General features: G+C 71.3%; 105 protein-coding genes, 2 pseudogenes and 1 riboswitch (2 of these 108 only partly in view). Of the genes and pseudogenes, 59 read left to right on the top strand and 48 right to left on the bottom strand.

Features of this window, described 5'->3' with window-relative positions; translation table 11 throughout:
• From IF78_RS0100770 to IF78_RS0100760, 3 genes are all read right to left on the bottom strand, one after another.
• On the bottom strand, positions 1–226 hold the 5' portion of the coding sequence (locus tag IF78_RS0100770; RefSeq protein WP_031475742.1) for a hypothetical protein. 314 nt of this gene lie to the left of the window's left edge; only the first 226 of its 540 coding nucleotides appear in the window; the start codon lies at positions 224–226; its stop codon lies off the left edge, out of view.
• A gap of 197 nt (positions 227–423) precedes the next feature.
• Positions 424–1,386 carry an HtaA domain-containing protein gene (locus IF78_RS0100765; RefSeq protein WP_031475744.1) on the bottom strand — a complete coding sequence of 321 codons (963 nt, stop codon included), beginning with the start codon at positions 1,384–1,386 and terminating at the stop codon, positions 424–426.
• A 38-nt stretch (positions 1,387–1,424) separates the two neighbouring features.
• Positions 1,425–2,219 (bottom strand): hypothetical protein, encoded by a 795-nt coding sequence (locus IF78_RS0100760; protein WP_031497941.1) that lies wholly within the window; start codon positions 2,217–2,219, stop codon positions 1,425–1,427.
• An 85-nt stretch (positions 2,220–2,304) separates the two neighbouring features.
• Between IF78_RS0100760 and IF78_RS43195 the strand changes: the two are divergent.
• Positions 2,305–3,329: pseudogene (locus IF78_RS43195) on the top strand (heme/hemin ABC transporter substrate-binding protein).
• A 153-nt stretch (positions 3,330–3,482) separates the two neighbouring features.
• Here the strand turns inward: IF78_RS43195 and IF78_RS0100745 are convergent.
• The 7 genes from IF78_RS0100745 to IF78_RS0100715 all read right to left on the bottom strand — a co-directional run bounded on the left by IF78_RS0100745 (position 3,483) and on the right by IF78_RS0100715 (position 9,808).
• Complete coding sequence (locus IF78_RS0100745) at positions 3,483–3,899, bottom strand: universal stress protein (RefSeq protein ID WP_031475748.1); 417 nt, start codon at positions 3,897–3,899, stop codon at positions 3,483–3,485.
• A gap of 2 nt (positions 3,900–3,901) precedes the next feature.
• A complete protein-coding gene (locus tag IF78_RS0100740; RefSeq protein ID WP_031475750.1) occupies positions 3,902–5,398 on the bottom strand; it encodes an APC family permease in 1,497 nt (498 codons plus the stop codon).
• A 134-nt stretch (positions 5,399–5,532) separates the two neighbouring features.
• The gene (gene rox / locus IF78_RS0100735) at positions 5,533–6,960 is read right to left on the bottom strand and encodes a rifampin monooxygenase (RefSeq protein WP_031475751.1); all 1,428 of its coding nucleotides are present in this window, start codon (positions 6,958–6,960) and stop codon (positions 5,533–5,535) included.
• A 162-nt stretch (positions 6,961–7,122) separates the two neighbouring features.
• Positions 7,123–7,989: an ATP-binding cassette domain-containing protein gene (locus IF78_RS0100730; RefSeq protein WP_031475753.1), complete on the bottom strand. Its 867-nt coding sequence runs from the start codon at positions 7,987–7,989 to the stop codon at positions 7,123–7,125.
• Positions 7,986–8,735: a cobalt ECF transporter T component CbiQ gene (cbiQ, locus tag IF78_RS0100725; RefSeq protein ID WP_031475755.1), complete on the bottom strand. Its 750-nt coding sequence runs from the start codon at positions 8,733–8,735 to the stop codon at positions 7,986–7,988. The genes IF78_RS0100730 and cbiQ overlap by 4 nt, the downstream gene beginning before the upstream one ends.
• Before the next feature lie 6 nt (positions 8,736–8,741).
• A complete protein-coding gene (locus tag IF78_RS0100720; protein ID WP_031475757.1) occupies positions 8,742–9,110 on the bottom strand; it encodes an energy-coupling factor ABC transporter substrate-binding protein in 369 nt (122 codons plus the stop codon).
• The gene (locus IF78_RS0100715) at positions 9,107–9,808 is read right to left on the bottom strand and encodes an energy-coupling factor ABC transporter permease (RefSeq protein WP_031475759.1); all 702 of its coding nucleotides are present in this window, start codon (positions 9,806–9,808) and stop codon (positions 9,107–9,109) included. Before IF78_RS0100715 ends, IF78_RS0100720 begins: the two co-directional genes overlap by 4 nt.
• A 30-nt stretch (positions 9,809–9,838) precedes the next feature.
• A riboswitch (cobalamin riboswitch) is annotated at positions 9,839–10,024 on the bottom strand.
• 195 nt (positions 10,025–10,219) lie between these two features.
• On the opposite strand from IF78_RS0100715, the gene IF78_RS0100710 reads away from it, so the two are divergent.
• The 9 genes from IF78_RS0100710 to IF78_RS0100670 all read left to right on the top strand — a co-directional run bounded on the left by IF78_RS0100710 (position 10,220) and on the right by IF78_RS0100670 (position 21,457).
• A complete protein-coding gene (locus IF78_RS0100710) occupies positions 10,220–11,743 on the top strand; it encodes an ABC transporter substrate-binding protein (RefSeq protein ID WP_031475761.1) in 1,524 nt (507 codons plus the stop codon).
• A 6-nt stretch (positions 11,744–11,749) separates the two neighbouring features.
• Positions 11,750–13,510, top strand: a complete 1,761-nt coding sequence (locus IF78_RS0100705; RefSeq protein WP_031475763.1) for an ABC transporter permease subunit — start codon at positions 11,750–11,752, stop codon at positions 13,508–13,510.
• Between the two features lie 113 nt (positions 13,511–13,623).
• On the top strand, positions 13,624–14,457 hold the full coding sequence (locus IF78_RS0100700) for a M55 family metallopeptidase (protein WP_031475765.1): 834 nt from the start codon (positions 13,624–13,626) through the stop codon (positions 14,455–14,457).
• The gene (locus IF78_RS0100695; protein WP_031475767.1) at positions 14,450–15,754 is read left to right on the top strand and encodes a M20/M25/M40 family metallo-hydrolase; all 1,305 of its coding nucleotides are present in this window, start codon (positions 14,450–14,452) and stop codon (positions 15,752–15,754) included. Before IF78_RS0100700 ends, IF78_RS0100695 begins: the two co-directional genes overlap by 8 nt.
• Before the next feature lie 5 nt (positions 15,755–15,759).
• Positions 15,760–17,724: a dipeptidyl-peptidase 5 gene (locus IF78_RS0100690; RefSeq protein WP_031475769.1), complete on the top strand. Its 1,965-nt coding sequence runs from the start codon at positions 15,760–15,762 to the stop codon at positions 17,722–17,724.
• On the top strand, positions 17,721–18,644 hold the full coding sequence (locus IF78_RS0100685) for a S66 peptidase family protein (RefSeq protein WP_031475771.1): 924 nt from the start codon (positions 17,721–17,723) through the stop codon (positions 18,642–18,644). Before IF78_RS0100690 ends, IF78_RS0100685 begins: the two co-directional genes overlap by 4 nt.
• A 143-nt stretch (positions 18,645–18,787) precedes the next feature.
• Positions 18,788–20,572, top strand: coding sequence for a CocE/NonD family hydrolase (locus IF78_RS0100680; RefSeq protein WP_425314586.1), 1,785 nt, complete (start codon positions 18,788–18,790; stop codon positions 20,570–20,572).
• Positions 20,573–20,628: 56 nt separating this feature from the next.
• Positions 20,629–20,883 carry a LapA family protein gene (locus IF78_RS0100675; protein WP_031475775.1) on the top strand — a complete coding sequence of 85 codons (255 nt, stop codon included), beginning with the start codon at positions 20,629–20,631 and terminating at the stop codon, positions 20,881–20,883.
• A gap of 19 nt (positions 20,884–20,902) precedes the next feature.
• Positions 20,903–21,457, top strand: a complete 555-nt coding sequence (locus tag IF78_RS0100670) for a GNAT family N-acetyltransferase (protein ID WP_031475777.1) — start codon at positions 20,903–20,905, stop codon at positions 21,455–21,457.
• Here the strand turns inward: IF78_RS0100670 and IF78_RS0100665 are convergent.
• Positions 21,429–21,776: a DUF6204 family protein gene (locus tag IF78_RS0100665; protein ID WP_031475779.1), complete on the bottom strand. Its 348-nt coding sequence runs from the start codon at positions 21,774–21,776 to the stop codon at positions 21,429–21,431. The two genes, IF78_RS0100670 and IF78_RS0100665, sit on opposite strands and share 29 nt — an antisense overlap.
• Before the next feature lie 59 nt (positions 21,777–21,835).
• Here IF78_RS0100665 and IF78_RS0100660 point away from each other — a divergent pair, with 59 nt between their 5' ends.
• A complete protein-coding gene (locus IF78_RS0100660) occupies positions 21,836–22,735 on the top strand; it encodes an arginase family protein (protein ID WP_031497939.1) in 900 nt (299 codons plus the stop codon).
• On the opposite strand, the gene IF78_RS0100655 is transcribed toward IF78_RS0100660, so the two are convergent.
• A complete protein-coding gene (locus IF78_RS0100655) occupies positions 22,726–23,073 on the bottom strand; it encodes a VOC family protein (protein ID WP_031475783.1) in 348 nt (115 codons plus the stop codon). The two genes, IF78_RS0100660 and IF78_RS0100655, sit on opposite strands and share 10 nt — an antisense overlap.
• 97 nt (positions 23,074–23,170) lie before the next feature.
• Here IF78_RS0100655 and IF78_RS0100650 point away from each other — a divergent pair, with 97 nt between their 5' ends.
• The gene (locus IF78_RS0100650; protein WP_031475785.1) at positions 23,171–23,692 is read left to right on the top strand and encodes a phage holin family protein; all 522 of its coding nucleotides are present in this window, start codon (positions 23,171–23,173) and stop codon (positions 23,690–23,692) included.
• Between the two features lie 98 nt (positions 23,693–23,790).
• Here IF78_RS0100650 and IF78_RS0100645 read toward each other — a convergent pair whose 3' ends face one another.
• Positions 23,791–24,882 carry an enolase C-terminal domain-like protein gene (locus IF78_RS0100645; RefSeq protein WP_031475787.1) on the bottom strand — a complete coding sequence of 364 codons (1,092 nt, stop codon included), beginning with the start codon at positions 24,880–24,882 and terminating at the stop codon, positions 23,791–23,793.
• Positions 24,883–25,196: 314 nt separating this feature from the next.
• Between IF78_RS0100645 and IF78_RS0100640 the strand changes: the two genes are divergently transcribed.
• Genes IF78_RS0100640 through IF78_RS0100580 form a run of 13 tightly spaced genes read left to right on the top strand, consistent with a single transcriptional unit; the run spans position 25,197 to position 35,217 of the window.
• Positions 25,197–27,125, top strand: a complete 1,929-nt coding sequence (locus tag IF78_RS0100640) for an FAD-dependent oxidoreductase (RefSeq protein ID WP_078662258.1) — start codon at positions 25,197–25,199, stop codon at positions 27,123–27,125.
• Complete coding sequence (locus IF78_RS0100635) at positions 27,122–28,969, top strand: transketolase (RefSeq protein WP_031475791.1); 1,848 nt, start codon at positions 27,122–27,124, stop codon at positions 28,967–28,969. The genes IF78_RS0100640 and IF78_RS0100635 overlap by 4 nt, the downstream gene beginning before the upstream one ends.
• Entirely contained in the window at positions 28,966–29,892 is a 927-nt protein-coding gene (gene ligD / locus IF78_RS0100630; protein ID WP_031475793.1) for a non-homologous end-joining DNA ligase, read from the top strand. The genes IF78_RS0100635 and ligD overlap by 4 nt, the downstream gene beginning before the upstream one ends.
• A gap of 59 nt (positions 29,893–29,951) precedes the next feature.
• The gene (locus IF78_RS0100625; protein ID WP_078662257.1) at positions 29,952–30,284 is read left to right on the top strand and encodes a gas vesicle protein GvpO; all 333 of its coding nucleotides are present in this window, start codon (positions 29,952–29,954) and stop codon (positions 30,282–30,284) included.
• A gap of 52 nt (positions 30,285–30,336) precedes the next feature.
• On the top strand, positions 30,337–30,765 hold the full coding sequence (locus IF78_RS0100620; RefSeq protein WP_031475797.1) for a gas vesicle structural protein GvpA: 429 nt from the start codon (positions 30,337–30,339) through the stop codon (positions 30,763–30,765).
• Positions 30,762–31,532 carry a GvpL/GvpF family gas vesicle protein gene (locus IF78_RS0100615; protein ID WP_031475799.1) on the top strand — a complete coding sequence of 257 codons (771 nt, stop codon included), beginning with the start codon at positions 30,762–30,764 and terminating at the stop codon, positions 31,530–31,532. The genes IF78_RS0100620 and IF78_RS0100615 overlap by 4 nt, the downstream gene beginning before the upstream one ends.
• A gap of 10 nt (positions 31,533–31,542) precedes the next feature.
• Positions 31,543–31,803, top strand: a complete 261-nt coding sequence (locus IF78_RS0100610; protein ID WP_031475801.1) for a gas vesicle protein GvpG — start codon at positions 31,543–31,545, stop codon at positions 31,801–31,803.
• A complete protein-coding gene (locus IF78_RS0100605; protein ID WP_031475803.1) occupies positions 31,803–32,519 on the top strand; it encodes a hypothetical protein in 717 nt (238 codons plus the stop codon). Before IF78_RS0100610 ends, IF78_RS0100605 begins: the two co-directional genes overlap by 1 nt.
• A complete protein-coding gene (locus IF78_RS0100600; protein WP_031475804.1) occupies positions 32,519–33,628 on the top strand; it encodes an SRPBCC family protein in 1,110 nt (369 codons plus the stop codon). Before IF78_RS0100605 ends, IF78_RS0100600 begins: the two co-directional genes overlap by 1 nt.
• Positions 33,625–33,951, top strand: a complete 327-nt coding sequence (locus IF78_RS0100595) for a gas vesicle protein (protein WP_031475806.1) — start codon at positions 33,625–33,627, stop codon at positions 33,949–33,951. Before IF78_RS0100600 ends, IF78_RS0100595 begins: the two co-directional genes overlap by 4 nt.
• Positions 33,948–34,751, top strand: a complete 804-nt coding sequence (locus IF78_RS0100590; protein ID WP_031475808.1) for a GvpL/GvpF family gas vesicle protein — start codon at positions 33,948–33,950, stop codon at positions 34,749–34,751. Before IF78_RS0100595 ends, IF78_RS0100590 begins: the two co-directional genes overlap by 4 nt.
• The gene (locus tag IF78_RS0100585; protein WP_031475810.1) at positions 34,748–34,936 is read left to right on the top strand and encodes a gas vesicle protein; all 189 of its coding nucleotides are present in this window, start codon (positions 34,748–34,750) and stop codon (positions 34,934–34,936) included. The genes IF78_RS0100590 and IF78_RS0100585 overlap by 4 nt, the downstream gene beginning before the upstream one ends.
• Positions 34,933–35,217 carry a gas vesicle protein K gene (locus IF78_RS0100580; protein ID WP_031475811.1) on the top strand — a complete coding sequence of 95 codons (285 nt, stop codon included), beginning with the start codon at positions 34,933–34,935 and terminating at the stop codon, positions 35,215–35,217. Before IF78_RS0100585 ends, IF78_RS0100580 begins: the two co-directional genes overlap by 4 nt.
• 22 nt (positions 35,218–35,239) lie before the next feature.
• Here IF78_RS0100580 and IF78_RS0100575 read toward each other — a convergent pair whose 3' ends face one another.
• The 3 genes from IF78_RS0100575 to IF78_RS0100565 form a co-directional block, all read right to left on the bottom strand.
• Positions 35,240–35,410, bottom strand: coding sequence for a hypothetical protein (locus IF78_RS0100575; RefSeq protein ID WP_031475813.1), 171 nt, complete (start codon positions 35,408–35,410; stop codon positions 35,240–35,242).
• Positions 35,411–35,451: 41 nt separating this feature from the next.
• Positions 35,452–36,273 (bottom strand): methyltransferase domain-containing protein, encoded by an 822-nt coding sequence (locus tag IF78_RS0100570; protein WP_031475815.1) that lies wholly within the window; start codon positions 36,271–36,273, stop codon positions 35,452–35,454.
• A 141-nt stretch (positions 36,274–36,414) separates the two neighbouring features.
• Positions 36,415–37,902: a bifunctional phosphatase PAP2/diacylglycerol kinase family protein gene (locus tag IF78_RS0100565; RefSeq protein ID WP_031475817.1), complete on the bottom strand. Its 1,488-nt coding sequence runs from the start codon at positions 37,900–37,902 to the stop codon at positions 36,415–36,417.
• Between the two features lie 72 nt (positions 37,903–37,974).
• Between IF78_RS0100565 and IF78_RS0100560 the strand changes: the two genes are divergently transcribed.
• Positions 37,975–38,628 carry a histidine phosphatase family protein gene (locus IF78_RS0100560; RefSeq protein ID WP_031475819.1) on the top strand — a complete coding sequence of 218 codons (654 nt, stop codon included), beginning with the start codon at positions 37,975–37,977 and terminating at the stop codon, positions 38,626–38,628.
• 42 nt (positions 38,629–38,670) lie between these two features.
• Positions 38,671–40,290 carry an ABC-F family ATP-binding cassette domain-containing protein gene (locus tag IF78_RS0100555; protein WP_031475821.1) on the top strand — a complete coding sequence of 540 codons (1,620 nt, stop codon included), beginning with the start codon at positions 38,671–38,673 and terminating at the stop codon, positions 40,288–40,290.
• Positions 40,291–40,300: 10 nt separating this feature from the next.
• Here IF78_RS0100555 and IF78_RS0100550 read toward each other — a convergent pair whose 3' ends face one another.
• Positions 40,301–41,416 (bottom strand): baeRF2 domain-containing protein, encoded by a 1,116-nt coding sequence (locus IF78_RS0100550; RefSeq protein ID WP_031475823.1) that lies wholly within the window; start codon positions 41,414–41,416, stop codon positions 40,301–40,303.
• A gap of 58 nt (positions 41,417–41,474) precedes the next feature.
• On the opposite strand from IF78_RS0100550, the gene IF78_RS0100545 reads away from it, so the two are divergent.
• A complete protein-coding gene (locus IF78_RS0100545; protein WP_031475825.1) occupies positions 41,475–41,759 on the top strand; it encodes a DUF6158 family protein in 285 nt (94 codons plus the stop codon).
• A gap of 204 nt (positions 41,760–41,963) precedes the next feature.
• On the opposite strand, the gene IF78_RS0100540 is transcribed toward IF78_RS0100545, so the two are convergent.
• The 5 genes from IF78_RS0100540 to IF78_RS0100520 all read right to left on the bottom strand — a co-directional run bounded on the left by IF78_RS0100540 (position 41,964) and on the right by IF78_RS0100520 (position 46,255).
• Positions 41,964–44,057: a catalase gene (locus IF78_RS0100540; RefSeq protein ID WP_031475827.1), complete on the bottom strand. Its 2,094-nt coding sequence runs from the start codon at positions 44,055–44,057 to the stop codon at positions 41,964–41,966.
• Positions 44,057–44,608 carry a type 1 glutamine amidotransferase domain-containing protein gene (locus tag IF78_RS0100535; RefSeq protein ID WP_031475829.1) on the bottom strand — a complete coding sequence of 184 codons (552 nt, stop codon included), beginning with the start codon at positions 44,606–44,608 and terminating at the stop codon, positions 44,057–44,059. Before IF78_RS0100535 ends, IF78_RS0100540 begins: the two co-directional genes overlap by 1 nt.
• Before the next feature lie 6 nt (positions 44,609–44,614).
• Positions 44,615–45,271 (bottom strand): hypothetical protein, encoded by a 657-nt coding sequence (locus IF78_RS0100530; protein WP_031475831.1) that lies wholly within the window; start codon positions 45,269–45,271, stop codon positions 44,615–44,617.
• A 72-nt stretch (positions 45,272–45,343) separates the two neighbouring features.
• A complete protein-coding gene (locus IF78_RS0100525) occupies positions 45,344–45,763 on the bottom strand; it encodes a CBS domain-containing protein (RefSeq protein ID WP_031475833.1) in 420 nt (139 codons plus the stop codon).
• Between the two features lie 87 nt (positions 45,764–45,850).
• Positions 45,851–46,255, bottom strand: a complete 405-nt coding sequence (locus tag IF78_RS0100520; RefSeq protein WP_031475835.1) for a DUF2795 domain-containing protein — start codon at positions 46,253–46,255, stop codon at positions 45,851–45,853.
• A 128-nt stretch (positions 46,256–46,383) separates the two neighbouring features.
• Between IF78_RS0100520 and IF78_RS50340 the strand changes: the two genes are divergently transcribed.
• Both IF78_RS50340 and IF78_RS0100510 read left to right on the top strand, forming a co-directional pair.
• Complete coding sequence (locus IF78_RS50340; protein ID WP_267882927.1) at positions 46,384–46,515, top strand: hypothetical protein; 132 nt, start codon at positions 46,384–46,386, stop codon at positions 46,513–46,515.
• Positions 46,516–46,721: 206 nt separating this feature from the next.
• Positions 46,722–47,513, top strand: coding sequence for an RNA polymerase sigma factor SigF (locus tag IF78_RS0100510; RefSeq protein ID WP_031475837.1), 792 nt, complete (start codon positions 46,722–46,724; stop codon positions 47,511–47,513).
• A gap of 6 nt (positions 47,514–47,519) precedes the next feature.
• Here the strand turns inward: IF78_RS0100510 and IF78_RS0100505 are convergent, their stop codons facing one another.
• Entirely contained in the window at positions 47,520–48,647 is a 1,128-nt protein-coding gene (locus IF78_RS0100505) for a GAF domain-containing protein (protein ID WP_031475839.1), read from the bottom strand.
• A gap of 123 nt (positions 48,648–48,770) precedes the next feature.
• On the opposite strand from IF78_RS0100505, the gene IF78_RS0100500 reads away from it, so the two are divergent.
• From IF78_RS0100500 to IF78_RS0100485, 4 genes are all read left to right on the top strand, one after another.
• Positions 48,771–49,487, top strand: a complete 717-nt coding sequence (locus IF78_RS0100500) for an ANTAR domain-containing response regulator (RefSeq protein WP_031475841.1) — start codon at positions 48,771–48,773, stop codon at positions 49,485–49,487.
• A gap of 314 nt (positions 49,488–49,801) precedes the next feature.
• Positions 49,802–50,695 (top strand): hypothetical protein, encoded by an 894-nt coding sequence (locus tag IF78_RS0100495; protein ID WP_031475843.1) that lies wholly within the window; start codon positions 49,802–49,804, stop codon positions 50,693–50,695.
• 250 nt (positions 50,696–50,945) lie between these two features.
• On the top strand, positions 50,946–52,193 hold the full coding sequence (locus IF78_RS0100490) for an aminotransferase class I/II-fold pyridoxal phosphate-dependent enzyme (protein WP_031475845.1): 1,248 nt from the start codon (positions 50,946–50,948) through the stop codon (positions 52,191–52,193).
• The gene (locus IF78_RS0100485) at positions 52,190–53,323 is read left to right on the top strand and encodes an MBL fold metallo-hydrolase (protein WP_031475847.1); all 1,134 of its coding nucleotides are present in this window, start codon (positions 52,190–52,192) and stop codon (positions 53,321–53,323) included. Before IF78_RS0100490 ends, IF78_RS0100485 begins: the two co-directional genes overlap by 4 nt.
• 38 nt (positions 53,324–53,361) lie before the next feature.
• Here IF78_RS0100485 and IF78_RS0100480 read toward each other — a convergent pair whose 3' ends face one another.
• Positions 53,362–53,991, bottom strand: coding sequence for a DedA family protein (locus IF78_RS0100480; RefSeq protein WP_031475848.1), 630 nt, complete (start codon positions 53,989–53,991; stop codon positions 53,362–53,364).
• Positions 53,988–54,761, bottom strand: coding sequence for an MBL fold metallo-hydrolase (locus tag IF78_RS0100475; protein WP_031475850.1), 774 nt, complete (start codon positions 54,759–54,761; stop codon positions 53,988–53,990). The genes IF78_RS0100480 and IF78_RS0100475 overlap by 4 nt, the downstream gene beginning before the upstream one ends.
• Positions 54,762–54,845: 84 nt before the next feature.
• On the opposite strand from IF78_RS0100475, the gene IF78_RS0100470 reads away from it, so the two are divergent.
• From IF78_RS0100470 to dnaK, 6 genes are all read left to right on the top strand, one after another.
• The gene (locus IF78_RS0100470; RefSeq protein WP_031475852.1) at positions 54,846–55,253 is read left to right on the top strand and encodes a hypothetical protein; all 408 of its coding nucleotides are present in this window, start codon (positions 54,846–54,848) and stop codon (positions 55,251–55,253) included.
• A gap of 158 nt (positions 55,254–55,411) precedes the next feature.
• Complete coding sequence (locus IF78_RS0100465) at positions 55,412–57,505, top strand: phage holin family protein (protein ID WP_031475854.1); 2,094 nt, start codon at positions 55,412–55,414, stop codon at positions 57,503–57,505.
• A 229-nt stretch (positions 57,506–57,734) separates the two neighbouring features.
• A complete protein-coding gene (locus tag IF78_RS0100460; protein ID WP_031475856.1) occupies positions 57,735–58,796 on the top strand; it encodes an ATP-binding protein in 1,062 nt (353 codons plus the stop codon).
• Positions 58,793–60,592, top strand: a complete 1,800-nt coding sequence (locus tag IF78_RS0100455; protein ID WP_031475858.1) for a vWA domain-containing protein — start codon at positions 58,793–58,795, stop codon at positions 60,590–60,592. Before IF78_RS0100460 ends, IF78_RS0100455 begins: the two co-directional genes overlap by 4 nt.
• A 64-nt stretch (positions 60,593–60,656) precedes the next feature.
• Positions 60,657–61,085 (top strand): OsmC family protein, encoded by a 429-nt coding sequence (locus IF78_RS0100450; protein WP_031475860.1) that lies wholly within the window; start codon positions 60,657–60,659, stop codon positions 61,083–61,085.
• A gap of 135 nt (positions 61,086–61,220) precedes the next feature.
• Complete coding sequence (dnaK, locus tag IF78_RS0100445) at positions 61,221–63,089, top strand: molecular chaperone DnaK (RefSeq protein WP_031475862.1); 1,869 nt, start codon at positions 61,221–61,223, stop codon at positions 63,087–63,089.
• On the opposite strand, the gene narI is transcribed toward dnaK, so the two are convergent.
• The 6 genes from narI to IF78_RS0100415 all read right to left on the bottom strand — a co-directional run bounded on the left by narI (position 63,086) and on the right by IF78_RS0100415 (position 71,530).
• The gene (gene narI / locus IF78_RS0100440; RefSeq protein ID WP_031475864.1) at positions 63,086–63,808 is read right to left on the bottom strand and encodes a respiratory nitrate reductase subunit gamma; all 723 of its coding nucleotides are present in this window, start codon (positions 63,806–63,808) and stop codon (positions 63,086–63,088) included. The genes dnaK and narI overlap by 4 nt on opposite strands.
• Entirely contained in the window at positions 63,805–64,299 is a 495-nt protein-coding gene (gene narJ / locus IF78_RS0100435) for a nitrate reductase molybdenum cofactor assembly chaperone (protein ID WP_031475866.1), read from the bottom strand. Before narJ ends, narI begins: the two co-directional genes overlap by 4 nt.
• Complete coding sequence (gene narH, locus IF78_RS0100430) at positions 64,299–65,930, bottom strand: nitrate reductase subunit beta (protein ID WP_031475868.1); 1,632 nt, start codon at positions 65,928–65,930, stop codon at positions 64,299–64,301. The genes narJ and narH overlap by 1 nt, the downstream gene beginning before the upstream one ends.
• Positions 65,930–69,622, bottom strand: coding sequence for a nitrate reductase subunit alpha (locus IF78_RS0100425; protein ID WP_031475870.1), 3,693 nt, complete (start codon positions 69,620–69,622; stop codon positions 65,930–65,932). The genes narH and IF78_RS0100425 overlap by 1 nt, the downstream gene beginning before the upstream one ends.
• A 110-nt stretch (positions 69,623–69,732) precedes the next feature.
• The gene (locus IF78_RS0100420; RefSeq protein WP_031475872.1) at positions 69,733–70,548 is read right to left on the bottom strand and encodes an SAM-dependent methyltransferase; all 816 of its coding nucleotides are present in this window, start codon (positions 70,546–70,548) and stop codon (positions 69,733–69,735) included.
• A gap of 118 nt (positions 70,549–70,666) precedes the next feature.
• The gene (locus IF78_RS0100415) at positions 70,667–71,530 is read right to left on the bottom strand and encodes a helix-turn-helix domain-containing protein (RefSeq protein ID WP_199921342.1); all 864 of its coding nucleotides are present in this window, start codon (positions 71,528–71,530) and stop codon (positions 70,667–70,669) included.
• 234 nt (positions 71,531–71,764) lie between these two features.
• Here IF78_RS0100415 and IF78_RS0100410 point away from each other — a divergent pair, with 234 nt between their 5' ends.
• Positions 71,765–72,190, top strand: coding sequence for a hypothetical protein (locus IF78_RS0100410; protein WP_031475876.1), 426 nt, complete (start codon positions 71,765–71,767; stop codon positions 72,188–72,190).
• Here the strand turns inward: IF78_RS0100410 and IF78_RS0100405 are convergent.
• A complete protein-coding gene (locus tag IF78_RS0100405; protein WP_031475878.1) occupies positions 72,172–73,011 on the bottom strand; it encodes a helix-turn-helix domain-containing protein in 840 nt (279 codons plus the stop codon). The genes IF78_RS0100410 and IF78_RS0100405 overlap by 19 nt on opposite strands.
• A 30-nt stretch (positions 73,012–73,041) precedes the next feature.
• On the opposite strand from IF78_RS0100405, the gene IF78_RS0100400 reads away from it, so the two are divergent.
• The 5 genes and pseudogenes from IF78_RS0100400 (at position 73,042) to IF78_RS0100380 (ending at position 76,441) form a co-directional block, all read left to right on the top strand.
• On the top strand, positions 73,042–74,130 hold the full coding sequence (locus IF78_RS0100400) for an ADP-ribosylglycohydrolase family protein (protein WP_031475880.1): 1,089 nt from the start codon (positions 73,042–73,044) through the stop codon (positions 74,128–74,130).
• A 97-nt stretch (positions 74,131–74,227) separates the two neighbouring features.
• A complete protein-coding gene (locus IF78_RS0100395) occupies positions 74,228–74,530 on the top strand; it encodes a 4a-hydroxytetrahydrobiopterin dehydratase (protein ID WP_031475882.1) in 303 nt (100 codons plus the stop codon).
• A gap of 5 nt (positions 74,531–74,535) precedes the next feature.
• The gene (locus IF78_RS0100390; protein ID WP_031475884.1) at positions 74,536–75,279 is read left to right on the top strand and encodes a class I SAM-dependent methyltransferase; all 744 of its coding nucleotides are present in this window, start codon (positions 74,536–74,538) and stop codon (positions 75,277–75,279) included.
• A 188-nt stretch (positions 75,280–75,467) separates the two neighbouring features.
• Positions 75,468–75,667: pseudogene (locus tag IF78_RS49350) on the top strand (rhamnogalacturonan lyase family protein); the annotation flags it as partial.
• Between the two features lie 171 nt (positions 75,668–75,838).
• Positions 75,839–76,441 (top strand): DUF4352 domain-containing protein, encoded by a 603-nt coding sequence (locus tag IF78_RS0100380; protein ID WP_031475888.1) that lies wholly within the window; start codon positions 75,839–75,841, stop codon positions 76,439–76,441.
• 56 nt (positions 76,442–76,497) lie between these two features.
• Here IF78_RS0100380 and IF78_RS0100375 read toward each other — a convergent pair whose 3' ends face one another.
• The gene (locus tag IF78_RS0100375; RefSeq protein WP_031475890.1) at positions 76,498–79,158 is read right to left on the bottom strand and encodes a cellulose binding domain-containing protein; all 2,661 of its coding nucleotides are present in this window, start codon (positions 79,156–79,158) and stop codon (positions 76,498–76,500) included.
• Between the two features lie 264 nt (positions 79,159–79,422).
• Complete coding sequence (locus IF78_RS0100370; RefSeq protein WP_031475892.1) at positions 79,423–82,338, bottom strand: glycoside hydrolase family 48 protein; 2,916 nt, start codon at positions 82,336–82,338, stop codon at positions 79,423–79,425.
• A 366-nt stretch (positions 82,339–82,704) separates the two neighbouring features.
• Between IF78_RS0100370 and IF78_RS0100365 the strand changes: the two genes are divergently transcribed.
• Entirely contained in the window at positions 82,705–84,426 is a 1,722-nt protein-coding gene (locus IF78_RS0100365) for a glycoside hydrolase family 6 protein (RefSeq protein WP_031475893.1), read from the top strand.
• A 110-nt stretch (positions 84,427–84,536) separates the two neighbouring features.
• On the opposite strand, the gene IF78_RS0100360 is transcribed toward IF78_RS0100365, so the two are convergent.
• A complete protein-coding gene (locus IF78_RS0100360) occupies positions 84,537–85,307 on the bottom strand; it encodes a phytanoyl-CoA dioxygenase family protein (protein WP_234439686.1) in 771 nt (256 codons plus the stop codon).
• 137 nt (positions 85,308–85,444) lie between these two features.
• Between IF78_RS0100360 and IF78_RS0100355 the strand changes: the two genes are divergently transcribed.
• Entirely contained in the window at positions 85,445–86,341 is an 897-nt protein-coding gene (locus IF78_RS0100355) for a class I SAM-dependent methyltransferase (RefSeq protein WP_031475895.1), read from the top strand.
• A gap of 121 nt (positions 86,342–86,462) precedes the next feature.
• Entirely contained in the window at positions 86,463–87,164 is a 702-nt protein-coding gene (locus IF78_RS0100350) for an SDR family oxidoreductase (RefSeq protein ID WP_031475897.1), read from the top strand.
• A 13-nt stretch (positions 87,165–87,177) separates the two neighbouring features.
• Here the strand turns inward: IF78_RS0100350 and IF78_RS0100345 are convergent, their stop codons facing one another.
• Positions 87,178–87,870, bottom strand: a complete 693-nt coding sequence (locus IF78_RS0100345) for a glycoside hydrolase family 75 protein (RefSeq protein ID WP_031475899.1) — start codon at positions 87,868–87,870, stop codon at positions 87,178–87,180.
• Positions 87,871–88,007: 137 nt separating this feature from the next.
• On the opposite strand from IF78_RS0100345, the gene IF78_RS0100340 reads away from it, so the two are divergent.
• Positions 88,008–88,619 carry a hypothetical protein gene (locus tag IF78_RS0100340; RefSeq protein ID WP_031475901.1) on the top strand — a complete coding sequence of 204 codons (612 nt, stop codon included), beginning with the start codon at positions 88,008–88,010 and terminating at the stop codon, positions 88,617–88,619.
• Positions 88,620–88,689: 70 nt separating this feature from the next.
• Here the strand turns inward: IF78_RS0100340 and IF78_RS0100335 are convergent, their stop codons facing one another.
• The 3 genes from IF78_RS0100335 to IF78_RS0100325 all read right to left on the bottom strand — a co-directional run bounded on the left by IF78_RS0100335 (position 88,690) and on the right by IF78_RS0100325 (position 92,646).
• Positions 88,690–89,526, bottom strand: coding sequence for an aldo/keto reductase (locus IF78_RS0100335; RefSeq protein WP_031475903.1), 837 nt, complete (start codon positions 89,524–89,526; stop codon positions 88,690–88,692).
• Between the two features lie 100 nt (positions 89,527–89,626).
• Positions 89,627–91,453, bottom strand: a complete 1,827-nt coding sequence (locus tag IF78_RS0100330; protein WP_031475904.1) for an AMP-dependent synthetase/ligase — start codon at positions 91,451–91,453, stop codon at positions 89,627–89,629.
• Positions 91,454–91,782: 329 nt separating this feature from the next.
• Positions 91,783–92,646 (bottom strand): LysR substrate-binding domain-containing protein, encoded by an 864-nt coding sequence (locus tag IF78_RS0100325; protein WP_031475905.1) that lies wholly within the window; start codon positions 92,644–92,646, stop codon positions 91,783–91,785.
• 179 nt (positions 92,647–92,825) lie between these two features.
• Here IF78_RS0100325 and IF78_RS0100320 point away from each other — a divergent pair, with 179 nt between their 5' ends.
• Positions 92,826–93,866 (top strand): bile acid:sodium symporter family protein, encoded by a 1,041-nt coding sequence (locus IF78_RS0100320; RefSeq protein ID WP_031475906.1) that lies wholly within the window; start codon positions 92,826–92,828, stop codon positions 93,864–93,866.
• Here the strand turns inward: IF78_RS0100320 and IF78_RS0100315 are convergent.
• From IF78_RS0100315 to IF78_RS45535, 3 genes are all read right to left on the bottom strand, one after another.
• The gene (locus tag IF78_RS0100315) at positions 93,802–95,037 is read right to left on the bottom strand and encodes a DUF4185 domain-containing protein (RefSeq protein WP_031475908.1); all 1,236 of its coding nucleotides are present in this window, start codon (positions 95,035–95,037) and stop codon (positions 93,802–93,804) included. The two genes, IF78_RS0100320 and IF78_RS0100315, sit on opposite strands and share 65 nt — an antisense overlap.
• Before the next feature lie 19 nt (positions 95,038–95,056).
• On the bottom strand, positions 95,057–96,937 hold the full coding sequence (locus IF78_RS0100310) for a sialidase family protein (RefSeq protein ID WP_031475910.1): 1,881 nt from the start codon (positions 96,935–96,937) through the stop codon (positions 95,057–95,059).
• A gap of 132 nt (positions 96,938–97,069) precedes the next feature.
• Positions 97,070–97,237: a zinc-binding dehydrogenase gene (locus IF78_RS45535; protein ID WP_078662256.1), complete on the bottom strand. Its 168-nt coding sequence runs from the start codon at positions 97,235–97,237 to the stop codon at positions 97,070–97,072.
• A 68-nt stretch (positions 97,238–97,305) separates the two neighbouring features.
• Between IF78_RS45535 and IF78_RS43190 the strand changes: the two genes are divergently transcribed.
• On the top strand, positions 97,306–97,671 hold the full coding sequence (locus tag IF78_RS43190) for a cysteine hydrolase family protein (RefSeq protein WP_425314585.1): 366 nt from the start codon (positions 97,306–97,308) through the stop codon (positions 97,669–97,671).
• 176 nt (positions 97,672–97,847) lie between these two features.
• On the opposite strand, the gene fdhD is transcribed toward IF78_RS43190, so the two are convergent.
• From fdhD to IF78_RS0100275, 5 genes are read right to left on the bottom strand one after another with little or no spacing between them, the layout of a single operon-like run.
• The gene (gene fdhD / locus IF78_RS0100295; protein ID WP_031475912.1) at positions 97,848–98,702 is read right to left on the bottom strand and encodes a formate dehydrogenase accessory sulfurtransferase FdhD; all 855 of its coding nucleotides are present in this window, start codon (positions 98,700–98,702) and stop codon (positions 97,848–97,850) included.
• Between the two features lie 8 nt (positions 98,703–98,710).
• On the bottom strand, positions 98,711–99,571 hold the full coding sequence (locus tag IF78_RS0100290; protein WP_031475914.1) for a 2Fe-2S iron-sulfur cluster-binding protein: 861 nt from the start codon (positions 99,569–99,571) through the stop codon (positions 98,711–98,713).
• On the bottom strand, positions 99,568–101,400 hold the full coding sequence (locus tag IF78_RS0100285; RefSeq protein WP_031475916.1) for an NAD(P)H-dependent oxidoreductase subunit E: 1,833 nt from the start codon (positions 101,398–101,400) through the stop codon (positions 99,568–99,570). The genes IF78_RS0100290 and IF78_RS0100285 overlap by 4 nt, the downstream gene beginning before the upstream one ends.
• A gap of 5 nt (positions 101,401–101,405) precedes the next feature.
• Positions 101,406–103,325, bottom strand: coding sequence for a molybdopterin oxidoreductase family protein (locus tag IF78_RS0100280; RefSeq protein ID WP_031475918.1), 1,920 nt, complete (start codon positions 103,323–103,325; stop codon positions 101,406–101,408).
• Positions 103,322–104,293, bottom strand: a complete 972-nt coding sequence (locus tag IF78_RS0100275; protein ID WP_031475920.1) for a 2-dehydropantoate 2-reductase — start codon at positions 104,291–104,293, stop codon at positions 103,322–103,324. Before IF78_RS0100275 ends, IF78_RS0100280 begins: the two co-directional genes overlap by 4 nt.
• A gap of 261 nt (positions 104,294–104,554) precedes the next feature.
• Between IF78_RS0100275 and IF78_RS0100270 the strand changes: the two genes are divergently transcribed.
• The 4 genes from IF78_RS0100270 to IF78_RS0100255 all read left to right on the top strand — a co-directional run bounded on the left by IF78_RS0100270 (position 104,555) and on the right by IF78_RS0100255 (position 107,945).
• Positions 104,555–105,895, top strand: coding sequence for an OFA family MFS transporter (locus tag IF78_RS0100270; protein WP_031475922.1), 1,341 nt, complete (start codon positions 104,555–104,557; stop codon positions 105,893–105,895).
• Positions 105,876–106,010: an MFS transporter small subunit gene (locus IF78_RS50335; protein WP_267882928.1), complete on the top strand. Its 135-nt coding sequence runs from the start codon at positions 105,876–105,878 to the stop codon at positions 106,008–106,010. The genes IF78_RS0100270 and IF78_RS50335 overlap by 20 nt, the downstream gene beginning before the upstream one ends.
• Before the next feature lie 149 nt (positions 106,011–106,159).
• Entirely contained in the window at positions 106,160–107,098 is a 939-nt protein-coding gene (locus IF78_RS0100260) for a beta-ketoacyl-ACP synthase III (RefSeq protein ID WP_031475924.1), read from the top strand.
• 172 nt (positions 107,099–107,270) lie between these two features.
• On the top strand, positions 107,271–107,945 hold the full coding sequence (locus IF78_RS0100255) for a GntR family transcriptional regulator (protein ID WP_031475926.1): 675 nt from the start codon (positions 107,271–107,273) through the stop codon (positions 107,943–107,945).
• An 82-nt stretch (positions 107,946–108,027) separates the two neighbouring features.
• Here IF78_RS0100255 and IF78_RS0100250 read toward each other — a convergent pair whose 3' ends face one another.
• Positions 108,028–108,858 carry an NAD(P)H-binding protein gene (locus IF78_RS0100250; RefSeq protein ID WP_031475928.1) on the bottom strand — a complete coding sequence of 277 codons (831 nt, stop codon included), beginning with the start codon at positions 108,856–108,858 and terminating at the stop codon, positions 108,028–108,030.
• A 282-nt stretch (positions 108,859–109,140) separates the two neighbouring features.
• Here IF78_RS0100250 and IF78_RS0100245 point away from each other — a divergent pair, with 282 nt between their 5' ends.
• From IF78_RS0100245 to IF78_RS0100235, 3 genes are all read left to right on the top strand, one after another.
• Positions 109,141–110,322, top strand: coding sequence for an ROK family transcriptional regulator (locus tag IF78_RS0100245; RefSeq protein ID WP_031475930.1), 1,182 nt, complete (start codon positions 109,141–109,143; stop codon positions 110,320–110,322).
• A 115-nt stretch (positions 110,323–110,437) separates the two neighbouring features.
• Positions 110,438–111,958, top strand: a complete 1,521-nt coding sequence (locus IF78_RS0100240) for a sugar ABC transporter ATP-binding protein (protein ID WP_031475932.1) — start codon at positions 110,438–110,440, stop codon at positions 111,956–111,958.
• Positions 111,955–112,043, top strand: partial view of an ABC transporter permease gene (locus IF78_RS0100235; protein ID WP_031475934.1) — the 5' portion only. The gene runs 931 nt beyond the window's last position; 89 of the gene's 1,020 nt are visible here — the first part of the coding sequence; its start codon is at positions 111,955–111,957; the stop codon falls past the right edge of the window. Before IF78_RS0100240 ends, IF78_RS0100235 begins: the two co-directional genes overlap by 4 nt.

Genomic DNA, 112,043 nt, shown 5'->3' with positions numbered 1-112,043 from the left:
CCTGGCCGGTGTTGTAGCCGGAGCCGGAGACGGTGATGACCTGGCCCGTGGCGGCGGCCGTGGCGGGGGAGGTCAGCGACAGGTTGTAGGTCGTGCCGCCGTCGGTGACCGTGCGGGTCGAGGTGGCGGCGGAGGCCGAGCCGGCCAGGCCCAGGGTCAGGGCTGCGGAGGCGGTCACGGCAACGGCGGCGCGGGCGGCGGTGCGGGCGGAGGGAACGGGTCTCATGGTGAGGTGTTCGCCTTTCTCGGTGCGGGCGCCTCGATCGGGACAAGGAACCCGGCAGGGGGGTTAGGTAAGGCAAACCTAAATACGGGTAGTGGCTGTTTGTCAACGGACGGCCAAGAGCCCAACGGGCCTGTGTCACAGGGGAGTTGGGCGTGCAGAAGAGCGGGCCGTGCTGCCCGCTCCTCGTTGCTCAAGAGCTACGCCCGCGCCCGTACGCCGAAGTCCACGGCCGCCCGGCGTTCCCCGGTCACGGTGGTGAGCTCCACGGTGTGCGCGCCTTCGCCGGCGGTGCCGTACACCGGGAACGTGCGCGAGACCCGCCCCGTCTCGTCGGCCACCGCCTGGTACCGGGTGTCGTCGTCGATCGCGACGAGGACGACCTCGCCGGGCTCGAACCCGGCGCCGGTGACGGTCTGTTCGCTGCCGGGGGTGAGGGTGGGGTGGGTGACGTCGGCGGAAGGTGCTGTCGCCGGCCGGGGGGTCGCCGCCGTGCCACCGGCGCCCTCGCCGGGTTTCTCGTCGGAGGAGTCGGGTGCCGGCTGCGATGTGTTCTCCGGTGCGGCTTCGGTTGGTTTGCCGCCGGTCCCCACCGTCAGGTCCAGCGCCCCGTACCCGTCGCCCGCCGTGAACCGAGCTCCGCTCCACTCGGAGAGTAGCGCCGCCCCGTCCTCCGTGAGCGACGCGTGGAGCCCGGTCCAGGTCAGGCCGGTCGACCGTACGACGGGTTCGGTGCCGGATTCCACGCCGGCCAGGGCGAGTTCGCGGACCCTGCCGTCGACGACCGTACGCGCGTAGAGGGTGCCCTCGTCGCCGTCGAGCCGCAGCCGGAGTCCGCCGAGGGGCAGGGGCCGCGTGGCGGCGGGGGAGGTCAGCAGGGCCGAGCCGCCCAACTCGACCTCCGCCTCGCCGGTTTCGCGGTCGGCGCCGCCGCCGGTCGTCGGGAACCCGGCTCGGCCGGCGGATCCCCGTACGGCGGGTTCGGCCACGTCGAGCGAGATGCCCTTGTCCCCGAGCTGGGCGGATGCCGTGTTCCAGCTCGCGTGGCCGCCCGAGACCTCGCGGGGGAACGCGTCTGCGTCCTGTGCCGCCGCGCCGCCCGGGCAGAGCAGCGCGAGCAGGGCGCCACCCGTCACGGTGGCGGCGCCGGGTCTCTTCGTCATCTTCGAGTCTCCTTTCGGAGTGCGGTGTTGAGTGCGGGTCAGCCCGCGGTCGGTTCCGCGTGCGCCGTACGCCGCCTGCGTGCCCACAGCCAGGTGCCGGCGCCGGCCGCGACCAGGCCCGCCGCAGTGGCCCCGGCCGTCAGGGCGATGGAGCCGGTGCTCGCGAGCGGTCCGCCGGACGTCTCCTCCGTGCCGTCGCTCGAACTGCCGGTGCCGCCGCCGGTGGTGCTCGCGCCGGCCGTCGCGGTCGGCGTCGCGGAGGCGCCGGCGGCGTTCGACGTGCTCCCGCCGCTGCCGCCGAAGGTCACCGGGATCCGGACGGTCTGGCTCTGGTCGCCGCCCCGCGTGTGGTCGTTGCGGGTGATGACGGCGCATTTCACGCCGGACTTGGTGCAGTCGGTGTTCGCGTCCTTGGCCCGCACGGTGAGCCGCACGCTGAACGCCCCCTTATGGCCGCTGCCTTCGTACGGTTTCGCCAACCCCTCGCCGTACGAGGGCGGGTTCGAGGAGATCCATGCGGACGCCCCGGACTCGCCGGACATGTCCACTCCGCCCACGCAGGGCGTGGGGGTCTTCCCGGCGCCGTTGTCCACGCAGAAGGCGACGTAGATGCCCTTCTCGGTGTTGTAGCCGGAGCCGGCCACGGTCACCGTCTCGCCGTTCGGATCGAGCCCCGAGGACTTGGAGACGGTGAGTTTCTGGCCCTCGGGGCCGGTTGCCGAGCCGCCCGCCGTCGAGGCCGGGCCGGCGGTCGAAAGCAGCAGGGCGGCCGCGCCCGCGAACCCGAGAATCCGTCCAACTCCCTTACGGTGCAGGCCACTTGCCCATGTCATGGAACACCCCCACCAAGGAGAAACTAAGGGAAGCCTAACCTAAAGTATTGCTCAATGATGTGCCAGGAGAGACGAAAGGAAACCCATGCGCGTATTCCGGAGACGCCTCGCCGCCCTTGGTCTGACGCTCGCGCTGCTCACGGGCGCCTGCGGTGGCGGCGGGAGCGCGTCGGACGGTTCGGCCCCGGTGGCGGACTGGGCGAGCGAACGCGCCACCGCGGCCGAGAGGCAGCTCGCGAAGAACACCCTCGTGCCGCTCGAAGGCGAGCCGCCCACCCCGAAGTTGCCGGTCACCGTCGACTCCTCGGACGGGCGCGAGGTGACCGTCGAGGACGCCTCCCGCATCCTGCCGCTCAACGGCGGTGTCGCCGAGATCGTGTTCACGCTGGGCCTCGGTGACCGTGTCGTCGGCCGCGACATCACCGCCACCTTCGCCGAGGCGAAGAACCTCCCGCAGGTCACCAAGGCGCACGACGTGAGCGCGGAGAGCGTGCTCTCGCTGCGTCCCACGGTCGTGCTGGCCGACACCGACACCGGGCCCAAGGAGGCGACCAGATCCGCGACGCCGGTGTCCCCGTCGTCGTCCTCGACCCGGCCACCCAGCTGTCCGACGTCACCACGCGCACCACCCGCATCGCCGAGGCGCTCGGCGTCCCCGAGGCGGGCAAGGCCCTCAACGAGCGCATGAACGATGAACTCGCCGCCGCCCGCGCCGCCGTGCCCAAGGGCAGCAAACCCAAGGTCGCCTTCCTGTACATGCGCGGCAGCGCGGCCGTCTACCTGATCGGCGGCAAGGGCTCGGGCGCCGACTCGCTGATCGAGGCCGCGGGGGCGGTGGACGCGGGCGAGGAGGCCGGGCTGGACAAGCCGTTCACACCGATCACCGGTGAGGCGCTGGTGCGGGCGCAGCCGGACGTGATCCTGATGATGACCAAGGGCCTCGAGTCCGTCGGCGGCATCGACGGACTGGTGAGGATTCCCGGGATCGGCCAGACGCCGGCCGGGATGAACCGGCGGGTGGTCGACATGGAGGACGGGGTGCTGCTCGGGTACGGGCCGCGGACACCGTTGGTGATCGACATCCTGGTGGATCGCCTCCACCGAACGTGAGCGGCTACCGCTCCCTGGAGGGCACCTTCCTCGGCGGCTGCCTCCTGATGACATCGGCGTCGAGGTCGTCGATGGCCTGGACGATGTCGCCGAACACATCCGCTGGAGCAGCATGGACTGCCGCGTCCGCGAGCCCGGTGAGCGGAGGCGGGCTCAGGGCTCCGTCGGCACGCACAGGACCGGGGTGTGTGACAGGTGCAGCAGTTTGTGCGGCGTGGAACCCAGCAGGGCGCCGCGAAGAGGGCTCTCTCCCCAGCTGCCGACCACGATGAACCTGGCCGCATGGCGCGTCGCGGCGTCGATGAGCGCGTCCGCCGGTTTCTGGTCGATGACCTCCACGGTCGTGCGTACGCCGGCCTCGTCGGCCACTGCGACCGCGTGGGAGAGCGCGGAGCGTCCGGCCTCCTGGACGGCGTCGCGGTGCGCCGTGTACTCCTCGCCGAGGGCGCCCGGTGCCGCGGCGCCGTAGACCAGCACGAGGGGCTCCCCGAACGCGGCCGACACCTCGATGGCCACGCGCAGTGCGCGGACCGCGCCCGGGGACTCGTCGTATCCGAGAACGACCGACATCTTCAGCGCTCCTTGTCGCCGTGGACGAGATCGGGGTCGGCCACTTCCGGGCGCTCCGACCAGAAGACGGGTGCCATCAGCCGCCACCCGACCATCAGGACCACCCCCACCAGGGCGATCCCGATGCCGATGACCAGCGGAGGGCCGAGCCCGAACCACGAGACGCCGCTGTAGGAGTTCGCGGGGTCGGACATGTCACCGACCGACTCGACGAGCAGCCAGACCAGCAGTCCGGCGCCGACCAGGGGACCGAGGCCGATGAGGACGAAGTGGTGCAGGCTCTCGGTGAGATGGCGGCGGTAGTAGACCGCGCACGCGATGCCGGTGAGCGCGTAGTAGAACGCGATCAGCAGGGACAGCGCGGTCAGCGAGTCGAAGAGGGCGTTCTCGCTGATCTGGCGGACGGCCAGATACCAGGCGATGGCGATGCCGGCGACCCACCACGTACTCACGTCGGGTGTGCGGAACCGAGGGTGGATGTGCGCGAAGTGGGCCGGCAGTGCGTGTCGGCGTGCCATGGACAGCGCCGTCCGGGAGGCGGGGATGATCGTCGTCTGCGTCGACGCCAGGCCGGAGGTCGAGACCGCCAGCAGCACGACCCAGTCCCAGCCGCCCATCGCCTCCTCGGCGAGCAGCGCGAAGATGAACTCCTCCTCCTCGGCGTTCTCGGCGAGGAACGCGGGTCCGGCGTAGGTCACGACCGCGTAGGCGACCGCCACATACGTCACCAGCAGGACGACCGTCGACCACACGGCCGCCTTGCCCGGCGCGGTGGCGGAGTCCTCGACCTCCTCGGTGAGGTTGACCGCCGACTCCCAGCCCCAGTAGATGAACACGCCCAGCAGCAGGCCCGCGGTCAGCTCGGCGCCTCCCGCCCCGAAGGGGTCCAGCCAGCCGACCGCCGGGTCGACCGAGTCGAGGGTGCCGGTGTCGGCGTAGACCCGGTAGAGCGCCACCACGGCGAAGGCGAGCAGGCAGGCGACCTGCGCGAGGATGAGGATGTTCTGCACCCTCGCCGACACCTCCGTGCCGATCACGCACACGGCCGTCATCACGACGATGAGCAGCACCGTGAGCAACTGGCGCACGAACTCGTTGTCGACGAGGCCGTCGAGACCGAAGGCCAGCAGGGCGAACGTCACCGCGACGTCCGCCAGGGATCCGATCACCAGGACTCCGGTCATCGTGATGGCCCATCCGCCGAGCCATCCCGCCCACGGCCCCATCGCCCGCGTGACCCAGGAGAAGGTCGTCCCGCAGTCCTGGTCGACCCTGTTGAGGTAGTAGAACGCGGACGCGATCAGCAGCATCGGGACGAACGACGCGAGCATGACGCCCGGTGCGTAGACACCGACGAGGGCCACGACCGGGCCGATGGCCGCGGCGAGCGAGTACGCGGGCGAGGTGGCGTTGAGCCCGATGACGAGCGCGTCCACGAACCCGATCGCGTCGGCCTTCAGCCCTTCGGGCGGGCGTGTGTCCGTGGTGCCGTCGGCCATGCTCCCTCGCTTCGGGTCGTGGGTGACCTCATCAAACAGGGAGCCGTCGGGTCGGCCTTTGCTTTACCGTCCGGCCGAGGGGTGTATCACCCGTGTGCCCACCCCACGACGGACGGTCGAACACACCCGCGCGCTCAGCCCGTCGCGGCGCCGAACCACCGGGGCAGCGCGCCGAGCAGTTCCTCCTGGTCCTCACCGGCCCACGCCACATGGCCGTCCGGCCGCAACAGCACCGCGGGCACGTCCAGCTCCTCGCTGACGTCGACGACATGGTCGACCCGGTCCGTCCAGCCGGCCACCGAGAGCCGGCCCGTCCGGTCGAGCAGCAGTCCGCGGCCGCCGTGCATCAGCGCGTACAGAGGCCCGCGCTTGAGTTGCACGTCCCGCAGCCGCCGGCCGAGCAGTTCGTGTCCCTCGCCGAAGTCGTAGCGAACCGCGATCGCCGTGATCTTCTCGATCAGGTACCGGTTCACCTCGTCGATGTCCATCAGCTCCGACAGCAGCCGGCGCACCGCCCGCGGACCCGGCTCGGTGGACATCAGCTGCATCTGCGCGCGGGTGTTGTCCAGCACGTCCGCGGCCACCGGGTGCCGCTCGGCGTGATAGCTGTCCAGCAGCCCCTCCGGTGCCCAGCCGTTCACCTCGGCGGCCAGCTTCCAGCCGAGGTTGAACGCGTCCTGGATGCCGAGGTTGAGGCCCTGCCCGCCGGTCGGCGGGTGGATGTGCGCCGCGTCCCCGGCCAGTAGCACCCGGCCGACCCGGTAGCGCTCGGCCTGCCGCGTGGCGTCACCGAAGCGGGACAGCCAGCGCGGTGAGTGCACGCCGAAGTCGGTGCCGGCGACAGCCCGCAGCTGGTGCCTGAACTCGTCGAGGGTCGGCGCGAGCGTACGGTCCTCGGCCACCCCCTCGGCGGGCACGACGACGCGGAACACCCCCTCACCGAAGGGCGCGACACCGAACCGCTTCTCGCTCCTGCGGACTTCGGCGACCACCTCGGCCACCGTCTCCGGCTCCGCGGCCACCTCCATCTCGCCGATCAGCGTCTCGACCCTGCTGGGCTCGCCGGGAAAGCCGACGCCGAGCAGCTTGCGCACCGTACTGCGGCCGCCGTCGCAGCCCACGAGATGGCGCGAGCGCAGGCGCGTGCCGTCGGCCAGCTCGACACTCACCCCGTCGTCGTCCTGACTGAGCCCGATCAGTTCACAGCCACGCCGGATCTCGGCCCCGAGCTCAGTGGCGCGCTCGGCGAGCAGACGGTCGATGACGGGCTGCGGGATGCCGAGGACGTACCCGTGCGCGGTGTCCAGCCGGTCGGGCCACTCCTTGGTGATGCCGGCGAAGAACCCGCCCACCTTGAACTGCCGGCCATGCGCGAGGAACCGCTCCAGCAGACCGCGCTGGGCCATCACCTCGATGCTGCGCACATGCAGTCCGAGTGCGCGGACCACCTTGGTCGGCTCCGCCTCCTTCTCCAGCACGACCACGTGCACACCGTGCAGCCTCAGCTCGCAGGCCAGCATCAAACCGGTCGGTCCGCCACCGGCAACGATCACGTCGATCATCAGAACCCCCTGTCCTCGGCCGGAGATTCTGCGGTACGAAGGGGGCCTTGCCGCAAGACCCCCCGTGCGCTATATGTTGAGAGTGGCAAGGAGTGGGTGACCTCCTTGCCTTTCCCTTTTCCGGCCGTTCCCTTTCCCGTTGTGCGGACGTTCGCCGACGCGTCAGCCGTCGGCAGGCAGCACGGGAGCGGCGTGCGCCGCGGCCAGGGCGGCCAGCTCCTCCGCGTCGCGTGGGCCCGCCGCCGCGTCGTCCAACAGGCCGTGCGCCCGGAGCAGTTGGGCGGCTGCGACGCCCCACGGCAACCGCAGCCCCGCCTGGCGCAGGAGTTCCGTGCGGGACAGCATCGCGGCCGCGGGACCGGTGCGCACGCCGGACGGGGTGAGGAGCGCCGTCTCGTCGGCCCAGCGCAGGGCCAGGTCGACGTCGTGGGTGGCCATCACCACCGTGGTGCCGGACGCGCGCAGCCCGTCGAGGGTGGCGAGCAGGCGTTCCTGGCCGTCGGGGTCGAGCCCGGCGGTCGGCTCGTCCAGGATCAGCACCCGGGGCCGCATCGCGACGGCGCCCGCGATGGCGGTGCGCTTGCGCTGACCGTACGACAGCAGGTGCGTGGGCCGGTCGGCCAGCGCCGTGATGTCCAGCGCGGTGAGCGCCTCGTCGACCCGGGCCCGCACCTCGGCGTCGGGCAGGCCGAGGTTCAGCGGGCCGAAGGAGACGTCCTGGGCGACGGATGCGGCGAAGAGCTGGTCATCGGGGTCCTGCACCACCAGCTGGACGGTCGTCCGTAGCCGGGTCAGCCCCTTGCGGTCGTACGTGACCGGCTCACCCTCGAGCGTCAACCGGCCGTCGTGCGGCCTGAGTCCGCCGCTGAGCAGCCGCATCAGCGTGGTCTTGCCGGTGCCGTTGCGGCCGAGCAGCGCCAGCGCGCGCCCCTCGTGCACATCGAAGTCGAGGCCGCTGAGGACGAGGGGGCCGTCCTCGTAGGCGTAGGACGCGCCCCGCAGGGCGACCAGGGCGGTGGGCTCGCTCATGGCAGGGCCTTCTCCAGTACGAGGGTGAGGGCGGCCAGCGCTGCGAGGAGCGCACAACTCGCGGCCGTGAAGCGGACGGAGACCCGGGCCTCGGGCACCAGGACGCGCAGGGTGCCGTCGTAGCCGCGCCCGGCGAGCCCGGCCTGCAGCCGGGTGGCCCGGTCGAAGGCCCGCACGAACGCGGTGGCGCCGAGCCCGGCCAGCGAACGCCACTCCGCGGCCCGGCTGGTGTGACCGAGCCGGGCGGCCTGGGCCTCCCGGATGCGCCGGACGGAGTCCAGGAGCAGAAAGCTCATGCGGTACGTCACGAGGGCGACGTCCACGACGGGCGCGGGCACCCCGGCCTTCACCAGGCGGGGCAGCAGGTCGGACATCGGGGTGGTGAAGGCGAACAACAGCACGCCGAGGGAGGCGGCCGAGGTGCGCAGCAGCAACTCCCCGGCCCGCGGCCCGCCGTCGTCGGCGAGGGACACGAAGCCCTCGGGTCCGCCGACCTGGACGAGCAACGTGAGCGCGCCGGTCACACAGAAGCCCAGCGGCACCCGGTAGGCACGCCACAGCCGCCGCGCGGGCACGCCCGCCGGGCCCAGCAGCACCGCGAGGGCGGTGACCAGGACCAGTGCGGCGCCCGGCCAGGGCGGCAGCGAGATCGCGAGCACGGTGAGGCCGAGCCCTAGCACCGCCTTGTCCACGGGATGGCGGCGGCGCCAGCGACTGCTGTGCGCCGCCGCGTCGATCGGCAGCACGCGGGCTCAGTCCTGTTCGTGGTGGGTCTTCCCGGCGGCGGAGCCGGCCACGCCCTCCCGCTCCCGCTCCAGCGCCCGCTGCTCACCCTGCCGTCGGCCCCGGTGCAGACCGAAGTAGTAGGCGAGGACACCGGCGCCGAGGGCCGCCTGGAGGGAGAACAGGGCCGACTCGATCTCACCGGACGGTGGTTCGTACAGCGGGGTGAACCACGGTTCATAGTCCGGCTCGAGCTCGGTGATGGCCGTCTCCGCCTCGCCGTCGGCGCCCGTGAACGGTTCCTCCTTGTGGTCGCCGAGGCCGAGCGCGAGCGGCAGCACGGCGAGCGCGGCCACGACGAGCAGCAGCAGGAGGTTGATCTTCGTGTTCTTCTTCATCGGGCCACCGCCTCGGTCTCGGTCCCGGACCGCTTCTTGGTGAGGAGCACGCCCAGCCGGGTCAGTTCGCCCTTGCTGGACTGCACCAGCAGCCGCATCACGAGCACCGTGAGCAGTCCCTCGCTGACCGCGAGCGGGATCTGGGTGACGGCGAAGATGGACCCGAACTTGCCGAGCGCGCCCAGGAATCCGCTGCTCGGGTCGGGGAAGGCGAGCGCCAGCTGGACGCTGGTGACGCAGTACGTGGACAGGTCGGCGACGAAGGCCCCGAAGAACACGGCGACCATCAGCGGCACGTCGAACCGCCGGAGCAGTCTGTAGAGCGCGTACCCGGCCCAGGGCCCGACGACCGCCATCGAGAAGACGTTGGCGCCGAGCGTGGTCAGGCCGCCGTGGGCGAGCAGCAGTGCCTGGAAGAGCAGGGTGATGGTGCCCAGGACCGCCATGATAGGTGGCCGGAACAGGATGGCGCCGAGGCCCGTGCCGGTGGGGTGCGAGCAACTGCCCGTCACGGAGGGCAGCTTCAGCGCGGACAGGACGAAGGTGAAGGCCCCGGAGGCGCCGAGGAGCAGTGTGCTCTCCGGGTGCTCCCTGACCTCACGGGTGAGTGAACGGACTCCGTGGACGACGAACGGCGCGGACGCGACGCCCCAGGCGACGGCGTGCGCCGGCGGCAGGAAACCCTCGGCTATGTGCATGGCTCAGCAGACCCTCTCCAGCACCTCGTGGATGGTTGACGCGCCTTGGCCGGTCTCCTGGCTGACGGGTACCACCGCCCGTGCTCCGCCTTCCCGGGTCCCGAAGGTCCCAGTGGCTGCCCGTGAGGGCTGGAGCCGGACTTCCCGATTCACAGTGGCGAGGGCCGCACCGGCATCACACCGGATTTCCCGTTCACCAAGGCGTGGTGACAGTAGTGCCAGCACAGGGTGGCTGACAAGCGCGCCTCGGGGGCGTGAAAGTGGCGTTCGCGCGCCGCCTCGTCGCGTCTCATTGGTTGAGAATTCATATACCCCGGTAGATCAAGTAAGGCTTGCCTTATATGCTGACGCGGCCCCTCGGCTTCGGCGTGCAGGGGTTCATCGCGTTTCCTCCCGCACGACAGGACCCCCATGCGCACCACCTCCCGCGGCCTTATCGCGGCGCTTGCCCTCACCCCTCTCCTGGCCGGCTGTTTCGTGTCCGGTGAGGGAGGGGGAGACACCGGCGCCGACGGCGGTTCGACGGGACGGCTGCGGGTGGCGCTCGCCGTGCCGCCGGTGCAGGCCCTGTCGCCGTACAGCAACGACGCCACCGTGCTGAGCAAGCTGTCCGTCGCCGAAGGGCTCACCGCGCTGGACAAGGATGGCGTCGCCGCGCCCGCGCTGGCCAAGTCCTGGAAGCAGACGAACGACACCACTTGGACCTTCGAGCTGCGCAAGGCCTCCTTCCAGGACGGCACCCAGGTCACCGCCGAATCCGTCGTCAACGCGCTCGACCACGCGGGCGCCGCCGAGCCCAAGCCCCGCGTCCTCAGCGACGTGACCCTCACCGCGAAGGCCGACGACGCCGACACCGTCACCATCAGCACCAAGGCCGCCGACCCGGTGCTCCCGCTGCGGCTGGCCAGCCCGGCGCTGGCCGTCCTCTCCGCCAAGGCGTTCGGCAAGGACGGCACGGTCAGCCCCGTCGGCACCGGAACGGGCCCCTTCGAAATCACCAAGCTCACCGGCAAGTCCAAGGCCGCGCTGGACCGTTACGACGGCTACTGGGGCGGCAAGGCCAAGGCGCCCGGCATCGACGTGACCTGGATAGCCGACGGCACCGCCCGCGCCAACGCCCTGCGCGGCGGCGACGTCGACATCGCCGAGTGGATCCCCACCGCCCAGGCGAAGCTGCTGGACGACAAGACCCGGCACGAGGTGCCGTCCGTACGGACCGACAGCCTCGTTCTCAACACCGGCAGCGGCCTGTTCACCGACCCGGCGCTGCGCGGCGCCGCCCGCGAGGCCGTGGACGGTTCAGCTCTCGTCGACTCGGTCTTCGGCGGGTACGCCGACCCCGCGCAGGGCCTGTTCGGGCCGGCGGTCCCGTGGGCGGCCGACAAGCGCGTCGAAGTGACGGGCCGTGCGAAGGCCGCGACCACCGCGCAGGTGAAGGCAAAGACCGAGGGCAAGACCCTGCGTCTGGCCACCTACACCAACCGCGCGGAACTGCCCGAGGCCGCCACCGTCCTGCAACAGCAGCTGGAGAAGGCCGGGTTCACCGTGAAGCAGGACGTCCGCGAGTACACGCAGATGGAGGCCGACCTCCTCGCCGGCAAGTACGACGCGCTCGTCTTCTCCCGGGTGACGCTCCTCGACACCGGCGACGCGGTCGCGTACCTGGCGAGCGACTACACGAGCGACGGTGTGTACAACATCGCCGGTCTGAAGGACGCCAAGGTGGACGAGGCCATCAAGTCCGCGGCCGAGGAAGGCGACACGACGAAGCGGCAGCAGAAGATCATGGCCGCCGAGGCGCAGATCCTGCGCACGGATGCCGTCGTGCCGCTGGTCCACGAGAAGGTCGTGCAGGGGATTTCCACCGATGTCGAGGGCGTGCTCCTCGACCCTCGTGAGCGCTCCCTGATCGACGTCGACACCCACCTGAAGTAGCGGCCGATGAGCGTTACGTCGGTCGGTACCGAGGCCGGTCCGTCCCGGTGGCGCGCGGGCCTCGGCCGCCTCACCGCAGGAGCCTCCCTGCTGACGGCCGTGGCCATGCTGCCCTGGCTGTCCGGCAACGACCCCGCGCTGACGGTCCTGCGGGCCCGCTCCGCCGACCAGGACCCGACCCCCGCGCAACTGGCCGCCGTACGAGGACAACTGGGGCTGGACGAGGGGCCGATCGCGCATCTCGCGCACTGGCTGGGCGGGCTGCCGCGGGGCGACGCGGGCACGTCCTGGGTGTCGGGGGAAGCGGTCCTGCCCCAGGTGACGAGCGCCTTCGCGGTCTCCTTCACGCTGATGCTCGGCGCGCTCGTGGTCACGGTGGCGGTCGCCGCACTGGTCAGTGCCCGCACCCTGTATCTCGGCTCCCGGCGACGGCTGAACCGGGGGAGAGGTGCCACCGGTGCCGCGATCCTCGCCGCGCTGCCCAAATTCCTGCTCGCCTCGCTCCTCGCCACGGTGTGCGGGGTGTGGCTGGGCTGGTTCCCGTCCAGTGGGTGGGAGGGGCCGCCGTCGATGGTGCTGCCCTCGCTCGCCCTCGGTGTCCCCTCCGGGGCGATGATCGGCGGTCTGCTCGACCAGTCGCTGCCCGCCGCCTTCAACGAGCCGTGGGCCCGGACCTGGCACGCCTACGGCTTCGCACCCAACCATGTCGCCCGGCACGCGCTGCGGCGCACGCTGGCCGGTGTGCTCCCGCAACTCCTGCCGACCGTGGTGGCCCTGGTCGGGGGCGCCGTCGCGGTGGAGAAGATCTTCAACATTCCCGGGCTCGGCCGCCTCGCCCTGGACGCCGCCATCGCCCAGGATCTCCCGCCCCTGCAGACCGCGACCTTGGTCCTGGTCCTGCTCGGCACCGCCGCCGGCCTGCTCCTCCAGGCCCTGCGTCGCGCGCTGCTCGGCCCGGCCCTGCGGGACGGGGCCCTGCCCGCCCTGCATCCGCCCGCCCTCCCACGAGGGCGCTCCACCCGCTGGGCCGCCGCAGCCTGCGCCCTCGCCCTGCTCGCACTGGTCGTCGCCGGACTGCTGCGCGATCCACTGCACGTGGACACCGCGGCCCGGCTGCTCCCGCCCTCGGCCGCACACCCGCTGGGCACGGACGCGCTCGGCCGCGATCTGCTGGCCCGCCTCGGCCACGGGGCGCTGCGCACGGTGGGCGTGGCCCTCGCGGTGACCGCGGTCTGCACCGTCACCGGGCTGTTGCTCGGCATGGCGGCACAGGTCGGTGCCGGGCTCACGGAAGTGGTGTCGACGATGCCGGCGGTGCTCGCCGGACTGCTGACCACCGCCGTGACCGGCCCGTCGGCCTGGGGCGCCGCGCTGGCGGTCTGCCTGGTCGGCTGGACCCCCTACGCCGCCCAGGCCGCGGCCCTGCTCGAACAGGAACGGGCCAGCGGCCACATGCTCGCGTCCCTCTCGTTCGGTGCCGGCCCGGGCTATCTGCTCCGCCATCACCTGCTGCCGGCCGTACTGCCCGGCGTCCTGCGCAACGCGCTCCTGCGCCTGCCGACCACGGTCCTCGTCCTGGCCTCCCTCGGCTTCCTCGGTCTGGGCGAGCAACCGCCCACCGCGGAATGGGGCCGCCTGCTGTCGGAGAACCAGCCGTATGTGGAACTGGCGCCCTGGACCGTACTCGGCCCGGCCTGCGCACTGGTCCTGCTCTCCGTCCTCGCCATGTCCGGCACGGCATCGGGACGGAGCCGGGCCCGCGGGTGACCGTCGGCGTGCGGGTCGGCGTGCCTGGAACAGGCCAATCCCTCGGCAGGCAGCTGCTCGACCTCTCGCCGCGTCGTAGGAAGTTCTCCCACAGGCGCGTAACGTGAAGCGACATGAAGATCCTCATCAGCGCCGACATGGAGGGCGCCACCGGCGTGACCTGGCCGGGGGACGTGCTGCCGGGGACGCCCCAGTGGGAGCGGTGCCGGGGGATGTTCACCTCGGATGTCAACGCCGCCGTGCTGGGCTTCTACGACGGCGGCGCCGACTCCGTCGTCATCAACGAGGCCCACTGGAGCATGCGCAATCTGCTGCTCGAACGGCTCGACGAACGGGCGGAGATGCTCACCGGCCGGCACAAGGCCCTGTCCATGGTCGAGGGTGTGCAGCACGGTGACGTGGACGGCATCGCCTTCGTCGGCTACCACGCGGGCGCAGGCATGGCGGGTGTCCTCGCCCACACCTACCTCGCGAACCAGATCACCGGGGTGTGGCTGAACGACGTACGGGCCAGCGAGGGACTGCTCAACGCGCACGTCGTCGCCGAGTACGGCGTCCCCGTCGTCCTCGTCACCGGCGACGACGAGGCCTGCGAGGACGCGCTCGGGTACGCGCCCGAGGCCCTGAAGGTCGCCGTCAAGGACCATGTCTCGCGGTACGCCGCCGTGTGCCGTACGCCGGCCAGGACCGCGGCCGACATCCGCGCCGCGGCCAAGGAGGCGGCCGCGCTGGCGGTCCGTCAGGAGCCGGTGAGCGTCGGCCCGTTCACGATCGCTGTCGAGTTCGACGCCGAGCACCTCGCGATGGCCGCCACCGTGGTCCCCGGCGTCGAACGGATCGGCGAGCGCAAGGTGGCGTACACCAGCGAGCGCATGTACGAGGGAATCCGTACCTTCAAGGCGGTCACCACGATCGCCTCGGCCGCGGTGGAGGAGCAGTATGGCTGACGGGCAGGCACTGGACGAGGTCGTGACGTTCACCTCCGACCTCATCCGCATCGACACGACAAACCGGGGCGGCGGCGACTGCCAGGAGCGCCCGGCCGCCGAGTACGCCGCCGCGCGGCTGGCCGAGGCGGGCCTGGAACCCACCCTGCTGGAGCGCACCAAGGGCCGTACGAACGTCGTCGCGCGCATCGAGGGCACCGACCCGTCGGCCGACGCGCTGCTCGTCCACGGTCACCTGGACGTGGTGCCCGCGCAGGCCGACGAGTGGAGCGTGCATCCCTTCTCCGGGGAGATCCGCGACGGCGTCGTGTGGGGGCGGGGCGCGGTCGACATGAAGAACATGGACGCGATGATCCTCGCCGTCGTCCGGGCCTGGGCCCGCGAGGGCGTACGGCCCCGCCGTGACGTCGTGATCGCGTTCACCGCCGACGAGGAGGCCAGCGCCGAGGACGGCTCCGGATTCCTCGCCGATCGGCATGCCGGGCTGTTCGAGGGCTGTACCGAGGGCATCAGCGAGTCCGGCGCCTTCACCTTCCACGACGGCGGCGGGCGGCAGATCTACCCGCTCGCGGCCGGGGAACGCGGCACCGGCTGGCTCAAGCTCACGGCACGCGGGAGGGCCGCGCACGGCTCCCGGCCCAACCGGGAGAACGCGGTGACCCGCCTCGCCGCGGCCGTCACCCGGATCGGCGCCCACGAGTGGCCGCTGCGGCTGACCCCGACGGTCCGCGCCGCCCTCACCGAACTCGCCGCGCTGTACGGCCTCGACGCGGACCTGGACGACGTGGACGGCCTGCTGGAGAAGCTCGGCCCGGCGGCCAGGCTCGTCGAGGCAACCGTCCGCAACAGCGCCAACCCGACCATGCTGGAAGCCGGGTACAAGCTCAACGTCATCCCGGGGGAGGCCTTGGCGTACGTCGACGGCCGGTATCTCCCCGGCTTCGAGGACGAGTTCCGCGCGACCATCGACGAGCTCACCGGGCCGGACGTGGAGTGGGAGTTCCACCACCACGAGGTGGCCCTCCAGTCGCCCGTGGACTCGCCGACGTACGCCCGGATGCGCGCCGCCGTCGAGGAGTTCGCGCCCGAGGGGCACGTGGTGCCGTACTGCATGCCCGGTGGCACGGACGCCAAGCAGTTCTCCCGGCTCGGCATCACCGGCTACGGCTTCTCTCCGCTGAGGCTGCCGGAGGGCTACGACTACGGGGCCATGTTCCACGGCGTCGACGAGCGCGTGCCGGTCGAGGCGCTGCACTTCGGCGTCCGCGTTCTCGACCGTTTTCTGCGCGCGGCCTAGCAGAGTTGGGGGAGACAGTGCGGACGCTGGCGTACGGTTCCTGGCCCTCGCCCATCGACGCGGCCCTCGCCGCATCGCACGAGGGGCGCCCCGAGTACGTGGGCTTCGTCGGCGACGAGGCGTGGTGGACCGAGCCCCGGCCCACGGAGGGCGGGCGGCGCACGCTGGTGCGGCGGCGGGCCGACGGGCACGAGGAGGCGGTACTGCCCGCGCCGTGGAACGTGCGCAGCCGGGTCGTCGAGTACGGCGGGCAGCCGTGGGCCGGAGCGGTGGTCGACGGCCGGTGGCTCGTCGTCTTCGTCGACTTCGCCGACCAGCGGCTCTACCGGTACGAGGAGGGCGGCGAGCCGCGTCCGCTCACTCCCGTGTCCGCGGTGGGCGGTGGGCGGCGCTGGGTGGAGCCGCAGGTGCGACTCGGGCTCGGTGAAGTGTGGTGCGTGCTGGAGGAGTTCACGGGGGACGGGCCCACCGATGTACGGCGTGTCCTGGCCGCCGTCCCGCTGGACGGCTCGGCGGCGGAGGACCGGGGCGCCGTACGAGAACTCACCGACGACCGGCACCGGTTCGTCACCGGCCCGCGGATCTCACCCGACGGGCGGCGCGCGGCGTGGCTCGCCTGGGACCATCCGCGCATGCCGTGGGACGGTACGGAGTTGCTGGTCGCCGACGTCGGCGCGGACGGCGCGCTCGGCGGACCGCGGACCGTCGCCGGGGGCTCGGAGGAGTCGATCGCCCAGGTGGACTGGGCGGCCGACGGCCGGCTGCTGTACACGAGCGACCGTGGCGGCTGGTGGAACCTCCACCGTGACGGCCGACCGCTCTGCCGGCGCGAGGAGGAGTTCGGCGGACCGCTGTGGAAGCTCGGCCTGCGCTGGTTCGCCCCGCTGGAGAGCGGGCTCGTCGCCGTCGTGCACGGCCGTGGCTCGACCGCTCTCGGGATACTGGACCCCGAGACCGGCGAGATCGTCGACGCGGCCGGCCCCTGGACCGAGTTCGCGCCCACGCTCGCGGTGAGCGGGGAGCGCGTGGTGTCCGTCGGCGCCAGTCCGCGCAGCGCCTACGAGGTGGTCGAGTTGGACACGCGGACCGGCCGGTCCCGGGTGATCGGGGCCGCGCACGACGACGCCGTGGACCCTGCCTACTACCCCGAACCGCAGATCCGCACCTTCACCGGCCCCGCCGGAGACGATGTCCACGCGCACATCTACCCGCCCCACAACCCCGGTTGCACAGCCCCCCGCGACACCCCGCCGCCGTACGTCGTGTGGGCGCACGGCGGCCCCACCGACCGGGCGCCCCTGGTGCTCGACCTGGCCATCGCCTACTTCACCTCGCGCGGCATCGGTGTCGCCGAGGTCAACTACGGCGGCTCCAGCGGATACGGGCGGGAGTACCGCAACCGGCTGCGCGAGCAGTGGGGCGTGGTCGACGTCGAGGACTGTGCGGCCGTCGCGCTCGCCCTCGCCGACGAGGGCACCGCCGACCGCGAACGGCTCGCCATCCGGGGCGGCAGCGCGGGCGGTTGGACCGCGGCCGCGTCGCTGACCACGACCGACGTCTACGCCTGCGGCACGATCCTCTACCCGATCCTCGACCTGGAGGGCTGGGGGACGGGAGAAACGCACGACTTCGAGTCCCGGTACCTGGAGACCCTCGTGGGACCGCTCGCGGAGGTACCCGGACGGTACGCGGAGCGCTCGCCCACGGCCCACGCCGACCGCGTCAACGTGCCCTTCCTGCTGCTCCAGGGCCTGGACGACGTGATCTGCCCGCCCGCGCAGTGCGAGCGGTTCCTGGCCCGGATGGCGGGGCGCGGGGTGCCGCACGCCTACATCGCCTTCGAGGGGGAGGGCCACGGGTTCCGGCGGGCGGAGACGGTGATCCGCGCTCTGGAGTCCGAACTCTCCCTGTACGCCCAGGTCTTCGGGCTGAACGCGTCCGGGATCCCGAAGCTGGAGCTAGCCAAGTGAACACGCTCGTACGGCCGCCGCGACTCGCCCCCGGCGCCCGCGTGGCCGTCGTCGCGCCCAGCGGGCCCGTGCCCGAGGAGCGGCTCCAGGCCGGGCTCGACGTGCTGCGCGGCTGGGATCTCGACCCGGTGGTGGCGCCCCATGTGCTCGACCGGCACGGCGAGTTCGGCTACCTCGCGGGCACCGACGCGCAGCGCGCCGCCGATCTCCAGGGCGCCTGGTGCGATCCGTCCGTAGATGCTGTGCTGTGCGCTCGGGGCGGGTACGGGACACAGCGCTTCGTGGACCTGCTCGACTGGGACGCGATGCGCGCGGCCGGACCGAAGGTGTTCGTCGGCTTCAGCGACATCACCGTGCTGCACGAGGCGTTCGCCACCAGGCTGGGCCTGGCCACGCTCCACGGGCCGATGGCGGCGGGCGTCGACTTCGTCAAGAACACGCGGGCACAGGAGCATCTGAGGGCCACCCTGTTCGACCCCGAGTCGGTGCGCACGATCGCCTCCACCGGCTCCGCACTGGTCCCGGGCCGGGCACGGGGCGTCACCCTCGGCGGCTGTCTCTGCCTGCTCGCCGCCGAGCGGGGCACCCCGCACGCCCGAACCTCCGCGCGCGGCGGCCTGCTGTGCCTGGAGGACGTGGGCGAGGAGACGTACCGGCTCGACCGCTACCTCACCCAACTCCTGCGCGCCGGCTTCCTCGACGGCGTGCGCGGCGTGCTGCTCGGCTCGTGGCAGGAGTGCGAGCCGTACGAGCGGGTGCGTGCGCTGCTCCTCGACCGGCTCGGTGGCCTCCGAGTGCCCGTTGTGGAGCAGTTCGGGTTCGGGCACGGTGAAGGGGCGCTGACGATCCCCTTCGGGGTGAGCGCCGTACTCGACGCCGACGCGGGGACGTTGACCCTCGACGAGCCCGCGCTGGTCTGACCGCTCTTCACTGAATCTCCGTCAACAACCTTCGGCACGCTGATTGACCTGGTCTGACACGTGTCACACCATGACAACCGGCCAGTGCTTACTGGCTGGTAAGCAGGGCTGTCCTCAGTGTGGAGGTCTCAGTGTCCCGTCGTGTGCCCAGATCCCCAGGGCCTGTCCTGGCCCGACTCGCCCTAGTCCTCGGCGCCACGCTCACCGCACCCCTCACCCTCACCCTCACCGCGCCGACCGCCACCGCGGCCGGCCAGTACACCGTCACGGCACTGAAGTTCACCGTCCAGGCAGGCGGCCGCACCTGCACCGTGGACGCCGACCTGTACCGCCCGGCGGGCGTCGACCGCGCCCACCCGGCTCCCGCCGTCCTCGCCACCAACGGCTTCGGCGGCAGCAAGTCCGACGGCTCGACCGACGCCGTAGGCAAGGCCTTCGCCCAGCGCGGCTATGTCTCCCTCGTCTACTCCGGGCTCGGCTTCGGCAGGTCCGGCTGTCTGATCTCGCTTGACGACCCCACCATCGACGGCGTCGCCGCTTCACGGCTGATCGACTTCCTGGGCGGCGGCCCTGCCGCCGACGACGGCACCAAGGCCGACTTCGTCACCCTCGACGCCCCCGGCGACCCGCGTGTCGGCATGGCGGGCGGCTCCTACGGCGGCGCCATCCAGCTGGCCACCGCGGCCGTCGACCAGCGCGTCGACGCGCTGGTACCGATGATCACCTGGAACGACCTCGCCTACTCCCTCGACCCGAACAACGCCGTCGGCAGCGGCAGCGTGCCCGGCGCCTTCAAGTGGCAGTGGGCCAACGGCTTCTACCTCATCGGCGAGGGCCAGCCCCTGCTGGAGCCGAACCTCGACCCGTCCCGCATCAACTCCCTCGCCTGCCTGCACTTCGTCACCAAGGCCTGCGACACGATCCGCACCCTCAACTCCGGCCGCTATCCCGCGAAGCGGACGGCCGAACTGCTCGACTACGCGCACAGCGTGTCCCCGGTGTCGTACCTGAAGCGTGTCAAAGCACCGACGCTCCTCGTCCAGGGCCAGGCCGACAGCCTCTTCAACCTCAACGAGGCGACGGCGACGTACAAGACGCTCAAGGCCCAGGGAACGCCGGCGAAGATGATCTGGCAGTCCTGGGGTCACAGCGGCGGCCTCACCGACCCGGCCACCGGCGAACTCAACCTGGCCCAGGGCAACTTGGAGACCAGCTACGTCGGCCGCCGTATCCTCGCCTGGTTCGACCGGTACCTGTGGAAGCGGAACGTCGACACCGGGCCGGCCTTCGCCTACTACCGTGACTGGATCGCCGACCCCGACGGCACCTACGCGACCGCCGACCGCGTCCCCGGGCTCACCAGGACGCTCTACCTCTCCGGCGACGGCAAACTCGTCGACGATCGCGGGAAGGTGGCGCGCGGCAGCCGTACCTACACCAACTGGCTCATCCCGACGAGCCATTCGGAGAGCTCGCTGGCCGGGGTCATCGGCCTCCCGGACCCCGCGCCCCACGACACCAAGGGCACCTACCTCGGCTGGACCAGCGAGCCGCTCGCACGTACCACCGACGTGGTGGGGGCGGCCCGGGCCACACTGAAGGTCGTCTCCCCGACGGCCGAGCGGACCCAGCACTCCGGGGACGCCGCCGACAAGCTCGTGCTCTTCGCCAAGCTGTACGACGTCGCGCCCGACGGCACCCAGACCCTCGTGCACCGGCTGGTCGCACCGGTGCGGGTGCCGGACGTCACACGGAGTTTCACCGTGACCCTGCCGGGGATCGTCCACCGGTACGACAAGGGGCACCGGCTGCGGTTCGTGGTCGCGGCGAGTGACGACGCGTACTTCGGGAACCGGGGGATCAAGCCGGTGACCGTGGTCAGCGCGCCCGAGGACACGGGGGTGCTGCGGCTGCCGGTGATCGGCTGAGAGGCCGGGAGGGTGCTCACCGTGCGTGATCGTGTGTTCGGGAGCATCCTTGTCATGTGACCGCGAAGACGTCGCACAGCGGGAGGAAGGCCGGCGGGTACCGGGGCAGTCTGGGCGAGTGGCTGACCCCTGCCAGGACCACCGTGCTGGTGCTCGTCGTCCTCTCCCTGATCTTCATCTTCGAGAACACCCGCACCACCGAGATCCGGCTGCTCGTCCCCGAGGTGACGATGCCGCTGTGGCTGGCACTGCTCGGCATGGGCGTCATCGGTGCCCTCTGTGGAGCGCTCTTCATGAGTCGGCGCCGCTAGGGAGCCGTAGGCTGGCGCAATGCCGCACCCCGCGTCCCGCTACCTCGCCGAAGGCCCCCGCGTGGGCATACGTCACTTCACCTACGAGGACGGCGCCGAGTTCGCGGCGCGTGCCCGGGAGAGCAAGGAACTGCACCACCCTTGGCTGTTCCCGCCGGACAGCGCCGGGGCGTACGCCGCCTACGCGGGGCGGCTGATCGAGGACCCGAGCAAGGCGGGGTTCCTGGTCTGCGCGAAGGACGACGGCGGCGGCATCGCCGGGTTCATCAACATCAACAACATCGTCGAGGGCGCCTTTCAGAGCGGCGCCCTCGGCTACGGCGCCTTCGCCCATGCGGCCGGGCGCGGCCTGATGCGTGAGGGCCTCGACCTGGTGATCGGCCATGCCTTCGGCCCGATGCGGCTGCACCGCCTCGAGATCAACGTCCAGCCCGGCAACACCGCCTCGATCGCCCTCGCCCGAGCCTGCGGCTTCCGACTGGAGGGCTTCTCGCCGGCCATGCTCTTCATCGACGGGGCCTGGCGGGACCACGAGCGATGGGCCATCACCGCCGAGATGCGGACTTCCGGTTGATCTTCATCGTGTCGAGGTCGGTGACCGTCGACCGCAGATCGCGGAAGCCGTAGCCCAGCACCCGCAGCGCGTTCTCGGCCCGGTCCTCCGCGATCGCGCCGGCCATCTCCTCGCCGTCCGCCGCGTCCGAGACCACCACATAGCGCATCGAGAAGTGCTTGAGCGGGGAGGACTCGTAGGAGAGCGACCCCTCCTCGGTGAACCGCATGCTGGTCATGCCGTGTTCGGGCGCCTTGGTGAGCAGTCGCGACCGCGCCTCGTCGGTGAGCCCGTCCCAGGTGCCCCGGATGATCACCCGGTAGGTGTGCTGCTCGCTCATGCTCCCGCTCCCTCGAATTGGCGTTGAGGGCCGACTCTACGTCGGCGAGGATGGCCCGCATGCGGAATTTCGTCGTGCTCGACGCCCCCTCCAACCTGGGCCTGCGCCCACCCGCCCCCGGCACCGTGCCCGGCTGCTACAAGCTCGCCGGTGCCCTGCGTGAGCAGCGGATCGTCCAGCGGTTGCGGGCGCTGGAGGGCGGTGTCGTGGTGCCGCCGCGGTACGACCGGGGGGAGTGGCGGGAGGGCGACGGCGTCTTCAACGCGGCCGCCATCGCCTCCTACACGCGCAAACTCGCCGGCCGTATCGAGGCCCACGTGCGCGCCGGGGACTTCCCGGTCGTGCTGGGCGGCGACTGCTCCATCAACCTCGGCGCCGCCCTCGCCCTGCGCCGCATCGGCCGGTACGGACTGGCCGTCGTGGACGCCTCGCCCGACTTCCGGCACCCGGGCAACTCCGAGGGGGTCGGCGCGGCGGGCGGCGAGGAGGTCGCCCTGGCAACCGGGCGCGGGCAGCAGGACCTGACGAACCTGGAGGGCCTGAAGCCCTATCTGCGGGACGAGGACGTGCGGTACTTCGGGATCCGTGACTGTTTCGAGGAGGAGCGGGCCGAACTCGCCGACCTGAAGATTCCCGTGGTGACCGTCGGGGACGTGCGGGAATGGGGAGCTGACGCACTCGCATCCGTCACCCGGCAGGCCTTCGAGATCCCGCAACTGGACGGCTACTGGGTGCACCTGGACGCCGACGTCCTCGACCCGTCCGTCATGCCCGCGGTCGACAGCCCGGACCCGGAGGGACTCACACCGGACGAACTCGTCGCGCTGCTGCGTCCATTGCTCGCGTCCGGGCACTGCGTCGGGCTCAACGTCACGATCTACGACCCCGATCTGGACCCGGAGGGCACGGCGGGGGCGCTGCTCACCGACATCGTGGTGTCGGCCCTCGGTCAGGCCTGACGGTCCGCGTACTCGTAGATCGTCCCGTCCGGATGCATCGCGATCAGATTGCGGCCCACCGGCGTCGGCACCGGACCCGCGATGATGTGCGCACCCAGCTCGCTGAGCACCTGGTGGGTCTCCTCGACGTCCTTGACGGCGATCGTCGCCGCGACCTTGCGCAGCACCTCCAGCTCCGCCTCCGGGCCGCTCATCAGCAGGAAGCAGCCGACGGCGGCGACCTGGACGCCGCCGCGTTCGAAGCGGAGGGCTGTACCGCCGGAGAGTCGTTCGTAGAAGGGGACTGCGGTCTCCAGGTCGTCGACGCAGACGCGCAGCGTGGCTCCCAGAATGTCCATGCGGAGAGCCTAGTTGGACGCGGCGGGGTAGGGAGATCGTTTCACGCGATCCCCTCACTCCCCGTTACGTGTACCCCTGTACGGGTACTCGGCGGCCATGGAGCGCTTGGATCATCTTGAGCATCTGGACAAGCAGCTGGTCGACGAGCTGGCGCAGGTGGCGCGCGAGACCGTGCGCGACGAACTGCGCGAGCAGACGCGCAGGCAGCGCCGCCGGGCCATGCTGTACGCCGGGTCGGGCGCCGTCGCCCTGTACGCGGGCGCGGCTCTCGCGCTCGCCCTGGGGCTGGGCCTGGCGGCCGGGCTGCCGGACTGGGCGGCCGCGCTGATCACCGCGGTGATTCTGGGCGCGGTGGCGTTCGCGCTGCGGAGCGCGGCACGTCCGTCGACGTCCGGTCCGACGCCGGAGCGTCAGGCCGAGGCCGCCGCCGCCCATGGACGCACTGTCGGCGGTACGGCACCGGCCGCCCCGCCGGGCGGGCTCGGTCTGCCGTACCCGCCGATGCCGCCCGGCCCGCCCGGGACGGGAGCGACAGGCGCGGCGGCACCGGGCACGCCCGAGGCGCAGCCGCCGCACCCGGACGACATCGACCCCGAGCAGCCGCACCATCGAGCGTGACGCCGCCGGTCGGACGTAGAGCCGATGCACGCCGCCCGTCGCAGGCGTTGACGGGCGGCGGTCACGTGGTATTCGACGGCGTTCACGCCACCCGGTAGTCACGCCACCCGGTAGCCCTGCACCTCCTCGGCCCGCAGCGTCAGCCCGTGGCCGATGCCCTGCGTCGGGGTCACCGTGCCGCCCGTCGGGTCCAGGGCCCCGTCGAAGAACATGTCCTCCAGGCGGACGTGGTCGTGGAACCACTCGATGTGCCGGAGGTTCGGGATCGCGGCGGACACGGCGGCGTGGGCGTGCGGGGCGCAGTGGGCCGAGACGTCCAGACCGTGCGCCTGGGCGAGGGCGGCGGCGCGCAGGAACTCCGTCAGGCCGCCGCAGCGCGTGGCGTCTATCTGGAGGCAGTCGACCGCGCCCGCGGCGATCATGCGGGCGAAGCAGGGGAGGTCGTAGCCGTACTCGCCGGCCGCGACGTCGCACGGCAGGGCGTCCCGGACCAGGCGCAGGCCGGTGAGGTCGTCCGAGGACACCGGCTCCTCGAACCAGCCGACGCCGTACTCGGCGAGGGCCCGGCCGACGCGGACCGCCTGCTTGCGGGTGTAGGCGCCGTTGGCGTCCACGTACAACTCGGCCGCGGGGCCGATCACTTGGCGGGCCGCTCGCACACGGGCCATGTCGCGCAGGACCGCACGGCCCCGGTCCTCGCCGATCTTGATCTTCACCCGCGGGATGTGCTGACCGTGCACCCAGCCGTTCAACTGCGCCTCCAGGTGGGTGTCGTGGTACGTCGTGAAACCGCCGCTGCCGTACACGGGGACGTGTTCGCGGCAGGCACCCAGCAGCCGGGCCAGGGGCAGTTCCAGGAGGCGTGCCTTGAGATCCCACAGGGCGATGTCGAGCGCCGAGATCGCGCACGCGGCGATGCCCGGCCGGCCGGCGTTGCGCACGGCGCGGGACATCGCGTCGTGCGCGGCGGGAATGTCCAGGGCGTTGCGCTTCTCCACGAGGGGCGCGAGGTGGTCGCGCAGAAAGTCGCCGATCGCCGCCGGGCCGTACGTCCAGCCCGTGCCGGTCGCGTCGCCCGCCGTCACCTCGGCGATCACCACGGTGGTGGAGCTCCAGGCCAGCGTGCCGTCGGCCTCCGGGGCGTCCGTGGGCACCGTGTAGACGGAGACGGCGGGGAGATGGAGTTTCATCGCGCGGGCCTCCGGGACTGCCGCGTCGGCGGGGGCGGGTCGCCGTTCCGGGTACCCGGAGGTCCGGCCGGAAACCCGGGACGGGCCGGTTGACGGGCGAGGAAACCGGGGGCGGCCCGGATGGACGTTTGGCGCTGCCCGCCAGGGGGACGCGGAAGTCTCCCGAGGTACGCGACAGCGAGTGAGCCGGAGGGCCGCGCCGGTGTCGGGAGCTCGTTCGTGCTCAGCCCTTCGGGGTCCGCGCGTTCGGATTCGCGACACCGGCTGAGGACGCCCGTAGGCGCACGAGCCAACCAAGAGGCCGGAGGCCAACCGTGAGTCGACCCCGCATCGTGATCGTCGGCGCCGGATTCGCCGGGTACCGCGCGGCCCGCACCCTGTCCCGGCTCACCCGGCACCGGGCCGACATCACCCTGCTGAACCCGACCGACTACTTCCTGTATCTGCCCCTGCTGCCCCAGGTCGCCGCCGGCATCCTCGAACCGCGCCGGGTGACCGTGTCGCTCTCCGGCACCCTGCCCGACGTACGGCTCGTGCTGGGCGAGGCCGACTCCATCGACCTCGACGGGCACACCGTGCACTACACCGGGCCCGAGGGCGACGGGGGGACCCTGCCCTTCGACCGGCTGATCCTCGCCGCGGGCAGCGTCAACAAACTGTTGCCCATCCCGGGCGTCGCCGAGCACGCGCACGGCTTCCGGGGCCTGCCCGAGGCGCTGTATCTGCGTGACCATGTGACCCGGCAGATGGAACTGGCGGCCTCCGCCGACGACCCCGAGAACTGCTCGGCGCGATGCACCTTCGTCGTGGTCGGCGCCGGATACACAGGCACCGAGGTCGCCGCGCAGGGCAAGCTCTTCACCGACTCCCAGGTGCGCAAACACCCCTTGCGGGCCGGAATGCGGCCGCGCTGGCTGCTGCTCGACATCGCCGAACGCGTCCTGCCCGAGCTGGACGAGCGGCTGTCGCGCACCGCCGACCGGGTGTTGCGGCAGCGGGGCGTTGAGGTGCGGATGGGCACGTCCGTGAAGGAGGCGACGCACCGAGGGGTCGTGCTGACCGACGGCGAGTTCGTCGACACCCGCACGCTGGTGTGGTGCGTCGGCGTACGGCCCGATCCGCTCGCCGAGTCCCTGGGGCTGCCGCTGGAGCGGGGCCGCCTCCTCGTCGACCCGTACCTCCAAGTGCCGGGCCGGTCCGAGCTGTTCGCCGCCGGGGACGGGGCCGCCGTGCCCGACCTGGAGAAGCCCGGCCAGTACACGCCCATGACGGCGCAGCACGCCTGGCGACAGGGCAAGGCCGTGGCCCGCAACGTCGCCGCGTCCCTGGGCATCGGCGAGCGGCGCCCCTACCGCCACCGCGACATGGGCTTCGTCGTGGACCTGGGCGGCGTCAAGGCGGCCGCCAACCCGCTCGGCGTCCCGCTGTCCGGTGTGGCCGCGGGCGCGGTCACCCGCGGCTACCACCTCGCCGCGATGCCCGGCAACCGCATCCGCGTCGCCGCCGACTGGCTCCTGGACGCGGTACTGCCGCGCCAGGCCGTGCAGTTGGGGCTCGTACGGTCGTGGTCGGTGCCACTGGACACCGCGTCGCCGGAGCTGGCCCGGGTGCCGGGTGGGCCGGAGAAAGGGGCGGTGACGTCGGGGGAGAGGCCGCGGGAGCGGGGTCCGGAAAAGGGAGCGGAGAGGCGGTCGCAGGCTGGCGCGGGGGGATCCACCGAGCCGTCAGGGACCGAGGAGACCGACAGAAGCCGGCCGGTCGGTGAGACTGCGCGAAACCAGCCGGGTGAGCCCGCGAGGAACCAGCCGTATGGCGAGCCCGCGAAGAACCAAGCCGGTGGTCGGCCCGCCAAGGGCACGGGATCGGGCACCGGGGACCACCCTGACGCCACGGAGGCCCAGGACAGCAAGCGCTTCGGTGCTCCCGCTTCCGTCCGGCGCGTCGGCGCTGTCAAGGGTGGCGGGTCATCAGGCCGGCGTGGCGGCCCGTCCCGCTCGGGCGGGCGTACCGATACCGGTACGTCCAGGGGCGCCGAACCGCCCGACCCCGTTCAGGACCCCGACGCCGCCCGGCATCCCGAGCCCCCCGGTCCCGTGACGCGCTCCGATCTGCGAGCCGCCCAGGAGCCGCCCGCCGACGCCCCCGCGGTCCACAAGCCGCACCCCGAAGACCCCGCCGCGCACCAGCCGCGCTCCACCACCCCCGGACGCCACTCCCGCCACCCCTCGGAAGGAGCCTCATGAACACCGCCGAACTCGTCGAGCTCGCCCAGCAGTTGAGGGTGGACAGTGTGCGGGCCTCCGCCGCCGCGGGGTCGGGGCATCCGACGTCGTCGATGTCAGCCGCCGATCTGACGGCCGTACTCCTCGCCAACCACCTGCGCTACGACTTCGACCGGCCCGCCCACCCCGGCAACGACCGCTTCATCCTCTCCAAGGGACACGCCTCGCCGCTGCTGTACGCCGCCTACAAGGCGGTCGGCGCCATCGAGGACGGTGAGCTGCTCACCTTCCGCAAGCTCGGCAGCCGGCTCGAAGGGCACCCCACACCGCGCCAGGTGCCATGGGTGGAGACCGCGACCGGTTCGCTCGGGCAGGGACTGCCGATCGGGGTGGGGATCGCGCTGGCCGGGAAGCGGCTCGATCGGGCCGGGTACCGGGTGTGGGTGCTGTGCGGGGACAGCGAGCTCGCGGAAGGGTCCGTGTGGGAGGCCGCCGAGCACGCGGCGTACGAGCATCTGGACAACCTCACCGCGATCGTCGACGTGAACCGGCTGGGCCAGCGCGGTCCGACCCGGCACGGCCATGACCTCGACGCCTACGCCCGCCGCTTCCAGGCCTTCGGCTGGCACACCGTCGAGGTGGACGGGCACGACGTGGACGCCGTCGACCGGGCGTACGGGGAGGCCAGGTCCACCGTCGGTCAGCCCACCGTGATCCTCGCCCGCACCCTCAAGGGCAAGGGCGTCGAAGCGGTCCAGGACCGGGAGGGACTGCACGGCAAGCCACTGCCGGACGCCGAAGAGGCCGTCGCCGAACTCGGCGGGCAGCGTGACCTGCGCATCCACGTCCACGAGCCGCCCGCCGCCCGCGTGCTGCACGCCGTGCAGACCGGACAGCTCGAACTGCCCCGCTGGGAGAAGGGGGAGGAGGTCGCCACGCGCAACGCCTACGGCGAAGCCCTCGCCGCTCTCGGCACCGCTCGCGGTGACGTCGTCGCCCTCGACGGCGAGGTCGGCGACTCGACCCGCGCGGAGTTCTTCGCCAAGGCACACCCGGACCGCTACTTCGAGTGCTACATCGCCGAGCAGCAGATGGTCGCTGCCGCGGTGGGGCTCGCGACGCGCGGTTGGATGCCGTACGCCGCCACCTTCGCGGCCTTCCTCACCCGCGCCCACGATTTCGTGCGCATGGCCTCGGTCAGCGGTGCCGACATCAACCTGGTCGGCTCGCACGCCGGCGTCGCGATCGGGCAGGACGGGCCGAGCCAGATGGGCCTGGAGGACCTGGCGATGATGCGGGCCGTGCACGGCTCGACGGTGCTGTACCCGTGCGACGCCAACCAGACCGCCCAGCTCGTCGCCGCCATGGCCGATCTGCGCGGCATCCGCTATCTGCGCACCTCACGTGGCGCCGACCCGGTCATCTACGGCCCCGACGAGGAGTTCCCCGTCGGCGGCAGCAAGGTGCTGCGCGCCAGTGACCGGGACCGGCTGACCGTCGTCGCGGCCGGCGTCACCGTGCACGAGGCGCTCGCCGCCGCCGACGCGCTGGACCGCGACGGCATCCAGGTGAGGGTCATCGATCTGTACTCCGTCAAACCCGTCGACCGGTCCACCCTGCGCCGGGCCGCCGAGGACACCGGCTGTCTGCTCACCGTGGAGGACCATCACGAGGAGGGCGGCATCGGCGACGCCGTCGTCGACGCGTTCCTCGACGGGCGCCCGGTGCCGCGCCTGGTGCGCCTGTCCGTCCGCCGGATGCCGGGCTCCGCCTCCCCGGACCAGCAGCTGCACACCGCGGGCATCGACGCCGTGTCCATCGCCGCCGCGGGGAAGCTGCTGGTGGAGGAGGCAGTCGTACGGTGACCGACGACGACACGAAGAAGGTGCGGGCGGGACGCCGTACCGTCGAGGTCAAACGCGCCGACAAGGTGCTCTTTCCCGGAGACGGGGGCGCGAAGGAGTACACCAAGGGCGACCTCGTCGACTACTACCGTTCCGTCGCCGCCTTCATGCTGCCGCATCTGCGCGGCCGCCCGCTGATGCTGGAGCGGTACCCGGACGGTCTCGACGGTCCCCGGTTCATGCAGAAGAACACCCCGGACCACTACCCGGAGTGGATCACCCGCTTCGAGGTGCCCAAGGAGGACGGCACCGTCTGCCACACCGTGTGCGAGGACACCGCCACCCTCGTCTTCCTCACCGACCAGGCCTGCCTCACCTTGCACCGCTGGCTCTCCCGCACCAACGGCATCGAGCGCCCCGACCGGCTGGTCTTCGACCTCGACCCGGCCGAGGACTCCTTCGCGCAGGTCAGGGAGGCGGCCGAGCTGCTCGGCGAGCTGCTCGACGAACTGAGGCTGCCCTCGGCCCCGATGACCACCGGCTCGCGCGGGCTGCACATCGTCGTACCACTGGACGGGCGCCACGACTTCGACGAAGTACGCGAGTTCGCCAAGGACGTCGCCGGGGTGCTCGAGTCCGCACACCCGGACCGGTTCACCACGGCCGCCCGCAAAAAGGACCGCGGCGACCGTCTCTACCTCGACGTGCAGCGCAACGCCTACGCCCAGACCGCCGTCGTGCCCTACACCGTCCGCGCCCGGCCCGGCGCCCCCGTCGCCACGCCGCTGACCTGGGCCGAACTGGACGACCCGGGGCTGGACGCCCGCCGCTGGAGCATCGCCGACGCCGCGGAGCAGGCCCGCGCCAACCCGTGGGCCGGGTTGCTGGACCGGGGCCGCGCCCTGGGCCCGGCCAGGCGCAGGCTCGACGCACTGCGCCGCTGAAGAAACCGAGCCGCGGGTTTGACCGGAGCCTTCCAGGTCACTCGGCGCGGGAGGCGCCCATGAATGATTCACAGAACACACCCAAACCATCCAGACGGCAGACAGGCGGGGCGGACGAACGGCCGACCCCCATGGAGGTCCTGCGTCAGGCACGGGCCCAGCTCGCCGAACTCATCGGCATGAACGTGGAGACAGTGACGTCCTTCGATCACACCGAGGACGGCTGGACCCTCGAGATCGAGGTCCTGGAACTGTCCCGCGTACCCGACACGATGAGTCTGATGGCGAGCTACCAGGTCGATCTCGACCCCCAAGGACAGCTCACGGGGTATCGGCGGGTGCGCCGCTACGAACGTGGGCGTTCCGACGCACACAGGCCCGGCGGCCGGTAGGCCGCCCGCCCGCGCCCAGCACACCGTCCCGAGACAAGGAGGAACGGCCGGCATGACCGTTGTCCCGGCACAGCAGACCGGCGGCGGAGGCGGCAGCAGCGGCCTCTACGACGTTCTGGAACTCGTCCTCGACAGGGGGCTCGTCATTGACGCATTCGTGCGTGTCTCCCTGGTCGGCATCGAAATCCTGAAGATCGACATCCGTGTCGTCGTCGCCAGCGTCGACACCTATCTCCGCTTCGCCGAGGCGTGCAACCGGCTCGACCTGGAGGCCGGGCCGCGCAAGAGCCCTGGTCTGCCCGACATGGTCGGCGAGATCACCGAGTCCGGCGCGCGCGGCAAGTCCAAGGGGGCCCTGTCGGGCGCCGCCGAGACCATTTCCAGCGCCTTCAAGCAGGCACGCGATGAAGGCGAGGAGGAGCGGCCCAGGCAGCGCGCCCGCAAGTCCACCACGACGCGCAAGAAGGAGGAGCAGGAGTGAGTACGTACGTGTACGGCATCACCGCGAGCTCGCATCCCGGCCTTCCGAAGGACATGGAGGGTATCGGCGAGCCGCCGCGCCCCGTGCGCGTCCTGACGGCAGGTGCACTCGCCGCCCTGGTCAGCGACGCCCCCGAAGAGCTGCGCCCCAAGCGCCGGGAGCTGCTCGCCCACTCGAGGGTGCTCGCCGAGGCGGGCGCGACCGGCTGCGTCCTTCCCATGCGGTTCGGCAGCGTCGCTCCCGACGACGACACGGTCACCGGCGTCCTCGCCGAGCGCGCCGAGCACTACCAGGAGCGGCTCGCGGCCCTGGACGGCAAGGTCGAGTACAACGTGAAGGCCACGCACGCCGAGGAGGCCGTGCTGCACCGCGTGCTGGCCACGAACCCGGAGATCCGGGCCATGACCGAGGCCAACCGGCAGGCCGGCGGCGGCTCCTACGAGCAGCGGCTCCGGCTCGGCGAGATGGTGGCCGCCGCGGTCAAGGCCCAGGAGGCCGAGGACGCGACGGATGTGCAGCACACCCTGGAACCGGCCGCGGACGCGGTCAGCGTGGGCCCCGAATCCACCGGATGGCTCGCCAACGTGTCGTTCCTGGTCGCCCGCGACGAGGTCGAGACCTTCATGACCGCCGTCGAGCAGCTCCGCAAGGGCCACCCGCACCTCGACCTCAGCGTCAACGGCCCGCTGCCGCCGTACAGCTTCGTCGAGCCCGGCCCCGCCGAGCCCGCGGACAGCATGTCCGGCGGCGGAACGGCGAAGGAGTGAGGCGGTGGCGGTGGGACTGATCGGAGAGGTGCTGCTGCTGCCGTTCGCCCCGGTGCGCGGCAGCGGATGGGTGATCAGACAGGTGCTGCGCGAGGCCGAGCGCATCTACTACGACCCGGCCGCCGTGCGGGCCGAACTGGCGCGGCTGGAGGACCAGTTGACCGCAGGTGAGATCGACGAGGAGGAGTTCGACCGCCGCGAGGACGAGCTCCTCGACCGACTGGAGATCGGACTGCGCGCAGGGTACGGGAACAGCGACGGGACGGCATGATGAACCGAGTGGGACTGGGCCTCGCCATAGGGGCCGGATACTTCCTCGGACGGACGAGGAAACTGAAACTGGCGTTGGCCGTGGGCAGTGCCGTGGCCGGCAAGCGGATGCATCTGAGCCCGCGGGCCGTCACGGACCTGGTGTCCCAACAGCTCCTGAAGAACCCGCAGTTCAAGGAGATCGGGGACCAGCTGCGCGACGATCTGCGCGGCGTCGGCGAGGCCGCGTCCGGCGCATTGGTCGAACGCCGGCTCGACGCGCTCGCCGACCGGCTGCACGGACGCACCGCCGAGGTGCGCGAGCAACTGTCCGGCGCGGTGCCGACGCCGGATCTCGGCGCGCAGGACGAGGAGTCCGAGGAGGAGACCGAGGACGAGGAGCCGCGCGCGGAGGACGACGACCGCGACGATGCGGAGGAGTCCGAGGCACAGGACGGAGCCGAGGAAGCCGAGGAAGAGGAGTCCGAGGAGTCCGAGGGGCCGTCCGGGAAGGCGGCGGCGGAGCGGGGCTCGGCGAAGAAGACCGCCAAGAAGTCGGCGAAGAAGGCACCCACGAAGAAGACGGCCGCGAAGAAGACCTCCGCCGGCCGGACAGCGCCCAAGAAGGCGGCCCAGAAGCGGAGCGGCGCCGGCCAGTCGGCCGCGAGGAAGACGGCCGGGTCGGCCGGGTCCGCCCGCGGCGGCCGGGCGCGCCAGTCGAAGGGCGGTGACGGGTGATGACCGAGACGCTCGGATCCGCGAGCTCAGCGGCCCGCGGAGCGGCGAAACAACCACTCGCCGGGGTGGCCCAGAGCGAGGCCGCCGACCGGTTCAAGGCCGAGCTGCAGGACTACCTCGCCGCGCAGACCCAGCGGCTGCTGGTCGGCGCGGGACGCAAGCTCGGCGAGGCCACGGTCAAGCTGAACGACATCGCCGAGGGCCGCAGCCCCGGCCTGGGCAAGCTAGCCCTCGACGGTGGCCGCAAGCTGGCCGAGGGTAAGGGACCGCTGCGCAGCGCACTAGAGGCCGGCGCCACCCACGCCAAGGACAACGTGGTCGAGGCGTTCAAGAACCTCGGCGGCGGCAAGGGCAAGCGCAAGGGCGGGGCCGGCAAGAAGCCCACCGTCATCATGGAGTACGTCGACGTCGGCGTGCCGCTGCGCACCGCGTACGACCAGTGGACCCAGTACCAGGACTTCAGCACCTTCGCGAAGGGCGTGAAGAGCGCGAACCGCGCCGACGACACGACCTCCGACTGGCAGCTCAAGGTCTTCTGGTCCAACCGCAGCTGGAAGGCGCACACCACCGAGCAGGTGCCGGACGACCGGATCGCGTGGACCTCGGAGGGCGGCAAGGGCACCACGAAGGGCGTCGTGTCCTTCCACCGCCTCGCCGACAGCCTCACCCGCGTCCTGCTGGTGATCGAGTACTACCCCACGGGTCTGTTCGAGAAGACCGGCAACCTCTGGCGCGCCCAGGGCCGCCGGGCCCGCCTCGATCTGAAGAACTACGTCCGCTTCATCACCCTCAAGGGAGAGGCCGACGACGGCTGGCGCGGCGAGATCCGTGACGGCGAGGTCGTCCGCAGCCATGAGGACGCCGTCGCGGAGGAGGACGAGGAGGAGTACGAGGAGAACGAGGAGAACGGCGAAAGCGAGGAGAACGGCGCGTACGCGGAGGACGAGGAGCCCGAGGACGCGTACGACGAAGACGAAGAGGGCGAGGACGAAGAAGGCGAAGAGCGCGAGGACGAAGACGTACCCGAGGACGCGTACGAGGACGAGCCCGAGTACGAGGACGAAGACGAGGACGAGACCGAGTACGCCGGCGGCGGGAGCCGACGATGACGATGTCGAGCCGACTCCCCGAGCCCTACGGCCAGGGCAGCGGCGCCAACCTCGCCGACATCCTGGAAAGGGTGCTGGACAAGGGCATCGTCATCGCGGGCGACATCCGGATCAACCTGCTCGACATCGAGCTCCTCACCATCAAGCTGCGCCTCATCGTCGCCTCGGTCGACAAGGCGAAGGAGATGGGCATCGACTGGTGGGAGGACGACCCGGCGTTGTCCTCCGGCGCCCGTCGCAACGAACTCGCCCGGGAGAACGCCGAGCTGCGTGAGCGCCTGGCCCAGCTGGAGCCCGTCCGGGGACAGGAGGAGGCCCCATGACCGCACTGCGCTATGTGTACGCCGTCTGCCGCCCCTTTCGCTCCGCCTTGCAAGCCCAGCTGGCGGGCGTCGCCGGTGCGCCGCCGAAGCAGCTCACGCACCACGGCCTGGTCGCCGTCGTCAGCACGGTGCCCGAGGCGGACTTCGCCGAGGAACCGCTCCGTGCCCACCTGGAGGACCTGGACTGGCTCACCGCCACGGCCCGCGCCCACCAGCAGGTCATCGACGCGCTCACCGCCGTCACCACCCCGCTGCCGCTGCGGCTCGCCACCGTGTTCCGGGACGACAGCGGCGTACGGAGCATGATGGAGGCGCGTGAGGAGGACTTCCGGCGCGTGCTCGACCGGCTGGAGGGACGGGTGGAGTGGGGCGTCAAGGTGTACGCCGAGCCGGAATCCGCCGAGCGGGAGACCGCTGACCCCGCGGCGACCGGCCGGGCGGGGGCCGAGGCCCTGTCCGGCCGTGACTATCTGCGCCGGCGCCGTACGCAGACGCGGGCCCGTGAGGACATGTGGCAGAAGGTCGCCGCGTTCGCAGGCCGACTGCACGAAAAGCTCTCCGCTTTCGCCGAGGATTCCCGGCTGCACGCCCCGCAGAACGCCGCGCTTTCCGGGGCCTCCGGGCAGAACGTGCTCAACGCCGCCTATCTGGTGCCGCGCGCGGATTCCGAGGAATTCGTGGAACTCGTGGACCGGGAGAAAGACGATGCCCCGGGTATTCGGGTGGAACTCACCGGGCCCTGGGCCGCCTATTCCTTTACGGCGGAGTTCGCGGAGGAGGAGCCGGAGGTGGGGCCGTGACCGTCGTCGAACGGCGCGAGATCGCCCTCGTGGACCTGCTCGACCGGCTGCTCGCCGGGGGCGTCGTCGTCACGGGGGACATCACCCTGCGCATCGCCGACGTGGACCTCGTCCGCATCGACCTGAACGCACTGATCAGCTCCGTCAACGAGCAGGTCCCGTCACCCTGGGGAGAGCTGACGTGACATCCAAGCGAGGCCGGCTGGACCTCGAACCCGACACCGTCGAACGCGACCTCGTGAAACTCGTCCTCACGGTCGTGGAGTTGCTGCGCCAGCTCATGGAACGCCAGGCGCTGCGCCGCTTCGACACGGGCGATCTGAGTGAGGAGCAGGAGGAGCGGATCGGTCTGACGCTGATGCTCCTCGAAGAGCGTATGACCGAGCTGCGTGAGCGGTACGGGCTGCGGCCCGAGGACCTGAATCTGGACCTCGGGCCGCTGGGCCCACTGCTTCCCAGGGAATGAAGTCACCGGGAGTGAGGTCACCTCACCACCGGTACCAGCGGCCCCTGCCTCCCGCTGCGGTCGTGCCACGAACCAGGAAACCCAGAAGCCACACGACGAGAACCGCGATCGCGATCCACCACAGCGCCTCCAACGCGAATCCGGCACCGAAGAGAATCAGGGCCAGTAGCAGCACGAGCAGAATAGGAACCATAATCTGACCTCCTGCTCGCCGGGTTTCCAGAAATACGCGATTCAGGCTTCCTTACGGCACAGAATCTCTCCGTGCAGCACGCTGAACCAGCCGTCCTCCTGCCGCCCCCACTCCCGCCAGGCCTCCGAGACGGCCCGCAGCTGCTCCATGGTCGCGTGCCCGCCCTCCGTGGCCCGCTCGGCGTACGCCGAGGCCGACGTCCGGTCCGCCCACAGACCGCTCCACCAGGCCCGCTCGTCCGGCGTCGAGAAGGTCCAGGTGCTCGACGTGGCCGTGACGTCGGTGAGCCCCGCTGCCTGCGCCCAGGACTTCAGCCGGCGCCCGGCGTCCGGCTCGCCGCCGTTGGCGCGGGCGACCCGGCGGTACAGATCAAGCCAGGCGTCCATCCCGGGGGACGCCGGGTACCAGGTCATGGCCGCGTAGTCCGCGTCGCGCACCGCGATGAGGCCGCCCGGCCTGGTCACCCGCCTCATCTCGCGCAGGGCGCCCACCGGATCACCGACGTGCTGCAGCACCTGGTGGGCGTGGACGACGCAGAACGTGTCGTCCGGGAAGTCCAGGGCGTGCACGTCCGCGACCGCGAACGCGACGTTCGTCAGCCCTCGTCCGTCGGCCGTGGCCCGGGCCTGCTCCAGGATCTCCGGCGCCCGGTCGACCCCGGTGACGTGCCCGTCGGGGACCAGAGCGGCCAGGTCCGCGGTGATCGTGCCGGGGCCGCAGCCCACGTCCAGGATCCGCATGTGCGGCTTGAGCGAGCCGAGCAGATAGGCGGCGGAGTTGGCGGCGGTGCGCCAGGTGTGCGAACGCAGTACGGACTCGTGGTGCCCGTGCGTGTAGACGGCGGTCTCCTGTGCCTTCGACATGGCTGTTCCCCTGGTCTCGACGTACCGGCTCCCGAGGCGCACGGCCCCGCCGGGCGGTACTCGACACCGTACGCCCTGCATGCCGAATATTGAGACCCACGTTTCAATATCTGGACTGATGGATCGTCAGATCCGTCGCGGTCAGGGCAGCGGACGGTAGACCGTCAGTGCCTCCGGCAGCTTCTCCAGCGTCACCTCGCCCCCCACCTCGGTGACTTCGCCGTCGTACGCGAGGAGCGCGCCCGGCGTGACCCCCGACAGACGCAAGCGGCCCACCTGGACCGCCGCATGGGCCGGCGAGCGGGTCAGCGGGCCCGCGAGGGCGGCCGCGAGCAGGCGCAGGGCGGGGCGCCGGCCGCCGTGCACGACCCGCACGTCGAGTACGCCGTCCGCGAGGTCCAGGCGCCGGGCGGGGGCGAGGCCCACCCGGTGGTAGGTGCCGTTCCCGGCGAACAGCAGCCACAACGGGTGGTTGCGGCCGGCGACTTCGGCGTGCAGGGGGTGGCGTTCGCTGCGCAGGACCCGCAGGGCCGCGAACACCCCGGCGGGCCAGGCGCCGATGCGGGGCGAGAAGTGGTCCCGCTGGCGCACCAGTTCCGGATACACGCCCAGGCTGCAGGTGTTGAGGAACAGGCCCTGCCGGCCGTCGCAGGTGAACCGGCCCACGTCCACGCGCACGGCATGGCCGTGCCGGACGGCCCGGCTCAGATCGCGTTCGTCCTCCACGCCCAGGTCGTGGGCGAAGTGGTTCATCGTGCCGCCGGGCAGAACCGCGAGCGGCAGACCGTGTCGCATCGCGACCTCGGCGGCCGCGTTCACCGTGCCGTCGCCGCCGCACACGCCGAGCACCCGGGCGCGGGCCGCCGCGTTGCGCAACTCCGCGTGGGTGTCCGCCGGTTCGCACTCGACGACCTCGGCGCGCGGCAGCGAGTCCAGCAAGGCGTGCACCCGGCCGGAGGTGCCCGACCCCTTGTTGGCCACCACGACCAGGCCGTCTCCGTCCGGCAGCGCCGGCACATCCGTACGGGGCCGGGCCGGCGGGATCAGCCGGTCGCGCGTGGGCACCATGCCCCGTACGGCGAACGCGGCACCCGCGCCCAGGGCCGCGCCCGCCAGCACGTCGCTCGGGAAGTGCACGCCCGTGTACACCCGGGACAAGGCCACCGACCAGGCGATCGGGGCCACGGCCAGCCCCCACGCGGGCGACTCCAGGGCCACTCCGGTCGCGAACGCGGCCGCCGACGCGGCGTGCCCGGACGGGAACGAGGTGGTGATCGGCTGCCGCTTGAGCTGGCGGACCAGCGGCACGGGGTCCAGGACGGGCCGGGGACGGCGTACCGAGCGCTTGCCGAGGGTGTTGATGGTCAGCGAGGCCAGGCTCAGCGAGGCGAGGCCCCGCGCCGCGGCCCGACGGCCCCGTGGCGTGCGGCCGGCGGCGATGACGGCGGCCGTCGCGAACCACAGCACCCCGTGGTTCGCGCTCCGGCTCAGCCGTGGCAGCACCCGCTCGGCATACGGCCAGTGCTGCTCGGCGGCGAACTCGAACAGCCGTGAGTCGAGGGCGAGGAGCCGGGCACGCAGGGCGTGCCGGCCGGGCTTGGGGACGGTCAGGTCGACGTCTGGGCTCATACAGGCCTGGGTACCCTGATGTGGCCGATTGCTGTCCGGCCGACAGTGACCGACACACAAAGGAACCCGCACATGCGCCTGCTCCTGATACGTCACGGCCAGACCCCGTCGAACGTGGACCATCTGCTCGACACCGCCGTCCCCGGCCCGGGTCTGACCGCACTGGGCGAAGGGCAGGCGGCGGCCCTGCCCGCGGCGCTGGCCGGCGAGGACATCGAGGCGATCTACGTCTCCAACCTGATCCGCACCCAGCTCACGGCCGCTCCGCTGGCCGCCGCCCGCGGCCTCGACGTGATCGTGCGGGACGGCATCCGCGAGCTGTCCGCGGGCGACCTGGAGATGCTGCCCGGCGAATCCGAACAGGGACTGCTCTACATGAAGACGGTGTTCGCCTGGGCGGACGGCGACACGGAGCTGCGGATGCCGGGCGGGGAGAGCGGGGCGGAGGCGCTGGCGCGGTACGACGCCGTGGTGGCGGAGGCCGCGGGCAGTGGGGCCGGAACCGTTGCCATGGTGAGTCATGGTGCGGCGATCCGTATGTGGACCGCCGCTCGCGCCGACAACGTGGACGTGGCCTTCGCCGCCGCGCATCCGTTGGAGAACACGGGAGTGGTGATCCTGGAGGGATCGCCGTCCGACGGTTGGAAGGCGCTGACCTGGGCGGGGGCCGTGGTGACGCCGGCGGGGGAGGGCGGGCCCACCGGGTGGCCCGTCGACGCCGAATAAGCGTTTGCCCCGTGCGGTCGGCGGGCCGCACAATTCGGCCCCATGGGACATCTGGAAGCCGCGCACCTCGAGTACTACCTCCCCGACGGGAGGGCGTTGCTCGGCGACGTGTCCTTCCGGGTGGGGGAAGGGGCAGTCGTGGCGCTGGTCGGACCCAACGGGGCCGGGAAGACAACCCTGCTGCGGCTGATCTCCGGGGAGCTGAAACCGCACGGCGGCACCGTCACCGTCAGTGGCGGTCTCGGCGTGATGCGGCAGTTCGTGGGGTCGGTACGGGACGAGACGACCGTACGGGACCTGCTGGTGTCGGTCGCGCCGCCACGCGTCCGCGAGGCCGCGCAGGCCGTCGACCGGGCCGAGCACCTCATCATGACCGTCGACGACGAGGCGGCCCAGCTGAAGTACGCGCAGGCCCTCGCCGACTGGGCCGAGGTACGCGGGTACGAGGCCGAGACGCTGTGGGACATGTGCACCACGGCCGCGCTCGGCGTGCCGTACGAGAAGGCGCAGTGGCGGCAGGTGCGGACCCTCTCCGGCGGCGAGCAGAAGCGGCTCGTGCTGGAGGCGCTGCTGCGCGGCACCGACGAGGTGCTGCTGCTCGACGAGCCGGACAACTATCTCGACGTGCCGGGCAAGCGCTGGCTTGAGGAGCGGCTGAAGGAGACCCGCAAGACGGTTCTCTTCGTCTCCCACGACCGTGAACTCCTCGCCCGCGCCGCCGAGAAGATCGTCTCCGTCGAACCGGGCCCGGCCGGCGCCGACGCCTGGGTGCACGGCGGCGGCTTCGCGACGTACCACGAGGCACGGCAGGCCCGCTTCGCCCGCTTCGAGGAGCTGCGCAAACGCTGGGACGAGAAGCACGCCCAGCTGAAGAAGCTGGTCCTGACGCTCCGTCAAGCCGCCGAGAACAGCCCCGACATGGCCTCCCGCTACCGGGCCGCCCAGACCCGCCTGCGCAAGTTCGAGGAGGCGGGGCCGCCGCCCGAGCCGCCGCGCGAGCAGGACATCCGGATGCGGCTGAAGGGCGGCCGTACCGGGGTGCGGGCCGTCACCTGCGAGGGACTCGAACTCACGGGTCTGATGAAGCCGTTCTCCCTGGAGGTCTTCTACGGCGAACGCGTCGCCGTCCTCGGCTCCAACGGCTCCGGCAAGTCGCACTTCCTGCGCCTGCTGGCGGGGGAGGACGTGGCGCACACGGGGGAGTGGAAGCTGGGCGCACGGGTGGTGCCCGGGCACTTCGCCCAGACCCACGCCCACCCCGAGCTGATCGGCCGGACCCTCCTCGACATCCTGTGGAAGGAACACGCCCAGGACCGGGGCGCCGCCATGTCCCGGCTGCGCCGCTACGAGCTGACCAACCAGGCCGAGCAGGCCTTCGACCGGCTCTCCGGCGGCCAGCAGGCCCGCTTCCAGATCCTCCTGCTGGAGCTGGAGGGCGTCACGGCCCTGCTCCTCGACGAGCCGACCGACAACCTCGACCTGGAGTCCGCCGAGGCCCTCCAGGAGGGACTGGAGGCCTTCGACGGAACGGTGCTCGCCGTCACCCACGACCGCTGGTTCGCCCGCTCCTTCGACCGCTACCTGGTCTTCGGCAGCGACGGGAGGGTCCGCGAGACGCCGGAGCCGGTGTGGGACGAGCGGCGGGTGGAGCGGGCGCGATAGCGCCGCGAGGTCACGCCCAGCGCAGCAGCGCGCCCAGGCCACCCACGGGGGCCTGCTCCTTTACCGCCTCGGCGGCCGGCGCCACCGAGACCGCCGCCGCGCCCGTGACGACCGCGCTGCGGATCAGCGCGTCGTCGGCGCGGGCCGGCCAGGAGTTCTGCTCGCCGAGGGTCCTCAGGTCCGTACGGCGCACGGCCAGCTGGTCCGGGTCCTCGCCGATCCACACCTCACGGTGCGCGTCCGGACTGTCGGGGCGGATCAGGAGCTCGTCGATCCGGTGCTCGCGGGCGGCCTCGATCAGCGCGGGCACGCCCTCCGCGGCACCGGCACGCCCCTCGGGATCCGGTTCGCGGGCCGCCAGGAACCGCTCGAGCTCGCGCTCCGCCCGCTGCCGTACGTGCTCCTGCCGGGCCCGTTCGACGTCCTCGTCGAGCAGCCTGCTGCCGGTGCCGTGCGGGGCCTCGACCACGAGGTCGTCCAGCCGCTTGGGCAGCCGCTCGCGCACGGTCCGCCGCTCCCGGTCCTCGCCGACCAGGATCAGCAGGTCGGCGCGGGTCTCCTCCTGGCAGACGGAGAGCGCGTCGGCGATCTCGGTCGCGTTGTGCTCCCAGGTGTTCTCCACCTTGAGCTGGAAGTGCCGCTCCGACCAGTCGGCCGTGCTCGTGCGGTGCACGGGATGCCGCCGGCCGGTGACCGAGCCGACGTCCTGCCGGCCCAGTGCGGTGCGCAGCTCGAAGGCGGCGCCCCTGCGGTCGACGTAGGCCACCACGCAGACCGGGTCCTCACCGGCCAGCTCCAGCAGCGGCGCGGTGTGCGGCAGGGGCGCCCAGAAGGCGCTGTCGCGCAGCGGGGCGCGGGCCAGCGGCGGATCCAGGACCACCTCACCCGCGCGGGCGAAGATCGCGCGGCCGTGCGGCTCGGAGGAGTGCGCCAGCTCCTCCAGCGCGTTCCGGACGGCCCGGCACGTCGCCTGGTCGCAGCCCAGCTCGGACAGTTCCCGGGACAGGGCCTGCGCGGTCAGGTGCCGCTCATGGGGGGTGTTCTCCGTGTGCCGTGAGGTGTCGACGTACACGGAGGCCCAGGGCCCGGGGTGTTCGTACAGTGGATGCAGAAAGGCGAGATCCATGGCTGTCTCCCGTACACGCTCGGGGGCTGTGTGCTCAACGGGCGGGTACCCGGACCGCATGACCGAACACGACGAGCGGGGCACCACCATGAACGGAGTCGACCCCGGCCGGCTGGACGACCAACAGCTCATGAAGGAGCTGGAGACCATCCACCGGACGCGCCACGACACGCTGCTCTACGGCTCGAACGACGCGTTGCGGGCCCACAACCACCGCATGGCGCAGCTGGAGGGCGAGTACCTGCGCCGCAACCCTCGCCGCACCGTCGCCTCGGGCCGCACCCGCGAGGGCGCCCGCGACCGCACCGCGAGCACCCCGGAGACGACGGCCCCGCCGGGATGACCTGGGCGGCACCGGAAGGCAGAGAAGGAGGGCGGGCAGGGCGGCAGCCTGTGCTCATCGGGTTTCGCATGACATGCGGCGCACGGCAGCCGGGGGCATGCGGCAGTGTGCTCGTGCGCCGCGGTGATGCGTCGGGCGGACCCGCTGGGTCCCTCGCCCCTGGCGCACCCGGGCTCGCGGCCCCGTGGTCCCGCCCCCGTGCGCTCAGTGGCGTACCGGCCGGCGGCCCCAGTGGCGGTGGGACGACAGGGCGGCCGTGAAGGCTTGCAGGAAGTCCTCGCTCGCCGGGCCCGGTGAGGTGTCCGTGACCACGCCCTGGTCGGCCACCGCGCGGTGGAACTCGGTGGACAGCCGTACGCCCTGCGGTTCCAGGGCGGCGAGGACGCCCACTCCTGAGCCGAGCGCGCCGACCGGTTTGCCGTGCCGGTAGGCGTCCCGGACGAAGCGCATCGCGTCCTGGTCCGCGGCCGTGGGCGGGGTGCCCACGGGCCCGCCGGGCAGCAGTACGGCGTCGTAGAGCACGGAGGCCACGGTCGGCAGCGCGCGGTCGACCGCGCACCGGTCCCCGTCGGCACCCGTCACCGATCCGTCCGTGGGCGCCAGCGCCTCGACGATCGCACCCTGGGCCGTCAGTGCCTCGCGCACCGATGTGACCTGGGCGGTGTCGACACCGTCGGCGACGAGAACCGCGACCTGCCGGGTGCGGATGGAGCCGTCGCCGGGCAGGGACTCCAGGCTCAGCGCGGGCGAGGACAGCTTGTCCGCCGCCCGGTTCGCGGACGGCTCCGGCACTCCGATGCCGCGCGCCACCTGCGTCGCCAGATCGCCGTTCACCCGGGCCAGATGCTCGACCGTACGGGCCCGCACTGCCTTGGAGCCGACCTTGCCCAGCTCGAACCGGAAGGCCGCGACGATGTGCTCCTTCTCCCAGTCCGCCATGCTGTTCCAGAACATCGCGGGCTGGCTGTGGTGATCCTGGAAACTCGCGCTACGTCGCCTGATCTTGGCGCCGTCGACGCGCTCGGCGTAGTGGGTGTACGCGCCCGCGTCGGCACCGGCGTGCGCGGGGCAGCCACCGCCGAGGGAGTTGGGGAAGTAGTTCGTGCCGCTGTGCAGCGCGCTCTGGTGGTAGCCGTCGCGCTGGTTGGTCCGTACGGGCGTCACCGGCCGGTTCACCGGCAGCTGCGCGAAGTTGGGGCCGCCGAGCCGGATCAGCTGTGTGTCCAGGTAGGAGAAGTTGCGGGCCTGGAGCAGCGGGTCGTTGGTGAAGTCGATGCCGGGGACGACGTTCGCCGTGTGGAAGGCGACCTGCTCGGTCTCCGCGAAGAAATTCTCCGGGTTGCGGTTCAGCACCATGCGGCCGATCGGCCGTACCGGCACCTGCTCCTCAGGAATGATCTTCGTGGCGTCCAGCAGATCGAAGTCGAAGGCGAACTCGTCCTCCTCCGGCACCAGTTGGACGCCCAGCTCCCACTCCGGGTACTCGCCCGCCTCGATGGCGTCCCACAGGTCCCGCCGGTTGAAGTCCGGGTCACGGCCCTGGCACTCCTGAGCCTCGTCCCACACCAACGAGTGCACGCCCAGCTTCGGCTTCCAGTGGAACTTCACGAACGTCCCGCGCCCCTCGGCGTTCACGAAGCGGAACGTGTGCACGCCGAAGCCCTGCATCATGCGGTAACTGCGCGGGATCGCCCGGTCCGACATCAGCCACATGATCGCGTGCAGTGTCTCCGGCTGGAGCGACACGAAGTCCCACAGGGTGTCGTGCGCGGAGGCGCCGGTCGGGATGTCGTTGTGCGGTTCCGGCTTCACCGCGTGCACGAAGTCGGGGAACTTGATGCCGTCCTGGATGAAGAAGACCGGGAAGTTGTTCCCGACCAGGTCGTAATTGCCTTCCGAGGTATAGAACTTGGTCGCGAATCCCCGCACGTCCCGCACGGTGTCCGCCGAGCCCTTCGGCCCCTGGACGGTGGAGAACCGTACGAACACCGGGGTCTGCACGGAAGGATCCTGGAGGAACGCCGCGCGGGTGAACTCCGCGCAGGACTCGTACGGTTCGAAATACCCGTATGCGCCCGCGCCGCGCGCGTGCACCACCCGCTCCGGGATCCGCTCGTGGTCGAAGTGGGTGAGCTTCTCCCGGAAGTGGAAGTCCTCCATCAGCGTCGGCCCGCGTTCGCCGGCGGCGAGCGAGTCGTCGGTGTGGTCGACCTCCACTCCCTGGTCGGTGGTGAGCGGCCCTCCCGTGGGATCGTCCGCCCGGTGGAACTCCCGCTGCTCCTGCTTGCGGTCTGCCATCAGACTGTTTCCCTCGCCTCCCTGTCGAACACATCCAGGAACGTCTCGCAGAACGCCTTCAGGTCGTCCGGCTTACGGCTGGTGACCAGCTTGTTGGGGCCGTGGTCGCAGATCCGCACCTGCTCGTCGACCCAGGTGCCGCCCGCGTTGCGGACATCGGTCCGCAGGCTCGGCCAGGAGGTGAGCACCCGGCCGCGCACGACGTCCGCCTCCACCAGCGTCCACGCGGCATGGCAGATCGAGGCCACCGGCAGGCCCCGGTCGAAGAAGTCCCGCACGAACGCGACGGCCTTGCGGTTCATCCGCAGATAGTCCGGGTTGGCCACGCCGCCCGGCAGGACCAGCCCGCCGAAGGAGTCCGCCGACGTCTCGCCCACGACCTCCTGCACCGGGAACTTCTCCGCCTTGTCGAGATGGTGGAAGGCCTGGATCGTGCCGGGCTTCGTCGACACCAGCACCGGCTCGTGCCCGGCGTCCACCGCGGCCCGCCACGGTTCGGTGAGCTCGACCTCCTCGACGCCCTCAGGGGCCGTCAGAAAAGCGATACGCATGATTCCTCAACGTCCTTCCCCGGCCCGGAAACGGGCCTGGTCGTCGTTCGTGCGCTTCCTGTTCCGCCGGGCCGTGCGCACACAACGCAGCAGTTCCTCGCCGTACGGCAGCAGCACGCAGGTGCCGATCGCGGCCGCGATGCCCGCCAGGTAGCCACGGGACAGCGGCCGCCGGCGCGGTACGAGACGCCACGCGTCGACGTCACCGCGACCGCCGCGCAGCAGGGACTTCACCTGGTCGGCGTGCAGACACATCAGCGAGGCCAGCGCGCCGAACGGCAGGGACTCCAGGAAGCTGTGGATGTGCTGCTCGACGGGTTTCACCTCGCGGTCGCTGTCGACCGCCGTGCGCACGTCCCACAGCGCGGTCGCCTCGTGCGCGGCGGTCGCGCCCAACTGCACGGTGAGCAGCAGCGGGTTGACCTCGTAGCGGAGGGTCAACGCGATCGGGATGCCGACCTCCGTCATCATCAGCGAGTGGATGAGCGACTCCCTGGTGCCCGCCGTCTCCTCGATCCGGGTCCGCCGGTGCATCCACCAGTCGGCCACTCCCGGTACGAACCAGCTCGGCAGAAGCCCGTACAGCAGATACCGAACCGTGGCGTCGCCGACGTCCACGGTCACGCCCGAGGCGCTGATCTCGGCGGCTTGGTCGCGGCTCACACGATCACCCCGACCCGGCTCATACGGTCACCCGAACCCAGCACATACGGCCACTCGACCCGCCCCATGCGCTCACTCGCCCGGAGCCGCACGGCTGATCTCGGCCAATGCCGAGTCCGGGTCCTGGGTCTCAGCCAGGTCCCCGAGGCTGACGACGCCGACCGGCAGGCCCTCCTCGATGACCGGCAGCCGCCGTACGGCGTGCTCGCGCATCAGCGAGATCGCCACCGACAACCGCTCGCCCGGGCCGATCACCACCGGGTTCCGGGAGCACACCGACTCGACGCTCACGGTCAGCGGATCAGCGCCGTCCGCGACCGCCCGTACCGTGATGTCACGATCAGTGAGCACGCCAACGACCTGTTGCCCGTCGGCCACCACCACATCGCCGATGTCCTGCGTGCGCATCAGCTGCGCCGCCTCGACGAGTGAGGCGTCCGGGCGGACGGCGACCACGCCCGGAGTCATGACGTCCTTCACGAACACAGCCATCTCTGGCCCTCCTCGGCGCACCCGGCCGGTGCGGGTACCACGGCCGCGTCGGCGCGACCTCGCCCGCGGCACCCGCCGGCCGGGCCGCTATGCGTTCCTCCGCCGGGCGGACCGCCCGGCGCCGGTCAGGTCCTCGGCCAGCTCCTGGACATTGGCGTAGCGCGTCGAACGCGGCAGGCGCTCCAGCGACTCGACAAGGGCGTCGGGCGCATACCCGCGGCGCAGCTCACCGATCAGCTCCCGGGGGCTCGCCGGGAAGGCACCACGGCCCAGGATCCGCGCCAGCTCCAGCCGGACCGTCTCCAGGGACGCCGCCGACGGCCCCGGCCATCCCACCGGCCCGCGCGCGACCTGCGGATCGTCCTCGGCGGACGGCTCCGGATCGTGCCACTCCTCGGTCCGCGTGGGGTGCCCGGACCGCAGCAGCCCCTGCAGTTCGTGCTTCATCTCGTCGTCACGGTGAACGCTCAGCCGGTCACTGCCTCGCTGCATGACTCCCTCCAGATCTTCGGGCTGCGCACCGCGTACCCGCACACCGGGGGCCGACACAGGGTTTGCCCACCGGAAGGAGGGAGACCCGGCTCCCACCCCCCGCGCACCTTCTGGGGAAGGACCAGGCCATGGTGCTGCTCGCTGTGCTGCTCCCGCTCGTCATGCTCGGCGTGGTGCTGGCGCTGGGCCGTTACGAGGACCTGTTGCTGCCGCGGGAGCAGGAGGACGACAGGCCGGAGCGGGTGGCGCCGGTCCGTTGAGAGCCACAGGCTCTGAGGGGGCGGTCGGCCCGCGCGGTGTTTGCGGCGCCGACGTGGGGGCAGGCGAACCATCAGTGCTTCGGACAGGAGGCACGTCCGTGGGAGCGGCGTTTCCCCGCCACGGGTGTGTCCGGTTCCGGTACGCGCCCTCCACTCCCGCGGTAACCGTCCAAACCAGAGCACAGCCAAGGGAGTTGCGACGCACCATGCCCACTCCAGTGAGCGCGAAGCACCACCCGCACGACGACGCCCCCGACACCGCGGAGGACTTCCGCAGGCTCGCCACGCTGCCGGAGGGGCAGCAGCGCGACACCGTCCGAGACAGGATCGTCGAGGCGTGGCTGCCCATGGCCGACCGGCTCGCCGGGCGGTTCCGCAGCCGCGGCGAGAGCTTCGAGGATCTGCGGCAGGTGGCCGCGCTCGGCCTGGTCAAGGCCGTCGACCGCTACGACCCCGAGCGCGGCAACGCCTTCGAGAGCTACGCCGTGCCCACCATCACCGGCGAGATCAAGCGGCACTTCCGGGACCACATGTGGACGCTGCATGTGCCCCGCCGGGTGCAGGACCTGCGCAACCGGGTACGGTTCGCCGTCCAGGATCTGCAGACCGTCTCCGGCCGCAGGCCGACCGTCGCCGAGATCGCCGAGCACGCGGACATGAGCGAGGCCGACGTCAAGGTCGGCCTCGAGGCGCTCGAGAGTTTCACCGCCCTGTCGCTGGACGCGGAACTGCCCGGCAGCGATGACGGCTACTCGCTGAGCGACGCCTTGGGCTCCGCCGACCCCGCGCTGGACACGGTGGTCGACCGTGAGGCCGTCGCGCCCCGCCTGGCGGCGCTGCCCGAGCGTGAGCGAGCCATCCTGTACATGCGGTTCTTCGGCGACATGACCCAGAGCCGGATCGCCGAGCACCTGGGGATCTCGCAGATGCACGTGTCCCGGCTGATCAGCCGGTGCTGCAGTCGGGTGCGGGAACAGGTCCTCAGTGACGTGGCCTGAGCCCCACTAGGGCGTTGCCGTCATCGCCAACGCCATATGGCGGGACACCGTGTCCATCGCCTTCGCCTCCGCCATGGAGAACGCCAGGCGGGCTCCGCAGCGGAAGAGGGTGAGCACGCCCTGTACGGCGCCCCCGACCCTCAGGGGCACGCACAGCAGTGACGTGACGTTCGCCTGTACGAGGACGGGGGCGCCCTCCGCGGTTCTGCCGAAGGCGTCCGGGTCCTCGGGGCGGACCTGGAGGGACGGGGAACCGGTGTGTGCCGCCTCCGTGATCAGGGGGGACAGGGCCGGGTCCCGTTCCGCGAGCGCGGCCGCTTCCTCGGCCGAGGGGGCCAGCACCGTCGTACGGGACATCCTGGCGCTGCCCATGTCGACGATCACCCAGTCGGCGAACCGGCCGTGGAGGACCTGGGCCGCCCGGCGGACGATCGCGTCGCGGTCGCCGCGCGGGGCGGTCAGCAGGGTCGTGGTCATCTCGTCCAGGAGGTCCATCAGGGCCGCGTGCCGGGTCGTCTCGGTGAGGTCGGGGACCGAGGGCGCCGAGGTGGCGATGGCGGGCGGTGTGCCGGGTGCCAGGGGATCGCCGGGCTGCAGCACCACCAGCACGGTGGGGTGCGGCTCCCCGCTCGGGCGTACGGCGGCCAGGGTCGTGTGGACCGGTGCGGACGGCTGCTGCTGGAGGTGCACGGTGAGGCTGCGGTCGCCTTCGCCGCGGGCCACCGCGGCGGCCTGGGAACGGAACGCCGCCCGGTCGGCGTGGGCGAGCAGAGCGGTCAGCGGGCGGCCCGTCGCAAAGCCCGCCCGGACGCCCGTGAACGACGTCGCCGCGAAGTTCAGCCGACGCACCACCGCCGCCCGGTCCACCAGGGCCACCGGCAGCGGAAACCGCTGGAACACCGCGCGCAGCAGATGCTGCTCCTGGCGGTCGGCGGAGCCCGTACGGGGCTGTCCGCCCGAGGACAGCCGCTCGTACCAGGGCCACAACTGGTCGGCGACGTGGTCGAGTTCGAAGATGGCCGCGTCGAGGACCGTCGGCAGATCCCCTCCCGAAACGGACCGCGCCGCCTTGAGTTCCGCGACGCGGCGCACGAAGTCCACGAGCTCTTCACCGAATTCGTCCGTCTGCGCCATGGTGACGAACCTAGCTGGCGGCAAGGCGATTCGGGGCGCCGGGGCAGCAACCGGCCCGGCCTGTTCTTCTGTTGTTTTCCCGGCCCGGGACGGGGCACGCGCACCAAGGAGGAGGAGTCGAGCATGCCCGCTCACGAACAGGTGGACCGCTGGGGTGACGAGTCGGCCGAGGCCGCCCTTCCGGGGCGCAGACTGTCCGAGTTGGCCGAACAGGCCGTGCGCTGCACCGCCGACTGCTGCGGCGCGAGCAGCATGGTGTGCGAGGCCGAAGCCGAACGGCCGGCCGCCGTCACCCATCCCGACCTCGCCGGACTCGTCGCCGTGCAGCTCCGCTCCGGGGACGGGCCCATTCCGGACGCGCTGGAACACGGCGAGCCCGTGGACTCGGCCGACCTGCTGCGCGACGAGCGCTGGCCCGAGTACCGCGCGATGGCGCTCGACTCGGGCGTGCGGTCCAGCGTCACGCTGCCGTTCCGCCGCTCCGGGCTCACCGTGACGCTCAGCCTCTACAGCTTCCGGCCCGGCGCCCTGGACAACGCCTCTTACGGGCCCGCGCAGGCACTCGGCGAACTCGCCGCGAGCTGCCTGGTCCGCGACCGCTCCTACCGCGCCGCGCTCACCGAACTCGGCCACCTCGGCGCCGCCCTGCGCTCCCGGCCCGTCGTCGACCAGGCGTGCGGCATCGTCATGCACGTCCTCGGCTGCGACGCCGACGCCGCCTTCTCGGTACTGCGCCGCATCTCACAGGGCACCAACCGCAAGCTGGCGGACGTCGCGTCCGGCGTCGTCAGCAGGCGGGGACGGGGACTGGAGCGGGATCTGGCGGCGCTGATGAACTGACAGGGGGGCGTGGGGGCGGCGGAGTCGCGGTGGCGGACTCGGTTGGGAAACCGGACTCACTTGAGCCGTCTCGGTCTGGAAACCGGACCTGCTGAGGTCGCCCGAGTGCGGAAACCGGATGCATCACATGCGGCCCCGTTCGGAAACCGAACTCGCCTCGAGCGCCCCTGCCGATCCCACGGCGTCACCCGCTCGGCCGTCCCCGTCCCGCGAATGGTGTCCGGCCGCGCGCGCCCGGGCGCCGGGAGGGCTGTCATGGCAGCGGGGGCACGACCGCCCCATTCCCGCAGCCGTCGGCCGAAGGAGTCCACCCCATGCGCCGCACCGCCCGTGCCCTGTCCGTCGCCGCCCTCATCGGTGTCGTCCTGGGCTTCGCCGCCTCGGCCGCCTGGTCGGACCCGGCCGCGGAGGTCAGCCCCGGCACCGTGTCCCCGGGCGGCAGCGTGAACGTGTCCGTCTCCTGCGACACGCTCGACGGGCAGGCGCCCACCACCGTCGACGCCACCTCACAGGCGTTCGAGGAGGGCACCGTCCAGCTGAAGCAGGTATCCGGCAACGACGAGAAGGCGGCGGGGCCCGCCTACAGCGGCACCGCCCGCGTCCCGCCGGCCGACAACTTCGAGGGCGACCCGGACGCGGTCGGATCCGACTCCGCGTGGACCGTGGACGGAGCCTGCCCTGCGGCAGCCGGCGGGGAGGGCAAGCCATGGAGCGCGACGTTCACAGTGACCCGCGACAGCGACGGAGGCACGGACAGCGGTGGCGGTGGCCAGGACGGCACCGAGGCCGGACAGACCGGCATCGAGGGCGGACAGACCGGCACCCAGGGAAGCCAAGGCGGCACCGAGGGCGGCAAGGGAGGCGCTGAAGGTGGCATGGACGGCAGCGAGGGCGGCAAGGAGGGCGGCAAGGACGGCAACGGCAGCGGCAGCCGCCATCCCTGCGCCGATTCCCGTTCGGACGGTACCCACCCCCACATGAGCGACCCCTACTCGAACCCGAGGGAGAATGAGGCCCCCTGGGGCGCGGGCGAGTCGCATGCGGAGGACTGCGGCAGCGCGGCCAAGGAGCACGGTGTGCAGGCCGGCGCGGGCGGTGCCTTCACGGACTCCGTCCCCGCGCTGATCGCCGGCGGCGTCCTGATCGCGGGTGCCATGGGTGGCGCGCTGTACCGGCTGCGCCGCAAGTCGCCCGCCGCGCAGGACTGATCCGTACGAACACACTTCCGGAGGGACGCCGGTCGGCCGGGGACGTCCGGTGCCACGACGGGCGAAACCCCGGCGGGTGCCCATGGGGTGGCCCCACGATGGGTACGCAGAGCACCGGAAGTATGCGCGACGCGGCCCCCGCACCTTACGAACCGCAGGACCCGCACCACGCGCAGCACGGCACACCGACCCGCACGGAGCACCGAACCACGACGAACCACCCAGCACCAGGCACAGCTCGGAGGCACCGATGCGCCGGACGGACCCCGAAGGCCACGGCCCCGTCCGTTACGGGCCGCCGCTCCCGGACGACGGGCTGCCCGTGCTGCCCGAGCTGGCCGCCGTGCTCGCCGCGGCCGCGGGGCGGTCCGAGAGCGAACCGATCGGGGGCGGCCCCGCGCTCCTGGACGCCGCCTGCGGCTACTGGGAACGGCGTGGCCTGCCGACCGCACCCGAGCGGGCGGTGGCCGGCCCCGGTGCCCCCGCCCTGCTGCTCGCGCTGACCTTCGCGCTCGGCGGTGACGTCCTGGTGCCGCGGCCCTGTGCCGCCTGGTGGGCGCCGTACGCACGCCTGCTGGGCAGACCCGTCTTCCACGTGGCCACACCGGCAGAGTGCGGCGGTGTCCCGGACCCGTACACCCTCCTGGAGACCGTGCGCCGGGTCCGCGCCGAGGGCGGTGACCCGCGGCTGCTCGTGCTGTCCGTCGCCGACGACCCCACCGCCACCGTGGCCCCGCCCGAGATGCTGCACGAGACCCTGGAGGCGGCCACCGACGAGGGACTGCACCTGGTCAGCGACGAGACGTGGCGCGACACCCTGCACGCCCCGCACGACACCGTGCTGCTCAGCCCCGCCGAGATGCTGCCCGAGCAGGTCACCGTCGTCACGGACCTGGCCGGCGCCCACCTCCCGCCGGGCTGGCCGGCCGCGATCGCCCGGTTCCCCGGGGGCGAGGACGGCGACGGCCTCCACGCGCGCGTGCTGGACGTGCTCACCGCGCTCGGCGCCCGCGTCGCCGGCCCCGTCGCCCTCGCGGCCGGTTACGCGCTGGCGGAGCCCGACCCGGTCACCGCGCGGGTCACCTCCGCCGTACGCCTGCACGCGCGCGTTGCCGGCGCCGCGCACGCGGCCGCCGTCGGTGCCGGGGCCCTGGCGCGGCCGCCGCAGGCCGGGCGGCACGTGTACGTCGACCTCGGCCCCCTGCGCGCCGGGCTGTCCTCGCACGGCGTGGGGGACGCGCAGGACCTGGAGGACTTCCTCGCCGCCCGCCTGGGCATGCCGGCGCCGGGCGGGCACCGCTTCGGCGACGAGCTCGGGGCGTTGCGCGTACGGCTGTCCACCGGCGCGCTCGTGGCGGGCACCGACGAGGAACGCACGGAATGCATCAGTTCACCCTCGCCGTTGGAACTGCCACACGTGCAACGCGCGTTGATCCACTTGAAGTCGGTCTTCGACGATCTCCGCGACGACGCTGAGCGATGGGAGCCTCCTCGATGACGCAGCAGTCCGAGTCGACCACCTCGCCCACGACCACCTCGCCCACGGCCACCACGCGTATGACCACCACGCGTACGACCACCACGCGAGCGAGCACGGCAAGCGCGACCACGCGGGAGGCCGACGCCCCGGCGGACGCGTCGCCGTTCGCGCCCCCGTTCCCGCCGCTCGCCGCACCCCGCCCGCTGAACGAACGCCGGGCGTGGCCACGGACCTTCCACGACCGCCTCACCGCCCCCCTCCCCGGTATCAAGGCCCTCGCCCGCTTCGCCCGCGAGGGCGCCGTACGCCCCGGCCGGGAGGGCCTCGCCGACATCCCGCGGCTGCCCTTCGAGCCGGGCCCGCTGCCCCGCGTGGACGCGCGCACGGTCGCCGTCTCATGGGCGGGGCACGCCAGTTGGGTCGTCCGGATCGGCGGGCTGACCGTCCTCACCGACCCGGTCTGGTCACGCCGTATCCTCGGCACCCCGGCCCGTATCACCCCCGTCGGCATCGCCTGGAGCGACCTGCCGCGCGTCGACGCGGTCGTCGTCAGCCACAACCACTACGACCACCTGGACGCCCCCACACTGCGCCGACTCCCGCGCGACACCCCCGTGTTCGCGCCGGCCGGGCTCGCCGGCTGGTTCCGGCGCCGCAGGTTCACCCAGGTCACCGAGCTGGACTGGTGGGAGGCGGCCGAACTGTCCGGCGTCCGCTTCGACTTCGTGCCCGCCCACCACTGGTCCAAGCGCACCCTCATCGACACCTGCCGCAGCCTGTGGGGCGGCTGGGTGCTCACCGCCCCCGACGGACAGCGCGTGTACTTCGCGGGCGACACCGGTTACGGCCACTGGTTCACCCGCATCGGCGAGCGCTACCCCGGCATCGACCTCGCCCTGCTCCCCATCGGCGCCTACGACCCCCGCTGGTGGCTCAGCGACGTCCACTGCGACCCCGAGGAGGCGGTGCGAGCAGCCCAGGATCTCGGCGCGCGCAGGATGGCGCCGATGCACTGGGCGACGTTCGTCCTGTCGGCGGAGCCGGTCCTGGAACCGCTCACGCGCGTGCGTGCGGCGTGGGAGAAGGCGGGGCTGGACCGGGAGGACCTGTGGGACCTGCCGGTGGGAGGATCACGCGTCCTCGAGTAAGGCGGTGGCCGGCGCAAGGCCGCGCGGGGGACCAGGGTCTAGGCGGCCTCGGTTCCCTTCCGGATCCTCCGCCACACACCTGGGACGGCGCTGATCAGCACGGTCAGCGCAACGGCCGCCACCACGCCCTCCCACGGCTCGTCGAACAGCGAGCCCCCCAGGATCCCGATCAACTGATACGTCACCGCCCACGCCAGGCACGCCGGAAGGTTGCCGCGCGCGAACCGCCGCATCGGCCACTTCGCCAGCAGACACGCCAGCATCACCGGAAGCCGCCCCGCCGGCACCAGCCGGGACAGCACCAGCACGGCGACACCGTGGGCCGCGAGCTTGTCCTGCGCCTGCGTGAGCCGCTCCTCCGGCGCGCGCGAACGGATCGCCTCCAGCCAGCGCGAGCCGTTCTTCGAGCCCATGCCGCGCCTGCCCAGCCAGTACAGCGTCGCATCGCCCAGGAACGCGGCCGTCGACGCCGTCACGAACACCAGCGCCAGCGAGAACGGCGCCGTCTGGTGAAACGCCACCACCGCCGCCGAACTCACCAACGCGCCCGTCGGCACGACGGGCACCAGCGCCCCGATCAGCACCAGCAGAAACAGCGACGGATAGCCGATCGCCTGCTGCGTCGACTCCGGCGGGATCGTCGTCGCGGTGGCGGCCAGTGTCGTCACGGGGCCACCCCCAGGCGCACGCTGTCCCCGTGCGCCAGCCGGTGCACCGCCACGCCGGGCGCGCGTTCGGCCGCGAGCCGTGCGAACTCGTCGCCGGGCGAGTGGAATTCATGGGGACGTACGGCGTCCATGCCGATCGGCCAGTAGGTGCCGTAGTGAACCGGCACAGCACTGCGCGGCGAGAGCCGGGCCAGTGCCTCGGCCGCCCGTCCCGCGTCCAGATGGCCTTCCCCGAGATACGGCCCCCAGCCGCCCACCGGCAGCAGCGTCACGTCCACCGGCCCGACCTCCTTCGCCATGGCGTCGAACAGCCCGGTGTCCCCGGCGAAGTACGTGCGTGCCTCGCCCTCGATGACGTAGCCGAGGGCGGGGGAGCGGTGCGGGCCGACGGGCAGTCGCCGCCCGTCGTGCCGCGCGGGCACGGCCCGCACGGTCAGCTCGCCCACCGACGTCACGTCCCCGGGCGCCATCTCGGTCACCCGCAGCCAGGTGAGGCGGCGCAGGCCCGGCACCGCGCGGGGCGCGCCGGCGGGCACGAGCAAGCGGGTGCCCTGCGGCAGCCTGGCCAGGGACGGCACATGCAGGTGGTCGGCGTGGAGGTGGGAGACCAGGGCGACGTCCGCGCGCCGGGCGTCGGGCGGCGGCGGCGCACCCCGGCGGCGGCGCAGGTGTGCGAGCCGGCGCGCGAACAAGGGGTCGGTGAGGACGCGCACGTTCGAGTCCTCGATCGTGCAGGTGGCGTGCCCCCACCAGGTGATCTCCACCGGCACCTGCTTTGCCTCCTTCGCGCGACTCCCCGAAGCGTACGGGCTGGAGTAGGGTCGGCGGCGAAACCCGGAGGTGAGGGGGGCGCCATGGGGCCATCCGTAGTGCGCGTCACGGCGATCGCCAGTCTGACGCCGCTCGAAGAGCTGGACGCCGATCCCTTCCTGGTGGACTCCCGCAGCCAGCACGCGATGTGCGCGCACTGGGCGGCCGAGCACGGGTACGTCGTCGCGCGCGAGCTTCTCGTACGGGCGTTGCGGGCCGACCACAGCGTGCTGTGGGAAGGCGTCCGCTCTGGCCTCGATCTGTTCGTGGCGCCCAGCCGCAGGGTGCTGGAGAGCGCCCTGTCGTCCGTCGAGGAGTTCACCGCGGAGTGCGCCCGGCGCGGGGTGCGGGTGGAGACGGTGGGCCGCGCGGAGCCGCTGTACGACGCCCAGATGAAGGCCCGGGTACACCGGAGGCTGTCGATGCCGACGGCCGGGTACGACGGGCGCTGACGATGGGGTTCGGGGGGCTGGGGCGGCAGCCCCCAGGAACGGGTGAGCCCGGCCCTCTGGAGGGCCGAAGACCACCGGCCGCTGTCACAGCCATGTGCCACGCTGGGTGCGAAAGGCCCGTTTCGGGGCGGCGGGCCGGGACGTGAGGTGGGCTGGGCGTGCGTGACGGGCGTTGGCGACGGGTCGCCAGTCAGATCGGGCGGAGCGTTGCCGTATGGGCCGTGTCCACCCTCACCATGCTCGTGCTCGCCGGCCTCCTGCCCGACTTCCAACTGCAGTCGGCGGACGGCGACAGCGCCACCCGTATCGCCATCACCGCGGCCCTGGGCGCAGGTGCGTTCGGTCTGCTCTCGGCGCTCTTCTGGCCCCTCCTCGTACGGCTCCTGCTGCTCGTGCCCGCCCTCGTGCTCGGCCTGCTGGTGTTCTTCCTCAACGGCTCGCTGCTCATCGTCGCCCTGCGCCTGGTGCCCTCCGGTGACAGCGAGGCCGCCCCCGAGACCGCCGTCATCGTCGCCGCCGTGATGTCCGCCGTCGCCTCCGCCACGGGCGCCGCCCTGGCCGTACGGGACGACGACGCGTACCGGCGCCGCCTGTACCGCCTCGCCGACCGCCGGCGCCGGGCCCTGCCACCCGGACCGTCCAGCCCCGGCACCGTCTTCGTCCAGCTCGACGGCGTCGGCCACGACATCCTCCTCGACGCCGTCGGCAAGGACCTGATGCCGACCGTCGCCCGCTGGCTCGGCGACGGCACAGGCGACAGCCCCGGCGGCGCCGCCCGCCCCACCCACCGGCTCACCCCCTGGCGCACCGACTGGTCCAGCCAGACCGGCGCCAGCCAGCTCGGCATCCTGCACGGCAGCAACCACGACGTCCCCGCGTTCCGCTGGTACGAGAAGGCCGGCCGCGAGGTGATGGTCTGCAACCGCCCCACCAGCGCCGCCGAACTCCAGCGCCGGGCCATCGAACGCACCGGTGACGGCGGGCTCCTCGGCGCCGACGGAGCCAGCCGCGGCAACCTCTTCAGCGGCGGCGCCGACGAGCAGGCTCTCGTGCTGTCCATCGCGGCCAGACGACGCGGCCGGGAGAACCGCTCCCGGGCCGGCTACTTCGCCTACTTCTCCGACCCGGCCAACGCCGTACGCACGGCGCTCTCCTTCATCGCCGAGGTCGGCCGGGAGATCGGCCAGTCCACCCTGGCCCGGGCCCGGCAGGTCCGGCCGAGGGTCTCCCGCGGCGGCCTCTACCCGTTCATCCGCGCCTTCGCGACCGTCGTCGAACGGGACGTCGTCGTCGCCGCGGTGATGGGCGACATGCTCGCCGGCCGCACCGCCGTCTACGCCGACCTCGTGGCGTACGACGAAGTGGCCCACCACTCCGGGCCGGCCGGCCGCGACACCGAGAAGGTCCTCGAACGCCTCGACCGCGCGCTGGCGTTGATCGAGAAGGTCGCCGAGCACGCCCCGCGGCCGTACCGCATCGTCGTGCTGTCGGACCATGGCCAGAGCCCCGGCGAGACCTTCCGCTCCCGCTACGGTCTCGGCCTCGGCGACCTGGTGCGCGCCGGCTGCGGGCTGCCCGTGCCGCGCCGGGCGCAGCGCACCCACAGCGGCGCCGAGGCCCGGGCGGCGGTCCGCGCGGCGCTGCGCATCCCCGTCGAGGAGGGCGGCGAGCAGCACCGCCCCTCGCGCCGTTCGGAGCCGATCGTGCTGGCCTCCGGCAACCTCGGCCTGGTCTCCTTCCCGGACGTGCCGCACCGGATGACCAAGGAGGAGATCGACGCCCGCCACCCGGCCCTGCTCAGCACCCTCGCCAACCATCCCGGCGTCGGCTTCCTGCTCGTGCGCAGCGCCGAGCACGGCGGGGTCGTGCTCGGCGCGTACGGTGCGGAGATCCCCCTCGATCAACTGGACGACAAGCCCGGGCCGTTGGAGGCGTTCGGGCCGGGCGCCGCCGACGTCGTACGCCGCACGCACGCCTTCCCGAACGCCGCCGACATCATGGTCAACTCCGCATTCGACCCGGCCGACGGCGAGGTCCTCGCCTTCGAGGAGCAGATCGGCTCGCACGGCGGACTCGGCGGCGCGCAGGGCAAGCCGTTCCTGCTGTCGCCGCTGGCCTTCTCCGCGCCCGTCGACGACGGGGAGGACCTCGTCGGCGCCGAGCACGTCCACCGCGTGCTGCGGCGCTGGCTGCGGGAGGCGGACGGCCCTCAAGTGCCGCTGACGGAGCGGCAGGACCAGCGGGCGGCCTGACCGCCCGGTGGGGGGCGCCGCTCCTGCGTACCCCCATGAACGAAGGAGCGGCTCTCACGGAGGACCGTGCTTCAACGTGTCACCGCCCGACGGTTTTGCCCAGGGCACATTCCGGTCACGCCGGACCGCCGGAAAATCGGCTGCGCCGGTCACGCGGCCCGCACACACTGGTCGTATCCGGCGTCGCACACCTGCACGCCCTTCTCGAACATCCCAAGGAGCCCCTGCCTTGCAGGCAGCCGTAACCGTCACGCCCGCCCGTATCCCCGACCTCCTGCTCGGCCTCGCCACCGTGCGGCCGGTCTTCATCTGGGGCGCCCCCGGCATCGGAAAGTCCTCCCTCGTCAGGGACTTCGCCGAGTCGCTGGGGCTGGAGTGCGTGAGCCTGCTCGGCACCCAGCTCGCCCCGGAGGACCTGATCGGCGTGCCGCAGATCCGGGACGGGCGGTCGGTGTTCTGCCCGCCGGAGGCGATCGCCCGCGACGAGCCGTACTGCCTGTTCCTGGACGAGCTGAACGCGGCCACCCCGGATGTGCAGAAGGCGTTCTACTCGCTGATCCTGGACCGCCGTATCGGCACCTACGAACTGCCCAAGGGGTCCATCGTCATCGGCGCCGGAAACCGGGCCACCGACAACGCGCTCGCCCGGCCCATCGCCTCCGCGCTCGTCAACCGTCTCACCCACGTCCACCTCGAGGCCTCCGCCAAGGACTGGCTGACCTGGGCCGCGAACAACGGCATCCACCCGTGGATCCTGGACCACCTCACCGACCGCCCCGACCACCTGTGGTCCAAGCCGCCGAAGACCGAGGAGCCGTTCTCCACGCCCCGCTCCTGGCACATGCTCTCCGACGCCCTGCACTCCTTCGGCCGCGACCTCGACGAGGAGACGCTGAAAGTCCTCGCGCACGGCACGCTGACGCCGACGCACGCCACCGCGTTCTGCGGCTACGTCAAGATCGTGCGCAGCCAGTTCGGCATCGAGGCGATCATCAAGGGCGACGCCCGCTGGCCGCACCGCATGGCGGACCGCGACCTGCTCTACTACCTCGCCGAGTCGTTCCGCGGCCGCCTGATCAAGGAACTGCCCGCGAGCAAGGAGCACATGTCGGCGAGCGGCCGGCAGACCGCGTACCGCGCGAAGTCGCTCCTCGTGCAGCTCGCGGAGATCTCCGTCGAGGTCGCCCAGAGCGTCATCGCCTCCGACGCCGACGGCAACCCGGTGCTCCCGTCCTGGTTCCTGGTGGAGGCGGCGCGGGACATGCCGCGGCTGGTGGAGGCACGGCGATGAGCCGCAACCAGGGCAAGGGGCACAGGAAGCGGGACCTCGCGACCGAAGCGTTCACCGAGGGGCTACGGCTCGTGCGCGCCAACCCCGCGCTCGCCGCCGTCGAGTTCGGGATCTGCCGCCATGCGGAGTGCGAGCATGCGCCCCGCGACGGGCTGGTCCGTGTCGACTCCGACGGCGACCTGCACTTCCACCCCTCCCGCATCGCCGAGCCCGCCGTTTGGGCGTGGACGATCGCGCACGCTCTGCTGCACCTCGGCTTCGGGCACGTCCCCGCGGTGAAGGGCAAGCGCGAGCAGCCCGACCGGTACGACATCGCCGCACGCTGCGTCGTCGTCAACCGCTTCCTGCTCTCCTTCCCCGTGGGGCAGATCCCGGAGCACCTGCCCCTGTCGTACCCGGACGGCGACGAGGAGCAACTCGCCGCGAGCTGGCGCCGGCACGGCATCCCGGCCGCCTACGAGCACTGCGGCACCGCGGGCCCGGAGCCCGACCAGCTCCTGATGGAGTGGACGGGCTGGTACTCGCAGCCCCCCGACCACCAGCTGGCCTTCGCCACCGCGCTGACCCGGACCGTCTCCACCGCGATGGACATGGCGGGCGGCCGCCGCGACTCCATGAACGGCGAGCCGGTCAAGAAACGGCCCTGGCAGTGGGCGCTGGAGTGGTTCATCACCTCCTACCCGCTGCTCGGCGGCATCGCGGCCGGCATCAGGCTGGTCGCCGACGCCGAACTCGCCCATGCCCACGGCATCGCCGTCGCCGCCGTCAACGCCGAGGCCGGCGAGATCTACATCAACCCGCTGCGTCACTTCGAGGACGAGGAATGGCGGTTCATCCTCGCCCACGAGATGCTCCACGCCGCCCTGCGTCACGGCGACCGGTGCGGCACCCGCGACCCGTACCTGTTCAACGTCGCCTGCGACTACGTCATCAACGGCTGGCTGCGCGAGATGCAGGTCGGGGAGATGCCCCAAGGCCTCCTGTACGACGCGCAGTTCACCGGCCTGTCCGCGGAGGAGGTGTACGACCGCATCGCCGGCGACCCGCGCCGGATGCGCCGGCTGGCCACCCTGCGCGGCAAGGGCGTCGGCGATGTGCTCGGCGCCCCGCTCGGGCCGCCCGGCGACACCTGCGACCTCGACGAGTTCTACCGCCGGGGCCTCTCGCACGGCCTGGACCTGCACCAGCAGCAAGAGCGCGGTTTCCTGCCCGGGGGCCTGGTCCAGGAGATCCGCGCGCTCAGCCATCCGCCGCTGCCGTGGGACGCCCGACTGGCCCGCTGGTTCGACGAGTTCGTGCCGCGCCCGGAGCCGGTGCGGACGTACGCCCGTCCCGCCCGTCGCCAGGCGTCGACCCCCGACATCCCGCGCGCGGGCCGTTACTTCCCGCCCGAGGAGATCGCCCGCTGCACCTTCGGCGTCGTCCTGGACACCTCCGGTTCCATGGACCGGGTGCTCCTCGGCAAGGCGCTCGGCGCCATCGCCTCCTACGCCGAGGCCCGGGACGTACCGGCGGCGCGCGTGGTGTTCTGCGACGCGGCGCCGCACGACGCGGGCTATGTGCCGGTGACGGACATCGCCGGGCGGGTACGGGTGCACGGCCGGGGAGGCACGGTCCTGCAGCCCGGGATCGACCTTCTCCAGCGCGCGGACGACTTCCCGCCGGGCGCGCCCGTGCTGATCATCACGGACGGCTGGTGCGATGTCCTGCGGGTGCGGCGCGAGCACGCGTACCTCATTCCACAGGGTCGTCGGCTGCCGTTCACCCCGCGTGGGCCGGTCTTCCGCGTGCAGTGAGCCGGAGTGTGATCGGATGGGGGTACGGACCCAGGAAACGGGCCCCCACGCGAAAGGAAGAATCGTGGCAACCACGCGCTCCGCACACACCGTCTGGGAAGGCAACCTGCTCGAGGGCAACGGTGTCGTCAACTTCGACTCTTCCGGTGCCATCGCGGCGCAGCCGGTCACGTGGGCCTCGCGCTCGCAGGATGCCAACGGCAAGACCAGCCCGGAGGAGCTGATCGCCGCAGCGCACTCCAGCTGCTTCTCCATGGCGCTGTCGCACGCCCTGAACGGCGCCGGCACCCCGCCCACCAAGCTCGTCACCTCGGCCGACGTGAGCTTCCAGCCGGGTGAGGGCATCACGGGCATCCACCTCACCGTCGAGGGCACGGTTCCCGGCATCGACAACGAGACCTTCGTCGCCGCCGCTGAGGACGCCAAGAAGAACTGCCCGGTCAGCCAGGCCCTGACCGGCACGACGATCACCCTGTCGGCGAAGCTTGCCTGAGCGCTCCGCTGGGGGCTGAGCGCCCGCTCAGCCCCCGTTTGGCGCCCGTCCCCCGGGTCACTCGCCCCATTGACAAGAACCCACTCAAGTTTTGTGCTGGTGTTCAAAGGGGTGCCCTGGCGGAAGGGGACAACGATGGCACGCGCGGTCGGGATCGATCTCGGGACCACGAACTCGGTGGTGGCCGTCCTGGAGGGCGGCGAACCCACTGTCGTCGCCAACGCGGAGGGAGCCAGGACCACACCCTCGGTCGTGGCCTTCGCCAAGAACGGCGAGGTGCTCGTGGGTGAGGTGGCCAAGCGGCAGGCGGTGACGAACGTCGAGCGCACCGCCCGCTCCGTGAAGCGGCACATGGGCGACGGCAACTGGCGCTTCCCCGATCAGGGCGACATCGACGGCACCCGCTACCGGGCGCAGGAGCTGTCCTCCCGGGTGCTGCAGAAGCTGAAGCGGGACGCCGAGTCCTACCTCGGCGAGGACGTCACCGACGCCGTGATCACCGTCCCCGCGTACTTCGACGACGCCCAGCGGCAGGCCACCAAGGAGGCCGGGGAGATCGCGGGCCTGAAGGTCCTCAGGATCATCAACGAGCCCACGGCCGCCGCCCTCGCCTACGGCCTCGACCGGGGTGAGGAGCAGACGGTGCTGGTCTTCGACCTCGGCGGCGGCACCTTCGACGTCTCCCTGCTGGAGATCGGCGACGGCGTCATCGAGGTCAAGGCCACCAACGGCGACACACACCTGGGCGGTGACGACTGGGACCAGCGGATCGTCGAGCACCTGGTGAAGAAGTTCAAGGGGCAGTACGGCATCGACCTCGGCAACGACAAGATGGCGCTGCAGCGGCTTCGTGAAGGCGCCGAGAAGGCCAAGATCGAGCTGTCCAGCTCCTCCGAGACGACGATCAACCTGCCCTACATCACCGCCTCCGCCGAGGGCCCCCTCCACCTCGACGAGAAGATGACGCGGGCCCAGTTCCAGGAACTGACCGCCGACCTCCTCGACCGCTGCAAGACCCCCTTCCACCAGGCGGTCAAGGACGCGGGCATCAAGCTTTCCGCGGTCGACCACGTCATCCTCGTCGGCGGCTCCACCCGTATGCCCGCCGTCACCGAACTCGTCAAGGAACTCACCGGCAAGGACCCGCACAAGGGCGTCAACCCCGACGAGGTCGTGGCCGTCGGCGCGACCCTCCAGGCCGGCGTCATCCGCGGCGACGTCAAGGACGTCCTCCTCCTCGACGTCACCCCGCTGTCCCTCGGCATCGAGACCAAGGGCGGCATCATGACGAAGCTCATCGAACGCAACACGACGATCCCCACCCGGCGTTCGGAGATCTTCACCACGGCCGCCGACAACCAGCCCTCCGTCGGCATCCAGGTCTACCAGGGCGAACGCGAGATCGCCGCGTACAACAAGAAGCTCGGCGTCTTCGACCTCACCGGCCTGCCGCCGGCACCGCGCGGGGTGCCGCAGATCGAGGTCGCGTTCGACATCGACGCGAACGGGATCATGCACGTCTCCGCCAAGGACCTGGCCACCGGCCGCGAACAGAAGATGACGGTCACCGGCGGCTCGGCCCTCCCCAAGGACGACATCGACCGCATGATGCGTGACGCCGAGCAGTACGCCGAGGAGGACCGCAAGCGCCGGGAGGCGGCGGAGACGAGGAACCAGGCCGAACAGCTCGTCTACCAGACCGAGAAGTTCATCCGCGACAACGAGGCCCAGGTCCCGGCGGACACCAGGTCGGAGGTCGAGTCGGCGATCGCGGAGCTCAAGCAGCAACTGGAGCAGAACGCCGAGACGAACGCCCTGCGCAGCGGCGTCGAGAAACTCGCCACCGTCAGCCAGAAGATGGGCCAGGCCATGTACGCCCAGTCCCAGCAGACCCCGACGGACGGCGCCACCGGCACGGAGCAGTCCTCACCGCAGGACGACGACGGCGTGGTGGACGCGGAGATCGTCGACGACGAGAAGGACCAGAAGGGCGGGGCGGCCTAGGATCCGGCCTTCTCCCAGCCACGCCGCTCCGGCCGCGGCCCCAGCTGTTCGAGGTCGCGGCTGCGGTACACCACATACGGCCGGAACAGGTACTGCACCGGCGCGCTGAACATGTGCACCAGCCGCGTGTACGGCACCAGCGCGATCAGCACCATGCCGATCACCGCGTGGATCTCGTACAGCACCGGCACGCCCGTCATCCGGTCGATGTCCGGCCGCAGGGTGAACAGGCTGCGGGCCCAGACAGCGATCGACTGGCGGTAGTCGTAGCCGTCGCCGGAGGCGTGGGCCAGCTTGGCGACCATGCCCATCACGATCGCCGCGAGCAGGACGACGTACATGATCTTGTCGTTGACCGTCGTCGCGCGGAACACCGGGGCGTTGGTGCGGCGACGGTAGACCAGCAGCGCGATTCCGGCGACCGTGAGCAGCCCCGCCGCCGTACCGCCGTAGAGGGAGAACAGGTGGTACGTGTGCTCGCTCACGCCGACCGCGTCCGTCCACGACTCGGGGACGAAGAGCCTGACGACATGGCCGGCCAGCACGAACAGGATGCCGTAGTGGAAGGCGGGCGAGGCGATGTTCAGGAGTCTCGACTCGTGGACCTGCGACGAGCGCGTGGTCCAGCCGAACCTGTCGTAGCGGTGGCGCCAGACGAGACCGGCGACGAGCAGGGCGAAGGTGACGTACGGCAGGACGCCCCAGAGCAGTGTGGTCATGAGCGCACCCCTGTGTGTGCGGTCGGCAGTGTGGCGCACACGGCGTCCAGGACGGACGCGTACGCAGTCCCGAAGCCGGTGAGCCGGGAGCGCAGTTGCTCCAGGGCGTCCCGGTGTTCCAGCAGCAGGTCGGTGTTGCCGGTGCGGGCCGCGAACTCCAGGACCGCGGGCAGGAAGTCGGGCAGTTCCTCGCCGGTGAACTCCAGGCCGTGCGCGCGGTAGAGCTCCTTGAAGCGGACCAGCGACATCCCGCGCCGCCGGGTGTCCCCGTCGTGCCACCAGCTCAGGTACAGGCTGTGGCGGTTGTCGAAGTCGAAGACCTCGACGTAGTGCGCGGCGAGCTCCCGTGGCGGCGTGACCGCGGCGTGGTCGGTGAACTCCCGTAGTTGCGGGGCGGCTTCACGCAGGAGTGGCAGGCGCGCGCGGAAGTCGTCGTCGGGGTAGGTCAGGCAGAGCGCGGCTGCCTGGTAGAGCACCTCGAAGGAGGGCATCACGCCTCCTCGGCGTCGGATGTGTGGGTCACGGCGGCCGGGTCGGTGTCGTCGGCGGTCTGCCGTCCGCGCAGGATGTGGAAGTTCTCCTCCACCGGCACCAGCGGCAGCAGCTTGCGGCCCGAGTCCCGGCCGAAGGGGCCGTCCCCGCCCATGCCCGGCCCGCCGTCGAAGTCGAGGCTGCACCCCTGCGGGAGCGCCGACTCCTCAAGGCGCCGGGCATCGCCGATGGCGGCCGTCGGAATCACGTACCGGTCCTCGTACTTGGCGATCGCCAGCAGCCGGTACATCTGCTCGATCTCGTAGGCACCCATGCCGACGGCGGCCGGCACCGAGGGGTCCGGCTCCTCCCCGAGGTTGATCGCCCGCATGTGGGAGCGCATCGCGGCGAGCTTCTCCAGCGAGGACCGGACCGGGCCGAGGTCGCCGGCGGTGAACAGCTCCGCCAGGTACTCCAGCGGGATGCGCAGGCTGTCGATCGCGCCGAACAGGTTCCCCGCGTCCTCACCGTCGTGACCGGTCTCCGTCAGCGCGTCCACCACCGGGGAGAGCGGCGGGATGTACCAGACCATCGGCATCGTCCGGTACTCCGGATGCAGCGGCAGCGCCACCCGGTACCTGCTGATCAGCGCGTGCACGGGGGAGCGGCGTGCCGCTTCCAGCCAGTCGTACGGGATTCCCGCCTCCTCGCACTCCTGCCGCACCCGGGAGTCCTCGGGGTCGAGGAAGACATCCAACTGCGCCTCGTACAGGGCGCGTTCGTCCCGAACGGAGGCGGCCGCCGTCACCTTGTCGGCGTCGTACAGCATCACCCCGAGATACCGCAGCCGCCCCACGCACGTCTCCGAGCAGACCGTCGGCAGACCGACCTCGACCCGCGGATAGCACATCGTGCACTTCTCCGCCTTGCCGGTGCGATGGTTGAAGTACACCTTCTTGTACGGGCATCCCGTCACGCACATCCGCCAGCCCCGGCACCGGTCCTGGTCGACGAGGACGATGCCGTCCTCCGCCCGCTTGTACATCGCCCCCGACGGGCAGGAGGCCACGCAGGACGGGTTGAGGCAGTGCTCGCAGATGCGCGGCAGATAGAACATGAAGGACTGCTCGAACTCGAACCGCACCTTGTCCGAGGCCTGCTTGCGCGCCCGCTCGACCATCGGGTCCAGGTCGCCGTGGGCGGGGGCACCGGCGAGGTTGTCGTCCCAGTTCGCCGACCACTCGATCTTCATCGGTTTGCCGTCGAGCTGCGATATCGGCTCCGCCACCGGGAAGTCGTCACCGAGGGGCGCGTCGGTGAGGTTCCTGTAGTCGTACGTCCAGGGCTCGTAGTAGTCCTTGATCTCCGGCAGTTCGGGGTTGGAGAAGATCCCGGCGAGCTTGCGGATCCGCCCGCCCGCCTTCAGCTTGAGCGCGCCGCGCCGGTTCAGCTCCCAGCCGCCGCGCCAGCGTTCCTGGTCCTCGTAGCGGCGGGGGTAGCCCTGGCCGGGGCGGGTCTCGACGTTGTTGAACCAGACGTACTCCATGCCACGCCGGTTGGTCCACGCCTGCTTGCAGGTGACCGAGCAGGTGTGACAGCCGATGCACTTGTCGAGGTTCATCACCATCGCGATCTGGGCCATCGGACGCATCAGTACTCGACCTCCTGGCTGCGGCGGCGGATCACCGTGACCTCGTCGCGCTGGTTGCCCGTCGGGCCCAGGTAGTTGAACGCCCACGACAACTGGGCGTAGCCGCCGACGAGATGGGACGGCTTGAGGATCAGCCGGGTCAGCGAGTTGTGGATGCCGCCGCGCCGGCCGGTGGTCTCCGTCTTCGGGACGGCGACCGTGCGTTCCTGCGCGTGGTGCATGTAGACCATGCCCTGCGGCATACGGTGCGAGACGACGGCCCGGGCGACGATCACGCCGTTGCGGTTGACCGCCTCGACCCAGTCGTTGTCGACGACGCCGATCGCGTCCGCGTCCTGCGGGGACATCCAGATGTTCTGACCGCCGCGGGACAGGGCCAGCATGAACAGGTTGTCCTGGTACTCGGAGTGGATGGACCACTTGTTGTGCGGGGTGAGGTAACGGACCGTCACCTCCCGCTGCCCGTCCGGGCCGAGGCGCGGTTCGCCGAACAGCCTGTTCATGTCCAGCGGCGGCCGGTAGACGGGGAGTGCCTCGCCGAGTTCGTGGATCCAGTCGTGGTCCAGGAAGAAGTGCTGGCGGCCGGTGAGCGTGTGCCAGGGCTTGAGGTGCTCGGTGTTGAGGGTGAAGGCGGTGTAGCGCCGCCCGCCCGACTCGCTGCCCGACCACTCCGGTGAGGTGATCACCGGCACCGGCGCGGCCTGCGCGTCCGCGTACGTGATCCGCCTGCCCTCGTGCTCGGCCGCCAGGTGCGCCATCTCCTGCCCGGTGCGGGCCTGAAGCGTGCGGAAGCCCTGGGTGGCGAGGCGGCCGTTGGTCGTGCCGGAGAGGGCGAGGATGATGTTCGCCGCCTTCACGGCCGTATCCAGGCGGGGGCGGCCGTCGGGCGTCACGCCGTTCAGGTGCCGGAGATCCTCGACCTCCTCGTCCGGCCTCAGCGCGATGCCCTTGGCGGGCAGCCCCAGTTCCTCCACCAGCGGCCCGAGCGAGGCGAACTTGGCGCCGATCGCCGTGTAGTCCCGCTCCACGACGGTCAGGTTCGGCATGGTCTTCCCGGGCACCGGAGCGCACTCCCTGCGCCTCCAGTCCAGGACGACCCCGCCCGGCTGGGCGATCTCGCCCGGGGTGTCGTGCTGGAGCGGGGTCGCCACCAGGTCCTTGCGTACGCCGAGATGGTCGACGGCCAGCTCGCTGAGCCGCTCGGCCAGCGCCTTGAACGTGTCGAAGTCGGTGCGCGCCTGCCACGGCGGATCCACGGCCGGGGTGAAGGAGTGCACGTAGGGGTGCATGTCCGTGCTCGACAGGTCGTGCTTCTCGTACCAGGTCGCGGCGGGCAGCACGACGTCGGACAGCAGCGTGGACGACGTCTGCCGAAAGTCCAGCGACAGCAGCAGGTCGAGCTTGCCCTCGGGTGCCTCGTCATGCCAGGTCACCTCGCGCGGGCGCACGTCCTCGGGGGCCTCCTCGGCTCGCAGTGACGAGTGCGTGCCCAGCAGATGCCGGGTGAAGTACTCGGCGCCCTTCGCCGACGACCCGAGCAGGTTGGCCCGCCACAGTGTCAGCACCCGCGGCCAGTTCTCCGGCGCGTCCGGGTCCTCGCAGGCGAACTTCAGGGTGCCCGCGCGCAGTTCGGCCACCACTCGGGCCACGGGATCGCCGAACGTGTCGCCGAGCTCCAGCGGATTGCGGTCGAAGGTCGGATACGACGGCATCCACCCGGCACGCGCCGACAACGCGAGGCAGTCCGCGCCCGTCATGCCCCGGAACCGCCCCGCACCGAGCGGCGAGGCGAGCACGTCGGCCGTGAACCGGTCGTAGCGCCACTGGTCGGTGTTGAGGAACCAGTACGCCGTGCCGATCATCTGGCGCGGCGGACGCGACCAGTCCGACGCGGCCGCGAGCGTCGCCCAGCCGGTCACCGGACGGCACTTCTCCTGGCCGACGTAGTGCGCCCAGCCACCGCCGTTGCGGCCCTGGCAGCCGGTGAGCTGGAGCAGGGCGAGGAAGGCGCGGTAGATCGTCTCCGAGTGGAACCAGTGGTTGGTGCCGGCGCCCATCAGGATCATGCAGCGGCCCTTCGACCGCTCCGCCGTCCGAGCGAACTCCCGCGCGATCCGCACGCACTTGGCCGCCGGAACGGACGTGTGCGCCTCCTGCCAGGCGGGCGTGCCGGGCGCGTCGGCGTCGTCGTACGACACCGGCCAGCGGCCCGGCAGCCCGGAACGTGCCACTCCGTACTGCGCGAGCAGCAGATCGAAGACCGTGGTCACCAGCGGGCCGCGCCTACCGCCCAACTTCGTTGCCGGGACACCACGCCGTACGACGTCCCCGCGCCCCTGACCGTGCGGCCCGCCCTCGGTGTCGAAGCGCGGGAGCAGCACCTCGACACCGGCGGCGACCTCACTGCCGTAGAGGCTCAACGTCGGGCGTATGTCGCCGAGTTCGAGGTTCCATCGGCCCTTGCCCGACTCGGTCCAGCGAAAGCCGAGCGAGCCGTTCGGGGCGACCGCGCGGCCCGACACCTCGTCCAGCACGACCGTCTTCCACTCGGCGCCCTCGCCCCCCTGCCCCAGGTCCGAGGCGCGCAGGAACTTCGCGGGGACGTAGGCACCGTCCCGTTCCTCCAGGGTGACCAGGAAGGGCAGATCGGTGAACCGCCGTACGTAGTCCGCGAAGAACGGTGTCTCACGGTCGACGAAGAACTCCTTGAGGATCACATGCCCCATGGCGAGGGCCAACGCGCCGTCCGTGCCCGGGTGCGGGTGGAGCCACTCGTCGGCGAACTTGGCGTTGTCGGCGTAGTCGGGGGCGACGACCACCACCTTCTGGCCCCGGTAGCGGGCCTCCGTCATCCAGTGCGCGTCGGGTGTGCGGGTCACCGGGACGTTCGAGCCCCACATCATCAGATACGCCGCGTCCCACCAGTCGCCCGACTCCGGCACGTCGGTCTGGTCGCCGAAGACCTGCGGCGAGGCCACGGGGAGGTCGGCGTACCAGTCGTAGAACGACAGCATCGGGGCGCCGATCAGGGAGTGGAAGCGGGCACCCGCCGCGTGCGACACCATCGACATCGCCGGGATGGGGGAGAAACCGGCGATGCGGTCGGGGCCGTACGTCTTGATGGTGTGGACGTGGGCCGCCGCGACCAGCTCGACCGCCTCGTCCCAACTCGCCCGCACCAGACCGCCCTTGCCGCGCGCCCGCTGGTAGCGGCGGCGCCGCTCGGGGTCGTCCTGGATGTCCGCCCAGGCCAGGACGGGGTCGCGCAGGCGGTCCTTCGCCTCCCGGTACATGTCCAGGAGAACGCCGCGGACGTACGGGTAGCGGACCCGGGTGGGGGAGTAGGTGTACCAGGAGAAGGCCGCGCCGCGCGGGCAGCCGCGGGGCTCGTACTCGGGGCGGTCGGGGCCGACCGACGGGTAGTCCGTCGCCTGCGTCTCCCAGGTGATGATGCCGTCCTTGACGTACACCTTCCAGCGGCACGAGCCCGTGCAGTTCACGCCGTGCGTGGAGGTCACGACCTTGTCGTGGCTCCAGCGGTCCCGGTGGAAGGCGTCCGCCTCCCGCCCGCCGGTCAGCTCGACGCTGTGCAGATCGGGCGCGGCCGTACCCGGCCGGAAGAACCTCCCGGCCTTGAGCAACGCCGCGCCCGGCTCGGCGGGCGGGGCGGGCGGTATCTCCGTGTCGGTCACAGGCGCTCCCTCTGGTTGCCCCCAGGCCCTGGTCACGAACCTAGGGCGGGGCGCGGGAGCGCACCCGTTCACGGCGCCCGTACGGGTCACTCGTCATGGACCCGTACGGGTCAGTTCTTGCGGGCCACCCCCGCGTACACCGGCACGATGCCCTCCGCCTGGGCGGCCACGTCCACCTGCTCCGGGCGCCAGCCGTGGACGGGGATGACGCCGGGGCCGAGCAGTTCGAGCCCGTCGAAGAAGCGGGAGAACTCCGCCAGCGACCGGGGGTGGAAGGGAGTGCCGCTGCGCCGGAACTGGTTCGCCGCCTGCTCGATGGCCTCCGGGCTGAGGTCCGGGGTGACCTGGGACAGGATCAGGTAGCTGCCCGGGGCGAGCGCGGCCACGTACCTCCTCAGCAAGCCGTACACGTCGTCACCGTCGGGGTCGTCGCCCAGGTAGTGGGTCAGGGCCACCAGCGACAGCGCGACCGGCTCGGCGAGGTCCAGGGACTCGCCGGCCCGGCCCAGCAGGGTGTCGATGTCACGGACGTCGGCATGCACATAGGTGGTGCTGCCCTCGGCGGAGCCGTGCAGCAGCGCCTCCGCGTGCCGCAGCACGATCGGGTCGTTGTCCGCGTACACGACCTTGGACTCCCGGGCCACGCCCTGCGCGACCTGGTGGAGGTTGGGCTCGGTGGGGATGCCCGTGCCGATGTCGAGGAACTGGCGGATCCCGGCCTCGGCGACCGTGCGGACGGCCCGGTGCATGAACCGGCGGTTGGCGCGCGCCCCGCGCCGGACCGTGCCGTCCACGGCGAGGATCCGCCGGGCCAGTTCCTCGTCCACCGGGTAGTTGTCCTTGCCGCCCAGCCACCAGTCGTAGACGCGTGCCGGGTGCGGCCGGCTGGTGTCGACACGGGTGGGCGCGGACTCGGATCCGGTCATGCGGTGCGTTCTCCTCGGGCTCGTCGGGGCTCGTCGGGCAGGTACGGGGTTCGGCAGGGCTCGTCCGCCGTCGTGGACAGGTCGTCGCCGGTGGCCGGGAAGGTTGCCGTACACCGGATCAGAAGCCGTCGCGGTGCTCCCGCAGGATCTTCTTGGTGCGCTCGGCCGACGCGGCGGCCGTCGACATGTGGTCCAGCACCTCCAGATGCGCGGCGACCTCCTTGCGGGAGTCCAGATACAGGGCGCCGGTGAGGTACTCGGTGTAGACCATGTCGGGCAGCTCCGGCTCGGCGAAGCGGAACAGGGAGAAGGGGGCGTACGTCCCCGGGTGCGGGCCGGAGGAGAACTCGGCGATCTGCAGGGTGACGCGGTCGCGCTCGGCGAGCTCCAGGAGCTGGTCCAGCTGATCGCGCATCACCTCGGCGCGGGCGCTCACCGGGCGCCGCAGTACCGTTTCATCCATGATCACCCACAGGTGGGGCGGGTCGGGGCGCTCCAGCAGCCGCTGCCGTTCCATGCGCAGGGAGACATGCCGTTCGATGGTCTCCGGCCCCGTCTGCCCGATCGTCCCGGCCTCCATCACCGCACGTGCGTAGTCCTCGGTCTGCAGCAGACCGGGCACGAAGTGCGGCTCGTAGCAGCGGATGATGCGAGCGGCGCCCTCCAGGCTCACGTAGAGGCTGAACCAGTCCGGCAGTACGTCGTGGAACCGCTGCCACCAGCCGGGCTGGTTGGCCTCCTCGGCGAGGGTGACGAAGGCTGCCGCGTCCGCCTCGGGCACACCGTACGTCTCCAGCAGTACCTGCACGTACGGGATCTTCAGCGCGACCTCGGCCGTCTCCATACGGCGTACGGTCGCCGCGGCCACCCGCAGCACGCGCGCGGCCTCGTCGCGTCCCAGGCCCGCTGCCTCCCGCAGCTCCTGGAGGCGCTTTCCGAGCACCACTTGGCCCACGGTGGGCGCGGGTCGCCGCTCACTCACGCCACGCCTCCCCTACGCGCCGAAAGTACGGGGTGCAGTGTGCCATGTGCCGAGGGCGTTCACACGGGGGCGGGGATGAAGGCCTTGTTACGGGGCGTTGCCATTACCCGGCAGGTAATCGACGCGCCCTGCCCGGTCGCGGCATCGTCGAAGCACCGGATCCCGGGCCGGCGCACTCCGTCCCGGGAGCCGGGTCCGCCATCGCAACCCGACCTCGACGGAGGGTGATTCACCATGTCCGCCACCGCACTCGCCGCGCTCGCCCGGACCTCCGACCCGCACACCGTGCTGCGCCGCTTCCTGGCCCTGGACGCGGTGGTGACCGGGGCCAACGGGCTCGCCTATCTCGTCGCGTCCGGCCCGCTGGGCCGCCTCATCGGTGTCGACTCGGCGCTGCTGCTCGCACTCGGCGCGTTCCTCACGGTGTACGCGGCCGGCGTCGGCGTGCTCGCCTCCCGAGCCCGCCCCGCCGCGCTGCCGGTGCGTGCCGTGATCGAGATCAACCTCGCCTGGGCCGTACTGAGTCCGGTCGCCCTCGCGGTGTGGCTGTCGCCGACCACGGTGGGCGCGGTGTGGACCGTGCTGCAGGCGCTCACCGTCGCCGGGTTCGCGGGGTTGCAGTACGCCGCTCTGAAGGTCCGTCAGGACATCAGTGACTGAAGGTACTTGACCGTCGCGGGGTCGGCCGGCAGGAGCGTCTCGATGGCCAGCTCGGCGACGGTCACGTCCATGGGCGTGTTGAAGGTGGAGATGGAGGAGATGAAGGACAGGACGCGGCCCTCGTGCTCGATCTGCATCGGCAGCGCGAAGTAGGGGACGGGCTCGGCCGGTTCCTCGGCGCCGGGCGGCTCCTCCGGCACCGGGTACGCGGCCACCTCCTCGTACAGCTTCCGCAGCGGCTCGGAGCGGTGCAGCGCGATCCGGCGGTCCATCTGGGCGAGCAGATGCCCGCGCCACTCACGCAGGTTGCGGATGCGCGGCGCGAGGCCCTCCGGGTGCAGTGTCAGGCGCATCGCGTTGAGCGGGGGTTCGAGGAGGTGCTCGGGGAGGTCGGCCAGGAGCATCAGGACGCCCCGGTTGGCCGCGTGCACGTTGTACATGGCGTCCACCACGAGCGCCGGGTACGGCTCGTAGCCCTGGATGAGCTGTTCCATGCCCGCGCGCAGCGCGTCCAGCGCCGGGTCGTCCAGCGGGGTCTCCGGATAGCGGGGGGCGTAGCCGGCGGCCAGCAGCAGCGCGTTGCGCTCCCGCACCGGCACGTCCAGGTGCTCGGCCAGCCGCAGCACCATCTCCTCACTGGGGCGGGAACGGCCCGTCTCGATGAAGCTGATGTGCCGCGCCGAGGAGTCCGCCCGCAGCGCCAACTCCAGCTGGCTTACCCGCCGTTGCTCCCGCCAGGCCCGCAGCAGGGGGCCGACGCCCTGGTCGGCGGGGGCGGGGGTGGCGGCAGGCGTGGCGGTGCCCGGCGGGACAATGGTCATGTGTACGACCGTAGTCGAGGAGCGGGTGGAATGAACGAGCCGTGGATGTCGTCCTTCGCAGGCGAGGCCGTGTACCGCGCCCGGGTGCGTGGCTGTCTGCTCGGCGGGGCCCTCGGTGACGCCCTCGGCTACCCGATCGAGTTCAGCTCGCTGGAGCGGATCCGCGCCGCCAACGGCGACAGCGGCATCACGGGGCTCCTCTTCCCCGGTGACAGCGACGGGGCCCGCATCAGCGACGACACGCAGATGACCCTCTTCACCGCCGAGGCGCTCATCCAGGCCCGCCGGCGGGAGCGGCTCAAGGGCATCGGCGGCGGCTGGGCCCTGCTGGTGCGGTGGGCGTACGAGCGCTGGCTGGAGACGCAGCGCCACCCCGGCCCGGAGCACGCCGCACCGCCGCAGAGCGGCGCGCCCGAGGGCGGGCTCATCACCCAGGCCTGGCTGTTCGCCCGCCGAGCCCCCGGCAACGCCTGCGTGTCCGGGATCGCCCAGATGTACGCCCCCGATCCGCACCTCGCCCTCGACGGCAGGCCGGGCGAGGTCAACCCCGACTCCAAGGGCTGCGGCGCGGTGATGCGCTCGGCGCCCTTCGGCCTGGTGAACTCCGCCGACGAGGCCTTCGCCATGGCCGCCCGCGCCGCCCAGATCACCCACGGCCACCCGACCGGCTACTACGCGGCGGGCGCGATGGCCGCGATCGTCGCGCACCTCGTCGCCGGCGACTCCCTGGAGGGCGCGGTCCCGCGCACACTGCGGCTGCTGCGACGCCACCCCGGCCACGAGGAGACCTCGGCCGCGCTCGCCGAGGCCCTCGACCTTGCCGAGCAGGGCTCGCCGACCGCGGAGAAGGTCGAGTCCCTGGGGGAGGGCTGGGTCGCCGAGCAGGCGCTCGCCATCGGCGTGTACTGCGCGCTCGTCGCCCCCGGCGTGCGGGACGCCCTCCTGCTGGCCGTCAACCACTCGGGCGACAGCGACTCCACCGGCTCCGTCTGCGGCAACCTGCTGGGCGCCCGGTACGGCGACGTCGGCCTCCCGCACGACTGGCTGGAACGCGTCGAGGGCCGGGCGCCGATCGCCGCGCTCGCCGACGACCTGGCGGCTGAAGGCGTGCGGCGCTGAGGATCAGGGAACCCGTCTGACCAGGGCCGCCGCACTCCGGCTGTGGCAGGCTGAGGACGAAACCTCCCGTAACCTCCGTGCAGGAAGGAGCGAGGCCATGCCCCTCGAACCGCTGTCGCAGAAGGAGATCGAGGACCGGCTCGCGGAGTTGCCGGGCTGGTCGCAGGAGGGCGACCGCATCGCCCGCTCCTACCGGCTGCCCTCGCACTTCGCGGCCACGGCGATGGTCGTGCACATCGCGCAGGTCCAGGAGGAGCTCGACCACCACTCCGACCTCACCCTCGGCTACAACACGGTGTCCCTCACCGTGAACACCCACACCGTGGGCGCCGTGACGAAGCGGGACTTCGCGCTCGCGAGCAGGATCGAGGAGCTCGCCCCTGGTCACGGGGCACACTGACGCGCGTGCTGGACTACGACAAGGAAGCGGAGCGGTACGACGCCTCGCGCGGCGGCGAGCCCAGGGCGGCGGCCGCCGCGGAGGCGGTACTGGGCCTCCTGCCGGACGGGACCCGGCGCCTGCTCGACGTCGCCTGCGGCACCGGCATCGTGACGCGACGGTTCGCCGCCGCACGGGGCGGCCTGTGCGTGACCGGCGTCGACCTCGCCCCCGCCATGGTCCGCCAGGCCGCCGTCCGCCTGCCCGGCGCCGTCGTGCTCGCCGACAGCCGCCGGCTGCCGTTCCCGGTCGGCCGGTTCGACGCCGTCAGCACCGTGTGGCTGCTGCACCTGGCCCGGACGGACGACGACGTGCGGACCACCGTCGGCGAGTGCGCGCGCGTGCTGCGGCCCGGCGGGGTGTACGTCACCACGGTCGACAAGGCCGCCGCCCACAACGTGGGCAGTGACATCGATGCCGTCATGGCCTCCCGCCCGCGCCGCCCGGCCCTGGACCAGGCGGCGCGCGTCGAGTCGTACGCCCTCGACCACGGCCTCGTCCCGGCCGGGCAGTCCAGTTTCACGGGCCACGGTCAGGGCCGCAGTCCCCGCCGCACGGTCGCCGACCTGCGCCGGGGCTGGTTCGTCACCCTGCCGCCAGGTGACCCGCGCGCGGACGGGTTCGCCGCCCGGCTGGCGCGGCTCCCGGACCAGGACCGCCCCCGGCCGGACCCGGTGTTCACGCTCCGGGCGTTCCGCAAGCCCGGGTGAACTCCATGACCCGGTTGGACACCCAGGTCTCCCCGCTCCCAACGGGCCGAGTCGGCCGTGCGCCGGTCAGCGCTATCTCAGCCCGTCTGGGGGTGCCCCCTCTGGGGGAGTTTGAGGACGAGGCCGTTCAGGCCGAAGGGGGTCTGGGGCGCAGCCCCCCAGTGACGGTCACGGCAGCCGACCTCCCCGGCCGGGGAGTCGCCGGGGACATCTGGGCGGGCAACGACGGCGCCGAGGTGTGGGTCCGCCTCCGACTCCTCCGTCCGCGACGAGGCCGGCGCCACCAAGCGCCGCGAGCCGTCCTCCAAACACCGCCTATAACCAGCCCCCGCACCCCAGCTTCTTCATCGGCAACGGCATGGCCACGGCACCCCGGCCGACCGTGTAGACCCCCTGACGCGCCCAAGTCCGCGAGGCAGCCGACTCGTCCAGCTCAGGCACGGACGTCACCGAGGGCCATCAGGTTGCCTCGCGGGTCGAACTTTTTTCGGTGAGCCGTACAACCATGCAGGTTCTCCACGGGTCCTTCACATGCGTACCACCGAAACCTGGGGAGAACATGTTCCACCACACCCGCATTCGCCTCGCCGCCACGGCCGCCGTCGCGGTCGCCGCGATCGGTCTCACCGCCTGTGGCACCGGCTCCGGTGACGAGATCGTCGACAAGCCGAAGGCGAAGGCCTCCGCCACGGCCGGCAGCGGCGACGAGCAGGAGCCCGCCGCCGAGCAGAGCAGTGCCGCGCCCGAGGTCGCCAAGGTCGGCGACACGCTCGCCCTGAAGGGCATGGAGGCGGGCAGCGAACTCGACGCCACCGTCGTCAAGGTCGTCGACAACGCCAAGTCCAGCGACGAGTTCTTCGCCCCCGAAGACGGCAAGCGGTGGATCGGCGTGCAGTTCCAGCTCGTCAACACCGGCACCAAGGTCTACTCCGACGCTCCCGCGAACGGGGCGAAGATAGCCGACGACCAGGGCCAGCAGTTCGGGACCGTCCTCGCCGACATCACGGCCGGCCCGTCGATGTCGACGGACGTCCGGCTGAAGCCCGGCGCGAAGACGCTCGGCTGGGTCGTGTTCGAGGTGCCCAAGGCGTCGAAGGCGGCCACGGTCACGTTCGGGATGGACTCCGGCTTCGCCGAGCAGATCGGCGAGTGGAAGCTCTAGGAGAGCACAGAGGGCGCGTGCCTGCGACGGCACGCGCCCTCGGGCTCAGCTCACGCTCAGCTCACCGTACAGCTCTGGTCACCCACCTTGAACGCGGCCGGCTTGCTGTTCGCCCCCGACCAGCTCCCCGTGAACCCGAGGTTCACGGACGACCCGGCCGCCACGTTCCCGTTCCAGCCCACGTTCTTCGCGGTCACCGCCGATCCCGACTGGGAGTACTCGGCGTTCCACAGCTGCGAGATCCGCTGCCCCTCCGCGAACGACCAGCCGAGCGACCAGCCGCTCCAGGCACTCGAGCCGGTGTTGGACAGCCGCACGTCCGCCTGGAAGCCGCCCGCCCACTGGTTGGTGACCTTGTACGTCACCGCGCAGGCCCCGGTCGGGGTGGGCGTGGGGTCGGTTCCGCCGCCGTCACCCCCACCCGTGTCCGATGTGTCGCCGTAGATGACGCCGCGGCCGTTCGTCGCCACGTACACGCGCCCGTACACCCCTGGGTCACCCGTGATCGCCGCACCCGTCCAACCCCACTGGTGGGCGTCGTCATTGACGCGGGTCCAGGTCGCGCCCTTGTCGGTGGAGCGGAAGATGCCGCGTACGCCGCCGATCTTCGCGCTGGTGTAGAGGGTCTGGTACGACGCCCCCGTCGCCGCCTTGCCGAAGCCGATCGTGTCGGCCTGCTCGACGTTGGAGAGCTTCGTGAAGCTCGCGCCGCCGTCCGTCGAGTGCCACAGACCGTAGGCCCCGTCCGTCGCACCGCCGGCCAGCCACACGTCGCCCTTCACCCCGGGCAGCGCCTTGAAGCGGACACCGTCCCCGCTCGGCAGCCCGGTCGCCGAGGACGCGGTGAAGGTCGCGCCGCCGTCCGTACTGACGTAGAACTTGCCGGACTTGAAGCCGTAGAAGGTCATCGGGTCGACCCGGTCGGACTCCACGATCGCCCCGGCCGGTATCCCGCTCGCCGCAGACCACGAGTTGCCGAAGCCTGTCGCGTACCGCACGCCCGTACCGTCAGGGCTCCATACGAACCGGCTGCCGTCCGACGCCGCCGCGACCGTGCCGCCGCCGCTCACGCCCGAAGGGTCGCTCCCCGCGAACCAGTTGGCGCCGTTGTCCGTCGAGAACGCGATGTGCGGACCGGAGTCGAGATTGCCGACCCGCACGAGAGTGTCGGGGTTGGATTCCGCGTAGTCGAGGCTCGTCGTCGTGGTGAAGTTCGGCTGGGTGAACATCATCGACGGCACCTTGGTGAGGTCCGTGTGCCGGAAGCCGCCGATGTCGCCGAGGGCGCTCAGGAGCGGGGCGCCCGACGGGGGAGAGGCGAGGTCGTTGACCGCCGTCTCCTCCAGGCCCTGCACCATCGGCCTGATGGTGAACTGGCTCCCGCTGTCCCACTTCGTCAGATCCTCGGTGCCGTAGATCGTCGCGCCCGTCCCGTACATCATCCGGTTCGAGTCGAACGGGTCGATCTCCAGCGCCTCGGTCATCCAGCCCAGCTTCGGCGTCTGTTCGGGCGGCGACGGGTTCGCGCCCCAGGTCAGCCACGGCGAGGACGAGACGTCCATCGTGTAGCGGTTGGCCCGGTCGGGATACGACGTGTAGTCCCACGCCTTCGTCCAGGTGCCGCCGCTGTCCGTCGAGCGGAAGATCTGCGTGTCCGGCCACCAGGAGCTGTACGCCGTCGCCATCACCGTGCCGGGCTGCTGCCGGTCGACGGTCAGACCCGCGAAGCCGTAGTAGGTGTCGGCCTCCGCGACCGGGCTGATGTCCGTCCAGGTACCGGTCGCCGTCGCGTACCGCCACAACTGGCCCTTGCCACCGTCGTACGGGCCGCCCTTGTCGCTGTAGGCGAGATAGAGGTAACCGTTCGCCGCGTCGAGGACCCCCTTGTGCGCCAGGTAACCCGTCGGCTGCCCGGCGACCCGCGACCAGGTCGCGCCGGCGTCCGTCGACCGGTACACGGCGTTGTCCTTGTCGGCGACCCCGACGTAGATGGTCTTGGTCGCGTTCCCGGACGTCCCCGTGGACTCGTCGAAGGTGACCCAGACGATGCCCTGGTTGTCGCCGGCGTACCCGCTCGTGTCGCTCGGATCCTGCACGTAGTTGCCGACGTTGGGGAAGTTCGCCACCTGCGACCAGGTCACCCCGGAGTCCGTGGACCGCCACAGCCCCTTGCCGCTGGGCGCGCCCAGATACAGCACGCTGTTCCTGTTCGGGTCGACCGCCAGCCGCTCACCCATGCCACGGCCGGGCATGTTGCCGCCCAGCTTGAACGGCAGATCGGCCTTCTGCCAGCTGGCGCCCCGGTCGGCGGAGCGCATGACGGCGCCGTTCTTCGGGTCCCAGCTGTTGGTGTACGTCCCGACCGCCGCGTACACCTTGTCCGGGTCGACGGAGTCGGACGCCAGGCTCACCACACCCGTGTGCCCCCAGTCGTCCCAGCCGACCGAGTCCAGCAGCGGTGTCCAGGTCTTCGTCGACTGCTGCCAGCGGTAGGCGCCGCCGATGTCGGTGCGGGCGTAGGCGAGGTTCTTCTCCTTGCGGTTGAAGACGATGCCGGGGACGAAACCGCCGCCGTCGATGCGGGCGTTCTTCCAGGTGTAGGTGTCGGCGGCGATCGACACGTCCTTCGCGGCAGGGGCGGCGAGTGCGGGCGGGGCACCGGCGAGCAGCCCGGCCGCGAGGGCCATCGCGGCGGTGAGGATGCGGGTTCTTCGCACGGTGGGGTCCTTCCTGAGAGAGGAACGCGCGACGACCGGGCGGCCCCCAGTGCGGGAGGGGGCCGCCCGGCGGTTCGGCCTCGCCGTCAGGTGACGAGACCACGTACGCGGAGCTTTCAAGCGGTTCCGAGGATCGCCGTGGACGGGAGCGCCCCGTCAGGGGCGCGGGACTGCATCGATTTGCGGCTACCGCCGCGTGGGCGCGACCAGCCACAACGGACCCGCAGCCGAACACGGCCCAACCCGCGGAGCGCTTGGCGGGGACTATTCGAGAAGCTCCGCGTACGAACCCATGGCCAAGGCGATGTCCGCCTGGGCCCAGAACCGGTGATACGTGAACGACGGCGCAGCACCACCCGCGAGATACGCCTCGATCTTCGACCAGGCCGGGTCGGCCTCATAGAACGAGCGGATCGAGTCGAAGGTGGACGACGAGTTGATCGCGTCGCCGTTGGGCATGGTGCCGGTCCACCCGCCCGGCACGTAGATGCCGTCGTCGAACCGGTTGTAGTCGGCCCGAGTCTCCGGCACGGCGATGCCCAGCGCGTCCTGGTGGTTGTTCCACATGCCGTCCAGCAGAGCCTTCGCCGTCGTCGCGGCAGCGCTGTCACCGGAGCGGTCGGCGTAGTACGTCAGGGTCTTGGCGTACGCGGCCGCCACACCGACGTCGTTGGTGTAGTCGGCGACGGTGACGTGAAGTCCGTTGTTCGCGCCCGGACTCGACGGGTTCCAGGTGTCGGGCTGGCCCGACCACTGGAGCGTCGACGGGATCCGGAAGGTGCCGTCCGGGTTGACGGTCGTCTCGGACAGCGCCCAGTCGACCCACTTGTCGAGGACCGCCTTCGCGGCCGCGTTCCCCGTCTGCTGGTAGTACTCGGCCACCCGCTCCATCGACCACGCCTGGAACCCGAACCACTGGTTGGACGGCGGGTCGTGATAGACGGGCTGCTGGTCGTAGTACATGCCGTAGAAGGTCGACTTGCCGGCGGGCGGCGTCGCGTACCGGCCCGCCCAGCTGTTGGTCGCACCGCCCGCGATCGCGCCCTCGCTGGACTGCAGCCAGCGGTAGAACTCGATCTGCCGCTCCAGCGACTTGGCCCAGTCCGCCTGCCCCGTCGCCGACTTGGGCTTCAGGTCGGCGTAGTTGGCGAGGGCGTACGCGGCCATCGGGTTCTGGTAGCCGCCGTGGGCGTGGCTGGATCCGATGCGCCAGGCCCAGCCGGCCGAGGTGTCGGTGGCGCCGCCCCAGGCGTAGTACCAGGACAGCAGGTACATCGAGGCGTCCTTGCCGGTGCCGGCTGGGCAGGACGAGGCGCCCACGCAGTTGCCGATCTTCTTGAAGTACTTGTCGTACATCGCATACCGCAGGTAGTCGCCCATCTTCGCGGCCTTGGCCACGGTCGCGGAGATCTCGCCGCCCTTGCCCTGTTCGTCCGCCCACTTGTCGGCCCAGTACGCGGCCTGCACCGCACGGGCGTCGGCGTCCGGGGCGTTGGTGAACTTCCACTGCTTGGCGTAGGAGGCGTCACCCGTGAACAGGTCCAAGTAGCCGTTCTTGCCGCCGTACTTGAACTGGTCACAGGTCGGCTGCGGCACCGTCTCCCACACCGACTCCTGCGCGCCCCGCTGGAAGGTGTTGATGTACGACGGCCCGGTGTCGGTCGGGCCCGCCTCGCACTTGCCGGGCGAGTTGCCGTAGCCGTAGACGTTGTCGACGTCCTGCAGCCAGTGCATGCCGTAGACATCGTCCGTGCCGTACGCCGACTTCAGCTCACCGGCGATCGGGTCCGAGCCGACCGAGACCGACGAGTCGAGCTTCGCCGGGTACTCGTTCGGGGTGTCCAGCTCGGGCGCGTACGTCGCCGGCTTCGACGCGTTGTAGAAGGAGTTGGTCGGCTGGTCGGCGTGGGTCGGAATCATGTACTTCTCCATGATCTCCCAGGCGCCGTTGAACTTGGACCAGTCGCCCGTGACCTTGCCGTACATCGCCTGCAGCCAGAGAAGGTAGCTGTAAGCCTCCGACGTGGTCTCATGGCCGTGGTCCGGTGCCTCGACGATCAGCGTCTCGACCGAGTGGTAGGGGATGCCCTCGGGTGAGAAGTAGCCGTTCGCCGGGTTGGTGATCTTGCCGTACAGCTCCAGGAAGCGGGCGTCGTACGCCTTCGTCGCCGCGATCTGGGTCGCGGTGACCGTGGCCTTCGCGTGCCCGCCGGCCGTCGACTCGAAGGTCGCCGAGCCGGTGCCGGAGGCGGCGGCGGTGATGGTCACCTTCTGTGCGGTGTTCCAGTTCGAGGGCGTGAAGGTGAGCGAGGCGCCGCCGGTCACCGACAGGCCGGAGTTACCGCTCGCGCGGGCGGTCGTGACGGTCACGTTGGCCGACGGCTGGGTCGACAGCTTGACGTCGTACGTCGCCGTCTTGCCCTGCTGGACCGGGAGTTGGGCCGGCGAGGCCACCACGGCGGGACCCGAGGCGACCGTGATGCCGACCGGCGTGGACTCGGCGGACGCACCCAGGCTGTCGTACGCCTTCGCGAGGAGCGAATGACTGCCCACGGTCAAACTTGAGACCGAGAGCGAGTACGGCGCCGTCGTGTCCGTGCCCAGCAGCGTGGTGTCGTCGTAGAACTCGACCTTGCTGATCGTCGCGTCGTCCGCGGCGGCCGCGGTGGCCGCGAGCGGGACCGCGTCGCCCTGCGAGTAGACAGCGCCCGCCGCCGGGCTGGTCAGCACGGTGATGGGGGGTTGATGGGCGCCCGTGCAGGTGGTGCCGTTGATCGCGAAGTTCGCGGGGGCGGCGTTGCTGCCGCTGTAGGTGAACTGCGCGCCGGTCGTGACCGCGGCCCCGGCGGCGATCCGCCCGTTGTAGCCGGCGTCCTTCACGGTGACCGTCCGGCCGGACTGGGACCAGGTGCCGTTCCAGCCGTTGCTGAGCTTCTGGTTGCCCGCGTAGCTGTACGTCAGGGTCCAGCCGTCGATGACGTCCGCACCGCGGTTGCTGATCGTCAGATCCGCGGTGAAGCCGGAGCCCCAGTCATTGGTCTTGTAGTCGACACTGCACTGAAGTGCCGCCGCCTGAGCGGGAGTCGATCCCGTGCTGAGCATCGTCAGGGGAAGCGCCAGGGCCGCGACGACGGCCGTCCACAACCGTCGTACGGCTCCGCGTCTGCGTGGGGGATGCATGTGCTGGTTCCTCCTTGCGGCTCGGAGAAGTCAAGGCTTGAACCAGTGGGAGCGCTCCCATAGTGGGGACGGGGGTGCAAGGGGTCAAGGTGCTTGAAGAGTCGAAAAGATTCGATGAGTTCAGTTGAGCGAAAGTCAGTAACTCCTCTGTCCTTTACCGTCACTTGGCGCTAGCTTCATGGACACCAGTGGGAGCGATTCCATCAGTCGACGCGTCCGTCCCGGCGGGCTCGAGCTGCGAGGAGTCGCTCAGGCGACACCCCCCGCGTTCAGTACTTTTAGCCGTCGTCGGCACCTCCTCCTTGCCTCTTGCGCGCCCTGCACGGATGGACCGTCAGCACCCGCAACCAAGAAGGAACCGCACTCATGAGTCGTACCAGAACAGCGATGCTCGCCGCCCTGGCGCTGGTCGCCGGTGCCTCGGGGACCGCGCTCGCCGCGACCGTCCCCGCGGACGCCGGCCCGGCGGCAGTCCCCTGCACCGTCGACTACAAGGTGCAGAACCAGTGGGACACCGGCTTCACCGCCGCCGTGACGGTCACCAACAGCGGTGCCGCCAAGTCCAACTGGTCGGTGAAGTGGTCGTACGCCGGAAACCAGAAGGTCACCAGCGGCTGGAACGCGAAGCTCACCCAGAGCGGCGCGGCCGTGACCGCCACCAACGAGACCTACAACGGGACCCTGTCGACCGGCGGTTCGGTCAGCTTCGGCTTCCAGGGCACCTACAGCGGCACCAACGCGATCCCCGCCACCTTCACCCTCGACGGCGTGACCTGCAACGTCGACGACGGCGGTGGCGGCCCCACGGATCCGCCGGACCCCGACCCGACCGGTCCGAAGGCCGACAACCCGTACTCCGGCGCCAAGGTGTACGTGAACCCGGAGTGGTCCGCGAATGCCGCCGCCGAGCCGGGCGGCAGCCGGATCGCCAACCAGCCGACCGGTGTGTGGCTGGACCGGACCGCCGCCATCAACGGCGCTGGCGGCAAGATGGGGCTGCGCGCCCATCTCGACGAGGCCCTGAGGCAGAAGGGCAGCGGCGAGCTGGTCGTCCAGCTGGTGATCTACAACCTGCCCGGCCGCGACTGCTCGGCTCTCGCCTCCAACGGAGAGCTGAAAGCGGACGAGATCGACAAGTACAAGACGCAGTACATCGATCCGATCGCGGCGATCCTCGCCGACCCCAAGTACGCCTCGCTGCGGATCGTCAACACGGTCGAGCTCGACTCCCTGCCGAACCTCATCACCAACGTCACGCCGCGGCCCACCGCCACGCCGAACTGCGACACGATGAAGGCCAACGGCAACTACATCAAGGGCGTCGGCTACGCGCTGAACAAGCTCGGTGACATCGCCAACGTCTACAACTACGTGGACGCCGGGCACCACGGCTGGCTCGGCTGGGACGACAACTTCCCGGCGACCGTCCAGATCATCAAGCAGGCGGCGACCGCCGAGGGCGCGACCGTGGGCGACGTGGCCGGCTTCATCACCAACACGGCCAACTACAGCGCGCTCAAGGAGCAGTACTTCACCGTCAACGACTCCGTGAACGGCAAGTCCGTGCGCGAGTCGAAGTGGGTGGACTGGAACCGGTACGTCGACGAGCTGTCCTACGCCCAGGCCTTCCGCCAGGAGGCCGTGAACCAGGGCTTCCCCTCGGGCGTCGGCATGCTCATCGACACCTCGCGCAACGGCTGGGGCGGCACCGCGCGGCCGACCGGTCCCGGTGCCATGACGGACGTGAACACCTACATCGAGGGCGGTCGTATCGACCGGCGCATCCACGTCGGCAACTGGTGCAACCAGTCGGGAGCCGGCCTCGGTGAGCGGCCGCAGGCCAGCCCGGCGGCCGGGATCGACGCCTATGTGTGGATGAAGCCGCCGGGTGAGTCCGACGGCGCCAGCTCGGAGATCCCGAACGACGAGGGCAAGGGCTTCGACCGGATGTGCGACCCGACGTACACGGGTAACCCGCGCAACAACAACAACATGTCCGGCGCCCTGCCGAACGCTCCGCTGTCCGGGCACTGGTTCTCGGCGCAGTTCCAGCAGCTGATGCAGAACGCGTACCCGCCGTTGTCGTGACGCGGGGACTGCGACTGCGGGCCGTGTGCGGCTGGTCGCGCCCGCGCGGTGGAGCCGCATATGGATACAGCCCCGCGCCCCTATAGGGCGTCGTCGTCCGCCGGGGTTGGTCAGTTCTCCTTGGCCAGGCCCCGGCGGATCGCGAACTCCACCGCTGAGTAGTTGCCGTCGGGGCGCTCCAGCTCCAGCGGCTCCGTCGGGTGCAGCGGCGGCTGCGCCATGAAGCGGGGGCGGATGCCGTGGTTGGGCTGGGCCGCGTGGACCAGGAAGGGGTGGCAGAGGTAGACGTCGCCGGGGCGGCCGGTGGCGTGGGCGAGCGGGCGGTGCGCGGAGGCCTCGGCGACCTTCGGGCCGAGCTCGAGGAAGGAGGCACCGGACTCGCCGTACGGCTCCAGGACCGGCGGTACGTCGAGATGGGAGCCGACCCGGATGCGGGTGGGGGCGTCGTCCTGGGTGACCTCGCTGAACAGGAACAGCATCAACAGCGCACGGTCCTTGGAGCGCAGGTTCGTATGAGGGTGCTCGGCGCCCTCGGGCACGTAACTGCCCTCGATGTGCCAGCCCGCGTCGTCCGGTTCCTCCTCGTGCGGGAACCGCAGCGGGAAGCTGCCCAGCGAGTAGCGCGACTGCCAGCGGTCCTCGCCCACCAGCACATCGAAGGCGTCGTGCAGGACGGGCGTGTTCACGGCGGCCGCGAACGGGCCCTGCGCCATGTCGTACACCCAGTGCACGGGGGCCTTCCAGGTGCCCGGGTCCTGCGGGTCGTACCCCGTCTCCCGCCACAGCAGCCGGGCGCAGTGCTCGGCGACACGTGGCGGAAAGGCGCCCTCGATCCTCACGAACCCGTCCTCGAGGAAGCGCTCCACCATCTCGTCGTCCATCGGGCCATCGTGGGGGACCGGCCATCCGGCCCGCATCCCATTTTCCCGCGGCCTTTTTTGCCGTTGCGGCAATGACAGTGGCCCCTCGGCGGTGCGTCGGCGCACGCTGGCCCCATCCCGAGGAGAGGCTGACTGGCATGGCGCACCACCACCACGCGGACCACCACGGCGGTCACCACCACCACGACCACACCGACATCGACTGGAGCGAGATGGCCCCGCTCCTGGAGGCGCAGGCGGAGCTGTTCACGCCCCTGTACGAGCACGCCCTGGCCTGGCTGGCCAAGCGGCAGACCGAGCCGGGGCTGATCGTCGACGTGGGCAGCGGGCCCGGCGTCTTCGCCTGCCTGCTCGCCGACACCTTCCCCGGCGCCCGGATCGTCGCCGTCGACGGTTCCGGGCCGCTCCTCGAGCGTGCCCGGGCACGGGCCGAGCGGCTCGGGGTCGCGGACCGCTTCGGCACGCTCACCGGCGAACTCCCGGGTGTCCTGGACGACTTGGACTACCCGGCCGACCTGTTGTGGGCCGGCCGCAGCCTGCACCACCTGGGCGACCAGCGCGCCGCCCTCACCGCGTTCGCCGCCCGCCTCACGCACGGCGGCACGCTGGCCCTCCAGGAGGGCGGCCTCCCGGCCCGCTTCCTCCCGCGCGACCTCGGCTTCGGGCGGCCCGGCCTGCAGGCCCGCCTCGACGTCCTGGAGGAGGAGCGGTTCGCCGCGATGCGCGCGGACCTGCCGGGCTCCGTCGCCGAGACCGAGGACTGGCCCGCCCTGCTCACCGCCGCCGGCCTGCGTCCCACCGGCACCCGCACCTTCCTCCTCGACCTGCCCGCCCCGACCACGGACCGCGCCCGCGCCTACGTCGTCGCCTCCCTGACCCGCACCCGTGAGGGCATTGGCGACCACCTCGACGCCGACGACCGCGCGACCCTCGACCGGCTCCTCGACCCGGACGACAAGGCGAGTGTGCACCACCGGCCGGACCTGTTCGTCCTGGCGGCGCAGACGGTGTACACGGCGGTGCGGACGAGGTGACGCCGGTCAGCGCGCCCGTTCGACCGCCGGCCGGTGGCGCGTAGGCCGTTGCGGAGCCCTTGACTTCGAGAGCTCTCCAACTGGTCTACTCCCCCCTGTTCGACACACACAGGGGGTAACCATGACCGACTCTCCGGTCGCACTCATCACCGGCGGCGGCAGCGGAATCGGCGCCGCGGTCGCGAGGCAGCTCCTCGACGCCGGCCACCGGGTCGCCGTGACCGGGCGCGGCAAGGCACGGCTGCGTGGCTTCGCCGAGGAACTCGGGGAACCCGAGGGCCTGTTGACGATCGCCGGGAACACGGCGGACCACGGTGACGTCCAGGCGGCCGTCGACACGACGCTCAAGGCCTTCGGCCGACTGGACACCGTCGTCGCCAACGCCGGTGTCGCCACCCACGACACGGTCGCCGAGGGAGACCCGGCCGGCTGGGCCGAGATGGTGCTCACCAACGTCCTCGGCCCGGCCCTGCTCATCCGCGCCTCCATCGACGCCCTCAGGGAGACCCGCGGCCGGATCGTCCTCGTCGGCAGCGTCGCCGGGTTCGTGCACGGGCCGGGCAATCTCTACGGGGCCACGAAGTGGGCGGTGACCGGGCTCGCCGAGAACACCCGGCGGCAGGTCACCGAGTGGGGCGTCGGCGTGACCCTGGTCGCGCCCGGCCGGGTGGAGACACCGTTCTGGGACGGCTACGGCAGCCTGCCGCCGGGCCGTCTGCTCACCGCCGACCAGATCGCCGACTCGGTCGTGTGGGCTGTCCGGCAGCCCGACGGCGTCGACGTCAACACCGTCGTCGTACGGCCGCTCGGACAACCCAACTGACGTAGCTCCGCGCTCAGTTGTCCTGAACGAACTCCCTCGCCAGTCTCTCGCCCAGCGACACCGCCGCCTCGTGGCTCTCGATGGGCGTGACCTGGGAGTTCCTGAAGAGGATGTACGTCACTCCGGAGCCGGTGCCGCCGGTCGCCGGGTCGGGGTCGATGCCGAGGGCCTCGGCGGCGGCGTACGAGGCCTCGCCGATGACGTTCCCGGGGCCGACGTCGCCCACGACGGCGTACAGGATCTGGTCGTCGTGGATGACGGCGGCCACGCTGCCGCCCGTGATGTCCGCCGCCTTGTAGTCCCACGTGGCGCTGACGCCCGGGACGACGACGTACGGCAGCGTCTCGGACCTCAGCGGCCTGCCGTCGGACTGGTGGAACGCCGTCTCGGCCTGGAACCAGGGGTCGGTGTTCTCGTTGCACATGTCGGTGCGCTGGCCGTCGCAGTCGATGTCCATGTCGGCCTTCCAGAAGACGGCGCCGTGCTTGCCGCACACCGGAACGGTGGCTGCGGCCCGTTCGTCGGTGCGGTACCTGCCGTTCGAGATCTGCGCACAGATCGTCACCTTCGCGAGCAGGTCGGCCGCGCCGACCGGTGCCTCGAGAGGCGGCGGTTGCGGCGTGCCGGACGCCGTCGCGGGGAGCAGTCCGGCGGCGAGTAGAGCGGCGCCGGAGGCCGCGGTCAGGGTTCGTTTTCGGAGATGCACGTGCGATGGGGCCCTTCTCCTCAGGTCTGTCAGGAAGGTTTCCTTACCCGAGCCGGTGCTGATTGCGGCGTCAGGACCCCAGTAGAAGACTGGTCGTGTCAAAGATTTCGGACATTCGCCCGGTTTCTGGAGGTGTCATGTTCGTACGCGCCATTTACGCGACCGGCGATCCCACGAAGATCGACACGGCCATCAGGGCTATGAACACCGAGGGGCGGGACCTGCTGGAGGACCGTCCGGGATACCGCGGAGCGAGTGTCTTCGTGGACCGGACGCTCGGCAAGCTGCTCGCGGCGAGCTGGTGGGAGACGGAGGAGGCCCGGCGCAACAGCGACGAGGTGCTGCGGGAACGGCGGGCGGCGATGCTGGACCCGTTCGCGGGGACCCTGGCCGTCGACAACTACGAGGCACTGGTCTTCCACCAGATCCAGCAGCCGCAGCCGGGCGGCGGACTGCGCCTCACCAGGCTGGAGTTCGACCCCATGGACACCGACCTGCTGGCCGACACGTTCCGGACGACGGTGATTCCCAAGATCGAGACTCTCTCGGGACTGGCCAGGGCGGTCCTTCTGGTCGACCGGGAGCGGGGGCGCGGACTGGTCGGGAACACCTTCGTCGACCAGGCCTCCCTCGCGGCGTCCCGCGCGGGCCAGGCGGCCGCCCGGCACGAGGGAGCGGCCAAGGCGCATGTGACCGTGACCGGGCTGGAGGAGTTCGAGGTGGTCCACACCGACGTACGCGGCGACTGAGGAGAGCCGTACACGTCCGCCCGCCGCTCGGGCAGCCGAGCGGCGGGCGGAGCGTCGTACCGAAGCGGCGTCAGGCCATGTCGAACGCGGCCGGGTCCGGGCCGATGCGCCGGTCCTCGTTCAGGGCGCTGATCGCGGCGAGGTCCTCGTCGTCCAGGCTGAAGTCGAAGACCTCGATGTTCTCCTTGATCCGCGACGGGGTCACGGACTTCGGGATCACGACGTTGCCCAGCTGCAGATGCCAGCGCAGCACGATCTGGGCCGGCGTGCGGCCGTGCTTCTGCGCGATGGCGACGATCGCCGGAACTTCCAGCAGACCCTTGCCCTGGCCGAGCGGCGACCAGGCCTCGGTGGCGATGCCCTGCTCGGCGTGGAAGGCGCGGGAGGCGTGCTGCTGCAGGTGCGGGTGCAGCTCGATCTGGTTGACCGCCGGGATGACCGACGTCTCGCCGATCAGCCGCTCGAGGTGCTCCGGAAGGAAGTTGGAGACACCGATCGCGCGGATCCGGCCGTCCGCGTGGAGCTTCTCGAAGGCCTTGTACGTGTCGACGTAGGTGCCGCGGGCCGGCAGCGGCCAGTGGATGAGGTACAGGTCGAGGTAGTCCAGGCCCAGCTTCTCCATCGACACGTCGAAGGCACGCAGCGTGGAGTCGTACCCCTGGTCGCTGTTCCAGAGCTTGGTGGTGACGAAGATGTCCTCGCGGGGGACGCCGGAGGCGGCGATGGCCTTGCCGGTGCCCTCTTCGTTGCCGTAGATCGCCGCTGTGTCGATGCTGCGGTACCCGGCCTCCAGCGCCGTGGTGACGGCCTGCTCCGCCTCGTCGTCCGGCACCTGCCAGACGCCGAAGCCCAGCTGGGGCATCTCGACGCCGTTGTTGAGGGTGATCGGGGGGACCTTGCTGCTCACGAGCTCTTGATCCTTACGGTTGTCGTCAGGTGGTACTCCCCATCGTCAACGATCACGGGCCGCGATGCATTCCTGACCGGAGAATCCGCCGGGATCGACCTCACGCGCGGTACAGCGCCTCCACCTCGGCCGAGTACGCGTTCTCGATCGCCTTGCGCTTCAGCTTCAGCGAGGGCGTGAGCAGTCCGTGCTCCTCGGTGAACGGCTGGGCGAGGATGCGGAACGTGCGGATCGACTCGGCCTGTGAGACAAGGGTGTTGGCGGCGACCACCGCGCGCCGCACCTCGGTCTCCAGGTCCGCGTCGCGGACCAGCTCCGCCGGTGTCATCGCGGGTTTGTCGCGCATCATCAGCCAGTGCTCGACGGCCTCCTGGTCGAGGGTGACCAGGGCCGCGATGTACGGGCGGTCGTTGCCGACGACGATGCACTGGGCGACCAGCGGATGGTCGCGGACGCGCTCCTCCAGCACTCCCGGCGAGACGCTCTTGCCGCCGGAGGTGACCAGGATCTCCTTCTTGCGGCCGGTGATGGTGAGGTAGCCGTCCTCGTCGAGCGAGCCCAGGTCGCCGGTGGCCAGCCAGCCGTCGTGCAGGGCCTCGTCGGTGGCCTTCTGGTTGTTGAGGTAGCCCTGGAAGATGTTGGCGCCGTGCAGCCAGATCTCACCGTCGTCGGCGATGTGCACGGTCATGCCCGGGATGGGCTGGCCGACGGTGCCGTAACGGGTGCGATAGGGCGGGTTGGCGGTCGCGGCCGCCGTGGACTCGGTGAGGCCGTAGCCCTCGTAGACATGGACGCCCGCGCCCGCGAAGAACAGGCCGAGGCGCCGGTCCATCGCCGAACCACCGGTCATCGCCTGCTTGATACGGCCGCCCATCGCGGCCCGCATCTTGGAGTACACGAGCTTGTCGAAGAGCTGGTGCTGCACCCGCAGCCCCGCCGACGGGCCCGGGCCGATGCCCCACGCCTTGGCCTCCACCGCGTCCGCGTACTTCACGGCGACCTCGACGGCCTTCTCGAAGGCGCCGGCCCTGCCCTCCTTCTCGGCCTTGCGCCGGGCGGCGTTGAAGACCTTCTCGAAGATGTACGGCACGGCCAGGAAGAACGTCGGCTTGAACGCGGCCAGGTCCGGCAGCAGCGCGGCCGCGTTCATCTGCGGCTGGTGGCCGAAGCGCACCTTGCCGCGGATCGCGGCGACCTGCACCATCCGCCCGAAGACATGCGCGAGCGGCAGGAACAGCAGGGTCGCCGCCTCGTCGCCCTTCTTGGAGTGGAACACCGGCTCCCAGCGCTCGATGACCGTGTCGGCCTCGTACATGAAGTTGCCGTGCGAGATGACACAGCCCTTGGGGCGCCCCGTCGTCCCCGACGTGTAGATGATCGTCGCGACGGAGTCGGGGGTGACCGCCTGCCGGTGGCGGTGGACCACGTCGTCGTCGAGGTGGGCGCCGGCGTCGTAGAGCTCCTGCACGGCGCCCGAGTCCAGCTGCCACAGCTGGTGCAGCCGGGGCAGCCGGTCGATGACGGTGGCGATCGTCATCGCGTGGTCCTCGTGCTCGACGACCGCCGCCGAGCACTCGGCGTCGTACAGCGTCCAGAAGCACTGCTCGGCCGAGGACGTGGGGTAGATCGGCACGACCTGGGCGCCGATGGTCCACAGCGCGTAGTCGAAGAGCGTCCACTCGTACCGGGTGCGGGACATGATCGCGACCCGGTCGCCGAACCGGATGCCCCGGGCGAGCAGGCCCTTGGCCAGGGCGAGCACCTCGTCCCGGAACTCGGCGGCGGTGACGTCCCGCCACTGCCCGCCGTCGTCCTTGCGGCCGAGGGCGACATACAGCGGGTCGTCCTGGGCATGCTCGAAAACGACGTCGGCCAGGCCGCCCACGGGCGGCGCCAACGCCAACGGAGGGTTGGTGAACTCGCGCAAACCCCGCTCCCCGCTCCGAATGCCTCGCTGACGCTCCGCTCAGCGCCGTGAAAGCTACCCCACCCGTCGGTGGGGCGGGAGGGGGCCGGAAATCGACGCGTGCTCGGGTACGCACTGGTCAGCGCCGGAAAATGCGCTCACATGGGGAAGGGTCGGACAGAAAACTGACGGTCGAGTAAGTTTCGGGCCCGTAATCTCCACCGAATCTGTACGACCCGATTACGTGGTCCGGGCGCTGTGGATCATGGTAACCGCCGCATGCCGTCGCCTCTTCTGTCAGCGCACGGATGGCTGAATCCGTCACTCCGGTCCTCTGGCGGGCGCGGCGCCTAACGCCGGTGCAAGCGGTCCCCGCCTGCCAGAATCGCCGCCGCCAGCGCGTCCGCCGCGCTCTGGGCCGCCGTCCGGCGTGGGCCGTGGACCAGGACGAAGTCGACGCGGCCGAGTTCGGGCAGGCCCGAGCGCTCGGCTACCCGGACCAGGCCCGGGGGGATCAGGCCCCGTGAGTGGGCCATCACGCCGAGGCCGGCGCGGGCCGCCGCGATCAGGCCGTTCAGGCTGCCGCTCGTGCACACGATCCGCCACTCACGCCCCTGCCGCTCCAGCGCCTCCAGCGCAAGGGCCCGAGTGATCCCGGGCGGCGGATAGACAATCAACGGCACGGGCCGTTCCGCCTCCAGGCGGAGCCTCTCCGCGCCGATCCACACCAACCGGTCGTGCCAGACCAGCTCGCCCCGCGGATCCTCAGGGCGCCGCTTGGCCAGCACCAGGTCCAGCTTCCCGGCGGCCAGCTGCTCGTGCAGCGTGCCGGACAGCTCGACCGTCAGCTCCAGGTCGACCTCGGGGTGGTCGTACCGGAAGCCCTCCAGGATCTCCGGCAGCCGGGTCAGGACGAAGTCCTCGGACGCGCCGAAGCGGAGCCGGCCGCGCAGCCGGGTGCCGGTGAAGAACGCCGTCGCCTGGTCGTGCACCTCCAGGATCCGGCGGGCGAAGCCGAGCATCGCCTCGCCGTCCTCGGTCAGCTCCACGGAGTGCGTGTCCCGGGTGAACAGCGGCCGTCCGGTGGCGTCCTCCAGCCGCCGTACGTGCTGGCTGACGGTCGACTGGCGCAGACCGAGCCGTCGGGCGGCCTGCGTGAAGCTCAGCGTCTGGGCCACCGCCAGGAAGGTGCGCAGATGGGAAGGGGCGTACACGCCTCCAGGCTAGATCCGTTATCGCGGACCGTGATGACAGTCAGAGTGGTATGCCGGATTCCCGATCGCTGATCGTCGGAGGACGATGGAGAGGGCACGTCCGTGCCCGGAACCTCAGGTTCAGTGAAGCGACAGCGAAGTAGTGGAGCACTGTGAAACGCCTGCGATGGCCGCGTTGGATGCCGATCGACCCGTACATCCTGCTGCTGCTCGGGACCGTCGGCCTCGCGGCCCTCCTCCCGGCGCGCGGGACGGCCTCCGACGTGGCGTCCGGTGCCTCCACGGCCGCGATCGCCTTCCTGTTCTTCCTCTACGGCGCCCGGCTGTCCACCCGTGAGGCGCTGGACGGGCTGAAGCACTGGCGGCTCCACGTCACCGTCCTGGCCTGCACCTTCGTCGTCTTCCCGCTACTTGGCCTGGCCGCCCGCGGCCTCGTCCCGGTGTTCCTGACGCACCCGCTCTACCAGGGCCTGCTCTTCCTCACCCTCGTCCCGTCGACGATCCAGTCGTCGATCGCCTTCACCTCGATGGCCCGCGGCAACGTGCCCGCCGCGATCTGCGCGGGCTCCTTCTCCTCGCTGGTGGGCATCGTGGTCACCCCGCTCCTCGCGGCGGCCGTGCTCGGCTCCAGCGCGGGAGGCTTCTCCGCCGACTCGGTCGTCAAGATCGTGCTCCAGCTGCTGGTGCCGTTCGTCGCCGGGCAGGTGCTGCGGCGCTGGATCGGCGGCTTCGTCACCCGGCACAAGAAGGTCCTCGGGCTCGTCGACCGCGGCTCGATCCTGCTCGTCGTCTACACCGCGTTCAGCGAGGGCATGGTCCAGGGCATCTGGCACCAGGTGAGCCCGCTCCGGCTGGCCGGCCTGCTCGCCGTCGAGGCCGTGCTGCTGGCCGTGATGCTCGCCCTGACCTGGTACGGCGCCAAGGCGCTGCGCTTCGGCCGCGAGGACCGCATCGCGATCCAGTTCGCCGGCTCCAAGAAGTCCCTCGCCTCCGGCCTGCCCATGGCGAGCGTCCTGTTCGGCGCGCACGCCTCGCTGGCCGTGCTGCCGCTGATGCTCTTCCACCAGATGCAGCTGATGGTGTGCGCGGTCATCGCCAAGCGGCGCGCCCACGATGCCGAGGCACACGACACCGGCGCCGACGCCTCGGATGCGGTCACCGCGTCGGCGTCACCTTCAGAGTCACGAACCGCGGTCGGTACAGGGACACGTTCCGATTGAGCTGCGCGGCGGCGCCCGCCGTCTCCAGCCAGTTGACGTCGTAGCTCAGCACGAGGCGCCCACCGTCGCTGAGCTCGGGGTGCGTCTGCGGGTTGTAGGCGGCGACCTGGGCGCCCTGCGGCAACGACGGGCTGAAGTTCCTGGCCGGCCCGTGCCACGGGCCGGTCGGGGCGCAGGCCCAGTACGACGTGACGGTCGTCAGCCCCTTGGTCCCGGCGGCCATCGTGAACAGCACATACGTCCCCCGCACCCGCGCCACCGAGAACGCGCTCCCCACCCCCGTGCGCTGCCCGTCCCCGAGCACCGCGCCCGGCCGGGCGCCCGCCCCGGCCCACGTGGAGCCGTTCCAGTACTCCCAGGCACCCGGCTCGGCGAGCCTGCCCTCGGGCACACGCGCGACGTACGCCCGCGAGGCCGGCCGGGACGCGGCCTGGCCGTCGTCGCCGCCGAAGACGTACGTCCAGCCGCCCTCCTCGACCAGCGTCGTACCGAACAGCACCCGCCGGGAGGGATCCGGCACCAGCTGCTGGTCGAGGACCTTCACCACCGACTCGACCCGCAGGTCGGGCAGCGAGAGCGTGGCGACCTCGGTGGCGGTCGGCACACCGTAGATCCAGGGGGCCTGCCCGGCCGTGCGCACCCACAGCAGCACCCGCAGCACCTGCTCCGACGAGCCGGGGGAGCGGGGCTCGACGCGGGCCCCGACCGGCCAGCGCCACTGGTTCGGGGCGGGGTCGGCGAAGAGCGGGGCGGGCAGGGTGCGCTCCAGCCGTCCGTCGCGCATGACGACCGCCGAGTTGCGCACCAGGGGAGCGGTCGTGTCCCGCCAGGCGACGGACTCGCCGAACGGATTGGGCGGCGCGTACACCCGGCCGAGATAGGTGTCCGAGAACAGCCACAGCAGCCGCCCGTCCGGCAGCCGCACGGAGTGCGTGCCGTCGCCGCCCGTCCAGTCGTCGGCGCGTGCGGGGTCGTCGCCGTAGCGGGCGAACTCGGCGTTGAGACCGTCGTCGGCCGACCAGGACGCCACCGAGTGCGGCGCGCACGCGTCACCGCCCTCCCGTTCGCCGTCGTCCGGGAGGGCGGTGAGCAGCACGGCCGCGAGAACCAGGGCCAACAGGAGTCCGAGGCCGGTTCCCGTGCGCTGCCGTGCTCGTGCGTCGTCGGGCACGCCCGTGACGTTAGTGGCCTCAGCGCACCTGGTCCATGGGCAGCCACAGGACGCTGTCGCTCTTCGGCGCGGTCCTACGCGTGGTGGCCGACGCCGCGGCCTGGATCTCGGCGTCGCCCAGTGCCCGGTTCCACACATGGACGTCGTCGATCGCACCGGTGAGGAAGGCCCGGCTGTCCATGCGCTGGCCGACGTGCACGCCGAACGGCGAGTTACGGCTGACCGAGCCGGCCACGTCCGCGGTGCTGATCGCCGTACCGTCGAGGAACAGCGTCAACTTCCTGCCGCCCCGCCGCAGCGCGAGATGGTGCCACTGTCCGTCGTTGCGGGCGCCGTTGAACCACACGGACGCGGTGCGCACGGTCCGGAACCCTTCCCGTGTGGTGATCAGGGCGCGCACCCGGTCGTTGTCGGGCTCCCCACGCATCCATACCTGGGGCTGGGTGGTGCCGATCCCGCCCATCCAGAGGAAGGGCTGCTCGCCGCTGGTGGCCGAGTACCGGAAGAACAGCGAAGCCGTGAAGTCCCCCGTGCCGAGCGGAAGTCGGGAGCGATACGGCAACCGCACCGCGTCGTCCCGGCCGTCGAACTCCAGGGCGTTGCCGAACACGCCGCTCGTCGTGCGCGCGCCGCCGAGCACGGTCGCGCGGGGAGCGCCCGGGACGAGGTCGGCGGTGGTGGGGTCGGGGGCGCGCCGCGGGCCGAGCCAGTCCTGGTCGAACCGGGCGAAGCGGATCTCGTCGCGCGCGTCGACGGCGCCGCCCTCGTACATCAGGCCCACCGTGGACGCGTCGATGCCCACCATGTCCGAGTAGCCCGACCAGTCCGCGGTGACGACCTTGCCGCGGTCCACGCTCTCCCAGGTGGCGCCGCCGTCGTAGGAGGACCGCACCATCATGGTCCGCCGCCGGTCGGGGTCGGCGGGGGCGGACAGCAGCATGCGGTTGCCCATACGCAGCGTGGCGCCCTGGACCTGCGGCGTGTACAGGTCCGGGAGGCCGCGGAAGGGCCCGGTGAAGCTGTCGCCGCCGTCGCGGCTGAACGTCTGGGAGCGGTGGCCGAGATCGGAGCCGTCCTGTTCCCGGCCGCTGATGAGGATCGTGCCGTCCGTGCGCTCGGTGAGGGTCACCTCGGACGGCTTCTGCCGGAAGGTGCCGTCCTCGGCGGCGATGGGCCAGGAGTCGGTGGCGCCGGCCCGCCAGGTGTCGCCGCCGTCGTCGCTGACGATGAGGGCGGCGTGGTTGGCGGTGACCCGACTGCCGTTCCACGTCTCGGTGTTGACGCCGAAGACGAGACGCCCCGCGTGCTTGCCCTTGGTGAGCTGGATGCCGTGCACGGGGCCGGTCGCGTACCAGGAGTTCCAGTCCGCCGGCAGTATCTGGTCGCTCAGATCGCGCGGCGCGGACCAGGTCCGGCCGTCGTCGTCGCTGTACTGGAGATGAGGGGTGCGGTCACACGGCACCGAGCAATTGCCCGCGTCCGTACGGCCCGTGTTGTACGTCTCCGCCAGCAGGATGCGGCCGGTGCGGCGGTCCACGATCGGCGCCGGGTTGCCGTGCGTGTCGCCGCCGCCGTCGTTGACGACCTGGAGCGGGCCCCAGGTGCGGCCGCCGTCCGTCGACCGCTTGAGCACGATGTCGATGTCGGCGGCGTCACCGCAGTTGAGCACCCGCCCCTCGGCGAACGCCAGCAGCGTGCCGTCAGTGCTCTTCACGATGGCCGGGATGCGGAAGCAGGCGTAGCCGGGGTCCTGATCGGCCCTGAAGAGGACCTGCTGCTCGAACAGGGGTGTCCGGCTGGTGGGTTGGGACTGTGCCGGAACTGATGTCGCGGCCGTCGCCGTGGTGGCGACGGCCGCGACAAGGGCAGCTCTGAGACGTGCGCGAACTCTTGACGGCATGGTGCGGCCCGCCCTTCATCGTCTGGTCATGCGTCCAGGCATCTGAACATTCGGACATCCCACGTCCAAAGTGCGCATCACAGACGTTAGTTGGGCCATCGCACACATCACAAGAACCGTGCACGTGTCACGTCACGGATGGAGTACCACTTTCCCTCGGTTGCCCCGCGCCTCGACGGCCGCATGCGCTTCGGCCGCCTCCTCCAGCGCGAACTCGCCGTGCACGGCGGGCTTCACGGCCCCCCTCTGTTGATCCGGATTTCCGGTACTCAGCGCTGACGACGGATAACGTTCCGTCATGACCGCACCACTCGCGCTGGACCCCGCCCGCACCGCCCCTGGAGCCCCGCAAGGGAACGGAAGTTCTGGTGACCTGCGAGGAGTTGGCCGACTCCTTCCGCTCGGCGGGAGCGACCGTCGTCCTGATCTGGGTCGAGCGCCCCGGCGTGCCCGAGCAGCCGCCCGGCAGCGGACTGGCGGCAGGGCTGCTGAAGGACGGCGACATCGAGATCGTGAAGCGCACGATCGGCGGCTTCCAGGGCACCGGCCTGGACGACCGCCTCCGCGAACGAGGCGTCACCACCCTGGTGTTCGGCGGCATCGCCACCAACCAGCCCACACCGACGCCGGGCAAGTGCCCACCAACCGCACTGGTCCGACGACACCGGCCGCGAGAGAGCCGTAGGGGCGCGTCGGTGTCGAGAGGCCGAACGCGCGGAGGCCCGAAGGGCTGAGCACGATCGGCCTCTCGACACCGACATGTGGCGCCCCGAAGGCGACCGAGCCAAACATTCGGCACGCCAGCTGAAAACCAGCCTCACAGGGCCAGGAGCAACAGCGGGGCCCCTGAAACGGCGCAGGGGGCGCTCCCCGCCGATCGGGGCCCCGCCGCCGTGTCGCGGGGAGCCTGTCAGGCCTGGGCGGCCGCGGTCCGCAGGGCCAGCCGGTGTTCGCCCGCGTACACGTTCATGGAGCTGCCCCGCAGGAAGCCCACCAGCGTCAGCCCCGTCTCCGCGGCCAGATCCACCGCCAGTGAGGAGGGCGCCGAGACCGCCGCGAGCACCGGGATCCCCGCCATCACGGCCTTCTGGGCGAGTTCGAAGCTGGCCCGCCCCGACACCAGCAGGATCGTCCGTGACAGTGGCAGGTTGCCCTGCTGCAGGGCGCGGCCGACCAGCTTGTCGACCGCGTTGTGCCGGCCCACGTCCTCCCGTATGTCCAGCAGCTCGCCGTCCTCGGTGAAGAGGGCCGCCGCGTGCAGACCCCCGGTCCGGTCGAAGACCCGCTGGGCCGCGCGCAGCCGGTCGGGGAGGCTCGCGAGCAGGTCGGGGTGGAGCCGGACCGGGGTGCCCTCACCGTCGTCGATGGGCCAGCGGGCCGTCGTACGAACGGCGTCCAGCGACGCTTTGCCGCACAGCCCGCACGACGACGTCGTGTACACGTTGCGTTCGAGTGTGATGTCCGGGATCACCACGCCGGCCGTCGTCCTCACGTCCACCACGTTGTAGGTGTTCGAGCCGTCCGCCGTGGCGCCCGCGCAGTACACGATGTTCTGCAGATCGCTCTGCTCCCCGAGCACCCCCTCGCTCACCAGGAACCCGGCGGCCAGCGCGAAGTCGTCCCCCGGTGTACGCATGGTGATCGCCAGCGGCTTGCCGTTGAGCCGGATCTCCAGCGGTTCCTCGGCGACGAGCGTGTCGGGCCGGGTGGAGACCGCGCCGTCCCGGATGCGGATCACCTTGCGTCGTTCCGTGACTCGTCCCATGTCGTGTCTCAGTCCCGGTTCTGTACGTGCTGGTAGCCGAAGCGGCCCTTGATGCAGAGGTTGCCGTGGGTCACCGGGTTGTCGTGCGGCGAGGTGACCTTGACAATCTCATTGTCCTGCACGTGGAGCGTGAGGTTGCAGCCCACTCCGCAGTACGCGCACACGGTCGTCGTCTCGGTCTGCTTGGTCTCGTCCCACGTACCCGCCGCCCGCATGTCGAACTCGGACTTGAACGACAGGGCCCCCGTCGGACACACCTCGATGCAGTTCCCGCAGTACACGCACGCCGAATCGGTCAGCGGGGCGTCATGCTCCACCGCGATCCGGGCGTCGAACCCCCGCCCGGCCACGGAGATCGCGAAGGTGTTCTGCCACTGGTCGCCGCACGCGTCCACGCACTTGTAGCAGAGGATGCACTTGTCGTAGTCCCGCACATACAGCTCGTTGTCGACCTTCGGCTCCTCGCCCAGCCGGGCCGCGTCCGGGCCGAAGCGGTCCGGTTTCGCCTTGTATTCCTTGATCCAGCCGGCGACCTGCGCAGTGGTGGACAGATCCACCGACGAGGCGAGCAGCTCGAGGACGATCTTGCGGCTGTGCCGGGCCCGTTCGGTGCCGGTTCGGACCTCCATGCCGGGCTCGGCCTTCCGTGAGCAGGCCGGGACCAGGGTCCTGGATCCCTCGACCTCCACGACGCACACGCGGCAGGCGTTCTTCGGCCTGAGCGTGTCGCCCTCGCACAGGGTCGGTACGTCCTTCCCGGCCGCCCGGCAGGCGTCCAGGATCGTCGAGCCCTCGGGCACCCTGGCCTCCTGCCCGTCGATCGTGAACTCCACCAGCCGGCGCGGCACACCCAGTGGTATCGCGGTCATTCGTACGCCCCCAGACGGTCAATGGCGGATTCCACAGCGTTCCACGCGGTCTGTCCCAGACCGCAGATCGAGGCGTCCCGCATCGCGCGGCCGACCTCCCTGAGCAGGGCGATGTCATCGGCGGCGGCCGCACCCGTGCGGTCCACGATCCGGTGCAGCGCCTCCTCCTGCCGTACGGTCCCGACCCGGCAGGGCACACACTGCCCGCACGACTCGTCGCGGAAGAACTCGGCGATGCGCAGCAGCAGCCGGGGCAGCGGGACGGTGTCGTCGAAGGCCATGACCACACCCGACCCGAGCGTCGTGCCCGCCTCCCGCGTGCCCTCGAAGGTGAGCGGGATGTCCGTCTCCTCCGGTCGTACGAAGCCGCCCGCCGCGCCGCCCAGCAGCACCGCCCGCAGCCTCTCCCGCACCCCGGCCAGCTCGAGCAGCTCACCGAGCGTCGCGCCGAACGGCAGCTCGTAGATCCCGGGCCGTGCCACACTCCCGGACACACAGAACAGCTTCGGACCGGTGGACTTCGCCGTGCCGATCGCCGCGTACGCCGGTGCGCCCATGGTCAGGACTGGCAGCACGTTGACCAGCGTCTCCACGTTGTTCTCGACGGTCGGCTTGCCGAACAGGCCCTTCTCCACCGGGAACGGCGGCTTCGAGCGCGGCTCGCCGCGATACCCCTCGATGGAGTTGAAGAGCGCCGTCTCCTCACCGCAGATGTACGCCCCCGCCCCTCGCCTGATCTCGATGTCGAAGGCGTATCCCTGCCCGAGTACGTCGTCCCCGAGCAGCCCACGCGCGCGTGCCTGTGCGATGGCGTGTTCCAGGCGCCGCAGCGCGCGCGGGTACTCACCGCGGAGATAGAGGTAGCCCTTGTGGGCGCCGGTCGCGTACGCCGCGATCGTCATCGCCTCGACCAGCGCGTACGGGTCGCCCTCCATGATCACGCGGTCCTTGAAGGTGCCCGGCTCCGATTCGTCGGCGTTGCACACGAGGTAGTGCGGATGGTCGGGCTGCGACGCCGTGGCCTGCCATTTACGGCCGGTGGGGAAGGCGGCGCCGCCACGCCCGACCAGGCCGGAGTCGGTGACCTCGCGGATGACGCCGGCGGGACCGAGCTCGAAGGCCCGGCGCAGTGCGGTGTAGCCGCCGTGGGCGCGGTAGTCGTCGAGCGACGCGGGGTCGACGACTCCGACACGCCGGAGCAGGGTCAATGAGGGATCTCCGGCCTGAGGCACCGCCATCGCCGCCGGCGGCTCCTGCGGCGCCGCGTCCGGAGCGCTCGCGGCGAGGACCGCGCCGTGCACGGTCGCCGGCGCCGAGACCGCCGTACGCACCGGATCCCCGGCCTTGATCGCGAGCGCCGCCGGAGCCCGTTCGCACAGCCCCAGACACGGACTGCGCTCCACGCTCACCCCGCTCCCCAGTCCGAGCCGCGCCTCGATCCCGGCGCACAACTCGCTCGCCCCGGCCGTAGCGCACGCGAGGTCCGTGCACACGTGGAGCACGGTGGCCGGCCGGGGCTTGACCGAGAACATGGCGTAGAAGGTGGCGACGCCGTACGCCTCCGCAGGCGGCACCGTCAGCCGCCGGCACAGGTAGTCGAGAGCGCCCTCGCTGATCCAGCCGATCCGGTCGTTGATGGCGTGCAGCCCCGGCAACAGCAGGTCGCGGCGGTCCCGGGCCGCGCGTCCGCCACGCGCCCACCTAAGGTCGGCGGCCCGCATCTCATCGCGGGCGGCGCCCTCCCACGAGGACTCCGGAGGGCCCAGCAGTGCGTCCACGGCCGCCCGTTCGTCGTCCGTCGGTTTGCTGTCGCCGAAGTGCAGGTCCACTTACGTCACCTCACGATGGTCGCGACGGGGAGCTTCTCGATCCGGATCGCCGACGCCTTGAACTCCGCCGTCCCCGCGATCGGGCAGTTCGCCTCGATCGTCAGCTGGTTGGTGTCCACCTCGTCGGGGAAGTGCATGGTCATGAAGGCGAGCCCCGGCCGCAGCGCGGGATCGACCCACACCGGCGCGACGACCGAACCGCGCCGCGAGGTCACCCGGACCTCCTCGCCGACCACGACCCCGTAGCGCTCTGCGTCCTCCGGGCACAGCTCGACGTACTCGCCGCGCCGCAGCGGCGAGGCGAAACTCCCGCTCTGCACACCGGTGTTGTACGAGTCGAGCCGCCGACCGGTGGTGAGCCGGATCGGGTACTCCTCGTCGGTGAGGTCGACCGGCGGATCGTGCTGGACGATCCCGAACGGCGCCGGCAGACCGCGCCTGGCCGGGTCCGCCTCCCACAAACGGCCGTGGAGGTACGTCGGTTCGAGTTGCTCCGTGCTCGGACACGGCCACTGGATGCCCTGGTACTGCTCCAGGCGTTCGTACGTCATCCCGTAGTGGTCCGGCGAGACCGACCGGAGCTCGTTCCAGACGGCCTGGGCATCGGCGTACTTCCACTCGTGGCCGAGCCGCGCGGCCAGCTCGCAGATGATGTCGATGTCCTCGCGCGCCTCGCCGGGCGGAGTGACGGCCCGCCGTACCCGTTGAACTCGCCGTTCACTGTTGGTGGTCGTCCCGTCGGTCTCGGCCCACCCGGCGGTTGCGGGGAGGACGACGTGGGCCAGCTCGGCCGTCTTCGTCAGGAAGATGTCCTGGACGACGAGGAAGTCCAGCTGCCGCATACGCCGTACGGCCTGCTCGCTGTCCGCCTCCGACTGCGCCGGGTTCTCACCGATGCAGTAGACGGCCTTGAGCTCGCCCTCCTCCATCGCCTCGAACATCTGGGTGAGGTTGAGGCCGTAGTGGGGCTGGATGACGGTGTTCCAGGCCGACTCGAACTTCATCCGGGTGTCCGGGTCGAGGATGTCCTGGAACCCGGGCAGGCGGTTGGGGATCGCGCCCATGTCGCCGCCGCCCTGCACGTTGTTCTGGCCGCGCAGGGGCTGCAGACCGGAGCCGTAGCGCCCCACGTGCCCGGTCAGCAGCGACAGGTTGATCAGCGCGCGGACGTTGTCGGTGCCGTTGTGGTGCTCGGTGATGCCCAGGGTCCAGCACAGTTGGGCGCGCTCGGCACGGGCGTAGGCGTGCGCCAACTCCCTTATGGCGGCGGCCGGGACACCCGTCACCTTCTCGGCGAGGGACAGCGTCCATGGTTCGACCAGCGCCTTGTACTCCTCGAAGCCGCTGGTCGCCCGCTCGATGAACGCCTCGTTGGTGAGGCCCGCGTGGATGATCTCGCGGCCGATCGCGTGCGCCATCGGGATGTCGGTGCCGACGTTCAGCCCCATCCAGCTCTCCGCCCATTCGGCGGTGGAGGTACGGCGCGGGTCGACGGCGTACATACGGGCGCCGTTCCGGATCCCCTTCAGCACGTGCTGGAAGAAGATCGGATGCGCGAATCGGGCGTTGGAGCCCCACATCACGATGACGTCGGTGTGCTCGATCTCCTCGTAGGAGGAGGTGCCGCCGCCCGACCCGAAGGCCGCCGACAGTCCGGCGACGCTCGGCGCGTGGCACGTCCGGTTGCAGGAGTCGACGTTGTTCGTGCCCATCACGACGCGCGCGAACTTCTGCGCCACGTAGTTCATCTCGTTGGTGGCGCGGGCGCAGGAGAACATCCCGAAGGCGCCGCGGTTGCGCGCCAGGCCACGGGCAGCCCGGTCCAGGGCCTCCTCCCAGCTCGCCTGCCGGAAGGGCTCGTCGCGCGAGTCCCTGATCAGCGGATGCGTGAGCCGGGTGTACGTCTTCGGCTGGCGTTTCCTCATGCGGCGCTCCTCAGCGCGAGCAGGTCCGAGATGGCGTGCACGGTGCGCAGGGTGGGCACCTCCACGCCGGTGATCTCCGCCAACTCGACGACCGCGGCGAGGAGTACGTCGAGTTCGAGCGGTTTGCCGCGCTCCAGGTCCTGGAGCGTGGAGGTGCGGTGGTCGCCGACCCGCTCGGCACCCGCGAGCCGGCGCTCGATGGAGACGCCGACCTGGCAGCCGAGGGCCTCGGCGACCGCCAGCGTCTCGGTCATCATGATCTCGATGACCTTGCGGGTGCCGCCGTGCAGGCACATCTGCCGCATGGTGGCGCGGGCCAGCGCGCTGATCGGGTTGAAGGAGATGTTGCCGAGCAGCTTGAGCCAGATGTCGTTGCGCAGGTCGGTTTCGACCGGGCACTTCAGCCCGCCGGCGATCATGGCCTCGCTGAGGTCCGTACAGCGCCTGGACACGCTGCGGTCGGGCTCGCCGATGGAGAACCGGGTGCCTTCCAAGTGCCGTACCACACCGGGGCCTTCGAGCTCGGTGGCGGCGTAGACGACACAGCCGACGGCCCGTTCGGGCGCGAGCACCGCACTGACCGCGCCCCCCGGGTCCACGCTCTCGACGCGGTGGCCGTCGTGGGGGCCGCCGTGCCGGTGGAAGTACCACCAGGGGATGCCGTTCTGGGCGGCCACGACCGCCGTGGTGTCGTGCAGAAGGGGCTCGATGAGCGGCCCGCACGCCGCGTACGAGTTGGCCTTCAGGCCCAGGAAGACGTAGTCGACCGGGCCGACCTCGGCCGGGTCGTCGGTGGCGTGGGCGCGGGCGGTGAAGTCGCCGCGCGGACTGAGTACCCGCACCCCGTGCTGCCTCATGGCCGCGAGATGCGGTCCACGGGCGATCAGGTGCACGTCGGCGCCGGCGCGATGGAGCGCGGCTCCGACGTAGGCGCCGATGGCACCGGCGCCGAGGACTGCAACTTTCACTTCGGAACGCTCCGTTCGGTCGAGGGAGTACCGCGGAGGTGGCTGGGAAGTTGTCGGACCCGCCGAGTCGGACCCGCCGAGTCGGACTGGTCGAGGAGGGGCCGAATCCTGTCGACGAAATATTGTCTACAGTATGGAGAGAGGGTCAGCAAGGGGTCGCGCACGGCGTTCGACCGTTCGTCGCGCCCGGCATACCGTTCATCGCATACGGTCGACGCGCCGCCTTCTCAACTGCCCGGCTCCTCCTTACCGTTCGGGATCATGAGTCCCCCTGTCGCACCCCCGGGCTGGAGCCGCTGGCTGGTTCCACCCGCCGCTCTCTCGGTCCACCTGTCCATCGGCCAGGCCTACGCCTGGAGCGTGTTCAAGCCCCCGCTCGAATCCGCGCTCGGCCTCAGCGGCACACAGAGCGCGCTGCCGTTCCAGCTCGGCATCGTCATGCTCGGTCTGTCGGCCGCGTTCGGCGGCACGCTGGTGGAGCGCAACGGTCCGCGCTGGGCGATGACCGTCGCCCTCATCTGCTTCTCGTCCGGCTTCCTGCTGTCCGCCCTCGGCGCGGCCACCGAGCAGTACTGGCTGATCGTCCTCGGCTACGGCTTCGTCGGCGGCATCGGCCTCGGCATCGGCTACATCTCACCGGTCTCCACACTGATCAAGTGGTTCCCCGACCGGCCGGGCATGGCCACCGGCATCGCCATCATGGGCTTCGGCGGCGGCGCGCTCATCGCCTCGCCCTGGTCGGCGCAGATGCTGGAGTCGTTCGGCAGCGACAGCTCCGGGATCGCGCTGGCGTTCCTGGTGCACGGACTGTCGTACGCCGTCTTCATGCTGCTCGGCGTGCTGCTGGTCCGGGTGCCGCGCACCGAGAAGCCGGTCGGCGACGGGCCCGGTGCCTTCGACGGACCGCAGGTGTCCGCCCGAGGCGCCGTGCGCACGCCGCAGTTCTGGTGTCTGTGGGTCGTGCTCTGCATGAACGTGACCGCGGGCATCGGCATCCTGGAGAAGGCCGCGCCGATGATCACGGACTTCTTCGCGAACACCTCCACCCCCGTGTCGGTGTCGGCCGCCGCGGGCTTCGTCGCCCTGCTCTCCGCCGCCAACATGGCGGGCCGCATCGGCTGGTCGTCGACCTCCGACCTGATCGGGCGGAAGAACATCTACCGCGTCTACCTGGGCGTGGGCGCGCTGATGTACGGCCTGATCGCACTGGCCGGCGACTCCTCGAAGCCGCTGTTCATCCTGTGCGCGCTGGTGATCCTGTCCTTCTACGGCGGCGGTTTCGCGACCATCCCCGCCTATCTGAAGGACCTCTTCGGCACCTACCAGGTGGGCGCCATCCACGGTCGCCTGCTCACCGCCTGGTCCACGGCCGGTGTCCTCGGGCCGCTGATCGTGAACTGGATCGCCGACCGGCAGGAGGAGGCGGGCAAGGACGGCTCGTCCCTGTACACCCTGTCCATGTTCATCATGATCGGGCTGCTCGCCGTCGGCTTCGTCGCCAACGAACTCGTCCGGCCCGTCGACCCCCGCCATCACGTTCCCGCCCCGGCGTCGAACGAGCAGAAGGAGAAGGAGGTCGCCGATGTCCAGCGACAGCAGTAGCGGTCCGCCCGACCGGCGAGGGCTGATCGCCTTCGCCTGGGTGTGGGTGGGGGTGCCGCTCGCGTACGGGGTCTACGAACTCGTACAAAAGGCGACGCAGCTGTTCACCGGCTAGGTGTTCGGGAGTTGTTCGGGCGTCCGACGGTCTGAGGGAAGCCGACAATACGGGCGCCCGATTCCTGTGGCATCACGTGCCGTCGTACCGGTGAGTCACTGATCAGACTGGTGAATCCCGTTACCCGAGGTTCGAGGGGATCACCAACGATGAACGGCTCGCGCATCGCCGCAGTCGGCCACTATCAGCCCGCCAAGGTGCTCACCAACGAGGACCTGGCGGGCATGGTCGACACCAGTGACGAGTGGATCAGGAGCCGGGTGGGCATCCGCACGCGTCACATCGCCGGCCCCGACGAGCCCGTCGACGAACTGGCCGCCCACGCCGCCGCCAAGGCGCTCGCGGCGGCCGGTCTCGCCCCCGGCGACGTCGACCTGGTGCTCGTCGCCACCTCCACCGCCATCGACCGTTCCCCGAACATGGCCGCCCGCGTCGCGGCCCGCCTCGGTATCCCCTCGCCCGCCGCGATGGACCTCAACGTCGTCTGCGCGGGCTTCACCCACGCCCTCGCCACCGCCGACCACGCCGTGCGCGCGGGCGCCGCGGCCCGGGCGCTGGTGATCGGCGCCGACAAGATGTCCGACGTGACCGACTGGGGTGACCGCACGACCTGTGTGCTGGTCGGTGACGGGGCAGGCGCGGCCGTCGTGGAGGCGTCCGAGGAGGCCGGTGTCGGGCCGGTGCTGTGGGGTTCGGTGCCCGAGATGGGGCACGCGGTGCGCATCGAGGGGCAGCCCGCGCGGTTCGCGCAGGAGGGGCAGAGCGTCTACCGCTGGGCGACGACGCAGTTGCCGGCCATCGCCCGCAGGGCCTGCGAGCGGGCGGGCCTCGCGCCCGAGGACCTGGCCGGGGTCGTGCTGCACCAGGCCAACCTGCGCATCATCGAGCCTCTCGCCGAGAAGCTCGGCGCGGTCAACGCCGTGGTCGCGCGCGATGTAGCCGAGTCCGGGAACACGTCGGCGGCGAGCATTCCGCTGGCGTTCTCCAAGCTCGTGGAGCAGGGCAGGATCTCCGGCGGCGACCCGGTGCTGCTGTTCGGTTTCGGCGGGAACCTGTCGTACGCCGGGCAGGTCGTCCGCTGCCCCTGACGGTCCCCGGCGCCTGTGTTCCGTGGCTCGACGCCTCGGTGTGACGTGGCCAACTCCCCGGTCCCCTGGCCTTTGTGCGCCGTAGACTGTAGACGAAAGACAATTGATACTGGCTTTCCGTGACGGCCGGCTACGGGACGCAGTCGCCCGGTGTTCGCCCAGGAGGGGACCGATGTTGTCGACAGGACTGCCGCAGGGTGCGGTGCCCAAGCTCGAACGGCCCGGACCGCTGCGCGACCGCGTCTACGAGGCGCTGCTCGAACTCATCACCACCCGCGCCCTCCAGCCCGGCCAGCACCTGGTCGAGAGCGAACTGGCGGGCCACCTCGGCGTGTCACGGCAGCCGGTGCGCGAGGCGCTGCAACGCCTGAACACCGAGGGCTGGGTCGATCTGCGGCCCGCGCAGGGCGCGTTCGTGCACGAGCCGACGGAGGAGGAGGCCGACCAGCTCCTCACCGTCCGCACCCTTCTGGAGGCCGAGGCCGCCCGGCTCGCAGCGGCCCACGCCGACAGCGCCGGCATCAAGGCCCTGGAACAACTGTGCGCACAGGGCGAGAAGGCCGTCGCCGCCGACGACGTGGACGCGGCCGTCGCCCTCAACGCCCGCTTCCACGCGAAGATCATGGAACTCGCGGGAAACGCGGTTCTCGCCGAGCTGGCGGCCCAGGTCGACCGGCGTGTCCGCTGGTACTACACGCCGGTCGCGCGCCAGCGCGGGCAGCAGTCCTGGATCGAGCACCGGGGCATGATCGCCGCGATCACCGACCGGGACGAACAGCGCGCCACGGAGCTGATGCGGGAACACACGGAGCACACGCGGCGGTCGTACCACGCCCGGGGGAAGTGACGCCCAAGGCCAGGGGGCCAGGGCCTGTCCGGCGGATCAGGCCGGCTGCGAGGAACGGCACCAGGTCGTGGCCTCACGGCCGTCACTGGAACGCGTCCGCATGCCTCCGTGCCCACTGCTCGAACGTCCGAGGCTCCCGGCCCGTGACCTCACGCACCGTGGGCAGGACCACCGACTCGTCCAGCGTGCCGTCGACGAAGAAGGCGAAGAAGGCGTCGACGTACGGCTTCGGCATGCGGGCCTCCAGCTCGGCGCGCGCTTCCTCGTTGGCGAGCCCCACTGCGCGCAGGTCCCGGCCCAGCACCTCGCCGAGCACGCGGACTCGGTCGGCCGGCAACAGCGCCTCGGGCCCGGTCAGTTCGAGAGCCTGGCCTGTGTAATCGTCCGACAGCAGGGCGCGTAGGGCGGCCCGCGCGATGTCGTACGGGTCGATGTCCGCCGTGCGGACGTCCGGGAACGGTACTCGCACCGCGTCGCCCTTGCGGATCTGGTCCGCCAGTTGCAGCGCGTTGGACATGAAGCTCGTCGGACGCAGGAAGGTCCACGGCAGGCCCGACTCGCGTACGGCGGTCTCGGCGTCGATCAGGTAACCGGCGACCGCGTTGCCCGTGTCGCCGGTCCCGGCCGACTTCCCGGACAGCATCACGACCCGCTCGACTCCGGCCCTGCGCGCGTCCGCCAGGATCTGCCGCTGGCCGCCGTAACCGGGCATGAGGAACATGGCCCGTACGCCGTCGAGCGCCTCCCGCACCGTCTCGGGCCGGTTCAGGTCGCCCGCGACGGCCGTCACCTCCGGCGGCAGCCCGTCCGTCCGGCCGGAGCGGCTCATCGCCAGCGTGGGCTGCCCCGCCTCCGCCAGAGCCCGCACCAGCTCGGCCCCCACATTCCCCGTGGCACCCGTCACCAGGAACATCCGTTCCCCCTCTCCCCGTTGCGGGCCCCGGCAGGCCCGGCGTCGTGCCCATCCTGCGGGGCCGGGACCGATGACGCCAGGGCACCGCACGGGGGTCGGCGCGAGGAGGCGGGAGCACCGCGCGGCTTTGTCCTGTGAGTGGAGAAAGTTGACGGCAATCTATGCGCAACTTCTTCCCACTCCCGGCAACCACTGCTACGTTCCCCTCGAAAGCAGGCCACGGAAGTGGCCGAAACCCGGCGCGCACAGGCCGATCGAGGCGGGGAGGGGCTCGTGAGACGTATGACGGCTCGACCCGCGAACGCCCATCAGGCCAAGCTGCTCAGGCTGTTGCGCGACGGGGGGCCCAACTCCCGGGCCCAGCTGGGTGATCAGATCGACCTCTCGCGGTCCAAGCTGGCCGTGGAGGTGGACCGCCTGCTGGAGACCGGTCTGGTCGTGGCCGACGGACTCGCCGCCTCGCGCGGTGGCCGCCGTTCCCACAACATCCGGCTCAACCCGGGGCTGCGTTTCCTCGGCGTCGACATCGGCGCGACCTCGGTCGACGTCGCCGTCACCAACGCCGAACTGGAGATCCTCGGCCACCTCAACCAGCCCATGGACGTGCGCGAGGGCCCGGTTGCGGTCTTCGAGCGAGTCCTGTCCATGGCCGCGAAGTTGAGGGCCTCGGGGCTCGCGGAAGGGTTCGACGGCGCCGGCATCGGTGTCCCCGGACCGGTCCGCTTCCCCGAAGGTGTCCCGGTGGCGCCGCCGATCATGCCGGGCTGGGACGGCTTCCCCGTGCGGGAGGCGCTCAGCCAGGAACTCGGCTGCCCGGTCATGGTCGACAACGACGTGAACCTCATGGCGATGGGGGAGCAGCACGCGGGCGTCGCACGCTCCGTGGGCGACTTCCTCTGCGTCAAGATCGGCACCGGCATCGGCTGCGGCATCGTCGCGGGCGGTGACGTCCACCGCGGTGTCACGGGCAGCGCGGGCGACATCGGGCACATCCAGGCCGTACCCGACGGACGTCCGTGCGCCTGCGGCAACCGGGGCTGTCTGGAAGCCCACTTCAGCGGGGCGGCCCTCGCCCGGGACGCGGTGGAGGCCGCCCAGCAGGGGCTCTCGGAGGAACTCGCCTCCCGGCTGGCGGCGAACGGCACCCTGACCGCCGTCGACGTCGCCGCCGCGGCCGCCGCCGGCGACGCCACCGCGCTCGACCTGATCCGCGAGGGCGGCAACCGCGTCGGCCAGGTCATCGCAGGCCTCGTCAGCTTCTTCAACCCCGGCCTGGTGGTGATCGGCGGCGGGGTGACCGGCCTCGGCCACAACCTGCTCGCCGCGATCCGTACCCAGGTCTACCGCCAGTCGCTGCCCCTCGCGACCGGCAACCTGCCCATCGTCCTGGGGGAGTTGGGCCCCACCGCCGGAGTCATCGGCGCGGCCCGGCTCATCAGCGACCACGTGTTCTCACCCGCGTAAGCCACTACCCGTTCCACACGGTTCCACCGGCTCACCCCCTGCTCCGCCTCGCGCAGTACCGTGCTTCGCTCCGCCCTGCCCTGAAACCGGCCCGCACGCCCGCCAAGGGGACCTCATGGCACCAGAACCACCGCTGCTCAGCATGACCGGCATCACCAAGTCGTTCCCCGGAGTCCGCGCCCTCGACGGCGTCGACCTCGACGTCCAGGCCGGTGAAGTGCACTGCCTGCTCGGCCAGAACGGCGCCGGCAAGTCCACCCTCATCAAGGTCCTGGCCGGCGCCCACCAGCCCGACACCGGCACCATCCACTGGCGCGGCGGGGAGGTCACCCTCCGCTCGCCCATCGCCGCGATGCGCCTCGGCATCGCCACCATCTACCAGGAACTCGACCTCGTCGAGCACCTGTCGGTCGCCGAGAACGTCCACCTCGGCCATGAACCCACGGCCGCCGGTTTCGTCATACGCGGAAAGGCTGCTCGGGCGTCAACAGGCCTGCTCCTCAAGCGACTCGGGCATCCCGAGATCGACCCGGCGCGTCTGGTCGGGGAGTTGTCGGCGGCACAGCAGCAGATCGTGTCCATGGCGCGGGCGCTCTCCCACGACGTACGGCTGATCGTGATGGACGAGCCGTCCGCCGCCCTCGACCCGGACGAGGTCGACAACCTCTTCCGCATCGTCGGTGATCTCACCGCCGCCGGCGTCGCCGTCGTCTACATCTCGCACCGGCTGGAGGAGATCCGCCGCATCGGCGACCGGGTGACCGTGCTGAAGGACGGGCGGGCCGTGGCGGGCGGGCTTCCGGCGAAGACGACGCCGACGCGCGAGGTCGTGGCGATGATGACGGGACGCAACGTCGAGTACGTCTTCCCCGAGCGGCCTGCGAAGGACGCGACGGCCGGGCAGCCGCTGCTGGAGGTGCGGGGGCTCGCCCGGGAGGGTGAGTTCGAGCCTCTCGACCTGAGCGTGCGGCCCGGGGAGATCGTCGGGCTCGCCGGGCTGGTGGGCTCGGGGCGGTCGGAGATCCTGGAGACCGTATACGGGGCGCGGAAGCCGACATCCGGTCAGGTGTTGGTCGACGGACGACCGTTGAAACCCGGCAGCGTCCGCGCCGCCGTCCGCGCCGGCCTCGGACTCGCACCCGAGGAACGCAAGGCGCAGGCCCTGCTGATGCTGGAGTCCGTCACCCGCAATGTGTCGGTGTCGTCCATGTCCCGCTTCTCGCGCGGCGGCTGGATCGACCGTGCCGCCGAACTGCGGGCCGCGCGGGCCGCGACGCGTGAGCTGTCGCTACGGCCCGACAACCCGTCCGTGCCGGTGCGCACCCTGTCCGGCGGCAACCAGCAGAAGGCCGTCCTGGCCCGCTGGCTGCTGCGCGGCTGCCGCGTCCTGCTGCTCGACGAACCCACCCGCGGCGTCGACGTCGGCGCCCGCGCCGAACTGTACGCGGTCGTACGGCGACTGGCCGACGAAGGCCTCGCCGTGCTGCTCGTCTCCAGCGAAGTGCCCGAAGTCCTCGGCCTCGCCGACCGCGTGCTGGTCCTGCGCGAAGGCCGCGTCGTCCACACCGCACCCGCGCGTGAACTCGACGAACACCGCGTACTCGACCTCGTCATGGAAGGAAGCCCGGCGTCATGACGCAGCACGCCTCCCCGCCTCGGGACAGCACCGGCAAGGTGCCCTCGGCCGGCGCACCGCCCGCCTGGCGCGGCCTCATGGCCCG

Origin of the sequence: Streptomyces bicolor (genome assembly GCF_000719285.1) — a bacterium.
GTDB lineage: Bacteria > Actinomycetota > Actinomycetes > Streptomycetales > Streptomycetaceae > Streptomyces > Streptomyces bicolor.
The sequence above is the reverse complement of the archived record's forward strand: the minus strand, read 5'-3'. Positions and strand labels throughout refer to the sequence as shown.

Excerpts from the sequence above, each read along its gene's own strand:
- IF78_RS0100620 (WP_031475797.1), top strand. The coding sequence starts at position 30,337 with ATGACCGTTGTCCCGGCACAGCAGACCGGCGGCGGAGGCGGCAGCAGC.
- IF78_RS0100290 (WP_031475914.1), bottom strand. The coding sequence starts at position 99,571 with ATGACCGCGATACCACTGGGTGTGCCGCGCCGGCTGGTGGAGTTCACG.
- IF78_RS0100720 (WP_031475757.1), bottom strand. The coding sequence starts at position 9,110 with ATGAAGAAGAACACGAAGATCAACCTCCTGCTGCTGCTCGTCGTGGCC.
- IF78_RS0100760 (WP_031497941.1), bottom strand. The coding sequence starts at position 2,219 with ATGACATGGGCAAGTGGCCTGCACCGTAAGGGAGTTGGACGGATTCTC.
- IF78_RS0100730 (WP_031475753.1), bottom strand. The coding sequence starts at position 7,989 with ATGAGCGAGCCCACCGCCCTGGTCGCCCTGCGGGGCGCGTCCTACGCC.
- IF78_RS0100510 (WP_031475837.1), top strand. The coding sequence starts at position 46,722 with ATGCCCACTCCAGTGAGCGCGAAGCACCACCCGCACGACGACGCCCCC.
- IF78_RS0100740 (WP_031475750.1), bottom strand. The coding sequence starts at position 5,398 with ATGGCCGACGGCACCACGGACACACGCCCGCCCGAAGGGCTGAAGGCC.
- IF78_RS0100745 (WP_031475748.1), bottom strand. The coding sequence starts at position 3,899 with ATGTCGGTCGTTCTCGGATACGACGAGTCCCCGGGCGCGGTCCGCGCA.
- IF78_RS0100565 (WP_031475817.1), bottom strand. The coding sequence starts at position 37,902 with ATGAGCCCAGACGTCGACCTGACCGTCCCCAAGCCCGGCCGGCACGCC.
- IF78_RS0100405 (WP_031475878.1), bottom strand. The coding sequence starts at position 73,011 with ATGACCATTGTCCCGCCGGGCACCGCCACGCCTGCCGCCACCCCCGCC.
- IF78_RS0100715 (WP_031475759.1), bottom strand. The coding sequence starts at position 9,808 with ATGCACATAGCCGAGGGTTTCCTGCCGCCGGCGCACGCCGTCGCCTGG.
- IF78_RS0100395 (WP_031475882.1), top strand. The coding sequence starts at position 74,228 with ATGCCCCTCGAACCGCTGTCGCAGAAGGAGATCGAGGACCGGCTCGCG.
- IF78_RS0100625 (WP_078662257.1), top strand. The coding sequence starts at position 29,952 with ATGAATGATTCACAGAACACACCCAAACCATCCAGACGGCAGACAGGC.
- IF78_RS0100320 (WP_031475906.1), top strand. The coding sequence starts at position 92,826 with ATGCCGATCGACCCGTACATCCTGCTGCTGCTCGGGACCGTCGGCCTC.
- IF78_RS0100360 (WP_234439686.1), bottom strand. The coding sequence starts at position 85,307 with ATGGACGACGAGATGGTGGAGCGCTTCCTCGAGGACGGGTTCGTGAGG.
- IF78_RS0100455 (WP_031475858.1), top strand. The coding sequence starts at position 58,793 with ATGAGCCGCAACCAGGGCAAGGGGCACAGGAAGCGGGACCTCGCGACC.
- IF78_RS0100365 (WP_031475893.1), top strand. The coding sequence starts at position 82,705 with ATGAGTCGTACCAGAACAGCGATGCTCGCCGCCCTGGCGCTGGTCGCC.
- IF78_RS0100490 (WP_031475845.1), top strand. The coding sequence starts at position 50,946 with ATGCGCCGGACGGACCCCGAAGGCCACGGCCCCGTCCGTTACGGGCCG.
- IF78_RS50335 (WP_267882928.1), top strand. The coding sequence starts at position 105,876 with ATGTCCAGCGACAGCAGTAGCGGTCCGCCCGACCGGCGAGGGCTGATC.
- narH (WP_031475868.1), bottom strand. The coding sequence starts at position 65,930 with ATGCGTCCGATGGCCCAGATCGCGATGGTGATGAACCTCGACAAGTGC.
- IF78_RS0100255 (WP_031475926.1), top strand. The coding sequence starts at position 107,271 with ATGTTGTCGACAGGACTGCCGCAGGGTGCGGTGCCCAAGCTCGAACGG.
- IF78_RS0100260 (WP_031475924.1), top strand. The coding sequence starts at position 106,160 with ATGAACGGCTCGCGCATCGCCGCAGTCGGCCACTATCAGCCCGCCAAG.
- IF78_RS0100570 (WP_031475815.1), bottom strand. The coding sequence starts at position 36,273 with ATGTCGAAGGCACAGGAGACCGCCGTCTACACGCACGGGCACCACGAG.
- IF78_RS0100520 (WP_031475835.1), bottom strand. The coding sequence starts at position 46,255 with ATGCAGCGAGGCAGTGACCGGCTGAGCGTTCACCGTGACGACGAGATG.
- IF78_RS0100560 (WP_031475819.1), top strand. The coding sequence starts at position 37,975 with ATGCGCCTGCTCCTGATACGTCACGGCCAGACCCCGTCGAACGTGGAC.
- IF78_RS0100765 (WP_031475744.1), bottom strand. The coding sequence starts at position 1,386 with ATGACGAAGAGACCCGGCGCCGCCACCGTGACGGGTGGCGCCCTGCTC.
- IF78_RS0100380 (WP_031475888.1), top strand. The coding sequence starts at position 75,839 with ATGTTCCACCACACCCGCATTCGCCTCGCCGCCACGGCCGCCGTCGCG.
- IF78_RS0100705 (WP_031475763.1), top strand. The coding sequence starts at position 11,750 with ATGAGCGTTACGTCGGTCGGTACCGAGGCCGGTCCGTCCCGGTGGCGC.
- IF78_RS0100250 (WP_031475928.1), bottom strand. The coding sequence starts at position 108,858 with ATGTTCCTGGTGACGGGTGCCACGGGGAATGTGGGGGCCGAGCTGGTG.
- IF78_RS0100540 (WP_031475827.1), bottom strand. The coding sequence starts at position 44,057 with ATGGCAGACCGCAAGCAGGAGCAGCGGGAGTTCCACCGGGCGGACGAT.
- fdhD (WP_031475912.1), bottom strand. The coding sequence starts at position 98,702 with ATGGGACGAGTCACGGAACGACGCAAGGTGATCCGCATCCGGGACGGC.
- IF78_RS0100635 (WP_031475791.1), top strand. The coding sequence starts at position 27,122 with ATGAACACCGCCGAACTCGTCGAGCTCGCCCAGCAGTTGAGGGTGGAC.
- IF78_RS0100470 (WP_031475852.1), top strand. The coding sequence starts at position 54,846 with ATGGGGCCATCCGTAGTGCGCGTCACGGCGATCGCCAGTCTGACGCCG.
- IF78_RS0100575 (WP_031475813.1), bottom strand. The coding sequence starts at position 35,410 with ATGGTTCCTATTCTGCTCGTGCTGCTACTGGCCCTGATTCTCTTCGGT.
- IF78_RS50340 (WP_267882927.1), top strand. The coding sequence starts at position 46,384 with ATGGTGCTGCTCGCTGTGCTGCTCCCGCTCGTCATGCTCGGCGTGGTG.
- IF78_RS0100665 (WP_031475779.1), bottom strand. The coding sequence starts at position 21,776 with ATGAGCGAGCAGCACACCTACCGGGTGATCATCCGGGGCACCTGGGAC.
- IF78_RS0100645 (WP_031475787.1), bottom strand. The coding sequence starts at position 24,882 with ATGAAACTCCATCTCCCCGCCGTCTCCGTCTACACGGTGCCCACGGAC.
- dnaK (WP_031475862.1), top strand. The coding sequence starts at position 61,221 with ATGGCACGCGCGGTCGGGATCGATCTCGGGACCACGAACTCGGTGGTG.
- IF78_RS0100550 (WP_031475823.1), bottom strand. The coding sequence starts at position 41,416 with ATGGATCTCGCCTTTCTGCATCCACTGTACGAACACCCCGGGCCCTGG.
- IF78_RS0100340 (WP_031475901.1), top strand. The coding sequence starts at position 88,008 with ATGTTCGTACGCGCCATTTACGCGACCGGCGATCCCACGAAGATCGAC.
- IF78_RS0100600 (WP_031475804.1), top strand. The coding sequence starts at position 32,519 with ATGACCGAGACGCTCGGATCCGCGAGCTCAGCGGCCCGCGGAGCGGCG.
- IF78_RS0100595 (WP_031475806.1), top strand. The coding sequence starts at position 33,625 with ATGACGATGTCGAGCCGACTCCCCGAGCCCTACGGCCAGGGCAGCGGC.
- IF78_RS0100410 (WP_031475876.1), top strand. The coding sequence starts at position 71,765 with ATGTCCGCCACCGCACTCGCCGCGCTCGCCCGGACCTCCGACCCGCAC.
- IF78_RS0100370 (WP_031475892.1), bottom strand. The coding sequence starts at position 82,338 with ATGCATCCCCCACGCAGACGCGGAGCCGTACGACGGTTGTGGACGGCC.
- IF78_RS0100495 (WP_031475843.1), top strand. The coding sequence starts at position 49,802 with ATGCGCCGCACCGCCCGTGCCCTGTCCGTCGCCGCCCTCATCGGTGTC.
- IF78_RS0100590 (WP_031475808.1), top strand. The coding sequence starts at position 33,948 with ATGACCGCACTGCGCTATGTGTACGCCGTCTGCCGCCCCTTTCGCTCC.
- IF78_RS0100240 (WP_031475932.1), top strand. The coding sequence starts at position 110,438 with ATGGCACCAGAACCACCGCTGCTCAGCATGACCGGCATCACCAAGTCG.
- IF78_RS0100525 (WP_031475833.1), bottom strand. The coding sequence starts at position 45,763 with ATGGCTGTGTTCGTGAAGGACGTCATGACTCCGGGCGTGGTCGCCGTC.
- IF78_RS0100535 (WP_031475829.1), bottom strand. The coding sequence starts at position 44,608 with ATGCGTATCGCTTTTCTGACGGCCCCTGAGGGCGTCGAGGAGGTCGAG.
- IF78_RS0100505 (WP_031475839.1), bottom strand. The coding sequence starts at position 48,647 with ATGGCGCAGACGGACGAATTCGGTGAAGAGCTCGTGGACTTCGTGCGC.
- IF78_RS0100280 (WP_031475918.1), bottom strand. The coding sequence starts at position 103,325 with ATGAGGAAACGCCAGCCGAAGACGTACACCCGGCTCACGCATCCGCTG.
- IF78_RS0100700 (WP_031475765.1), top strand. The coding sequence starts at position 13,624 with ATGAAGATCCTCATCAGCGCCGACATGGAGGGCGCCACCGGCGTGACC.
- IF78_RS45535 (WP_078662256.1), bottom strand. The coding sequence starts at position 97,237 with ATGACGGAACGTTATCCGTCGTCAGCGCTGAGTACCGGAAATCCGGAT.
- rox (WP_031475751.1), bottom strand. The coding sequence starts at position 6,960 with ATGATCGACGTGATCGTTGCCGGTGGCGGACCGACCGGTTTGATGCTG.
- IF78_RS0100695 (WP_031475767.1), top strand. The coding sequence starts at position 14,450 with ATGGCTGACGGGCAGGCACTGGACGAGGTCGTGACGTTCACCTCCGAC.
- IF78_RS0100545 (WP_031475825.1), top strand. The coding sequence starts at position 41,475 with ATGACCGAACACGACGAGCGGGGCACCACCATGAACGGAGTCGACCCC.
- IF78_RS0100710 (WP_031475761.1), top strand. The coding sequence starts at position 10,220 with ATGCGCACCACCTCCCGCGGCCTTATCGCGGCGCTTGCCCTCACCCCT.
- IF78_RS0100310 (WP_031475910.1), bottom strand. The coding sequence starts at position 96,937 with ATGCCGTCAAGAGTTCGCGCACGTCTCAGAGCTGCCCTTGTCGCGGCC.
- IF78_RS0100420 (WP_031475872.1), bottom strand. The coding sequence starts at position 70,548 with ATGACCGGATCCGAGTCCGCGCCCACCCGTGTCGACACCAGCCGGCCG.
- IF78_RS0100485 (WP_031475847.1), top strand. The coding sequence starts at position 52,190 with ATGACGCAGCAGTCCGAGTCGACCACCTCGCCCACGACCACCTCGCCC.
- narI (WP_031475864.1), bottom strand. The coding sequence starts at position 63,808 with ATGACCACACTGCTCTGGGGCGTCCTGCCGTACGTCACCTTCGCCCTG.
- narJ (WP_031475866.1), bottom strand. The coding sequence starts at position 64,299 with ATGCCCTCCTTCGAGGTGCTCTACCAGGCAGCCGCGCTCTGCCTGACC.
- IF78_RS0100605 (WP_031475803.1), top strand. The coding sequence starts at position 31,803 with ATGAACCGAGTGGGACTGGGCCTCGCCATAGGGGCCGGATACTTCCTC.
- IF78_RS0100245 (WP_031475930.1), top strand. The coding sequence starts at position 109,141 with ATGACGGCTCGACCCGCGAACGCCCATCAGGCCAAGCTGCTCAGGCTG.
- IF78_RS0100650 (WP_031475785.1), top strand. The coding sequence starts at position 23,171 with ATGGAGCGCTTGGATCATCTTGAGCATCTGGACAAGCAGCTGGTCGAC.
- IF78_RS0100555 (WP_031475821.1), top strand. The coding sequence starts at position 38,671 with ATGGGACATCTGGAAGCCGCGCACCTCGAGTACTACCTCCCCGACGGG.
- IF78_RS0100660 (WP_031497939.1), top strand. The coding sequence starts at position 21,836 with ATGCGGAATTTCGTCGTGCTCGACGCCCCCTCCAACCTGGGCCTGCGC.
- IF78_RS0100655 (WP_031475783.1), bottom strand. The coding sequence starts at position 23,073 with ATGGACATTCTGGGAGCCACGCTGCGCGTCTGCGTCGACGACCTGGAG.
- IF78_RS0100500 (WP_031475841.1), top strand. The coding sequence starts at position 48,771 with ATGCCCGCTCACGAACAGGTGGACCGCTGGGGTGACGAGTCGGCCGAG.
- IF78_RS0100270 (WP_031475922.1), top strand. The coding sequence starts at position 104,555 with ATGAGTCCCCCTGTCGCACCCCCGGGCTGGAGCCGCTGGCTGGTTCCA.
- IF78_RS0100670 (WP_031475777.1), top strand. The coding sequence starts at position 20,903 with ATGCCGCACCCCGCGTCCCGCTACCTCGCCGAAGGCCCCCGCGTGGGC.
- IF78_RS0100400 (WP_031475880.1), top strand. The coding sequence starts at position 73,042 with ATGAACGAGCCGTGGATGTCGTCCTTCGCAGGCGAGGCCGTGTACCGC.
- IF78_RS0100350 (WP_031475897.1), top strand. The coding sequence starts at position 86,463 with ATGACCGACTCTCCGGTCGCACTCATCACCGGCGGCGGCAGCGGAATC.
- IF78_RS0100355 (WP_031475895.1), top strand. The coding sequence starts at position 85,445 with ATGGCGCACCACCACCACGCGGACCACCACGGCGGTCACCACCACCAC.